This window comes from Nocardioides sp. WG-D5 (genome assembly GCF_054031175.1).
In genome coordinates this window covers 1,272,530-1,384,745 of the sequence record NZ_CM132928.1, presented here as the reverse complement: position 1 = coordinate 1,384,745, position 112,216 = coordinate 1,272,530, and the positions used below count along the sequence as shown (strand labels likewise).

At 70.5% G+C, this 112,216-nt stretch carries 105 protein-coding genes, 1 pseudogene and 5 riboswitches (2 of these 111 cut by a window edge); of the genes and pseudogenes, 61 read left to right on the top strand and 45 right to left on the bottom strand.

What is annotated here, in order from left to right; genetic code table 11:
* The 3 genes in view from ACWZJV_RS06775 to ACWZJV_RS06765 are tightly spaced (each overlapping or abutting the next) and all read left to right on the top strand, a layout consistent with a single transcriptional unit that may run on beyond the window.
* A protein-coding gene (locus ACWZJV_RS06775; protein WP_196873253.1) for a Bug family tripartite tricarboxylate transporter substrate binding protein crosses the window boundary here: on the top strand, positions 1–740 show its 3' portion. 268 nt of this gene lie to the left of the window's left edge; only the last 740 of its 1,008 coding nucleotides appear in the window; its start codon lies off the left edge, out of view; the stop codon is at positions 738–740.
* The gene (locus ACWZJV_RS06770; RefSeq protein ID WP_457180691.1) at positions 737–1,264 is read left to right on the top strand and encodes a tripartite tricarboxylate transporter TctB family protein; all 528 of its coding nucleotides are present in this window, start codon (positions 737–739) and stop codon (positions 1,262–1,264) included. The genes ACWZJV_RS06775 and ACWZJV_RS06770 overlap by 4 nt, the downstream gene beginning before the upstream one ends.
* The gene (locus tag ACWZJV_RS06765; protein WP_457180690.1) at positions 1,257–2,783 is read left to right on the top strand and encodes a tripartite tricarboxylate transporter permease; all 1,527 of its coding nucleotides are present in this window, start codon (positions 1,257–1,259) and stop codon (positions 2,781–2,783) included. The genes ACWZJV_RS06770 and ACWZJV_RS06765 overlap by 8 nt, the downstream gene beginning before the upstream one ends.
* Before the next feature lie 16 nt (positions 2,784–2,799).
* Here the strand turns inward: ACWZJV_RS06765 and ACWZJV_RS06760 are convergent, their stop codons facing one another.
* Positions 2,800–3,966, bottom strand: a complete 1,167-nt coding sequence (locus ACWZJV_RS06760) for an ABC transporter substrate-binding protein (RefSeq protein ID WP_457180689.1) — start codon at positions 3,964–3,966, stop codon at positions 2,800–2,802.
* 104 nt (positions 3,967–4,070) lie between these two features.
* A riboswitch (cobalamin riboswitch) is annotated at positions 4,071–4,274 on the top strand.
* A gap of 55 nt (positions 4,275–4,329) precedes the next feature.
* On the opposite strand from ACWZJV_RS06760, the pseudogene ACWZJV_RS06755 reads away from it, so the two are divergent.
* The 6 genes and pseudogenes from ACWZJV_RS06755 to ACWZJV_RS06730 form a co-directional block, all read left to right on the top strand.
* Positions 4,330–4,521: pseudogene (locus ACWZJV_RS06755) on the top strand (nitrite reductase); the annotation flags it as partial.
* A gap of 687 nt (positions 4,522–5,208) precedes the next feature.
* Positions 5,209–5,817 (top strand): precorrin-8X methylmutase, encoded by a 609-nt coding sequence (locus tag ACWZJV_RS06750; RefSeq protein ID WP_457181937.1) that lies wholly within the window; start codon positions 5,209–5,211, stop codon positions 5,815–5,817.
* A complete protein-coding gene (gene cobJ, locus ACWZJV_RS06745) occupies positions 5,814–7,379 on the top strand; it encodes a precorrin-3B C(17)-methyltransferase (RefSeq protein WP_457180688.1) in 1,566 nt (521 codons plus the stop codon). Before ACWZJV_RS06750 ends, cobJ begins: the two co-directional genes overlap by 4 nt.
* A complete protein-coding gene (gene cobM / locus ACWZJV_RS06740; protein ID WP_457180687.1) occupies positions 7,376–8,173 on the top strand; it encodes a precorrin-4 C(11)-methyltransferase in 798 nt (265 codons plus the stop codon). Before cobJ ends, cobM begins: the two co-directional genes overlap by 4 nt.
* On the top strand, positions 8,173–8,790 hold the full coding sequence (bluB, locus tag ACWZJV_RS06735) for a 5,6-dimethylbenzimidazole synthase (RefSeq protein WP_457180686.1): 618 nt from the start codon (positions 8,173–8,175) through the stop codon (positions 8,788–8,790). Before cobM ends, bluB begins: the two co-directional genes overlap by 1 nt.
* Before the next feature lie 17 nt (positions 8,791–8,807).
* Positions 8,808–9,443: an HAD family hydrolase gene (locus ACWZJV_RS06730; RefSeq protein WP_457180685.1), complete on the top strand. Its 636-nt coding sequence runs from the start codon at positions 8,808–8,810 to the stop codon at positions 9,441–9,443.
* A gap of 71 nt (positions 9,444–9,514) precedes the next feature.
* Here the strand turns inward: ACWZJV_RS06730 and ACWZJV_RS06725 are convergent, their stop codons facing one another.
* Both ACWZJV_RS06725 and cbiE read right to left on the bottom strand, forming a co-directional pair.
* Positions 9,515–10,762, bottom strand: coding sequence for an IS30 family transposase (locus ACWZJV_RS06725; RefSeq protein WP_457180684.1), 1,248 nt, complete (start codon positions 10,760–10,762; stop codon positions 9,515–9,517).
* Positions 10,763–10,813: 51 nt separating this feature from the next.
* Positions 10,814–12,031 (bottom strand): precorrin-6y C5,15-methyltransferase (decarboxylating) subunit CbiE, encoded by a 1,218-nt coding sequence (gene cbiE / locus ACWZJV_RS06720; protein ID WP_457180683.1) that lies wholly within the window; start codon positions 12,029–12,031, stop codon positions 10,814–10,816.
* A gap of 68 nt (positions 12,032–12,099) precedes the next feature.
* Positions 12,100–12,233, top strand: a riboswitch (cobalamin riboswitch).
* 24 nt (positions 12,234–12,257) lie between these two features.
* Between cbiE and ACWZJV_RS06715 the strand changes: the two genes are divergently transcribed.
* Genes ACWZJV_RS06715 through ACWZJV_RS06700 form a run of 4 tightly spaced genes read left to right on the top strand, consistent with a single transcriptional unit; the run spans position 12,258 to position 18,497 of the window.
* A complete protein-coding gene (locus ACWZJV_RS06715; RefSeq protein ID WP_457180682.1) occupies positions 12,258–14,375 on the top strand; it encodes a VWA domain-containing protein in 2,118 nt (705 codons plus the stop codon).
* On the top strand, positions 14,375–14,989 hold the full coding sequence (gene cobO / locus ACWZJV_RS06710; RefSeq protein ID WP_008362312.1) for a cob(I)yrinic acid a,c-diamide adenosyltransferase: 615 nt from the start codon (positions 14,375–14,377) through the stop codon (positions 14,987–14,989). The genes ACWZJV_RS06715 and cobO overlap by 1 nt, the downstream gene beginning before the upstream one ends.
* The gene (locus ACWZJV_RS06705; RefSeq protein WP_457180681.1) at positions 14,983–17,574 is read left to right on the top strand and encodes a cobyrinate a,c-diamide synthase; all 2,592 of its coding nucleotides are present in this window, start codon (positions 14,983–14,985) and stop codon (positions 17,572–17,574) included. The genes cobO and ACWZJV_RS06705 overlap by 7 nt, the downstream gene beginning before the upstream one ends.
* Positions 17,571–18,497 carry a cobalamin biosynthesis protein gene (locus ACWZJV_RS06700; protein WP_196873265.1) on the top strand — a complete coding sequence of 309 codons (927 nt, stop codon included), beginning with the start codon at positions 17,571–17,573 and terminating at the stop codon, positions 18,495–18,497. The genes ACWZJV_RS06705 and ACWZJV_RS06700 overlap by 4 nt, the downstream gene beginning before the upstream one ends.
* Here the strand turns inward: ACWZJV_RS06700 and ACWZJV_RS06695 are convergent.
* The 3 genes from ACWZJV_RS06695 to ACWZJV_RS06685 form a co-directional block, all read right to left on the bottom strand.
* Positions 18,485–18,841 (bottom strand): (2Fe-2S) ferredoxin domain-containing protein, encoded by a 357-nt coding sequence (locus ACWZJV_RS06695; RefSeq protein WP_196873266.1) that lies wholly within the window; start codon positions 18,839–18,841, stop codon positions 18,485–18,487. The two genes, ACWZJV_RS06700 and ACWZJV_RS06695, sit on opposite strands and share 13 nt — an antisense overlap.
* Positions 18,842–18,956: 115 nt before the next feature.
* Entirely contained in the window at positions 18,957–20,672 is a 1,716-nt protein-coding gene (locus ACWZJV_RS06690) for a ribonucleotide reductase N-terminal alpha domain-containing protein (protein ID WP_008362316.1), read from the bottom strand.
* Entirely contained in the window at positions 20,672–21,676 is a 1,005-nt protein-coding gene (locus tag ACWZJV_RS06685; protein ID WP_196873267.1) for a ribonucleotide-diphosphate reductase subunit beta, read from the bottom strand. The genes ACWZJV_RS06690 and ACWZJV_RS06685 overlap by 1 nt, the downstream gene beginning before the upstream one ends.
* Before the next feature lie 121 nt (positions 21,677–21,797).
* A riboswitch (cobalamin riboswitch) is annotated at positions 21,798–22,014 on the bottom strand.
* 233 nt (positions 22,015–22,247) lie between these two features.
* Here ACWZJV_RS06685 and ACWZJV_RS06680 point away from each other — a divergent pair.
* Positions 22,248–22,463 carry a CbtB domain-containing protein gene (locus ACWZJV_RS06680; protein ID WP_008362319.1) on the top strand — a complete coding sequence of 72 codons (216 nt, stop codon included), beginning with the start codon at positions 22,248–22,250 and terminating at the stop codon, positions 22,461–22,463.
* Positions 22,463–23,239 (top strand): CbtA family protein, encoded by a 777-nt coding sequence (locus ACWZJV_RS06675; protein WP_196873268.1) that lies wholly within the window; start codon positions 22,463–22,465, stop codon positions 23,237–23,239. The genes ACWZJV_RS06680 and ACWZJV_RS06675 overlap by 1 nt, the downstream gene beginning before the upstream one ends.
* A gap of 1 nt (position 23,240) precedes the next feature.
* On the opposite strand, the gene ACWZJV_RS06670 is transcribed toward ACWZJV_RS06675, so the two are convergent.
* From ACWZJV_RS06670 to pcaH, 10 genes are all read right to left on the bottom strand, one after another.
* Positions 23,241–23,912: a (2Fe-2S) ferredoxin domain-containing protein gene (locus ACWZJV_RS06670; RefSeq protein WP_196873269.1), complete on the bottom strand. Its 672-nt coding sequence runs from the start codon at positions 23,910–23,912 to the stop codon at positions 23,241–23,243.
* Positions 23,909–24,634, bottom strand: coding sequence for a cobalt-precorrin-6A reductase (locus tag ACWZJV_RS06665; protein WP_457180680.1), 726 nt, complete (start codon positions 24,632–24,634; stop codon positions 23,909–23,911). The genes ACWZJV_RS06670 and ACWZJV_RS06665 overlap by 4 nt, the downstream gene beginning before the upstream one ends.
* A complete protein-coding gene (locus tag ACWZJV_RS06660) occupies positions 24,631–26,226 on the bottom strand; it encodes a cobyric acid synthase (protein WP_457180679.1) in 1,596 nt (531 codons plus the stop codon). Before ACWZJV_RS06660 ends, ACWZJV_RS06665 begins: the two co-directional genes overlap by 4 nt.
* Entirely contained in the window at positions 26,223–26,996 is a 774-nt protein-coding gene (cobF, locus tag ACWZJV_RS06655) for a precorrin-6A synthase (deacetylating) (protein ID WP_457180678.1), read from the bottom strand. The genes ACWZJV_RS06660 and cobF overlap by 4 nt, the downstream gene beginning before the upstream one ends.
* Positions 26,993–30,598 (bottom strand): cobaltochelatase subunit CobN, encoded by a 3,606-nt coding sequence (cobN, locus tag ACWZJV_RS06650; RefSeq protein WP_457180677.1) that lies wholly within the window; start codon positions 30,596–30,598, stop codon positions 26,993–26,995. The genes cobF and cobN overlap by 4 nt, the downstream gene beginning before the upstream one ends.
* Before the next feature lie 50 nt (positions 30,599–30,648).
* A riboswitch (cobalamin riboswitch) is annotated at positions 30,649–30,758 on the bottom strand.
* Positions 30,754–31,317: a GNAT family N-acetyltransferase gene (locus ACWZJV_RS06645; protein ID WP_457180676.1), complete on the bottom strand. Its 564-nt coding sequence runs from the start codon at positions 31,315–31,317 to the stop codon at positions 30,754–30,756. (Overlaps the previous riboswitch by 5 nt.)
* Positions 31,318–31,395: 78 nt before the next feature.
* Complete coding sequence (gene pcaDC, locus ACWZJV_RS06640) at positions 31,396–32,547, bottom strand: bifunctional 3-oxoadipate enol-lactonase/4-carboxymuconolactone decarboxylase PcaDC (RefSeq protein WP_457180675.1); 1,152 nt, start codon at positions 32,545–32,547, stop codon at positions 31,396–31,398.
* Entirely contained in the window at positions 32,547–33,803 is a 1,257-nt protein-coding gene (locus ACWZJV_RS06635; RefSeq protein WP_457180674.1) for a lyase family protein, read from the bottom strand. Before ACWZJV_RS06635 ends, pcaDC begins: the two co-directional genes overlap by 1 nt.
* Before the next feature lie 8 nt (positions 33,804–33,811).
* Positions 33,812–34,363, bottom strand: a complete 552-nt coding sequence (gene pcaG, locus ACWZJV_RS06630) for a protocatechuate 3,4-dioxygenase subunit alpha (RefSeq protein ID WP_457180673.1) — start codon at positions 34,361–34,363, stop codon at positions 33,812–33,814.
* Positions 34,360–35,136 (bottom strand): protocatechuate 3,4-dioxygenase subunit beta, encoded by a 777-nt coding sequence (gene pcaH / locus ACWZJV_RS06625; protein ID WP_457180672.1) that lies wholly within the window; start codon positions 35,134–35,136, stop codon positions 34,360–34,362. The genes pcaG and pcaH overlap by 4 nt, the downstream gene beginning before the upstream one ends.
* Positions 35,137–35,210: 74 nt before the next feature.
* Between pcaH and ACWZJV_RS06620 the strand changes: the two genes are divergently transcribed.
* The 3 genes from ACWZJV_RS06620 to cobS are packed head-to-tail and all read left to right on the top strand — an operon-like array spanning position 35,211 to position 37,803.
* Positions 35,211–35,954, top strand: a complete 744-nt coding sequence (locus ACWZJV_RS06620; RefSeq protein ID WP_457180671.1) for an IclR family transcriptional regulator — start codon at positions 35,211–35,213, stop codon at positions 35,952–35,954.
* 32 nt (positions 35,955–35,986) lie between these two features.
* Positions 35,987–37,036, top strand: coding sequence for a nicotinate-nucleotide--dimethylbenzimidazole phosphoribosyltransferase (gene cobT / locus ACWZJV_RS06615; RefSeq protein WP_457180670.1), 1,050 nt, complete (start codon positions 35,987–35,989; stop codon positions 37,034–37,036).
* Positions 37,036–37,803: an adenosylcobinamide-GDP ribazoletransferase gene (gene cobS / locus ACWZJV_RS06610; protein WP_457180669.1), complete on the top strand. Its 768-nt coding sequence runs from the start codon at positions 37,036–37,038 to the stop codon at positions 37,801–37,803. Before cobT ends, cobS begins: the two co-directional genes overlap by 1 nt.
* A gap of 144 nt (positions 37,804–37,947) precedes the next feature.
* On the opposite strand, the gene cobU is transcribed toward cobS, so the two are convergent.
* Complete coding sequence (gene cobU, locus ACWZJV_RS06605; RefSeq protein ID WP_457180668.1) at positions 37,948–38,487, bottom strand: bifunctional adenosylcobinamide kinase/adenosylcobinamide-phosphate guanylyltransferase; 540 nt, start codon at positions 38,485–38,487, stop codon at positions 37,948–37,950.
* A 36-nt stretch (positions 38,488–38,523) separates the two neighbouring features.
* On the opposite strand from cobU, the gene ACWZJV_RS06600 reads away from it, so the two are divergent.
* On the top strand, positions 38,524–39,312 hold the full coding sequence (locus ACWZJV_RS06600; RefSeq protein ID WP_457180667.1) for a metallophosphoesterase family protein: 789 nt from the start codon (positions 38,524–38,526) through the stop codon (positions 39,310–39,312).
* Between the two features lie 36 nt (positions 39,313–39,348).
* Here ACWZJV_RS06600 and ACWZJV_RS06595 read toward each other — a convergent pair whose 3' ends face one another.
* The 7 genes from ACWZJV_RS06595 to ACWZJV_RS06565 all read right to left on the bottom strand — a co-directional run bounded on the left by ACWZJV_RS06595 (position 39,349) and on the right by ACWZJV_RS06565 (position 44,971).
* Entirely contained in the window at positions 39,349–40,110 is a 762-nt protein-coding gene (locus tag ACWZJV_RS06595) for an ABC transporter permease (RefSeq protein ID WP_196873284.1), read from the bottom strand.
* Positions 40,107–40,868 carry an ABC transporter ATP-binding protein gene (locus ACWZJV_RS06590; RefSeq protein ID WP_196873285.1) on the bottom strand — a complete coding sequence of 254 codons (762 nt, stop codon included), beginning with the start codon at positions 40,866–40,868 and terminating at the stop codon, positions 40,107–40,109. The genes ACWZJV_RS06595 and ACWZJV_RS06590 overlap by 4 nt, the downstream gene beginning before the upstream one ends.
* Positions 40,865–41,236, bottom strand: a complete 372-nt coding sequence (locus ACWZJV_RS06585) for a DUF1048 domain-containing protein (RefSeq protein WP_040757338.1) — start codon at positions 41,234–41,236, stop codon at positions 40,865–40,867. The genes ACWZJV_RS06590 and ACWZJV_RS06585 overlap by 4 nt, the downstream gene beginning before the upstream one ends.
* Positions 41,237–41,239: 3 nt before the next feature.
* Positions 41,240–41,569 (bottom strand): PadR family transcriptional regulator, encoded by a 330-nt coding sequence (locus ACWZJV_RS06580; protein WP_008363644.1) that lies wholly within the window; start codon positions 41,567–41,569, stop codon positions 41,240–41,242.
* A gap of 162 nt (positions 41,570–41,731) precedes the next feature.
* On the bottom strand, positions 41,732–42,283 hold the full coding sequence (locus ACWZJV_RS06575) for a hypothetical protein (RefSeq protein WP_457180666.1): 552 nt from the start codon (positions 42,281–42,283) through the stop codon (positions 41,732–41,734).
* Positions 42,284–42,323: 40 nt separating this feature from the next.
* A complete protein-coding gene (locus tag ACWZJV_RS06570; protein WP_457180665.1) occupies positions 42,324–44,663 on the bottom strand; it encodes a hypothetical protein in 2,340 nt (779 codons plus the stop codon).
* On the bottom strand, positions 44,663–44,971 hold the full coding sequence (locus ACWZJV_RS06565) for a hypothetical protein (protein WP_328529447.1): 309 nt from the start codon (positions 44,969–44,971) through the stop codon (positions 44,663–44,665). Before ACWZJV_RS06565 ends, ACWZJV_RS06570 begins: the two co-directional genes overlap by 1 nt.
* A 233-nt stretch (positions 44,972–45,204) precedes the next feature.
* Here ACWZJV_RS06565 and ACWZJV_RS06560 point away from each other — a divergent pair, with 233 nt between their 5' ends.
* Positions 45,205–45,642, top strand: coding sequence for a hypothetical protein (locus ACWZJV_RS06560; protein WP_457180664.1), 438 nt, complete (start codon positions 45,205–45,207; stop codon positions 45,640–45,642).
* Position 45,643: 1 nt separating this feature from the next.
* Positions 45,644–46,099 carry a hypothetical protein gene (locus ACWZJV_RS06555; protein ID WP_457180663.1) on the top strand — a complete coding sequence of 152 codons (456 nt, stop codon included), beginning with the start codon at positions 45,644–45,646 and terminating at the stop codon, positions 46,097–46,099.
* 11 nt (positions 46,100–46,110) lie between these two features.
* Here the strand turns inward: ACWZJV_RS06555 and ACWZJV_RS06550 are convergent, their stop codons facing one another.
* Entirely contained in the window at positions 46,111–47,130 is a 1,020-nt protein-coding gene (locus ACWZJV_RS06550; RefSeq protein ID WP_457180662.1) for an alpha/beta fold hydrolase, read from the bottom strand.
* A 77-nt stretch (positions 47,131–47,207) separates the two neighbouring features.
* Between ACWZJV_RS06550 and ACWZJV_RS06545 the strand changes: the two genes are divergently transcribed.
* Positions 47,208–47,780 carry a TetR/AcrR family transcriptional regulator gene (locus ACWZJV_RS06545; RefSeq protein WP_457180661.1) on the top strand — a complete coding sequence of 191 codons (573 nt, stop codon included), beginning with the start codon at positions 47,208–47,210 and terminating at the stop codon, positions 47,778–47,780.
* On the opposite strand, the gene ACWZJV_RS06540 is transcribed toward ACWZJV_RS06545, so the two are convergent.
* The 3 genes from ACWZJV_RS06540 to ACWZJV_RS06530 form a co-directional block, all read right to left on the bottom strand.
* Positions 47,746–48,312: a DUF6199 family natural product biosynthesis protein gene (locus ACWZJV_RS06540; RefSeq protein WP_457180660.1), complete on the bottom strand. Its 567-nt coding sequence runs from the start codon at positions 48,310–48,312 to the stop codon at positions 47,746–47,748. The two genes, ACWZJV_RS06545 and ACWZJV_RS06540, sit on opposite strands and share 35 nt — an antisense overlap.
* 109 nt (positions 48,313–48,421) lie before the next feature.
* Positions 48,422–50,044, bottom strand: coding sequence for an alkaline phosphatase D family protein (locus ACWZJV_RS06535; RefSeq protein ID WP_457180659.1), 1,623 nt, complete (start codon positions 50,042–50,044; stop codon positions 48,422–48,424).
* 86 nt (positions 50,045–50,130) lie between these two features.
* Positions 50,131–51,042, bottom strand: coding sequence for an oxygenase MpaB family protein (locus ACWZJV_RS06530; RefSeq protein WP_008363660.1), 912 nt, complete (start codon positions 51,040–51,042; stop codon positions 50,131–50,133).
* A gap of 76 nt (positions 51,043–51,118) precedes the next feature.
* Between ACWZJV_RS06530 and ACWZJV_RS06525 the strand changes: the two genes are divergently transcribed.
* The 13 genes from ACWZJV_RS06525 (at position 51,119) to holA (ending at position 71,136) form a co-directional block, all read left to right on the top strand.
* Positions 51,119–52,213 (top strand): hypothetical protein, encoded by a 1,095-nt coding sequence (locus ACWZJV_RS06525; RefSeq protein WP_457180658.1) that lies wholly within the window; start codon positions 51,119–51,121, stop codon positions 52,211–52,213.
* An 8-nt stretch (positions 52,214–52,221) separates the two neighbouring features.
* A complete protein-coding gene (locus tag ACWZJV_RS06520) occupies positions 52,222–53,667 on the top strand; it encodes a protein kinase domain-containing protein (protein WP_457180657.1) in 1,446 nt (481 codons plus the stop codon).
* Between the two features lie 50 nt (positions 53,668–53,717).
* On the top strand, positions 53,718–54,899 hold the full coding sequence (locus ACWZJV_RS06515; RefSeq protein ID WP_008363666.1) for an MFS transporter: 1,182 nt from the start codon (positions 53,718–53,720) through the stop codon (positions 54,897–54,899).
* 63 nt (positions 54,900–54,962) lie between these two features.
* Positions 54,963–55,394, top strand: coding sequence for a Fur family transcriptional regulator (locus tag ACWZJV_RS06510; protein ID WP_008363669.1), 432 nt, complete (start codon positions 54,963–54,965; stop codon positions 55,392–55,394).
* Between the two features lie 40 nt (positions 55,395–55,434).
* Positions 55,435–57,585: a catalase/peroxidase HPI gene (gene katG / locus ACWZJV_RS06505; protein WP_008363670.1), complete on the top strand. Its 2,151-nt coding sequence runs from the start codon at positions 55,435–55,437 to the stop codon at positions 57,583–57,585.
* Between the two features lie 129 nt (positions 57,586–57,714).
* On the top strand, positions 57,715–60,186 hold the full coding sequence (locus tag ACWZJV_RS06500; RefSeq protein ID WP_457180656.1) for a transglycosylase domain-containing protein: 2,472 nt from the start codon (positions 57,715–57,717) through the stop codon (positions 60,184–60,186).
* Between the two features lie 74 nt (positions 60,187–60,260).
* Positions 60,261–60,374: riboswitch (SAM riboswitch) on the top strand.
* A 58-nt stretch (positions 60,375–60,432) separates the two neighbouring features.
* The gene (locus ACWZJV_RS06495; RefSeq protein ID WP_008363673.1) at positions 60,433–61,752 is read left to right on the top strand and encodes an aminotransferase class V-fold PLP-dependent enzyme; all 1,320 of its coding nucleotides are present in this window, start codon (positions 60,433–60,435) and stop codon (positions 61,750–61,752) included.
* 39 nt (positions 61,753–61,791) lie between these two features.
* The gene (locus ACWZJV_RS06490) at positions 61,792–62,847 is read left to right on the top strand and encodes a lipoate--protein ligase family protein (protein WP_457180655.1); all 1,056 of its coding nucleotides are present in this window, start codon (positions 61,792–61,794) and stop codon (positions 62,845–62,847) included.
* A gap of 571 nt (positions 62,848–63,418) precedes the next feature.
* Positions 63,419–65,902, top strand: a complete 2,484-nt coding sequence (gene leuS / locus ACWZJV_RS06485; protein WP_457180654.1) for a leucine--tRNA ligase — start codon at positions 63,419–63,421, stop codon at positions 65,900–65,902.
* Between the two features lie 56 nt (positions 65,903–65,958).
* Positions 65,959–66,819, top strand: coding sequence for a DegV family protein (locus ACWZJV_RS06480; RefSeq protein WP_008363681.1), 861 nt, complete (start codon positions 65,959–65,961; stop codon positions 66,817–66,819).
* Between the two features lie 125 nt (positions 66,820–66,944).
* A complete protein-coding gene (locus ACWZJV_RS06475) occupies positions 66,945–67,838 on the top strand; it encodes a helix-hairpin-helix domain-containing protein (RefSeq protein ID WP_457180653.1) in 894 nt (297 codons plus the stop codon).
* Complete coding sequence (locus ACWZJV_RS06470) at positions 67,835–70,123, top strand: ComEC/Rec2 family competence protein (RefSeq protein WP_457180652.1); 2,289 nt, start codon at positions 67,835–67,837, stop codon at positions 70,121–70,123. The genes ACWZJV_RS06475 and ACWZJV_RS06470 overlap by 4 nt, the downstream gene beginning before the upstream one ends.
* 29 nt (positions 70,124–70,152) lie before the next feature.
* A complete protein-coding gene (gene holA, locus ACWZJV_RS06465; RefSeq protein WP_457180651.1) occupies positions 70,153–71,136 on the top strand; it encodes a DNA polymerase III subunit delta in 984 nt (327 codons plus the stop codon).
* 185 nt (positions 71,137–71,321) lie between these two features.
* Here the strand turns inward: holA and rpsT are convergent, their stop codons facing one another.
* Positions 71,322–71,582 carry a 30S ribosomal protein S20 gene (rpsT, locus tag ACWZJV_RS06460; RefSeq protein ID WP_008363690.1) on the bottom strand — a complete coding sequence of 87 codons (261 nt, stop codon included), beginning with the start codon at positions 71,580–71,582 and terminating at the stop codon, positions 71,322–71,324.
* A 309-nt stretch (positions 71,583–71,891) separates the two neighbouring features.
* Between rpsT and ACWZJV_RS06455 the strand changes: the two genes are divergently transcribed.
* Complete coding sequence (locus ACWZJV_RS06455; RefSeq protein WP_008363692.1) at positions 71,892–73,751, top strand: AMP-dependent synthetase/ligase; 1,860 nt, start codon at positions 71,892–71,894, stop codon at positions 73,749–73,751.
* On the opposite strand, the gene ACWZJV_RS06450 is transcribed toward ACWZJV_RS06455, so the two are convergent.
* The 8 genes from ACWZJV_RS06450 to ACWZJV_RS06415 form a co-directional block, all read right to left on the bottom strand.
* Complete coding sequence (locus tag ACWZJV_RS06450) at positions 73,736–74,680, bottom strand: hypothetical protein (protein ID WP_457180650.1); 945 nt, start codon at positions 74,678–74,680, stop codon at positions 73,736–73,738. The two genes, ACWZJV_RS06455 and ACWZJV_RS06450, sit on opposite strands and share 16 nt — an antisense overlap.
* 68 nt (positions 74,681–74,748) lie before the next feature.
* The gene (locus ACWZJV_RS06445) at positions 74,749–75,804 is read right to left on the bottom strand and encodes a WD40 repeat domain-containing protein (RefSeq protein WP_457180649.1); all 1,056 of its coding nucleotides are present in this window, start codon (positions 75,802–75,804) and stop codon (positions 74,749–74,751) included.
* Positions 75,805–75,837: 33 nt separating this feature from the next.
* Positions 75,838–76,335, bottom strand: a complete 498-nt coding sequence (locus ACWZJV_RS06440) for a DUF4919 domain-containing protein (protein ID WP_457180648.1) — start codon at positions 76,333–76,335, stop codon at positions 75,838–75,840.
* Positions 76,332–77,402 carry a hypothetical protein gene (locus tag ACWZJV_RS06435; RefSeq protein ID WP_457180647.1) on the bottom strand — a complete coding sequence of 357 codons (1,071 nt, stop codon included), beginning with the start codon at positions 77,400–77,402 and terminating at the stop codon, positions 76,332–76,334. Before ACWZJV_RS06435 ends, ACWZJV_RS06440 begins: the two co-directional genes overlap by 4 nt.
* Positions 77,402–77,899 (bottom strand): DUF4919 domain-containing protein, encoded by a 498-nt coding sequence (locus ACWZJV_RS06430; RefSeq protein WP_008363704.1) that lies wholly within the window; start codon positions 77,897–77,899, stop codon positions 77,402–77,404. Before ACWZJV_RS06430 ends, ACWZJV_RS06435 begins: the two co-directional genes overlap by 1 nt.
* Complete coding sequence (locus tag ACWZJV_RS06425) at positions 77,896–78,948, bottom strand: M48 family metalloprotease (RefSeq protein ID WP_008363706.1); 1,053 nt, start codon at positions 78,946–78,948, stop codon at positions 77,896–77,898. Before ACWZJV_RS06425 ends, ACWZJV_RS06430 begins: the two co-directional genes overlap by 4 nt.
* Positions 78,948–79,250 carry a hypothetical protein gene (locus ACWZJV_RS06420; protein ID WP_196873308.1) on the bottom strand — a complete coding sequence of 101 codons (303 nt, stop codon included), beginning with the start codon at positions 79,248–79,250 and terminating at the stop codon, positions 78,948–78,950. Before ACWZJV_RS06420 ends, ACWZJV_RS06425 begins: the two co-directional genes overlap by 1 nt.
* 80 nt (positions 79,251–79,330) lie before the next feature.
* Entirely contained in the window at positions 79,331–80,911 is a 1,581-nt protein-coding gene (locus tag ACWZJV_RS06415; RefSeq protein WP_457180646.1) for an alkaline phosphatase D family protein, read from the bottom strand.
* 109 nt (positions 80,912–81,020) lie between these two features.
* On the opposite strand from ACWZJV_RS06415, the gene ACWZJV_RS06410 reads away from it, so the two are divergent.
* The 7 genes from ACWZJV_RS06410 (at position 81,021) to ACWZJV_RS06380 (ending at position 86,747) form a co-directional block, all read left to right on the top strand.
* The gene (locus ACWZJV_RS06410; protein ID WP_008363710.1) at positions 81,021–81,950 is read left to right on the top strand and encodes a glycoside hydrolase family 25 domain-containing protein; all 930 of its coding nucleotides are present in this window, start codon (positions 81,021–81,023) and stop codon (positions 81,948–81,950) included.
* Between the two features lie 22 nt (positions 81,951–81,972).
* Complete coding sequence (lepA, locus tag ACWZJV_RS06405) at positions 81,973–83,826, top strand: translation elongation factor 4 (protein ID WP_196873311.1); 1,854 nt, start codon at positions 81,973–81,975, stop codon at positions 83,824–83,826.
* A gap of 126 nt (positions 83,827–83,952) precedes the next feature.
* Positions 83,953–84,483 (top strand): SigE family RNA polymerase sigma factor, encoded by a 531-nt coding sequence (locus tag ACWZJV_RS06400; RefSeq protein WP_457180645.1) that lies wholly within the window; start codon positions 83,953–83,955, stop codon positions 84,481–84,483.
* Positions 84,480–85,418 carry a hypothetical protein gene (locus tag ACWZJV_RS06395; protein ID WP_457180644.1) on the top strand — a complete coding sequence of 313 codons (939 nt, stop codon included), beginning with the start codon at positions 84,480–84,482 and terminating at the stop codon, positions 85,416–85,418. Before ACWZJV_RS06400 ends, ACWZJV_RS06395 begins: the two co-directional genes overlap by 4 nt.
* Positions 85,418–85,783 carry a hypothetical protein gene (locus tag ACWZJV_RS06390; RefSeq protein WP_457180643.1) on the top strand — a complete coding sequence of 122 codons (366 nt, stop codon included), beginning with the start codon at positions 85,418–85,420 and terminating at the stop codon, positions 85,781–85,783. The genes ACWZJV_RS06395 and ACWZJV_RS06390 overlap by 1 nt, the downstream gene beginning before the upstream one ends.
* Before the next feature lie 9 nt (positions 85,784–85,792).
* The gene (locus ACWZJV_RS06385) at positions 85,793–86,269 is read left to right on the top strand and encodes a pyridoxamine 5'-phosphate oxidase family protein (RefSeq protein ID WP_457180642.1); all 477 of its coding nucleotides are present in this window, start codon (positions 85,793–85,795) and stop codon (positions 86,267–86,269) included.
* 31 nt (positions 86,270–86,300) lie between these two features.
* Entirely contained in the window at positions 86,301–86,747 is a 447-nt protein-coding gene (locus ACWZJV_RS06380) for an NUDIX domain-containing protein (RefSeq protein WP_457180641.1), read from the top strand.
* Here ACWZJV_RS06380 and ACWZJV_RS06375 read toward each other — a convergent pair.
* Positions 86,732–87,256, bottom strand: coding sequence for a cupin domain-containing protein (locus tag ACWZJV_RS06375; protein ID WP_457180640.1), 525 nt, complete (start codon positions 87,254–87,256; stop codon positions 86,732–86,734). The two genes, ACWZJV_RS06380 and ACWZJV_RS06375, sit on opposite strands and share 16 nt — an antisense overlap.
* Before the next feature lie 68 nt (positions 87,257–87,324).
* Here ACWZJV_RS06375 and ACWZJV_RS06370 point away from each other — a divergent pair, with 68 nt between their 5' ends.
* The gene (locus ACWZJV_RS06370) at positions 87,325–88,221 is read left to right on the top strand and encodes an aminoglycoside phosphotransferase family protein (RefSeq protein ID WP_457180639.1); all 897 of its coding nucleotides are present in this window, start codon (positions 87,325–87,327) and stop codon (positions 88,219–88,221) included.
* A 6-nt stretch (positions 88,222–88,227) separates the two neighbouring features.
* On the opposite strand, the gene ACWZJV_RS06365 is transcribed toward ACWZJV_RS06370, so the two are convergent.
* The gene (locus tag ACWZJV_RS06365; protein WP_457180638.1) at positions 88,228–89,094 is read right to left on the bottom strand and encodes a hypothetical protein; all 867 of its coding nucleotides are present in this window, start codon (positions 89,092–89,094) and stop codon (positions 88,228–88,230) included.
* The gene (locus ACWZJV_RS06360; RefSeq protein WP_457180637.1) at positions 89,091–89,582 is read right to left on the bottom strand and encodes a SigE family RNA polymerase sigma factor; all 492 of its coding nucleotides are present in this window, start codon (positions 89,580–89,582) and stop codon (positions 89,091–89,093) included. Before ACWZJV_RS06360 ends, ACWZJV_RS06365 begins: the two co-directional genes overlap by 4 nt.
* An 86-nt stretch (positions 89,583–89,668) precedes the next feature.
* Here ACWZJV_RS06360 and ACWZJV_RS06355 point away from each other — a divergent pair, with 86 nt between their 5' ends.
* Complete coding sequence (locus ACWZJV_RS06355) at positions 89,669–90,319, top strand: MOSC domain-containing protein (RefSeq protein ID WP_457180636.1); 651 nt, start codon at positions 89,669–89,671, stop codon at positions 90,317–90,319.
* Here ACWZJV_RS06355 and ACWZJV_RS06350 read toward each other — a convergent pair.
* Positions 90,316–91,362, bottom strand: a complete 1,047-nt coding sequence (locus ACWZJV_RS06350; RefSeq protein WP_457180635.1) for a hypothetical protein — start codon at positions 91,360–91,362, stop codon at positions 90,316–90,318. The two genes, ACWZJV_RS06355 and ACWZJV_RS06350, sit on opposite strands and share 4 nt — an antisense overlap.
* Positions 91,359–91,838, bottom strand: coding sequence for a sigma-70 family RNA polymerase sigma factor (locus ACWZJV_RS06345; RefSeq protein ID WP_457180634.1), 480 nt, complete (start codon positions 91,836–91,838; stop codon positions 91,359–91,361). The genes ACWZJV_RS06350 and ACWZJV_RS06345 overlap by 4 nt, the downstream gene beginning before the upstream one ends.
* Before the next feature lie 87 nt (positions 91,839–91,925).
* Between ACWZJV_RS06345 and ACWZJV_RS06340 the strand changes: the two genes are divergently transcribed.
* From ACWZJV_RS06340 to ACWZJV_RS06320, 5 genes are all read left to right on the top strand, one after another.
* Entirely contained in the window at positions 91,926–93,170 is a 1,245-nt protein-coding gene (locus ACWZJV_RS06340) for an MFS transporter (RefSeq protein WP_457180633.1), read from the top strand.
* Positions 93,167–94,930 carry a serine hydrolase domain-containing protein gene (locus ACWZJV_RS06335; protein WP_457180632.1) on the top strand — a complete coding sequence of 588 codons (1,764 nt, stop codon included), beginning with the start codon at positions 93,167–93,169 and terminating at the stop codon, positions 94,928–94,930. Before ACWZJV_RS06340 ends, ACWZJV_RS06335 begins: the two co-directional genes overlap by 4 nt.
* 172 nt (positions 94,931–95,102) lie before the next feature.
* On the top strand, positions 95,103–95,792 hold the full coding sequence (locus tag ACWZJV_RS06330; protein WP_457180631.1) for a hypothetical protein: 690 nt from the start codon (positions 95,103–95,105) through the stop codon (positions 95,790–95,792).
* Positions 95,789–97,315: a DNA polymerase Y family protein gene (locus ACWZJV_RS06325; RefSeq protein ID WP_457180630.1), complete on the top strand. Its 1,527-nt coding sequence runs from the start codon at positions 95,789–95,791 to the stop codon at positions 97,313–97,315. Before ACWZJV_RS06330 ends, ACWZJV_RS06325 begins: the two co-directional genes overlap by 4 nt.
* Positions 97,316–97,326: 11 nt before the next feature.
* On the top strand, positions 97,327–100,752 hold the full coding sequence (locus ACWZJV_RS06320) for an error-prone DNA polymerase (RefSeq protein ID WP_457180629.1): 3,426 nt from the start codon (positions 97,327–97,329) through the stop codon (positions 100,750–100,752).
* A gap of 117 nt (positions 100,753–100,869) precedes the next feature.
* Here the strand turns inward: ACWZJV_RS06320 and ACWZJV_RS06315 are convergent, their stop codons facing one another.
* On the bottom strand, positions 100,870–101,577 hold the full coding sequence (locus tag ACWZJV_RS06315) for a GNAT family N-acetyltransferase (protein WP_457180628.1): 708 nt from the start codon (positions 101,575–101,577) through the stop codon (positions 100,870–100,872).
* Positions 101,578–101,647: 70 nt separating this feature from the next.
* On the opposite strand from ACWZJV_RS06315, the gene hemW reads away from it, so the two are divergent.
* From hemW to ACWZJV_RS06300, 3 genes are all read left to right on the top strand, one after another.
* Positions 101,648–102,859 carry a radical SAM family heme chaperone HemW gene (gene hemW / locus ACWZJV_RS06310; RefSeq protein WP_457180627.1) on the top strand — a complete coding sequence of 404 codons (1,212 nt, stop codon included), beginning with the start codon at positions 101,648–101,650 and terminating at the stop codon, positions 102,857–102,859.
* A gap of 99 nt (positions 102,860–102,958) precedes the next feature.
* A complete protein-coding gene (locus ACWZJV_RS06305; RefSeq protein ID WP_040757357.1) occupies positions 102,959–103,153 on the top strand; it encodes a PspC domain-containing protein in 195 nt (64 codons plus the stop codon).
* Positions 103,154–103,220: 67 nt separating this feature from the next.
* Positions 103,221–103,703 (top strand): hypothetical protein, encoded by a 483-nt coding sequence (locus ACWZJV_RS06300; protein WP_008363748.1) that lies wholly within the window; start codon positions 103,221–103,223, stop codon positions 103,701–103,703.
* 7 nt (positions 103,704–103,710) lie between these two features.
* Here ACWZJV_RS06300 and ACWZJV_RS06295 read toward each other — a convergent pair whose 3' ends face one another.
* Entirely contained in the window at positions 103,711–104,559 is an 849-nt protein-coding gene (locus tag ACWZJV_RS06295) for a DUF3097 domain-containing protein (RefSeq protein ID WP_457180626.1), read from the bottom strand.
* A 19-nt stretch (positions 104,560–104,578) separates the two neighbouring features.
* Entirely contained in the window at positions 104,579–104,851 is a 273-nt protein-coding gene (locus ACWZJV_RS06290; protein ID WP_457180625.1) for a hypothetical protein, read from the bottom strand.
* 197 nt (positions 104,852–105,048) lie between these two features.
* On the opposite strand from ACWZJV_RS06290, the gene hrcA reads away from it, so the two are divergent.
* From hrcA to ACWZJV_RS06250, 8 genes are all read left to right on the top strand, one after another.
* Complete coding sequence (gene hrcA / locus ACWZJV_RS06285; protein WP_008363751.1) at positions 105,049–106,083, top strand: heat-inducible transcriptional repressor HrcA; 1,035 nt, start codon at positions 105,049–105,051, stop codon at positions 106,081–106,083.
* Positions 106,084–106,129: 46 nt separating this feature from the next.
* Complete coding sequence (dnaJ, locus tag ACWZJV_RS06280) at positions 106,130–107,311, top strand: molecular chaperone DnaJ (RefSeq protein ID WP_307785738.1); 1,182 nt, start codon at positions 106,130–106,132, stop codon at positions 107,309–107,311.
* 17 nt (positions 107,312–107,328) lie between these two features.
* Positions 107,329–108,072, top strand: coding sequence for a 16S rRNA (uracil(1498)-N(3))-methyltransferase (locus tag ACWZJV_RS06275; RefSeq protein ID WP_008363755.1), 744 nt, complete (start codon positions 107,329–107,331; stop codon positions 108,070–108,072).
* A 59-nt stretch (positions 108,073–108,131) separates the two neighbouring features.
* Positions 108,132–108,590 carry a Gmad2 immunoglobulin-like domain-containing protein gene (locus ACWZJV_RS06270; protein ID WP_457180624.1) on the top strand — a complete coding sequence of 153 codons (459 nt, stop codon included), beginning with the start codon at positions 108,132–108,134 and terminating at the stop codon, positions 108,588–108,590.
* Between the two features lie 15 nt (positions 108,591–108,605).
* Positions 108,606–109,658 carry a winged helix DNA-binding domain-containing protein gene (locus ACWZJV_RS06265; RefSeq protein WP_457180623.1) on the top strand — a complete coding sequence of 351 codons (1,053 nt, stop codon included), beginning with the start codon at positions 108,606–108,608 and terminating at the stop codon, positions 109,656–109,658.
* 201 nt (positions 109,659–109,859) lie between these two features.
* Positions 109,860–110,801, top strand: coding sequence for a PhoH family protein (locus ACWZJV_RS06260; RefSeq protein ID WP_231380797.1), 942 nt, complete (start codon positions 109,860–109,862; stop codon positions 110,799–110,801).
* Complete coding sequence (ybeY, locus tag ACWZJV_RS06255) at positions 110,798–111,262, top strand: rRNA maturation RNase YbeY (RefSeq protein WP_008363762.1); 465 nt, start codon at positions 110,798–110,800, stop codon at positions 111,260–111,262. The genes ACWZJV_RS06260 and ybeY overlap by 4 nt, the downstream gene beginning before the upstream one ends.
* Before the next feature lie 18 nt (positions 111,263–111,280).
* Positions 111,281–112,216, top strand: the 5' portion of a protein-coding gene (locus ACWZJV_RS06250) for a hemolysin family protein (RefSeq protein WP_196873329.1). It continues 459 nt past the right edge of the window; only the first 936 of its 1,395 coding nucleotides appear in the window; it begins with the start codon at positions 111,281–111,283; its stop codon lies off the right edge, out of view.

The window sequence follows — 112,216 nt, the reverse complement described above, 5'->3', positions numbered from 1 at the left end:
TCGCCAACGAGACCGACCCCAACACCCTGATGGTGATGGGCCTGGTCATGGTCGGTGCGATCGAGACGAACAAGTCGGCCACCAAGCTCTCCGACACCACCCCGATCGCGAAGCTGACCGAGGAGCAGGAGGTCGTCGTCGTACCGGCCGACTCGAAGTACCAGACCATCAACGACCTGGTCGACGACATCAAGGCCAACGGGCAGGACGTCGCGATCGCCGGCGGCTCCGCGGGCGGCACCGACCAGATCCTCGCCGGCCAGCTGCTCAAGGCCAGCGGTGTGCCCTCGGGTGACATCGCGAAGAGCCTCAACTACGTGCCCTTCGACGGCGGCGCGGAGTCGGTGACCGCGCTCCTCGGCGGCAAGGTCGACGCCGGCATCTCCGGTGTCGGTGAGTACGCCGAGCAGATCAAGGCCGGCAAGCTCCGGGCGCTGGCCGTCTCCGGCGAGGAGCCCTCCGGCCTGCTCCCGGACGTGCCCACCCTCACCGACGCGGGCATCGACCTGGTGCTCACCAACTGGCGTGGCATCGTCGCCCCCGGCGACCTCGACGACGCCGAGCGCGAGGCCCTGACCGACCTGGTCACCGAGGCGGCCGAGTCCGACGCCTGGGCCGAGGTCCTCGAGACCAACGACTGGGACGACGCGTTCATGGCGGGCGAGGAGTTCGAGACGTACGTCGACGAGGAGGTCACCTCCGCACAGACCACGCTCGAGGAGATCGGTCTCGTCCAGTGACCACTCAGACCCCCACCCAGCCTGGCCGGCTCTCCTTCGGGGAGCCGGCCATGGCCGGGGGCATCCTCGCCCTCGGTGTGTTCGCGCTGGTCCGTGCGGGAAGCATCGCCGAGCCGGTCACCGCCGCCGGCGCGATCGGCCCGCGGACGATGCCCTACCTGGTCGGCGGCCTGCTGGTCGTGACCGGTGGCATCACCCTGGCACGTGTCCTACGCGGTGAGCGCGGCGAGGCCGAGGGCGGCGAGGACGTCGACCTCTCCGGCAGCACCGACTGGCTCACCGCCGGCCTACTCGCCGTGGCCGTCCTGGGCCACGCCCTCCTGATCGGCCTGGTCGGCTGGCCGCTGGCCGGCGCCGCGCTGTTCACCGCGGGCGCGGTCATCCTCGGCGCCCGCCCCTGGTGGCGATCGCTGCTGATCGGCCTGGTCATGGCGTTCGCGATCCAGATCGTCTTCGCCGGTGGTCTCGGTGTCTCGCTGCCGCCGGGCCCGTTCCTGGAAGGGGTGGCGTTCCTCCATGGATAACCTGACGCTGCTCCTGGAGGGGTTCGCCACCGCCGCGCACCCCGAGTATCTGGTCTTCGCCTTCATCGGCGTCATCCTCGGCACCGCGGTCGGCGTCCTGCCGGGCATCGGGCCCTCGATGACCGTCGCGCTGCTGCTGCCCCTGACGTACGCCCTGGACCCGACGGCCGCGCTGATCACCTTCGCCGGGATCTACTACGGCGGCATGTACGGCGGGTCGACGACCTCGATCCTGCTCAACACGCCCGGCGAGGCGTCCTCGATGATCACCGCCCTCGAGGGCAACAAGATGGCCAAGCGCGGCAAGGGCGCCGCGGCGCTCGCCACCGCCGCCATCGGGTCGTTCGTCGCCGGCACGCTCGCCACGGTCGCGCTCACCTTCCTGGCGCCCCTGGCCGCGGACCTCGCGGTCAAGCTCGGTCCCGTCGAGAAGGTGGCCCTGATGGTGCTCGCCTTCACCACGGTCGGGGCGCTGCTGGGCCGCTCGGTCTCCCGCGGGCTGGCCGCCCTCGGCGTCGGGATGTTCATCGGGCTCATGGGCGTCGACGGCATGTCGGGCCAGATGCGCTTCACCTTCGGCGTACCCGTGCTCAGCGACGGCATCGACGTCGTGGTCGTCGCGGTCGCGCTCTTCGCCGTCGGCGAGGCGCTGTACGTCGGCGCGCAGCTGCGCCGGGGACCGCAGCAGCTCGTCCCGGTCACCCGGGGTTGGCGCACCTGGATGACGCGTGAGGACTGGCGGCGCTCCTGGAAGCCGTGGCTGCGCGGCACCGCGATCGGCTTCCCGATCGGCACCCTGCCGGCCGGTGGCGCCGAGGTCGGCACGTTCCTGTCGTACTCCGCCGAGCGCAAGCTCGCTCGGGGGAAGGCGAAGGAGGAGTTCGGCCACGGTGCCATCGAGGGCGTCGCCGGGCCCGAGGCGGCGAACAACGCCTCGGCGGCCGGTGTGCTCGTGCCGCTGCTGACCCTCGGCATCCCGACCTCGGCCACGGCCGCGGTGATCCTGGTGGCGCTGCAGCACTACAACATCCAGCCCGGGCCGCTGCTGTTCAAGGACCACGGCGACCTGGTCTGGCCGCTGGTGGCGAGCCTCTACATCGGCAACGTGCTGCTGCTGGTGCTCAACCTCCCGCTGGTCGGGCTGTGGGTGAAGGTCCTCCAGATCCCGCGGCACTATCTCTACGCCGGCATCCTGCTGTTCGCGGCCCTGGGCGCCTTCGCGGTGCACTTCAGCCCGCAGGACGTCATCGTGCTCCTCGTGCTCGGCATCCTGGGCTTCTTCATGCGCCGCTACGGCTACCCGGTGGCGCCGATGGTGGTCGGGCTGATCCTCGGGCCGATCTTCGAGCGGCAGCTGCGCTCGGCCCTGCAGATCGCCCAGGGGGACTGGCTGACGCTGGTGCAGTCGCCGTTCGCGATCGTCGTCTACGTCGCGCTGCTGCTCGCGCTCGCCGGGTCGATCGTGCTCCGCCGCAAGGAGGAGGACCTGGAGCACGAGCTGATCGAGGCCGATCGCTGAGGTGCAGCAGATCGCCTCAGCTTCCGGCTGGGGCGATCTTCTGCAGCACGACGTTGCGGGGGCCGTCGGCGGTGCCCTTGACCACACGCAGGAAGTAGGGCTGGTCGGGGTTGTGGTTGGGGTCGAAGGTCCAGTTCCCCCGGGGACTGACGATCGTGCCGACGGATCCCAGGGAGTCCGCGATCTCGTTGCGGTTGACGTCGTCGGAGAGCTCGAGCGCCTTGTCGAGCGCGGCCGCGGCGTCGTAGGCCTGCACCGAGTAGGCCGTCGGGGTGGCGTCGTACTTCTCGCGGTAGTCCTTCACGAAGGCGGCGTTCGTCAGCGAGTCCATCGCGTCGCTGTAGTGCAGCACCGTCCGCACCCCGGTCGCGTCGCCGCCCAGGGTGGACAGCACGTCGCCCTCGGTGAGGAAGCCGGGACCGTAGAGCGGGGTGCTCCGGGCCAGGCCGGAGTCGCGGTACTGCTTCACGAACGCCTCGGCCTCCTTCCCGGCGTAGGCGGCATAGATCGCGTCCGCGCCCGACTTCTTCACCTTGGCGAAGAGGCTCGACCAGTCCTCGGTCGCGTCGGCCGGCGTGTAGCCCTGTCCCGCGATGCCGCCGCCCTCGGCCTCCAAGGCGATCATGAAGCCGTCGGAGGACTCGTGGCCGGCGGCGTCGTCGGAGGCGATGACGTACGCCGCGCCCCGCTCGGTCTCCTGCGCGACCGCCTCCCCGAGCGCGCCGCCCAGGTCTGCGTTGGCCACGGACGTACGCCACAGGTAGTCGGAGCCGTCGGCGAACTGGTCGGCCCCGGCGCCGGTGACGATCAGCGGTGTCTCGCTGCCCTCCGCGACGTCCTTCGCCGCGAGCGCCGTCTCCGAGCCCACCAGCCCGACGACCGCCTGGACCTCCTCGTCCTCGATCAGCCTGGTCACCGCGGCGACCCCGGTCTTCACCCGCTCGCCCTCGTCGGCCTCGATGACGTCGACCAGCCGGCCACCGAGCTTGCCGCCGTGCTGGTCGAGGTAGAGGTGGAAGCCGCGGGACATGTCGGTGCCGATCGACTTGTGGGCGCCGGAGGTGGGGACCACGAGACCGATCGCGACCTTCGACTCCGACGTCGTGGCGCATGCGGCGAGACCGAGCGCCAGCGCGGAGACGGGCGCGAGAACGAACAGCTTCCGACGAGCCGATCCGGTCACGGGGGACTCCATCTGTGCGAAGTCGAGTGGAAGGTTCCGAGTAGCCGAACACTGGCACAGACCACCGCCGCAGGGCGAGCAATTCGGCGCCGTGTCCGCAAGTGGGTAGTCTCGCCCTGCCAGTCGTACTCCATGCCTGATGGGGTCAGGGAACCCGGTGAGAGTCCGGGACTGACGCGCAGCGGTGAGGATGACGGGCGGTACACGCACCTCCTCCGGGAGGGGCAGCCACTGGAGCCTGGCTCCGGGAAGGCGTCCCGCACCGATCGATTCCGAGTCCGAAGACCTGCTGGCTCTGGCGGCGCCCGCCGCCAGGTCACCACGTGCCCCGCGGAAGGGCACCTGACCAGAGCAGGTGTGGCGATGTCCCGAGTCCGATCCGACCGGTGCCCAGGAGTCGGCCGTCCGTGGCCGGCCGACGACGGCCTGCTGGTGCGGCTGCGCCTGATCGGCGGCTCCGTCTCGTCGGCCTCGCTGCTCTCCTTGGTCTCCGTCGCCGAGACCTACGGCGACGGCCGTGTCTACCTCACCGGCCGTGCCAACCTGCAGGTACGCGGCCTGCCCGCCGTCGACGGTGCGCTGCCCAGCGAGGTGCTCACCGCGCTGAAGGCGACCGGTCTGGTGCCGGCGCAGACCCACGAGCTCGTACGCAACGTGATGGTCTCCCCGCAGACCGGGCTCGCCGGCGGCCGGGCCGACCTGCGTGGCGTGGCCGCCTCGCTGGACCGGCTGCTGTGCGCCTCGCCCCGGCTGGCGGCGCTGCCCGGGCGGTTCCTCTTCGTGCTCGACGACGGTCGCGGCGACCTGGTCGCGCGGGAGTGCGACCTCGGTCTGGTGGCGCTCTCGGACGCTGAGGGTCAGCTGCGGGTCGGCGACTCGTGGGGACCGGTCGTGCCGCTCGCCGAGGCCGCCTCCCGGCTGGTCGCGCTCGCCTCGCGCTTCCTGGACGTACGCGGCGAGGGGCCGTCGGCTGCCTGGCACGTCTCCGAGCTCGGCGGCCCGCTCGTCGAGCCGGTCGAGGCCGACGACCGGGTGCCGGCGCCGGCCGCGGAGCTGGCGTTCGGCGAGGTGCCCGGGGGCGAGCATGTCGCCGCCACCGACGGAGCCCTGGACCGGGCTGCCGTCGAGGCGCTGGTGGAGCGGGCGCCGGCGGTCGTGGTGACGCCGTGGCGCGGCGTACTCGTGCCGGCGCCGCAGGTGCGCCCGACCCGGCGCTACGACTACATCGACCAGGGGCCGGCGATCTATGTCGACTCCTTCGCGACCATCCGGCGCGAGGCCGACCTCTCCGCGGTGCCCGCCGACGCCGAGCGGCTCGCGGTGCGGATGATCCACGGCAGCGGACAGGTCGACCTCGCCTCCGACCTGGTCATCCACCCCGGTCTGGTGAAGGCCGCGCGTGGTGCGCTCGAGGCCGGGGCGCCGATCCTGTGCGACGCGACGATGGTCGCCACCGGGGTCACCCGCAGCCGGCTGCCGCGCGACAACGAGGTGCTCTGCATGCTCGGCCACGACCGCGTCCCGGCGCTGGCCCGGGCCTGGGGGACGACCCGCACCGCGGCCGCGCTGTCGCTGTGGGAGCCCTACCTCGAGGGCGCCGTGGTCGCCATCGGCAACGCTCCGACGGCGCTCTTCCACCTGCTCGAGACGATCCTCGACGGCGGTCCGCGGCCGGCCGCGATCGTCGGCTGCCCGGTCGGCTTCATCGGCGCCGCCGAGTCCAAGGAGGCGCTCGCCTCCTTCGCCGACGACCACGGGATCGACATCCCCTACGTCACCGTCCGTGGTCGCCGTGGCGGCTCTGCGATGACCTCGTCCGCACTCAACGCACTCGCCCAGGAGCAGGAATGAGCAGCACTCAGCAGGCTCTGGGACGGTTCACCGTCGTCGGCATCGGCCCGGGCGATCCCGAGCTGATCACCCTCAAGGCCGCCCGGCTGATCGGCGCGGCACCGGTGATCGCCTACCACGCCGGGGTGCGCAAGCAGTCCCACGCCCGCCGGATCGCCTCCTCGCTGATCCCGGCCGACGCGGTCGAGGAGGAGCTGCGCTACCCGGTCACCACCGGCACCACCTCGCACCCGGGTGGCTACGTCGGGGCGATGGCCGAGTTCTACGAGTCCTGCGCGGTCCGGCTCTCCGCCCACCTCGACGCCGGCCGTGACGTGGTCCTGCTCGCCGAGGGCGACCCGCTCTTCTACGGCTCCTCGATGTATCTCCACGACCGGTTCAAGGAGGTCTACGAGACCTCCGTCGTGCCGGGCGTCCCGGCCTTCGCGGCCGCGACCGCCGCCGTCTCGACGCCGCTGGTGCGCCAGACCGACGTCCTCACCGTGCTGCCCGGGACCCTGCCCGAGCCCGAGCTCGCCCGGCGTCTCGCCGACACCGAGGCCGCGATCATCATGAAGCTCGGCCGGACCTTCCCGGCGGTCCGCTCCGCGCTGGCCGCGGCCGGCCGGCTCGAGGGTGCCTGGTACGTCGAGCGTGCCTCGCAGCCCGAGGAGCGCTGGCTGCCGGTGGCCGATGTGGACCCGTCCTCGGTGCCCTACTTCTCGCTGATCGTGGTGCCCGGGGACACGGCGCCTGTTTCGGCCGCGGCAGGCCGTCTGCGGCAGTCTGCGGCGGAGGAGTCTTCGGCGGCCGAGCCCGTCGATGCGTCCGAGACGTCCGAGGCCCCCGAGGCCGGGGAGGTGCTCGTCGTCGGGTTGGGGCCGGGGCCGGACGGGTGGCTGACGCCCGAGGTGAGCGCGGCGCTGGCCGAGGTCGGCCACGTCGTCGGCTATGCGCCGTACGTCAACCGGGTGCCGCAGCGTGAGGGGCTGCGGCGGCACGCGTCGGGCAACACCGTCGAGGTCGACCGAGCCCGCCACGCCCTGGACCTGGCGCTCGCGGGCGAGCGGGTCGCCGTCGTCTCCGGCGGCGACGCCGGTGTCTTCGGGATGGCCTCCGCCGTGTTCGAGGCGGCCTCTGACCCGGCCTATGCCGGCGTACGTGTCCGGGTGCTGCCCGGCGTCAGCGCCGTCCAGGCGGTGGCCGCGCGTGCGGGCGCTCCCGTCGGCGCCGACTTCGCGGTGATGTCACTCTCCGACCGGCTCAAGCCGTGGTCGGTCATCGAGGAACGGCTGCGTGCGGTTGCCGCCGCCGACCTGGTGCTGGCCATCTACAACCCCGCGTCGCGCTCGCGCACCGAGCAGATCGGCCTGGCTCGTGACGTACTCCTCGAGCAGCGCAAACCCGACACCGTCGTCATCGTCGGGCGAGACGTCGGCCGGGCCGAGGAGTCGCTGACGGTGACCACCCTCGGAGAGCTCGATCCGGACTCCATAGACATGAAGTGCCTGGTCATCGTGGGGGCGAGCTCGACCCGGGTGACCCCGGCCGGGCAGGTCTGGACGCCGAGGTTCGTCCAGTGACCGGCCAGCAGGTGCCCGGTCGGACGGTCCACTTCGTCGGTGCCGGTCCTGGCGCGGCGGACCTGCTGACCGTGCGTGCGACGCGGCTGCTCGAGGCCGCCGACGTGGTGCTCTACCCGGGCACCTATCTGGATCCCGAGGTGCTGGCCCACTGCAGTCCCGAGGCCGAGCTGGTCGACACCCAGAAGCTCGATCTGGACGAGATCGTCGGTGCGATCGTCGCCGCTCAACGTGCCGGCAGGCAGGTCGTGCGCCTCGTCTCCGGCGACCCGTCCGTCTACTCGGCGGTCGCGGAGCAGACCCGGCGGCTCGACGCCGCCGAGGTGCCGTGGGACGTGACTCCCGGTGTGCCCGCCTACGCGGCGGCCGCTGCGCTGGTCGGCCGCGAGCTCACCGTGCCGCTGGTGGCCCAGTCGGTCGTCCTCACCCGCACCCAGGCCCGGTCGACGGCCATGCCGGAGGGGGAGTCGCTGGCTGCGTACGCCGCCACCGGGGCCACCCTGGTGCTCCACCTGGCGATCCGGCGCACCCGCGAGCTGATGGCCGAGCTGCTGCCGTACTACGGCCCGGAGTGCCCCGTCGTGGTCGTCTACCGGGCCAGCCAGCCCGACGAGCTGGTGCTGCGCGGGACGGTCGCGACGATCGCCGACGCGGTCGAGGACGCGGGCCTGCGCCAGGCCGCCGTCATCCTCGCCGGACCCGCGCTGGCCCGCGACGGCGGAGAGTCGTTCCTCTACGACGCGGCTCGCCCGCGGGTCTCGACCAGCTCGACCACCGGGTCGGGAGGTGCCTGATGGACCTCTACGACGCCATCAACCGTCGCCGCGACACTCGCGCGGAGTTCACCGGCGAGCCGGTCGCACCCGAGGTCCTGGATCGGGTCCTCTCCGCCGCCCACGCCGCGCCGAGCGTGGGGATGTCGCAGCCGTGGGACTTCGTGCTCGTACGCGACGCCGACCGCCTCGAGCGCTTCCACACCCACGTCGCGACCGAGCGGGAGACCTTCGCCGCCACCCTGTCCGGCGAGCGGGCCGAGACCTTCTCCCGGATCAAGATCGAGGGCATCCGCGAGTCCGGCCTGGGCATCGTGGTCGGCTACGACCCGAGCCGCGGCGGCCCCAACGTCCTCGGCCGCCACGCCATCGCCGACGCCGGCCTCTACTCGGTCGTCTGCGCCATCCAGAACCTCTGGCTCGCCGCCACCGCCGAGGGCCTCGGCGTCGGCTGGGTCAGCTTCTACCGCGAGGAGTTCCTGCGCGACCTGGTCGGGATGCCGGAGGGCGTACGCCCTGTCGCCTGGCTCTGCGTCGGACCCGTCGCCGAACTCCCCGACGTCCCCGACCTGGAGCGCTTCGGCTGGCGCCACCGCTCACCGCTCTCGACCGTGGTCCACGAGGAGAAGTTCGGGTAGTCGGTCAGAATCGGCGGGTGAAGAAGTACATCCTCTTCGACCATGACGGTGTCCTGGTGGACACCGAGCCCTGGTACTTCAGGGCCGGGGCGCGAGCCTTGGCTGCGATCGATGTGACGTTGGACCAGGAGCGGTATCTCCGGGACATGAGCCTGGGTCTGGGGACCTGGGAGCAGGCGCGAGCGGCCGGCGTCGACGAGCGGGTCATCGACAGGCTGCGGGAGGTTCGCGACGCCTACTACCAGGAGTATCTGCGGACCGAGGCGATCGAGATCGAGGGTGTCGTCGAGGTGCTGGCGGAGCTGTCGAAGCACGTTCGGATGGCCATCGTGACGACGGCGAAGCGCGCTGATTTCGAGGTGATCCACGAACACCGTCAGCTCAGGGGGTTCATGGACTTCGTCCTCGTCCGCGAGGACTACGAGCATTCCAAACCGCACCCGGAGCCCTATCTGACCGCCTTGAGGCGGTTCGGGGCGGCCAAGGAGGAGGCGCTCGTCGTCGAGGACTCGTCCCGAGGTCTCAGCTCGGCCGTCGCGGCCGGGATCGACTGCGTGGTCGTACACAACGACTTCACCGGCACTCAGGACTTCTCCCGGGCTACTTACCGGATCGACACCTTGGGAGAGCTGAAGCACATCGTCCTCGCATGATCTGCGGATCTTTTACTAGACGATGACACTTTGTGAAGCCGGTGGACTCAACCGGTCGAAGCAACGGTTGGTCAGGCTGCTGGGTTCAGCAGCTGGGCCAGCCGTTGGGCCGGCGTCTGTAGGTCAAGGGTAGGGCGTGGGCGTTGGTTGAGGGTGTCGGCGATGCGTTGGAGGTCTTGGGGAGTGTGGCGTGAGAGGTCGCTGCTCTTCTCGAACCAGTGTCTGAGGAGCCGGTTGGTGTTCTCGTTGGATCCTCGCTGCCAGGGGGAGTGTGGATCGGCGAAGTAGATGGTGGTGCCGAGCTCGACCTGGATGTGCTGGTAGCGGGCAAGTTCAAGGCCACGGTCCCAGGTGATCGAGCGTCGTAGGTGATCGGGCAGCGTGCCCATCTCGCGGATCATCGCTTCAGCAACGGTCTCGGCGTCGTGGCGACCGGGCAGGTGGAGCAGGATCACGAACCGGGTGGTGCGTTCGACCAAGGTGCCGATCGCTGAGCCGTTCCCGCTCCCGAGGATCAAGTCGCCCTCCCAGCGCCCCGGAACGGCTCGGTCAGCGACCTCGGCAGGTCGTTGACTGATCTTGAATGCCTCGGCATAGGCGTTCTTGCTGGGGTCATGGCTGGAACGGCCACGAGGTTTGCGGGCCTTGCGCCGAGTAGAGAGGCATCGATGTAGATCGGCTCGGAGCTGACCGCGGGTTTGAACATAGAGGGCCCGGTAGATCGTCTCGTGACTCACCCGTCCCATCCTCGCAGCCGGATCGGCACCGGGGTGATCGGTGCGCAGCACCGCCGCGATCAACCCGGGTGACCAGCCCTGGTCCATCCAGGTCTCGATCAGCCGAGACAGTCGTGGGTTCGCGGCCAGCTTGAACTCCTTGGGACGCCGGCGGCGCTGGTGGGCTGCCCGATGAGCCACCTCACCGCGATAGACACCATCGTGGCCGGTGTTGCGGGCGACCTCGCGGCACACCACCGACCTATCCCGCCCGATCACCGCAGCGATCTTGGCCTGCGACCACCGATCAGCCAGTCCTGCAGCGATCACCGCACGATCCTGGGCGGTCAAACAACGACGCTGACGGCCTGCACGGTCGGTACCGGGGACACTCGGGTCACTCTGTAGCACTGTGCCCAGCCCACCCCGTAACGCACCCTGCTCAAGTGGAATCGGCACTGGGCAAGCCTGATGCCACCACAGCACCGCGGTCGGTTTCGCCACGCCGACCACATCAGCAGCCCGCCGTGCCGACATACCCGCACAGATCAGATCCACGACTCGAGAACGACACTCCTGTGAAAAGGGCTTCCCCGTCGGCATCACAACGCTCCTTCAACTCAGCGTTGCTTCGACCGGTTGAGTCCACCGCCTTCACAAGGTGTCATCGTCTAGTAAAGGGCGCGCGCTGTAGGCCCACTGCACCACCGTGCGCTGGGGCGCCCAGCCGCGGAAGGTGCCGATCGTGTCGACGGACTCCACGGAGATCCGGGTCAGCTCGCCGCCCAGCTCGGCATGCTGTCGCGCCAGGAGCTGCTCGGTCTCCAGCGTGACGCCGTGGACGACGAGACGACCGCCGGGGCGGAGGGCGGCGAGGCAGGTGTCGAGGACGCCGGGGCGGGTCGCGCCGCCGCCGATGAAGATCGCGTCGGGGGAGCGGAGGCCGGCCAGGGCGTCGGGGGCGCGGCCCTCGACGACGGCGAGGCCGGGTACGCCGAGGCGGGCCGCGTTGCGGGCGATCCTGGCGGCCCGCTCGGGGCTGGCCTCGATGGCCGTCGTGGTGCAGGAGGGGTGGGCCCGCATCCACTCGATCCCGACCGAGCCGGCGCCGGCGCCGACGTCCCACAGGTGCGCCCCCGGAGTGGGTGCCAGTCGGGCCAGGGCCGAGGCGCGCAGATCGCGCTTGGTCAGCTGGCCGTCGTTCTCGAAGACGTCGTCCGGCAGGCCCGCAGCCCAGCCGAGAGAGGGCGCGCCGACGCACTCGATCGCGACGATGTTGAGCCGCGGTGACTCGCCCGCCCAGGTCGAGGCCGTCCCCGTTCGTGCGCTCTCGGTCTCGGCGCCAAGCTCGCCCAGGACGGTCATCGTCGACGCGCCGAACCCGCTCGTGACCAGCAGGTTCGCGAGATCGGCCGGGGTCGACCCGTCGGAGGAGAGGGCCAGGATCCGGCGGCCGGGGGCGAGCTCACGGGCGACCAGCGACGCGTCGCGGCCGACCAGACTCACGGCCACGCACGACTCGGCCGGCCAGCCCATCCGGGCGCGGGCGAGGGCGACGGAGGAGACGGTCGGCTCGATGCGTACGTTCGCTGCTCCGAGCAGGTCGATCAGGGTCGTGCCGATGCCGGAGACCAGCGGGTCGCCCGAGGCCAGCGCGACCACGGGGACGTCCGCCGGCAGCGACTCGAGCAGGGCCGGGAGCCCCTCGCGCAGCGGCGAGGGCCAGGGCTCGCGCCGCTGGCCGGGGACGTCGGGGACGAGGTCGAGATGACGCTTGCCGCCGAGGAGGGTCGCGGCGTCCTGGATCAGCTGCTGGTGACGTACGGGGATCTCGTCCCAACCCCCGGCACCGATGCCCACCACGACGATCATGAGGCCAGACGCTACAGTGACCGCACAGGCGCGAGGTGCCCCGACTGCCCAGTCATCGGCTCGAGAGGAGAGCTGGTGAGGACGGTGGGACGGGAGAATCTGGGAAGCCGGTGAGATTCCGGCACAGGCCCGCTGCGGTGAACCGAGCCCCACACGGGGGACTCGGCAAGTCCGAAGACCGGCCCCGCGTCCATCCATCCAACGCGATAGGGAGCGGGAGCCTCTCATGCCGGTGCACTATCCATTTTCTGCCGTCCTCGGCTGTCAGGCGGACGACCTCGACGACATGGGCCTCGCGCTCGTGCTCACCACGATCTCCCCGGAGATCGGCGGGGTCCTGGTCCGTGGCGAGAAGGGGACCGCGAAGTCGACGGCCGTACGCGGCCTGGCGGCCGTGCTGCCCTCGATCTCGGTCTATGCGGGGGACCGGTTCTCGATCGATCCCGCCGACCCGTCCGCGGAGTCGCCGGACGGGCCGTTCGGGTCTGCCGCGGTCGTGGAGAGCCGGCCGGTGCGGCTGGTCGAGCTCCCGGTCGGTGCCACCGAGGACCGGGTCGTCGGCTCCCTCCATCTGGAGAGCGCGCTGTCGCGCGGTGCGGTCGAGTTCGAGCCGGGGCTGCTCGCCCGGGCCCACCGCGGCCTGCTCTACGTCGACGAGGTCAACCTGCTCCACGACCACCTGGTCGACCTGCTCCTGGACGCGGCCGCGATGGGCCGGGTCTCGGTCGAGCGCGACGGGGTCTCGGTCGAGCACGCCGCCCGGTTCGTGCTGATCGGCACCATGAACCCCGAGGAGGGTGAGCTGCGCCCGCAGCTGCTGGACCGCTTCGGGCTCACCGTCGAGGTCGCCGCTCCTCGCGATCCCGCCCTCCGGGCGGAGGTCGTACGCCGCCGGATGGCCTTCGACCTGGACGCTCCCGCGTTCGTCGAGCGCTATGTGGCCGCCGAGCGTGACCTGACCGCCCGGGTCTCCGCCGCCCGTGCGCTGGTCGGGAAGGTCCGGCTCACCGCACCGGGGCTGCTCAAGATCGCCGAGGTCTGCGCGGCCTTCGAGGTCGACGGGCTGCGCGCCGACATCGTCACCGCCCGCACCGCGGTCGCCCACGCGGCCTGGGCCGGGCGCTCCGAGGTCACCCGCGAAGACATCCGCCGGGCCGCACTCCTGGCCCTTCCGCACCGCCGCCGTCGCAACCCCTTCGACGCTCCGGGGCTCGACGAGGACCTGCTCGACCGCATCCTCGGCGACGAGGAGCTGCCGCCGGAGCCCCCGGAGGGTGGGCCTTCGGATGGCTCGGACAGCGAAGACTCTGTTGGTCTCGACACGCCTCCGCCTAGCGGCTCCGGCGGCTCGACCGACGCGGAGGACGGTTCGACCGACGCGGAACCCCCGTCGGTCGAGCCCGCGAGCGAAGCGAGCGGTGTCGAGACCAACACAGCCGATGACGCACCCGACCAGGCCCAATCTCCTTCCGGCGTCGCAGGCGAGTCCGTCACCGCCGCCGCCCCGGCCTACCGCCCCCGCCTCCTGACCGTCACCGGCCTGGGCACCGGCCGCACCGGCGGCCGGAGCAAGGCGATCGGCAGCAGCGGCCGCCGGATCGGCGCGAACACCAGCGTCCGCGGCTCGCTCCACCTCGTCGAGACGCTCAAGGCGGCCGCGGGCAAGCAGGCCGCCCGCCAACGTACGTCCGCGAAGGTCGAGCTGCGGATCGAGGACCTCCGCACCGCGGTCCGTGAGGGTCGCGAGGCCAACCTGGTGCTCTTCTGCGTGGACGCGTCCGGGTCCATGGCCGCGCGCAAGCGGATGGCGCAGGTGAAGGCTGCGGTCCTCTCGCTGCTCCTCGACGCCTACCGGCGCCGCGACAAGGTCGGGATGATCACCTTCCGCGGCGAGGGCGCCGAGCTGGTGCTGCCGCCGACCGGGTCGGTCGACCTCGCAGCCGCCCGTCTCGACGAGGTGCCCGCCGGAGGACGTACGCCGCTGGCCGAAGGTCTCCTCGAGGCCGCCCGCGTGCTGCAGCGCGAGCACCTGCGTGACCCCGATCTGCGGCCGCTGCTGGTGGTCGTCACCGACGGTCGCGCCAACTCGTCCCGAAAGACTGCGCAGACCCACGGCAAGGACGCCGTCCGCCGCTCGCAGCAGGCCGCCGCGTACGTCGCCGGCCTGGGCGTCACCACCGTCGTCATCGACTCCGAGAGCGGACCGATGCGGCTCGGGCTGGCGCGTCAGCTGGCCGAGCACCTGGGCGCCGAGCACGTCCCCGTCGCCGAGGTGAGCGCCGAGGCTCTGACGTCGGCCGTCCACGGGTTCACCGGATCGACCATGGGAAGGGGCGCTGCCTGATGCCGAAGGGACAGCCGCTGAACGTACCCGACGACGGGCTCACCACCCGCCAGCGCCGCAACCGGCCGCTGGTGATGGTCCACACCGGTCCCGGCAAGGGGAAGTCGACCGCCGCGTTCGGCCTCGCGCTGCGCGGGTGGAACCAGGGCTGGCGGATCGGGGTCTTCCAGTTCGTCAAGTCGGCCAAGTGGCGCATCGGCGAGCAGACCGTGCTCGAGCGCCTCGGCAAGCTGCACGAGGAGACCGGCGAGGGCGGACCGGTCGACTGGCACAAGATGGGCTCCGGCTGGTCCTGGAGCCGCAAGCAGGGGGACGCCGAGGACCACGCCGCGGCCGCCGCCGAGGGCTGGGCCGAGATCAAGCGGTGCCTGGCCGACGAGCGCTACGACCTGCTCGTCCTCGACGAGTTCACCTACCCGATCAAGTGGGGCTGGGTCGACGCCGCCGAGGTGGCCTCGGTGCTCGCCGAGCGGCCGGGGCGCCAGCACGTCGTCATCACCGGCCGTGACGCCGATCCCGCCGTGCTCGAGGTCGCGGACCTGGTCACCGAGATGACCAAGATCAAGCACCCCATGGACGCCGGGCAGAAGGGCCAGAAGGGTATCGAATGGTGACCCTGCCCCGGCTGGTGGTCGCGGCTCCCTCGACGGGTTCGGGGAAGACGACGATCGCGACCGGGCTGATGGCGGCGCTGCGTGCCTCCGGGACCGTCGTGAGCGGTCACAAGGTCGGCCCGGACTACATCGACCCCGGCTACCACGCGCTCGCGACCGGACGCCCGGGCCGCAACCTCGACCCGCACCTGGTCGGCGTCGAACGGGTGGTGCCGCTGCTGCTCCACGGTGCCGCCGGGGCCGAGGTGGCGGTCATCGAGGGCGTCATGGGCCTCTACGACGGCCGCCTCGGCACCGACGGCTTCGCCTCCACCGCGCACGTCGCCGCACTGACCTCCTCGCCGGTCGTCCTGGTCCTCGACGTCGCCCGGATGTCCCGCTCCGCTGCCGCGATCGCCGCCGGGATGGCGGCCTTCGACCCGTCCGTACGCATCGGGGGAGTCGTGCTCAACCGCTGCTCTCCCGGGCGCAACGCCGAGGAGATCCGGCGAGCGCTGGAGCAGGTCGGTCTGCCGGTGCTCGGCATGCTCCCGCGGGACGAGTCGCTCGCCTCCCCGTCGCGTCACCTGGGCCTCGTCCCGGTCGCCGAGCGCGACGAGTCGGTCGCGCTGATCGAGCGCCTGGGGGAGCAGGTCGCCGCCCACCTCGACCTCGGGGCGCTCCTGGACGTCGCCCGGTCGGCGCCGGACCTCGATGATGCTCCTTGGGATCCCCTGCAGGAGTTGCGCGGAGATGACCGTGTTGGTCTCGACACGGATTCGCTCGTACCTCACGAATCCGGCTCGACCGACGACGCAACCGCTGGTCGAGCCGCCGGAGCCGCTAGGCGGAGGCGTGTCGAGACCAACACGGTCGAGGGCCAGAGTGACCGCCCGGTGGTGGCCGTAGCCGGCGGCAGGGCGTTCACGTTCCGCTACCCCGAGACCGAGGAGCTCCTGGAGGCGGCGGGCTGCGACGTACGCACTTTCGACCCGCTCACCGATCCTGCGCTTCCCGAGGGCACGAGGGGGATCTATCTCGGTGGCGGGTTCCCGGAGATGTACGCCGCCGAGCTGGCGGCCAACACGAGCCTGCTCCGCGACCTGAGGGCCGCCGTCGAGGCCGGGATCCCGACCGTCGCCGAGTGCGCCGGACTCCTCTACCTGGCCGAGTCGCTCGACGAGGTCCCGATGGCCGGCGCCATCCCCGCCCGGGCGGCGATGAGCGAGCGCCTGACCCTGCGCTACCCGGTCGCCACCGCCGTCTCCGACTCCTTCCTCACCCGCGCCGGCGAGCAGGTCACCGGCCACGAGTTCCACCGCACCACGACCACGCCCCCGGCCGGCACCCAGGCGGCGTGGACCGTCGACGGGATGCCGACAGGCTTCAGCAGCGACACCGTCCACGCGTCGTACCTCCACGTGCATTGGGCCGGCCATCCACACCTTGCCCGCCGCTTCGCCGAATCCGTCGGTCGAGCCGCGAGCGCCAGCGAGCGTGTCGACACCAACACGGTCGAATCGAGCGCGACCGGGGACCGTGTTGGTCTCGACACGCCTCCGCCCCGCAGCTCCGGCGGCTCGACCAGCGAGGTGGCCGACCCGTTGCGGCATCACGGGGATGTCGAGGTGGGCGTCGGGCTGCTCGACTTCGCGGTGAACGTCTACCCGGACCCGCGCCCGGAGTGGCTGGACCAGGCGCTCCACGACTCGCTGGCCCCCATCGCCTACCCCGACGAGGAGCCGGCGCGCGCGGCGCTGGCCAAGCACCACGGTCGTGAGCGCACCGAGGTGCTCCCGACGGCCGGTGCGGCCGAGGCGTTCACGCTGGTCGCCCGGGCCAGGAACTGGCGGAAGCCCGTCGTCGTGCATCCGCAATTCACCGAGCCCCACGCGGCGCTCGAGCAGGCCGGCCACACGGTGACCGAGGTGCGCCTCCGTGCCGAGGACGGGTTCGTCCTCGACCCGGCGGCCGTGCCGGGCGATGCGGACCTGGTCGTCGTCGGGAACCCGACCAACCCCACCGGCGTGCTCCACCCCGCCACCACCCTCCGCGCCCTCCTCCGCGCCGGCCGCCTGGTCGTGGTCGACGAGGCGTTCATGGACGCGGTCCCCGGCGAGCCCGAGACCCTCGCCGCGGAGCGGGCCGAGGGCCTGCTGGTGATCCGGAGCCTGACGAAGCACTGGTCGATCCCGGGGGTCCGCGCGGGCTACGTCGTCGGCGACGCCACCGCGATCGGCGACCTCGAGGCCGTACGCACCCCGTGGTCCGTCTCGGCCACCGCCGCCGCCGCGATGCTCGCCTGCGCGACCGAGCGCGCGAGCGCCGAGGCCCTCGAGCGCGCCGAACGCATCGCCACCTGGCGCGACCACCTCGAGGCGGGCCTGCGCGAGCAGCAGATCGAGTACGTCCCCTCGACCGCCTCCTTCGTCCTGGCCCGCCCCGGCGCCGGGGTCCGGGAGGCCCTACGTGAGCAGGGCATCGCCGTACGCCGCGCCGACACCTTCCCCGGGCTCGGCCCGGCCTGGGTGCGGATCGCGGTGCGCCCCGAGGAGCCCACCGACCAGCTCCTGACCGCCCTGCGGCGGACCGGGGGAGACCGGTGAGCCCACGGGCGATCGGGCTGCTGGCCGGCTTCGCGCTGGATCGCCTGCTCGGCGATCCCCGGCGCTACCACCCGGTCGCCGGCTTCGGCACGGTCGCGATGAAGGCGGAGCAGACGTGCTACGCGGACGATCGTGCCCGAGGAGTCCTCCACACCGCGACGCTGGTCGGGGGAGCGGTCGTCCTCGGCGCCGCCGCCGAGCGCCTCGCTCCCGGCCGGGCCGGGAAGATGTTGGTCACCGCCGCCGCCACCTGGGCTGTCCTGGGCGGCCGCTCGCTGGAACGCGAGGCACTGGCGGTCCACGCACACCTCGACACGGGTGACCTGCCCGCCGCGCGGCAGCGGCTGACCCACCTCGTCGGCCGCGACACCGCCGAGCTCGATGCGTCCGAGGTCTCCCGCGCGGTGGTCGAGAGCGTCGCGGAGAACACCTCCGACGCGGTGGTCGCGCCGCTGGTGTGGGGTGCGCTCGCGGGCGTACCCGGCCTTCTCGGCTACCGCGCCGCCAACACCCTGGACGCGATGGTCGGCCACCACAACGACCGCTACGAGCGCTTCGGCTGGGCCAGCGCCCGCCTCGACGACCTGCTCAACCTCCCCGGCTCACGACTCTCCGGCCTGCTCACCCTGGCCGCCGCGCCGTCACGGGCGACGCAGGCCTGGCAGGCCTGGCGCCGCGACGCAGCGCAGCACCCGAGCCCGAACGCGGGTGTCGTCGAGGCGTCCTTCGCCGGTGCCCTCGACATCCGCCTCGGCGGCACGAACCGCTACTACGGCAACCGGGTCGAGCACCGCGCGGTCATGGGTGACGGCCGCGCCGCCACCCCCGCGGACGTCGTCGGCGCCACCACCCTGGCCCGCAGGGTCGGCATCGGCGCGGCCCTGGTCGCGGCGGCGTACGCGGCGGTCGCTCAGCGCCCGTGACGGAACGCTCGGGCCATGACCGCCGGCGGTGCGTCGGCGACGCCCGGCCCGCCAGCGCGGGTCCACTCGGCCAGCGCGTCGGCGACCCGCTCCGAGCCGGCCCGGGCGACCCAGACGGGCTTCGCCCCACGCTGCCGCCCCTCGGGTGAGGGGCCGACGACCACGACGTCGGCCCGTTCGCACGGGCCGAGGCAGTCGGCGACACGTACGGTCGCCGACTCCCCGGCCGCCGCGTTCAGCGTGCTGAGCACGGCGGCGTGGTCCACCCCGGGCGACTTCCGCTCGGTCCCGCAGCAGCAGCCGCGGCAGACCGTCAGCGTCGGCCGCCCGGCGGGGGCGCTCATCCTTCGCAGGCCTCGCAGTCCGGGCCGTTCTCGATGGCACAGACAGCGGCGTCGCTCCAGTCGTCCCAGCTCAGGTCGTCGATGGCGTCGGTGGTGGTCGGGTTCTCGTTCATGGTCACGCCTTTGCGGTCGGAGTGGTCGAAGTGGACTGCTTGCTGGCCTGGATACCGGCGCGCGAGCGCAGGTAGTACAGGCTCTTGATGTTCGGGTCGAGCAGCGCGAGCTTGTGGATCTTGCTGATGTACTGCGGGGTCGCGTCGGCCTGGAAGAACAGGTTCAGCGACTGGGCCTGGTCGATGTAGACCTGCCGGTCGGAGGCCCGGGCGAGCAGGATCTCCTGGTCGATCTCATAGCCGGTCCGGAAGACCTCCTTCTCGTGGTCGTCGAGCCACGAGACGTGCTGGACCGAGCCGCCGTGGTCGATGATGTCGGAGATGTGGGCCTGGTCGTAGACGCCACGCTCCTTCATCACCTCGACGAGGTTCTGGTTGGCCCGCGGCATCTCGCCGGCGGAGGTGGTCTGGTTCCAGACGTTGGCGACGTACGGCTCGATGCCCTGGCTGGTGCCGCCGACGATCACCGCGGTGCTCATCGTCGGCGCGATCGCCATGAGGTGGGAGTTGCGCCGTCCGACGCACCACTCGGGGATGCCGGCGACCGAGCCCATCCACCGCGAGGCGGCGTCGGCACGGGACGAGATCCGCTCGAAGATGTCCTTGTTCAGCGCTGCCGCCTTGTCCGACTCGAACGGCACCCGCTGCTTCTGCAGGTAGTCGTGGTAGCCCATCACGCCGAGGCCCAGGCTGCGGGCCTTCTCGGTGTAGCGCACCGCCCGCTCCAGACCGCGGATGGTACGCGCCTTGCGCAGGAACGCCTCGGCGACCGCGTCCAGGAAGACGGTCGCGACGTACGCGGTGTCCTGGTCCTTCCACTCGTCGTAGGTCGACAGGTTCAGCGAGGAGAGCACGCAGGTGTAGGAGTGGTCCTCGTCGCTGAAGAGGGTGATCTCCGAGCACAGGTTGGAGGCCTTGTTGGCCAGGCCGTTGGCCTGGTAGGACTCGGTCTGCGCCGCGTTGACGGTGTCGACCTTCCAGATGTAGCCCTTGCCCAGCACGACCCGGATCTTCAGCACCCGCTGGTAGCGCTCCAGCGCGTCCTTGTCGCCGGCGAGCATCCGGTCGATGAAGGCCTGGCTGAAGATCCAGCCGACGTTCTTGTTGGCCGGCTCGCGGAAGATCAGGTCGGCGAGCTCGTAGAAGTCCGGGTGGTCCACGGGCAGGTAGCCCGCCCAGGAGCCGCGGCGGGTGGCGCCCTGGCTGATCTGGTTGGTCATCTCCACGAAGTTGCAGAAGACCGGGACCACGCCGTTGGCCTTGCCGTTGTCGCTGAACTTCGCGCCGCGCGGCCGGACGTCACCGAGGTACGCCGAGGTGCCGAACCCGTTCTGGGACAGGATCGCGGCCTCCTTGAGGGTCTCGTAGAAGCCCCAGACCGAGTCCTCGACGTAGGACCCCTCGCACGAGACCGGCAGGCCGCGGTCGGTGCCGAGGTTGGACAGCACCGGCGTCGAGGGGGAGAGCCAGCCGTTCCAGATCGCCTCGAAGAACGGCTCCGTCCAGGAGACGCCGTCCTCGCGGGGGTACATCTCGTCGGCCAGCCCGCCGGCGGTGGCCGCGATGGTCTCGTAGCGCTCGCGGACGCTCTGGTCCGCGACGGTGTACTTGGCCTTGAACATCGCGTAGCCCGCGGTGGTCATGAAGGCAGGCACGGTGCCCTCGTCCTGCAGTGCCTTGCGCTCGGCGGAGAGCGCCTCCCAGCTGGTGCTGCTCATCAGAACTCGAACTCCGTCTCGCCGATGTTGCGGTTGTATTCGTTGCCGGTGACCTGGAAGAAGTCGTGGAACTGGGTGCCGTTGATGCCGGCGTAGAACCACTCGGCGACCGGGTTGGTCTCGACCCCGAACAGCGGCTCCATCCGCATGTTCTCCAGGGTCATGTCGATGCGGGAGCGCACGAAGGCCTCCAGATCGGCCTGCTCGATGCCGGTGATCGGCCCGTGGGCGAAGAGCATCTCCACGATCCGGGCCTCGTGGGCGTAGAGGTGCTCGGCGACGCCGCGGACGCGGGCGAAGAGGTCGTCGCGCTCGGCCTCGAACTTGTCGGCCGGGACGGTCGCGGCGTACTCGTCCAGCGTCGTGTTGAACAGCCAGGCACCGCCGGTGGCGTGCAGGTTCTCGTCGCGGGCGGAGAAGTTGATGCCGCTGATCACGTTCTGCAGCAGGTTCTTGCCACCGGACTGGAAGTGCTTGAGGAAGGCGAAGTTGGAGTAGAGGACGCAGTTCTCCATCAGCGTGAAGACGCTCAGCGCGTAGAGCAGGTCCTCGTCGGCGATGGCGTCCCACACGAAGGCGATCCGCTCGGCCAGCACCGGGTCGTTCTTGTAGGAGTCGTAGAACTCCTCGGTGTCGATCATCAGCGTCTTGTTGAGCTTCGCGTAGAACGGCGCGTGCATGTTCAGCTCGGCGAAGGAGAAGGCGTTGGTCATCATCTGGATCTCGGGCCGCGGGAACGCGTGGAAGAGCCGGTCGCCCCACACCTCGCCGCCGAGGATCAGCTCGTAGATGGTGAACAGCTTCAGCGTCGTCTTGACCGCAGCCTGCTCGGCGTCGGTCATGTTGACCAGGAAGTCCTGCTTGTCGTTCTCGACCGGGATCTCCTCGGCGGTCCAGAAGATGCTCCGCTGCTTCTTGGCCAGGTCCTCGGCCATCGGATAGTCGAAGACGTACGCCGACTTCTCGGTGCGGATCGGTAGACCCTCGGTGTCGATCAAGCCCATACCCCCCTTGTTCAGGCGGGCCCCGCGGCCCGCTGGATGTCTCGTGCATCCGTGCCGGGGCAGGAGAGGACGGCGTCGTACGCGCTCGATCCCCTGACCTTCCCTCGAGGTCGCGGACCCCACCATGAGGTGGGCACTGGCAGGTCTTCGGACTCGTGGGCGTCTCGTGCTCGGTCCTAGTGGCCGTCGCTTCCCAGGAGCCGGCTTGCTCCCAGTGCTTCGTGACGGCGGTCGTTCCCACTCACCGCTGCGGGGCAGTCCCGGACTCGCACCGGGTTCCCTCTTGCCTCTCCCGCCTCGTCGCCGAGGTGGGAGAACCAGCTGCGGGCACCACTATATGCGGGAATTACACCAATGCAACTTCCTAGATCTTGTGTTTCGCCGACTCCATGGAACGCTGTGGGTGCGGCCAGCGTCCCGACGTGGCATGATGCCGCCAACGGACATGAGGAAGCCGGTGGAACTCCGGCACAGTCGCGCTACTGTGACACCGCCTCGCGGCGGTGGAGTCAGACCCGAATGTCCGTCCAACCCCAACGAACAGGGACGCAGGTATCCCTGAGGAGGACATATGTCGCAGCACGCTGTGGCGCCGGTCGCCGGCGCAGATCTGCCCACCATCCCGCTCCGTGAGCTCGCCCCCTGGGCGCTCTTCTTCGGTCTGCTCGGTCTCCTGGCGCTCTTCTTCATCAGCGCCGACCAGGGCGCCGTCTCGATCCCGTCGGGCACCCTGATCCACGAGTGGGTCCACGACGGTCGTCACCTGCTCGGCTACCCCTGCCACTGATGAGCCCGCGTGCCTTTCTCGTACGCGGCCTCCTAGCCGGCCTCCTCGCCGGAGTCGCCACCTTCCTGGTGGCGTACGCCGTCGGTGAGCCGCAGGTCGGTGCTGCCATCGCGCTGGAGGAGGCCGGCGGCGACGGACACTCGCACTCGCATGCCGCCGAAGGTGCTGAGGGCGAGGAGGAGGCCGCCGAGGTCTCCCGCACCAACCAGAGCACCTGGGGGCTGCTGACCGGCACCCTCGCGGTCGGCGTCGCGCTCGGCGGCATCGTCGGGCTGGTCGCCGCGGCAACGCTGGGTCGTCTGGGACGGCTCACGCCGGGCCAGTCGACGGCGCTGGTCACCCTGATCGGGTTCGTCGCGGTCGCACTCGTGCCGTTCCTCAAATACCCGGCGACCCCGCCGGCGGTCGGCAGCGGCGACACCATCGGCGTACGCACCGCGGTCTACTTCGCCTTCCAGGCCCTCTCGGTCGTGGCGGCGGTGGTCGTGACGTACGCCGCGGTGCGGCTGCGCGGGCGGTTCGGCACCTACCTCGCCGTCGTCGGCGCGACCGCGGCCTACCTGGCCGTGATGGTCGTCGCCGGAGAGCTGTTCACGACGGTCAACGAGGTCGGGGACTTCCCGGCCGACACGCTGTGGTTCTTCCGCCGGGCCTCGCTGATCACGCTCGCCACGATGTGGGGCGTGCTCGGAGTGGCACTGACCGGACTGGTCATTCGTCTGTACGCGGCAGAGCGCGCTGTCGCGGAACGCAAGGCCCTGGCCGCCAGCCTGTGAGCTAGCGGGGGAGGCGGTAGGCCTCCACGGGACGGCCGCCGTCCAGGTGATCGCGCACGATCACCCGGGCGGCGGCCGCTTCCACGTTGCCGTACCAGACGTCGTCGGGCTGCACGCTGAGCACCGGCGCCTGGTTGCACGGGAACTGGCAGCCGGTGTGGGTGATCAGCAGGTCGTCGTCGCCGAGACCGGCCTCCATCGCGCCCAGGACGACCGCCCTGGCCACCTCCTCGGAGCCCTTCGCGGTGCAGCGCGGGCCGCGGCAGATCAGCACCTGACGTACGTGGCCGGGGACCCGCTCCCAGGCGGGGGAGGTGAGCCCGGGCTCGGTGCCGGTGATCGGTCTGGTCTCGGCCAGCACCTCGGCGAGCTCGTCACGCGTGGTCGCCAGAGCGGTCGCCACCTGGATCGTGGGAGGCTCGCCCGCGCGCTCGCGCCACCAGTGGGCCGCGATCCGGCGCAGCCAGGAGTGGCCCGGGGCGAGCGGGCCGAGGCTGACCCCGGCCAGGGTGATCGTCTCCGCACCGGCGTCGGCGAGCCGGGTCAGCTCTGCGGAGAGGGACGGGCCGCCCATCTGCAGGAAGGCGAGGCTCGCGTCGAGCTCGCCGGCCCAACCGAGCAGGTCCTGGCGGCGGTCGACGTCGGTCACCGACATCCCGACGACCACCCTCATCCGAGGCTCCGGACCCAGGCGACCGCCTCGGCGACGTCGTCGACGGTGCGGACGCCGTCGGCGGCGGTGGGTCGGCGTACGACCACGACGGGCACGCCGAGCTCGGCGGCCGCGGCCATCTTCGGCCAGGTGAAGGTGCCGCCGGAGTCCTTGGTGATGAGCACGTCGGTGCGGTGCTCATGCATCAGCGCGAGCTCGCCCTCGATCTCGTAGGGGCCACGGCTGGTCAGCAGCGTCCAGGGCTCGGGCAGGTCGAGGTCGGGCGGGTCGACCACGCGGGCCAGAGCCTCGTGGCCCGCGAGCGCCGGGACGAACCGGGCCAGCTCCTGGCGTCCGACGGTGATGAAGGGACGCCTCCCGAGACCGGAGGCGAGCGCGGCGGCCTCGTCGTGGGTGTCGACGTAGGTCCAGGACGGGTCCGCCGGCCAGCCCGGCCGCTCCAGCCGGAGCAGCGGATGCCCGGTCTGCGCGCAGGCCGTGGCCGCGTTGGCCGAGATGCCGCGCGCGAACGGGTGCGTCGCGTCGACGACGGCGTCGAAGTGGTCGAGAGCCCCCCTCAAGCCCTCGACCCCTCCGAAGCCGCCGATCCGCACCGCCCCCACCGGCAGCCGCGGCCGAGCCACCCGGCCCGCCAACGAGGAGGTGACCGCCACCCCCTCCTCGACCAGCCGTGCCGCCAGGTCCCGAGCCTCCCCGGTCCCGCCCAGGATCAGCAGCCTCATCGGATACCCCCGCTGGTCGAGCCGCCCCCGCTGGTCGAGCCGCCGGAGCCGTTAGGCGGAGGCGTGTCGAGACCAACACAGTCCTCTGTCGACCTCGAGGGGACTGTGTTGGTCTCGACACGACGTCGTTCGTCCCTCACGACGTCGGCTCGACCGACGGGGGAGACGGCGAGGTCGAGCAGGGCGTCGACGTCGAGGTGCTCCTCGACGAGGTCGGCGATCAGGTCCAGGCGGCGTTCACGGGCCGCCGTGAAGGAGACCGAGGACGGTTCGCGACCCAGCGTCGCCTGCAGGAACGCGCCCCGGAGGGCGTCGCCCTCCAAGGAGCCGTGCCACATCGTTCCGAAGACGTTGCCGGCCCGCGCGCCACCGAGGAACTCGGTGGCCCCGTCGCCGCGGGTGATCCGGCCGTGGTGGATCTCGTAGCCGCTCGCCTCGACCCCGAGGGCCGAGCCGGTGGGCAGGCGGAGGTTCTTGGCAGGAGAGAAGTCGGTGCGGACGTCGAGCAGGCCCAGACCCTCGACCTCGGTGACCGACCCCTCGACCCCGTCGGGGTCGGCGATGACGCCGCCGAGCATCTGGAAACCACCGCAGATCCCGAGGAGCGGGCGGCCGCGGCGTACGTGCTCGATCAGGGCCACGTCGAGGCCGCGCGAGCGGAGCCAGGCCAGGTCGCTGATCGTGGACCGGGTGCCCGGCAGGACCACCAGGTCGGCGTCGGCGACGTCGGCCGGGGAGGAGGCGAAGACGACGTCGAGGTCCGGCTCCAGGCCGAGCGCGTCGACGTCGGTGAAGTTGGAGATGCGGGGGAGGCGTACGACCGCGACCTTGCGGGTGGCGCCGGCCGCCGCACGACGGCCCTCCAGGTCGAGCGCGTCCTCGGAGTCGAGCCACAGCGACGGCTCCCAGGGCAGCACCCCGAAGACCCGGCGCTCGGTGAGCGACTCAAGCGAGTCGAGCCCGGGCTTCAGCAGACCCGCGTCGCCGCGGAACTTGTTGATGACGAAGCCGCTGATCAGCGCCTGGTCCTCGGGTTCGAGGAGGGCCAGGGTGCCGTACATCGCCGCGAACACCCCGCCGCGGTCGATGTCGCCGACGACGATCGTCGGCAGCCCGGCATGCCGGGCCAGTCCCATGTTGACGTAGTCGCCGGCCCGCAGGTTGATCTCGGCCGGGCTGCCGGCCCCCTCGGCGACGATCACCTCGAAGCGCGAGGCGAGATCGTCGTACGCAGCGTGGGCCGCGGTCGCCAGATGCCGGCGCCCGCGCTCCCAGTCGTGGGAGGAGACCTCGCCGGCGGGATGGCCCATCAGCACGACGTGGCTGCGGCGGTCGGAGCCGGGCTTGAGCAGCACCGGGTTCATCGCCGGCTCCGGGGTGACCCGTGCGGCCAGCGCCTGGACCCACTGGGCCCGGCCGATCTCCGCCGTCGTCCCGTCAGGCCCCTCGCAGACCATGGAGTTGTTGGACATGTTCTGGGCCTTGTAGGGCGCCACCTTCACGCCGCGGCGGGCGAACGCCCGGCACAGCCCGGTCGTCACGACCGACTTGCCCGCATCCGAGGTGGTGCCGGCGACCAGCAATCCGCTCATCGGCGCGGAGCCCGCAGGAGGTAGATGTCCATCACCCAGCCGGACGTCTTGCGCAGCCGGGCGCGTGCCTCGTCGATGGCGGGCAGGACCTCGCCGACGGTGCCCGCGACCAGCTCCTCCTCGCGCGTGCCGAGGTTGCCGCCCCACCAGATCCGCCAGTCCTCGAGCCCCGGGAGCTCGACGACGCGGTTGAGCATCACCACGAGGTTGTCGTGGCCGGCCTGGACGGCCTCGAGCACCGCGCGGCCGGTGGTGACGTAGAGCGGACGGCCGACGTCGTGGAGCACCAGGCGATGGCGCGCCGCAAGCAGCTGCACGGAGGAGATCCCGGGGATGACGTCGACCTCGATGTCGAGCTGCTCGGCGATCTGGTCGACGACGCGGATCGTGGAGTCGTAGAAGGCCGGGTCGCCCCAGACCAGGAAGCCGACGTCACCGGGGTGCTCGGCGAGCACGGCGAGGTAGCGCTCGACCCGGGCGCGGTGCCAGTCGGCGACCGCGGCCCGGTACTCCTCGTCGGTCCCGGTGAACTCCTCGCGCCGCTCGCGCGGTGCGTCGTCGACCTTGACCACCCGGGCCGGCTGGTCGAGATGACGGTCGAGGAGCTCCTCACGGGCTCGCACCAGCGGGTCCGGCATGCCCTTCTTCACCGTGCCCGACTTGTCGGTGACCAGGAAGTAGTCGACCGACCGCATCGCGGCGACCGCCTCGAGGGTGACCTGGTCGGGGTCGCCGGGGCCGACGCCGATGATCTTGATCCGACGCGTCACTCTTCCTCCAGGTCACCTTCGATGTCGAGATAGATCTCCTGCATCGCAGCGACGACCTCGGGGTCGGGTTCCTCCCACAGGCCCCGCTCGGCCGCCTCGTGCAGCCGCTCGACGATGCCGCGCAGCGCCCACGGGTTCGAGGAGCGCATGAACTCCTGGTTGGTCTCGTCCAGGACGTACTCGCGGGCGAGCTTCTCGTACATCCAGTCCTGCACCACACCGGCGGTCGCGTCGAAGCCGAAGAGGTAGTCGACGGTCGCGGCCAGCTCGAAGGCGCCCTTGTAGCCGTGGCGCTGCATCGCCGAGATCCAGCGCGGGTTGACCACCCGGGCCCGGAAGACGCGGTTGGTCTCCTCCTGCAGCGTCCGGGTCTTGATGGCGTCGGGCGAGGTCGAGTCGCCGACGTACGCCTTCGGATCCGAACCGGTCAGCGCGCGGACGGTGGCGACCATGCCGCCGTGGTACTGGAAGTAGTCGTCGGAGTCGGCGATGTCGTGCTCGGCGGAGTCGACGTTCTTGGCGGCGACCTTGATCCGGCGATAGTTGGCGCGCATGTCGTCGGCCGCCGGGGCGCCGTCGAGGTCGCGGCCGTAGGCGAAGCCGCCCCAGGCTGCGTACACGTCGGCGAGGTCCTGGTCGGAGCGCCAGTTGCCGGCCTCGATCACCTGCAGGATCCCGGCGCCGTACGAGCCGGGCTTGGAGCCGAAGATCCGGGACGTCGCGCGACGCTGGTCGCCGTGCTCGGCGAGGTCCTCGAGGGTGTGCGCCCGGACGAAGTTGTCCTCGGCCGGCTCGTCCAGGTCGGCCACCATCCGGACCGCGTCGTCGAGCATCGAGACGACGTGCGGGAACGCGTCGCGGAAGAAGCCGGAGATGCGTACAGTCACGTCGATGCGGGGCCGGCCGAGCTCGGCCAGCGGGATGACGTCGAGGTGGGTGATGCGGCGGGAGGCCTCGTCCCACTCGGGGCGCACCCCGAGCAGCGCGAGCACCTCGGCGACGTCGTCGCCGGACGTACGCATCGCGCTGGTTCCCCACACGGAGAGCCCGACCGACGTCGGGTAGTCGCCGGTCTCGTCGAGGTAACGCTGCAGCAGCGAGTCGGCCATCGCCTGCCCGGTCTGCCACGCCAGCCGCGAGGGCACCGCGCGCGGGTCGACGGTGTAGAAGTTGCGCCCCGTCGGAAGTACGTTGACGAGCCCCCGCAGCGGCGAGCCCGACGGCCCCGCGGGGACGAAGCCACCGTCCAGCGCGTGCAGCACGGCTCCCAGCTCGTCGGTGGTCCTCGCCAGCCGGGGCACGACCTCGGTCGCGGCGAAGGCGAGCACCTGCTGGACAGCCGGGTCGTCGTGGAGCGTCTCGGCGACCGCCGGGTCCCAGCCGGCCGCGTCCATCCGCTGCACCAGGTCGCGCGCCTGGGTCTCGATCTCGTCGACGGCGCGGGTGTCCGCACCCTCCTTGAGGCCGAGCGCCGCCCGCAGACCGGGCACGGCCCCGCCGACGCCACCCCACACCTGCGCGGCGCGCAGGATGGAGAGGACCAGGTTGACCCGCGCCTCGCCCTCGGGGGTGCCGCCGAGCACGTGCAGGCCGTCGCGGATCTGGGCGTCCTTGATCTCGCAGAGCCAGCCGTCGATGTGGAGCATGAAGTCGTCGAAGTCGTCGTCCTCGGGGCGCTCCTCCATGCCGAGGTCGCGGTGGAGCTCGGCGGCCTTCATCAGCTGCCAGATCTCGCCGCGGATGGCGGGCAGCTTGGCCGGGTCCATGGAGGAGATCCGGTCGTACTCCTCCATCAGCGACTCCAGCCGGGCGATGTCGCCGTAGGACTCCGCGCGGGCCATCGGCGGCACCAGGTGGTCGATGATCGTGGCGTGCGCGCGGCGCTTGGCCTGGGCGCCCTCGCCCGGGTCGTTGACCAGGAACGGGTAGATCAGCGGCATGTTGCCGATGGCCGCATCCGGGCCGCATGACGCCGACAGCGCTGCGTTCTTGCCCGGCAGCCACTCCATCGAGCCGTGCTTGCCGAGGTGGACGACGGCGTCGGCGCGGAAGCCGTGCTCGAGCCAGCGGTAGGCGCCCAGATAGTGGTGCGAGGGCGGCAGGTCGGGGTCGTGGTAGATCGCGACCGGGTTCTCGCCGAACCCGCGCGGCGGCTGGATCAGGATGACGATGTTGCCGGCCTGGAGCGTGGCCAGCACGAGCTCGCCGGAGTCGTTGACGAAGAGCTCGCCCGGCGTCGGGCCCCAGGTCTCGACCATCTGCTCGCGCAGGTCGGCGGGGAGATCGGCGGTCCACGCGTCGTAGTCGGCCTTGGAGATGCGGACGTGGGCGTCGGTGAGCTGGGCGTTGGTCAGCCACTCCTCGTCCTGGCCGCCGGCCGCGATCAGCGCGTGGATCAGCGCGTCGCCGGCAGCGGTGTCGCCCTCCTCGGTGGCGACGGAGTCGAGGATGCGTACGACCTCGTTGTCCTGGCCCAGGTCGTAGCCCTCCTCACGGAGCCGGCGCAGCATCCGGATCGCGGAGACCGGGGTGTCCAGGCCGACCGCGTTGCCGATGCGGGCGTGCTTGGTGGGGTAGGCGGAGAGCACCAGCGCGAGGCGCTTCTCGGGGTTGGGCGTGTGGCGGAGCCGGGCGTGGTTGACCGCGATCCGGGCCACGCGCGCGGCCCGCTCGGGGTCGGCGACGTAGTGGGGGAGACCCTGCTCGTCGAGCTCCTTGAAGGAGAACGGGGCGGTGATGATCCGGCCGTCGAACTCCGGGATCGCGATCTGGTTGGCCGAGTCGAGCGGCGTCACGCCGTCGTCGGAGGCCTCCCACTCCGCGCGCGAGCTGGTCAGGCAGAGGCCCTGGAGCACCGGGATGTCCAGCGCCGCCATCCGCTCGACGTCCCAGGCCTCGTCCTCGCCGCCGGCGGAGGCGGACGCGGGCACGGAGCCCCCGGCCGCGAGCACGGTCACGATGAGCGCGTCGAGGGTGCCGAGCGCCTCGTAGAGGTCGTCGGGGGCCGAGCGGAGCGAACCCGCGAAGACGGGTACGCCGGTGGCCGCGCCGGTCGCGTCGATGGCGTCGGCGAGCGCGTGCGCGAACGCGGTGTTCCCGCTGGTCTCGTGGGCGCGGTAGTAGAGGACGCCGATGCGCGGTCGGGTGTCGTCGGCCTGCGAAGGCCGCTCCGCGAACCCCCAGGCAGGAACCTCCGCCGGCGGCTCGAACCCGAACCCGGTCAGCAGCACCGTGTCGGAGAGGAACGCGTGCAGCTGGGCGAGGTTGGCCGGCCCGCCCTCGGCGAGGTAGCGGTGTGCCTCCGCGGCGACGCCCATCGGCACCGTGGAGTGCTCCATCAGCTCGGCGCTCGGCTGCTGCTCGCCACCGAGGACCACCACCGGGGTGCCGCGCTCCTTGACGGCGCTCAGGCCGTCCCACAGGTCGTTGGGGGAGCCGAGGAGCCGGAAGACCACCAGGTCGGCGTCGGCGACGACGGCCTCGAGGTCGGTCGCCCGCGACGGGTTCGCCCAGGCGTAGTCGGCTCCGCTGGCACGGGCCGAGAGCAGGTCGGTGTCCGAGGTGGACAGAAGGGCGATGCGTACGCGTGCAGGGTCGGCCATGCCGGGGTCCTCCTAGGGGTTCTCGCCCCGTCGATCGGTCGGATGCCCGCGGCCAGTGTCTGGCTGTGCCCGTGCCCAGCGTCGGAACGGACGTCACAGTGGCGGAACCGCCCCGGACTCTCACCGGGTTCCTGCGCCACGAGCGTGCTCGCAGCCTACCCCGCCCGGTGCGCGAGCCAGGTCTCGCGGGTGATCTCGTACTCGACCTCGCCGTCGGCGTGCCCCGCCAGCGGCTCCTCCCACTCCTGGTCGAAGCGGCGTACGAAGCTCATCCCGACCGAGACCATGGTCGCGCGGGAGGCCTCGTTGACGGCCATCGTCTGCGCGATCACCCGGTCGATCCCGAGGTCCTCGAACCCGTGACGGAGCAGCTCGAGCGAGCCCTCCTTCGCGTAGCCCTGCCGCCAGTGCCGCTGGGGGAGCCGGTAGCCGAGCTCGGCCGCATCGGTGCGCGGCGGGTTGTCGGGCAGTTCGAACATGTAGAGCCCGATGGCCTCACCCGCCGCCGAATACCCGACCCACTTGCCCAGCGCCTCCGTCTCCCGCGCCGAGCGGAGCCACTTGTGCATCCGCTCCTCGGTCTCCGCCGCCGTCAGCGCACGCGTGAACAGGTGGCGGAGCACCACCGGATCCGAGTTGAGCTCGACCAGGAACGGCAGATGCTCCTCGCTCAGCGGGACCAGGTCGAGGCGCTCGGTGCGCAGTCGGGCTTGCGGCATGGACGAGACGTTAACCGGGACGTACGCCGCCGGCACCTGGTTTCTACGCAGGTCGAGCCGCGAGCGCCGGCGAGACGGTCATTCGTTCAGCACCCGGTTGGCGACGGCGAATGCGGTGTTGGCGGCGGGTACGCCGACGTAGATCGAGGTCTGCAGGAGCACCTCGACGATCTCCTCACGGGTGAGCCCGTTGGTGAGGGCGGCGCGGAGGTGGAACTCGAGCTCCTCGAAGTGGCGCCCCGCGACCAGGGCGGTGAGCACGCCGATCGAGCGGTCCCGGCGGGCGAGGCCGGGACGGGTCCAGATCGTGCCCCAGGCATAGCGGGTGATGAGGTCCTGGTAGTCGCGGTTGATGTCGGTGATCGCGGCGGTGGCGCGGTCGACGTGGGCGTCGCCGAGCACCTGGCGGCGTACGTTCATCCCGGCCGCGTAGGCCGGGTCGGCCGCGGTCACGTGGGCGGTGATCAGGCTGGAGACGGCGTGCGGTGCCTCGGCGGGGGCGAGGTGACCGACGGCGTCGAGGGTGACGAGCCGCCCGTTGCGCACCCCGACGGCGATCTCCTCGAGCGAAGCCGGCGGCGTCGGGGCGTCGTCGACCCCCGCGATCGCCAGGACCGGCGCGGTGATCTCGGCGAGCCGCCCGCGCACGTCGTACGCCGCCAGCGCATCACACACGAGCGCGTAGCTCTCCGCGTCGGCGTCGCGCAGCGAGTGGAGCAGGGCGCCGCCCCGCGCGGGCTCGCGCTCGAGGAAGCCGGGGGAGAACCAGCGTTGGGTGGAACCGGCGATCTGGGAGGCGGTGCCGGCGCTGCGTACGGTCGTGGCGCGGTCGTTCCAGCCGTCGGGCTCGCCGATCTTGGCGCCGGTGTTGGTGAGCACGGCGGCGCTCACCCGGGCGGGCGCGTCGAGCAGGAGCTGGAGGCCGACCGCCCCGCCGACCGAGTCGCCGGCGTAGGCGAACGTGCCGTGGCGCTCACCGCGGTCGGTGAGGACCCGGTCCACACAGGCGAGCACGCCGGCGGCGAGGTCGGCCATCGAGAACGCGTCGGTGGTCGGCGCACCGTGGCCGTGGCCCGGGAGCTCCCAGCCGATGACGTGGAAGCGGTCCGCGAGCAGCTCGGCCGTGGCGGACCAGAGCGCGGTGACCGAGGTGCCCAGGGACGGGCCGACGACCAGCACCGGCTTGCTCGGGTCTCCGGCCAGCTCGACAGGGGTGATCCTCGGCGTCATCACAGGTCCTTCCAGAGTTCGTGGGCGCGGGCGACCGCGGAGTCGATGAGGGCGTCGGTGGCCCCGAGATAGTCGTCGAGACCTGCGGCTGCCTCGGAGCCGGCCAGGATCTCGCCCCCGACGAACCCGGTCAGCGACCGCTGCTCGGCCAGCAGGTCCGCACCCGCGGCCTCGGCGGTGGCGCGCATCCGAGCGGCGTCGACGCGGAGCCCGGCGAGCAGCTCGGTGGTCTGCGAGCCGGCGACGACGCTGCGACGGGCCAGGGTCTGCAGAGTCTCCCACTCGACGTGCCAGGCGCCGTCGGGACGCTCGTCGACGTAGCTCGCCGCGGCGGTGTGGAGCGTCGCGGCCAGCGGGGGAGCGGCGAGCGCGTGGCGGCGGACGAGGACCGAGAGCACCGGGTTGGACTTGTGCGGCATCGTCGAGGAGCCGCCGCGCCCCTCGCCCGCCGGCTCGGCGAGCTCGCCGATCTCGGGGCGCGTGAGCAGGGTGATGTCGGTGGCGATCCGGCCCCAGGCGTCGGCCGCGGTCACCAGCGCGTCGCCGGCTGCGGTCAGCGGGGCACGGGTGGTGTGCCAGGGCACCCGCGGGGTCAGTCCGAGGGCGGTCGCCGTGGCGTCGGCCGCGATCTGCGCCGCGCCGACCGGGTCGGCCAGACCCCGGAGCCGGGCCAGCCCGACGACCGCGGCCAGGGTGCCGGCCGCGCCGCCGATCTGGGCGGGCAGCGACGTCCGCGCGCGACGGAGCGCCTCGGCGGCATCGGCCAGGCCGGCGAGCCAGGTCGCGGCCTTGAGGCCGAAGGTGACCGGCACCGCGTGCTGGGTCAGGGTGCGGCCCGACATCACGGTGGCGCGGTGCTCCCGGGCAAGACCCACCAACGAGGCGGCCTGCGCCGCGAGCTCGTCCTCGACCCGGTCGAGCACGTCGCGCAGGCAGAGCACGAGCGCGGTGTCGACGACGTCCTGGCTGGTCAGGCCCTTGTGGAGCCATCGGGCGGCCTCGCCGTCGAGCCGGCCACGCAGCAGCTTCACCAGGCCGATGACCGGGTTGCCGCCGGCCTCGGCACCCTCGGCGAGACCCGGCACATCGTCCGAGGCGACGAGACCGGCCAGCGGCGTACGCGCCTCCTCGGGGGCGATCCCCGAGGACGCGGTCGCGGCCAGCCAGGCCTCCTCGACCCGAACCATCGCGGCGAGATAGGCCGCCTCGGAGAAGAGATCCCCGGCGCGCTCCTCGCCTGGCCACAGCAGCGACATTCGACTCCTCAGCCGTAGTTGAGAAAGGTGGTCTCGCGGTCGCCCTGGAGGTGGATGTCGAACCGCAACCCGGTTGCGTCCGCAGTGGCCACCAGCGTCGCACGCTCGTCCTCGGACAGCGACACCAGCAGGGGGTCGCCGGCGTTGGCGGGGTGCTCGGGCAGGTAGATCCGGGTCTGCAGCTTGTCGAGCAGGCCACGGGCGAAGACGGTGAGGGCGAAGAACGGCGCCGCCCCTTCCGCGGACGGACCCGGGAGCACCGTCGAGAAGGTGTAGTGACCGTTCAGGTCGGTGTCGGCGCGGCCCCAGCCGGTGAAGGTCCAGCCGTCGCGGTGCAGCGACCCCTCGGCCTGTGGCACGTTGCCCTCGGCGTCGGTCTGCCAGATCTCGAGGAGCGCGTCGGGGATGGGGTTGCCGGCGCCGTCGTAGACCCAGCCGTGCAGCCGGATCGAGCCCGGGCTGCCCGGCGGGACCAGGTCGGCGTCGCCCTCGTAGGGGAGCGCGTAGCCGAAGAAGGGGCCGATCGTCTGGCCCGGCGTCGGGAGCGGAGAGGTGGTCACAGGTCGCCCTCCTCGGGCTCGGTCCAGGTGCGGCTCGGGCCGGTCAGGACGATGTCCCAGCTGTAGCCCATCGAGTACTCGGGGATGGTGAGGTCGTGGTCGTACCTCGCCACCAGCGCGTCCCGGTCCTTCTGCGAGGTGATCGACTGGTAGATCGGGTCGAGCGCGAAGAGCGGGTCGCTGGGGAAGTACATCTGCGTGATCAGCCGCTGCGTGAACGCCCGCCCGAAGAGCGAGAAGTGGATGTGCGCCGGACGCCAGGCGTTGATGTGGTTGCCCCACGGGTAGGGGCCGGGCTTGATCGTCTGGAACCGGTAGCGCCCCTCGGAGTCGGTGATGCAGCGGCCCACGCCGGTGAAGTTGGGGTCGAGCGGTGCCGGGTGCTGCTCGTGCTTGTGGATGTAGCGGCCGGCGGAGTTGGCCTGCCAGATCTCGACGAGCTGGTTCCGTACGGGGCGGCCCTCGCCGTCGAGGACCCGGCCGCTCACCGTGATCCGCTCGCCGATCGGCTCGCCGCTGCCGGCGATGGTCAGGTCGGCCTCGAGCGGGTCCACGTCGGTGTGGCCGAAGCACGGCGTCCACAGCTCGATGGTCTCGGGGTCGGCATGGCGCGGGTCCTTGGTGGGGTGGCGCAGCATGCTGGACCGGTAGGGCGGGTAGTCCAGCAGCGGCTGACGTACGTTCTGGCCCGCTGCGTCCGCCTCGATCTTGGCGATCTCGGCCGAGAGGTCCGCCTGGGTCTCGACTGGTTGTTTCCTGGTGGGCGCTGTCACATTCCGAACGCTAGGTGGGGGAGACGTACGATGAAAGCGCGGACTTCCGCTGAGCGAAAGTAGGTGGGCGGCGAATGGCAGGTGGCAGCGGAGGGCGGACGGTCGCCTCGCGCGTCCTCGGTCTCATCGGCGCCTTCGACGCGTCCCACCGGCGGCTGACGCTGAGCGAGCTCGCGACCCGAGCCGAGGTCTCGCTCCCGACCGCCCACCGCCTGGTCGCCGAGCTGGTCGACTGGGGCGCCCTGGTGCGGGAGGAGGACGGCACCTACGCCGTCGGCCGGCGGCTGTGGGACGCCGGCCTGCTCGCCCCGGTCGCCACCGACCTGCGCTCGGTCGCGGCGCCGTTCCTCCACGACCTCTACGGCGCGACCCTGGAGACGGTCCACCTGGCCGTGCGCGAGGACGACCACGTCCTCTATCTCGAGACGCTGCGCGGCACCCGCAACGTACCCATCGTCTCCTCCGTCGGCTCCCGCCTGCCGATGTACTCCACCGGTGTCGGCAAGGTCCTCCTGGCCCATGCGCCCGAGGACGTACGCAACCGGGTGCTGTCCGCCCCGCTCAAGCCGTTCACCCGCCACACCATCACCACGCCCGGCCTGCTGCGCCGCCAGCTCGACCGGGTGCTCGCCGAGGGCTATGCCACCACCGCCGAGGAGATGACTCTCGGCGCCTGCTCGGTCGCGGTCCCGATCACCACCTCGTCCGGAGTCGTGGGCTCCCTCGGCATCGTCGTCTCCGACCTCCGCCGCAACCGGCTCCGCCTCGTCTCCGCGCTGAAGGTCGCCGCCCAGGGCGTCTCCCGCGGACTCGGATGAAGCCGCTGAGCGGGGTGGGGTACCTTGCGCTGGTGACGATCCAGACCCCGAACGAAGACGTACGCCGCGCCGCCGCCGAGCGCCTGGGAGCCCTCGCGACGCCGCCGGGTGCCCTGGGCCGCCTGGGCGAGCTGGCGGTCTGGGCGGCGGCGTGCCAGGGCGAGGTGCCGCCGCGACCGGTCGACAACGTACGCCTGGTGATCTTCGCCGGTGACCACGGCGTCGCCCAGCACGGGGTCTCCGCGTTCCCGCCGGCGATCACGGGCGCGATGGTGCGTACGTTCCTGGGCGGCCGGGCCGGGGTCAGCGCGCTCGCGAAGGCGCACGGTGTGCAGGTCCGGGTGCTCGACCTCGGTGTCGACGAGGAGTTCGAGGACCTCGATGCGGCGACCCGTGAGACGCTGACCGCGCACAAGATCCGGCGGGGGAGCGGCGCCATCCACCTCGAGGATGCGCTGACCGCCGAGGAGACCACCGCCGCGCTGGAGGCGGGCGCCGCCGTGGCCCGCGAGGAGATCGCGGCCGGCGCGCAGCTGCTGATCAGCGGCGACATGGGCATCGGCAACACCACGCCCGCGGCCGCGATGGTGGCCGCCGGGCTCGGCCTGCCCGCGAGCGAGGTCACCGGTCGCGGCACCGGCATCGACGACGAGGCGCTGCGGACCAAGACCGACGTCATCACTGCGGCCCTCACCCGCGCCGGGGAGCGCGCCGCCGACCCGGTCCAGACCCTCGCCGCCCTCGGCAGCGCCGACCTCGCCGCGACCACAGGCTACCTCCTCGAGGCCGCCCGTCAGGGCGTCCCGGTCCTTCTCGACGGCCTGATGAGCGTCGCCTGCGCCCTCACCGCGGACCGGATCGAGCCCGGCGCCGCGGCCTGGTTCGCCGCCGGCCACCGCTCCACCGAGCCGGCCCAGTCGATGGCCCTGGAGAAGCTCGGCCTGGTGCCGCTGCTCGACCTCGACCTGCGGCTCGGCGAGGGCTCCGGCGCCGTCGCCGCGGTGCCGGTCGTACGCAGCGCCGTCGCCCTGCTGCGCGACGTCGCCCTGCTCTCCGAGCTCGCTCCGGGAGAGCCTGCCTGATGCTCGTGCGGGACGCCTGGCGTCTCGCGGTCGGCACGCTGACCGCGATGCCCGTGCCCCCTCCCGAGCTCGTCGACCGCCGCCGTGCCGCGGTGGCGATGGCGGTCGCGCCGCTGGCTGCGCTGCCGCTGGCACTGGGTGCCGGCGCTATCGCACTGCTGGGACAGCTCGCCGCGCTACCGCACCTGGTCACCGCGCTGCTCGCGATCGGCGCCGTGGTCGCCGGCAACCGGGCGTTCCACCTCGACGGCCTCGCCGACACGGTCGACGGCATGGCCGCCTCCTACGACCGCGAGCGCTCGCTGGCGGTGATGAAGACCGGCACCTCCGGCCCGGCCGGTGTCACCGCGATCGTCCTCGTCCTCGGTCTCCAGGTGGCGGCGCTGGCCTCGCTGCTGGACGGTGGGCTCGTACGCTCATCGGTGCTCGTGGCGGTCGCCGTCTGCGCCTCGCGCGCGGCGCTCGCACTGTGCTGCACCCGCGGCATCAGGCCGGCGCGGGAGGACGGGCTGGGGCGTACGTTCACCCAGACCCTGCCGCCCATCGTCACCGTCCTGCTCTGGACCGTCGTCGCTGCCGCGCTCGCCGGCGCGGGTGCCTGGGCCGGCCTGCCGTGGTGGCGCGGAGCCCTCGCGGTCGCCGTCGCGGCAGTCGTCGTCGGCGCGGTCATCCTGCGGGCGGTCAAGCGGTTCGGGGGAGTGACCGGTGACGTCTTCGGTGCGGCCGTCGAGACCGCGCTCGCAGCGCTTCTCGTCGCCTTGGCCTGACGCGCCCCGCTGGTCGAGCCGGATTCGTGAGGAACGAGCGAATCCGTGTCGAGACCAACACGGTGCCGTCCGCGCTCGAGGGGACTGTGTTGGTCTCGACACGCCTCCGCCTAGCGGCTCCGGCGGCTCGACCAGCGGGGGCGGCTAGAGCTTCAGGACCCGCCCGGCGATGACGAGGTGCACCTCGTCGCAGGCCGCCGCCAGCCGCTGGTTGACCAGCCCGAGCAGATCACGGAAGAGACGGCCCGAGCGGTGGGCGGGCACGACCCCCAGCCCGACCTCGTTGGTCACCAGGACCACGTCGCCGTTCCGGTCCCCGAGCACGGCGGCCGCCTCCTCGACCAGCGCCGAGACCGCCGCCGTGGCCTCCTCCGAGGTGGCCTCCCACAGGCCTCGCGCGTCCATGACGGCGGTGAGCCAGGTGCCCAGGCAGTCGACCATCACGGCGTCGCCCGCCGCCAGCCCCTCGGCCAGCGCTGCGGCGAGATCCCGCGACTCGACCGTGCGCCACCGTTCCGGCCGCCGGGCCTGATGCGAAGCCAGCCGTGCGGCCCAGTCGGGATCCGGCTCCTCCTCGAGCGTCGGCCCGGGCGCGACGTACGCCACCGACGGCGCGGCAGCGAGCAGCGACTCGGCGTGCCGAGACTTCCCCGACCGCACCCCACCCGTCACCAGAATCCTCACCCGGCCAGTCTCCCAGCCATCGCATAGCCTGCGGCCATGACCCCAGAGCGCATCGCGCTGATCTCGGACGTACACGGCAACCTGACCGCCCTGGAAGCCGTCCTCGCGGACATCGAGACACGAGGAATCACCCGGATCTTCAACCTCGGCGACTACGTCGGCAAGGGCCCGCGAGGGCGTGAGGTCGCCGAGCTCTGCCGGGAGCGGTGCGAGGTCAACATCCTCGGCAACTGGGAGGACTTCCTGCTCACCCCCGAGCCCGACTTCGGCCGTGAGTCGGTCGGGCTGATGTGGTGGCGGCTGCAGGCATGGGAGCAGGCCGAGTGGCTGCGTACGCTCCCGTTCCACCACGACTTCTGGATCAGCGGCCGAAGGGTCAGGCTCTTCCACGCCTCCGAGGAGACCGTCCACCGCCGGGTCAGGTTCGACCACGACGAGAAGGAGTTCCTGGGCCTGTTCCAGAACACCGAGGCCACGGGTTTCGACAACCCGGAGCCCGACATCGTCGGCTACGCGGACACCCACGACCCCTACTACGAGACCGACCGCGACCGGCGCACCGTCTTCAACACCGGCAGCGTCGGCAACTGCATGAGCGACCCGACCCCGGTCTACGTCATCCTCGAGGGCGTCATGGACAGCGACCAGGAGGCCCCGTTCGGCATCCAGTGGGTCCGGGTCCCCTATGACGTGGAGGCCGAGATCGCGTACGCGGCCGAGGTCGGCATGCCCGAGCTCGAGGCCTACACCTACGAGCTGCGCACGGGCTTCTACCGGGGCAACCTCAGGAACGGCGAGCAGCCGACCTACCACCGGAGGCGGTAGATCGGCTCTTCGCCGCTCTTGCGGTTCTTCTCGTGCTCAACTGATCTTGCGTCGGTAGGCGGCCATGGCGAAGGCGTACGAGACGACCAGGATGCCCACGCACCAGGCCAGCGCCACCCAGATGTCGTCACCGACCGGCTGCTCGGCGAAGAGCGCCTGGATGGTGTTGACGATCGAGGTCACCGGCTGGTTCTCGGCGAAGGCGCGCACCGGACCGGGCATCGTCTCCGTCGGCGCGAACGCCGAGCTGATGAACGGCAGGAAGATCAGCGGGTAGGAGAACCCGGTGGCTCCCTCCATGGTCTGCGCCGCCAGCCCGGGGATGACGGCCAGCCAGGTCAGCGCCAGGGTGAGCAGCGCCAGGATCCCGGCGACCGCGAGCCAGGCACCCAGCCCCGCCGAGGTGCGGAACCCCATCACGAACGCGACGCCCAGGATGATCACCAGGGTGAGCATGTTGGCCACCATCGAGGTGCCGACATGGGCCCACAGCACCGCCGACCGGGCGATCGGCATCGACTGGAACCGCTCGAAGATCCCGCCCTTCATGTCGGTGAAGAGCCGGAGCGCGGTGTACGCGATGCCCGAGGCGATCGCCATGATCATGATCCCGGGGAGCACGTAGTTGACGTAGTTGTCGGTGCCGGTGCGGATCGCCCCGCCCAGCACGTAGACGAAGAGCAGCATCATCGCGATCGGGGTGAGCGCGGTGGTGATGATCGTGTCCGGGCTGCGGGTGATGTGTCGCAGCGAGCGGCCCAGCAGCGTGCTGGCATCGGCGAATGCGTGCTTGTTCATGACTGCCTCTTTCCGGTGAGCGAAAGGAAGATCTCTTCCAGCGACGGCTGCTTCTCGACGTACTCGACCTTCGCCGGCGGCAGCATCGCCTTGAGCTCGGCGAGCGTGCCGTTGGCGATGATGGTGCCGCCGTGGAGGATGGCGATCCGGTCGGCGAGCTGCTCGGCCTCCTCCAGGTACTGCGTGGTGAGCAGGACGGTCGTGCCCTGCTCGGTCAGCTCCTTGACGACCTTCCACACCTCCAGCCGCGCCTCCGGGTCCAGCCCGGTGGTCGGCTCGTCGAGGAAGATCACCGACGGCGAGCCGATCAGCGACATCGCGATGTCCAGCCGCCTCCGCATGCCGCCGGAGTACGTCGCGACCTTCCGGGCGCCCGCCTCGACCAGGTCGAACCGCTCGAGCAGCCCGTCGGCGATGTCGCCGGGGGAGGGGAGGTGGCGGAGCTTCGCGACCAGAACCAGGTTCTCCCGCCCGGTCAGGATCTCGTCGACCGCCGCGAACTGGCCGGTCAGCGAGATCGCCTCGCGCACCCGCTGCGCCTCGTCCACAACCGAGGCGCCCTCGACCAGCGCCGCGCCGGCATCCGGTTTCAGGAGCGTCGAGAGGATGCGTACGGCCGTGGTCTTTCCGGCTCCGTTGGACCCGAGCAGCGCGAAGATCGAGCCTCGCGCCACCTCGAAGTCGACGCCCCGCAGCACCTGGTTGTCCTTGTAGGACTTCTCCAGTCCCCGTACGGAGATCGCGGCTGTCGCGCTCATGACTCGTCCTCCTTGTTGATGGCCTCGATGGCTTCGGTGAGCCGAGCGCGCTCCTTCTTGATCCAGGCGCCCTCGGAGTAGTTGCTCGCGAACTCCTCGGCGAACTCGACGGGGTTGTCGCCGACGATCGCGCTGACCGGGGTGCCGTCGGCGGCGCCCTGCTCGAAGAGGTCGAGGAGGTCCTCGGCCATCGCCGTCAGGATCGTGCCGTCGGCGATGCCGGCGGAGTACATCAGGTAGCGCTCGACCGCGTCGTGCGCCTTGCGGTGGCTCTCGGGGAGCTGCTGCTTGCGGGCCTTGAGCTGCCGCCAGCGCTTCTTGAGCTCGAGCTCGCCGACGACGGTCTCGAACATCGATCGGATAGACATGTCCTACTTCCCTTCCGTACGGAGGCTCTCCAGCCGTTCGGCCAGGAACCCCCAGGTGGTCCAGAACTCTTCGAGGTACTTCTCGCCATCTGCGTTGAGCGAGTAGACCTTCCGCGGCGGCCCCTTCTCGGACGGCCGCTTCTCCACGTCCACCAGCCCGTTCTTCTCGATCCGGACCAGCAGCGCGTAGACCGTGCCCTCGGCGATCTCGGTGAACCCCTGGCTCCGCAGCCAGGTCGTGATCTCGTATCCGTACGCCGGGTTGCCGGTCAGGAACGCCAGCACGATCCCCTCCAGCGTCCCCTTGAGCATCTCGGTCATCTGCTTGCCCATCGGGCACCTCCTTCCACTACTCAGTGTTGCTGACTACTGGTACATAGTAGCGCTGAGTAGTGACGAAAGGTCAAGTCCTTGTCTCCGGCGGAAATGCCAGCGGCGCTGGTACGACGGGATCAACCGTCGTACCAGCGCCGCTGGTGATGCCTTGAGATGGACTCAGTTCTTGCCGTCCACCTCGGTTGCTCGCTCGAGTGCCGTGGAGAGGAGGTCCGCCACATCCACGGATGCCTCACCACTCCCGCTGTGCGTCACCCCGACGCCGACAAGTCGTCCGTCATCTGTCTCCGCGAACGCAACGCTGCCGACCTCAACAGGGCTTGACGACGTACTCGTGAACGTGAATCCAACTGCGCCGTCGGGGAGGCCGCTGATTGGCTCCGATGTCGCGTCGCCGTAGTCGCCGTTCTCAGCATCTGCCGTGCAATCTGCGACGACTTCCTCGATCGCACTGAGCATGGACGCTGCATCCGGGTAATTGCCACCGGGAACGAACACCGTTGCGCCCACCTGGTCGCCGCCCTTGAGTGAATACTGCTCGCCGGCGGTACCGTCCGCGGCGTTCGACAGCTTGGCGCTCTCCAAGTAGGCCAGCTCGTCACACCAACCGGTGCCGGGCACGCCCTGGCTTCCGTCCGAGGTCTTCTCGACCTCGGGAAGCGCATCAGTGTCCAGCAGGGTCGGGTCCGAGCCGCAGGCCGTGATGAGCACCGTTGCAGCGCACAGCAATGCCGCAAGGCGAGCCGAGGCCCTACTTGTAGTACTCCAAGAAGGCATCCTTGTACGTCCCTTCGAAGTCGCCGCTCGTCACATACTCGTTCAGGTAGTTCATCGCCTCGTGAGCGTAGCGATCCATGTCGTCTGGCGGGACGTCGGACAGCTTGATGACCTCCCCGTTGCGGTGGAACGTCTCGTCGGTGGCAGGGATGTCGATGACGCCTGCCTGCTCGAGCGCAAAGAGTGCCTTGAGCTCGACGCGGTTGATGCCCTCGGAGGCGCGAACGTTGGCGTCGTCGGTGGCAGCGGCCTCTTCGTTGGCGAACTTCTCGCCGGCCGCGTCCGTGCCGAGGTCGATCGCCTGGCCGACGCCGTACTCGATGACCTGGCTGCCGAGGTTGCCGACCTGCTCCGCACCCGGAAGCGGGATCATCCCCGCGACCTCGCTCGTCAGGTCGATGAAGGCCTGACGCTGCGCGTCCCTGTCCTTCGCACCATCGATCTCGACCTCGCCGACGGCGTGCTCCGCAAAGCCCTGCAGGTGGCCACCGCGCTCGAGGACGTCGCGTAGTTCGGTACGTAGGCCCGGATCGTCCGGGTTCTTGGCCAGCTCGACCGCGATGTTGTTGATCTGAGCCTGCTGGAAGGTGCCCACTCCCTCGGCGATGCTGGTCATGCCTTCCTGCGTGCTCATGGAGACCTTCATCATGTTCTCGAGGTCGCCCTTGTAGAACTTCGGGTAGGGATCCATCTTGCCGTAGTGATCGAGCGAGAACGGCTCGGAGCCGGGTTCGCCCGAGTGGTCGGGGTTGTGGAGCGCAGCGTCGATCCCCGGGGTGTAGAACTTCATCAGCTCCGCCACGTGAGGCGAGGCGGCCTTCGCGTCCTCGGCATTGAAGCCCTCGTTGTCGGTGACGTCGTGGAAGAACTTCGAGACGAGCTCGGTCGTCTCCTTCGGGTGTGTATCGAGAAGCTCCTGGCTGGTGCCGATGCCCTCAGCCAGCTCCGAGATACCGGCGTAGCCGTCGGCCTGCCAGGTGCGCTTGTCGAAGTAGAAGTCCTGGCGCTCGGATCCGTGCTCGCCTGTGAAGAACTCCAGGCCCTGCTTGGGGTGGTCGCCGAGATTGCCCATGATGGCGGCCATCGGGTCGTCGCCCCAGCCACCGTCGTTGCCGGTGTCGAGGGGGCTGTGGCCGGTGTGCCCGTACCAGTACTGAGCGTTCATCGGGCCGTCCGCCTGCTCGAAGCGGTCCAGCTCCTCGGCAGCCCCGAGCACGAGGTCACCGTTGAGGCTGTGGTCCTTCATCAGGTAGGTGAGTACCGAGGCACCACCCGTGCCGCCCCAGTTCGGGTAGCGATCCCGAAGGGCGTCCTGCTCGTCATCGGAGAGATAGACCCCTGAGGGGCCGGCGTACTTCACGATGTCGTGGCCGAACTTCTCGGCCGGGAAACCGGGGTCGTTCGAGGCCGATGCGAGGCCGCTCCGGAGGTTGGATGCGAGTGTGTTGAGAGAGCCGGAATCCGGCGACTGCATCCGCAGATATTCCTCGATCCTCGCCATGCTGGCGACGGTGCCGTCCGCGCCGAGGTCCTTGTAGAGCCCGCCGGCGACGGTCGAGTCGTCGGTGTACGCGCTCAGCATGGCGTTGAGGCGGTCGGCCTCTTCCTTGCTGAGCTTGTAGTCGTCGTCGTTCAGCGTGCTGTCGAGCCGGTCGCTGATCTCCTTGCCAAGCCGCTCCTGAGCGGCCGGCGGAAGTGCGTCGATGTAACCGTCGTACTTGCCCGGCTCGCTGAGCATCTTGTTGATGAGCTCTTCTTCGGGCAGGTTGCGCAGCTCGGGCGGAAGGCTGGCCTGCTCGATCGTGCCGTCGCCGCCGTCGTAGTCGCCCTTGGTCGCGTGGTTGAGGACCGCCGTGAGGTCGGCATCAGCAGATTCCGCGTCGGTCAGCGCATCCTGGATGTTCTGAGCGAGCTGCTGCATCGTGCCTTTGTCCTTGTCCGGGTCCTTCTCGTCCGGGGTCGGATCGGTGATCTGTACGCCGCCGGAGAAGGTGACCTTCCAGCCGCGGCCGATCGCGTCGTCGTAGGCGTGCTTGGCGTTGTCCTTGGCCTTCTTGATGGAGGCGGCGGCCTCGTCGAGGGCGTTGATGACCTGGGACAGCGGCGCGGCGATGTCGTTGAGGTCGGCGACCAGGCGGCGGTGGCGGTTCTCAGCACGTGTCGCCGCCTCTCCGATCCAGGTGCTGGGGACCTTGCCCGCGTCCATCTCGTCCTGCTGGTCCTGGAAGCTCTTGCGGGCGGTGTTGAGCTGGTCCGCGGCGGTGTCGAGCTCTTCGGGCTTCCAGCTCTGCAGCTGCTCGTAGGTGACGGCCATCAGTCTCTTCCGATCATCGCTTCGCGGTAGCGCGCCTGCTGTGCCGTGATGGTGTCTGCCTCCACGATGGCGTCGGCGTCGGCGACGGTGGTCGTCTTGTGGTCACGCGCGTCCTTGACCCACTTGTCCTTGTCGCTCTTCCACTCGGTCTTGAGGCCGTTCGCGGCGCCTGCGGACGTGCTTCCCGGAAGCGCGGAGGCGACCTTGCCCATCGGGCCTTCGAGATCGAGACCGGCGACGGCCTCGGCCGCGGTCCCGATGGAGTTGGCCGCGGTCTTCACCTGCGGCGCCACGATTTCGACGTTCACGAAAGGATCCCCCAAGACATTCGGAGCGATTGGTAACTCTCTCCTACCCCAAATTCCGGGTTTCAAACACAAATAGTCGAAAAATCTTGTACGCACCGGCTGCGCGCCGTGTCCGCACGTCCGCTCGGATCTCACCGGCGTCAGCCGCCGTCTGAGATAGCGTGTCGCGTCGTACGACGGCGCCCGTCGATCTTGGGGGCGAACTCGATCCGACCTGAGTGAAGAAGGGCGCGATGTCACAGCTGAACGAGGCGGCAGTCGCTGGCAGTCCGCGAAGCGGCCGATGGGTCGGGCCGGCCGGGCTGGGGCTCGCAGTGGGAGTGCTGGGGGTCGTCGCCCTGGTGCGGGTGATCGTCGGCATGCCGAAGGTCAGTCAGGGCTACTACAACTCCCTCTACCGATTCGAGGACCGCCCGGTCATCTGGGTCATTCTCGGGCTGTTGATGATCGCCTCGATCGTCCCGATCGGCATCGCGGTCGTCCTCGGCCATGTCGGTCTGGGACAGGCGAAGGCGGCCGGAACCAGCGCCGCCGTCTCGGGGATCGCGCTCGGGATCGGCTACACGCTGGTCGTCTTCTGGGTCGTACGAATCGTCAACGCGATCACGAACGCCGCCGAGCTCAACGGCGGGTTGCGAATGTTCATCGAGTACGTCGGGCTGTGGGCCTGACGTGGCCGTTCAGTCTCGGGAAGCGCGGCCGCCGACACTGGTGGTCGGGTCGGTGCTGGCGCTGCTGTACGCGGTCGGCTCGCTGATCATCTGTCTGCGGGTCATCGGCATGGTTCTCGAGGACGAGGGCACCCGCCTGAGCAGCGGTGAGCAGTCGGGGCTGGCTGTCGCCTGCACGGGGATCGCGGTCACCGTGTTCGGGATCTTCTGCATCCTTCACGGTCTTCAACGGCGGATCTGGGCGCTGACCTTGGTGGTGATCGGGCTCGGGGTCGGTGTCTTCGTCGGCATCGGGATCACGGTGATGGCGTTCGAGGCGGACGAGGGCGGGCTGTTCAGCAGCGGCTGGTTCTGGCTCGCGATCACGTTGATCATGATCGCCCCGGTCGTTCTGCTGAGCATCGCGATCTCGAAGCTGCCGTCGCCGCACGAGTCCACGACGACCGGGCCGCCCTGACGGCGGCGCCGTCAACGTACGTCGGCCCAGAACCTCTCCAGCTCGGCGTCGAGCTCGGCCGCGACCTGCATGGGCAGGGAGTGGGTGGTCTTCGGCCAGACCTTGACGGTCGCGCCGGGGATCCGCCGGGCCTTCTCGGCCGCGTCCTCGCCGCCGGCCAGCGACTTGTCGCTCGCGATGGCGACGTAGACAGGCATCCGGAGAGCGCGCAACTGCTCGTCGGTCAGCCGTGAGGGCGTCGGGAGGCTGCCGGAGTCGAAGTGCGCCGTACCGGCCGCGATCATTCGAGCCATCGGGTCGTCCGGGTCGACCTCGTCGTCCTCGACGCCGCCGATCCGGTTCAGTGCGTGGTCGCGCCAGGAGTCGGGCAGGAACGGGAGTACGGCCACCGCGGACCAGCCGATCGCCCAGGCAGGCAGCATGCCGAACGTCATGATCGGCTCGAGCAGGGTCAGGCTGGCCAGCCGATCCGGGTAGCGCACGGCGACGGCCGCGGCGAGCCCTCCGCCTTGGGAGTGACCGACCAGGTGGATCCGGTCGAGCTCGAGACCGTCCAGCGCCTCCTCGACCCAGCGGGCGTTGTCGTCCATGCCACGCAGCGGAAGGGTCTGCTCGGAGAGCCCGCTGTCGCCGATCGCGTCGAACGCGTAGACGGTGCGGTGCTCGGCGAAGTCCCGCAGGTTCTCTCCCCACATGGGTACGCCGCTGGCCCGTCCCGGCACCAGCACGACCGGGACATCGTCGACCGGGTTCGGGTTCAGCCATGCGTACGCACGGACCGTGCCGAAGGTGGTCTCGACGTCATGCGTCTCGGTCGGCTTCGGCAGTGCGGCGAAGGCGGCGTCGTACGCCTCGATGTAGGCCTGGCGTCCCGCTGGCGTGCGGAAGTGGCCGACGCCGGGACCGCTCGTGCTGAGCACCATCACCAGGCACCCCGTCGAGATGACCGCGATGGCGGTGAGGAGGACCACCGGCCAGCGCCGGCGTCTCCTGTGCGGTTCGACGTCCTCATGCTCGATGTCCCCGTCCATGTCGTCCCCTCGTTCCCGATAACGATGCGATCGCATTGAAACCGTTACGATGCGACTGTATTGCTAGCCTGGGCGTCATGCCAAGAGCCGTCGACCACGAACAGCGCCGGTTCGAGATCGTCGCCGGGCTCTGGCAGATCGTCGCCGAGCAGGGGATCGAGGGCATCAGCCTGCGGACCGTCGCCGCCCGGGCCGGCGTCTCGATGGGCCGCGTACAGCACTACTTCGGCACCAAGGACGCGTTGGTCGTCGCCGGCATCGACCTGCTCGTCAAGCGCGCCGTCATCGAGTACGAGGCGACCGCCGACCGTCCGCCCGCCGACCGTCTCCTCCACATCCTGCTCCAGCAGATCCCCGCCACCGAGGCCGGTCGCATCGGGGTCACCGTCTGGTACGCCTACGTCGCCAAGGCGATGACCCACACGGCCGTACGCCAGATCCTGGCCGAGGCGACCCGGGTGGGCGTCGAGGAGTGCACTCGCCACATCCAGGAGGCGGACGGTCTCGATGAGGCCGAGGCGCGAGCCCGCGCCATCGAGCTGCTCGCACTCTCCGACGGCCTCACCCTGCGGGTCCTCGTCGGTGACATCACCGCCGAGGAGGCCGAAGCCTCGATCAGGGCATACAGGTCGCGCCTACTGAGGTCATGAAGAAGAGGACACGGCCGCGGGACGAGCCGGCGTACTCGGCTTCGCTGCCGCGCACCGTGACCACCTCGCCGTTCGCGCGCGATTCGATCTCCACCGAGGCGCCCTCGCTGCCGGCCAGGGCGTGCAGGGCGTCGGGGTTGGCGACCTTGTCCTGGGCGTTCCACTTCACCGTCTGCTCGAACTTCGGCTTCAGCCGCCGGCACTCCTCCTTGGAGCGCGCAGCCGCCTCGTCCTCCTTCTCCTGCGCTTGGGCGAAGCCTTCGGCCATGGGGTCCGAGGTCGCCGCTCCGGTCGGGGAGTCGTCCGACTCCGACGTACCGCCGCCCGGGCCGCCGAAGGCGAAGATGGCGGCGAAGAGGAGGAGGGCGATACCGAGGACGGCCGAGCCGAAGCGGGTCACGCCGAGGTAGAGGTCGGAGGGTTCCGCGTCGCGGAACTTCCAGCCTTCCTCGAGGAAGAAGCCGACCTCCGGCCGGGCGGCGATGAAGAAGGACCACGCGGCCCCGAGAACCAAGATGATCGCGAGCAGCATCACGGGATACGTATACCCCGAGTCGGGCACCGGCCGCGCACGCGGTGAATGAAAGTTCGTTCGCCCGGGATACGCCACGAGCGTGGTCCGGCACCCGTCCCGGCAGGCGCTACGCCGGAACCAGCCCGGGCCTGCCGGACTCGGTGAAGAAGCGTCCACCGACGGTCAGCGGTGCGCCGGGCGTGCTGACGTACGGGACGTTCTTGTAGGTGATCTCCGCGCCGGTCGCGTCGAGCGAGATGGTGGTGTAGCCACGGAGGCCGTTGTAGAACTTCATGTGCGGGTTGCGCTCCAGGTACGCGGCCCAGTTGGCCGGGTGCTCGGCGCCGTTGCCGCCTGACGTGATCGAAGACGTCACGATCTCGGTGCCCATGATCCGCGAGGACGGGTCGTCGAAGTCGTCGTGGATGTCGAGGCCGTAGTGGACGTGCACGTCACCGGTCAGCACCATCAGGTTCGACTGTTCGGACGCCTTCCAGCCCTCGAGGATCCGGCGCCGCGAAGCGGGGTAGCCGTCCCACGAGTCCATCGAACGGGTGCCGTCGCCGGACGGGTTGTTGCGGCGCGAGAAGGTGACCTGCTGCGGGACGACGTTCCACGTCGCCGCGGAGCGGCGCCAGCCGTTGATCAGCCACTGCTCCTGCTCGTTCCCCGGCAGCGTCATCGATTCCGCCTCGGACTCCGCCGACGGCACCTTCCAGCCGTCGCCGTTGGCCTGGTTGGTGCGGTACTGCCGGGTGTCGAGGATGTCGAACTGGGCCAGCCGGCCCCACTGCAGCCGCCGGTAGAGCCTCAGGTCGGGGCCGGTCGGCTGCTGCGGGAGCCGCAGCGGCTGGTTCTCCCAGTAGGCCCGGTAGGCGGCGGCGCGGCGTACCAGGAACTCCTCGGGCGGCACCGAGTTCTCGGGGGTGTCGGCGGCGTAGTTGTTCTCGGTCTCGTGGTCGTCCCAGGTGACGATGAACGGGTGCGCGAGGTGGGCCGCGATCTGGTCCGGGTCGGACTTGTAGAGCCCGTAGCGAGCCCGGTAGTCGTCCAGCGTGACGGTCTCGTGGTTGAGGTGTGCGGGCAGCGGCTGGGTATAGGCGCGCGTCCCGGCAGAGGCGTTCACGGCGTACTCGTAGAGGTAGTCGCCCAGGTGGAAGACGGCGTCCACGTCCTCACCGGCAAGATGCTTGTACGCGGTGTAGTAGCCCTGGTCGTAGCGCTGGCACGAGGCGAGGGCGAAGGTCAGCGACGACACCGCGGCACCCACGGCCGGGGCGGTCCGGGTCCGTCCGACCGGGCTGATCCACCGGCCGACCCGGAAGCGGTAGAAGTACTCGGTCGCGGCGTCCAGGCCGCGGACCTCGGCGTGCACCGAGTGGTTGAACTCCGTGTGCGCGGCAGCGGCGCCGCGGCGTACGACCCGGGTGAAGGCGGCGTCGCGGGCCACCTCCCACGCGACGTCGAAGCGCGCGGGCGGCATCCCGCCGGTGGGCTCCAGCGGTAGGGGAGCGAGCCGGGTCCACAACAGCACCGAGTCGGGCAGCGGGTCGCCCGACGCGACGGCGAGGGTGAACGGGTCCGAGGTGATGGCGGACGGAGAGCCGGCCGGGGCGGCGAAGGCGCCGGTACGCGGCAGGCCGGTCGTGAACGCCAACGCGGTCGCGGCGGCCGAGACGGTCAGGAAGCGGCGGCGGTCGAGGCCTCGAAGGGCGCCGCGGAGATCAGGAGTGTTGCTGGGGCCAGGCATGGACGTGCTCCTGTCGATATGGGGGTTATCGACATCAGCGAAGCGGTGCCTGGTGAAGGCCTCGTGAAGTGCGGGGGAGGGGTGGGCTACGGCTTGGTGCCCTCGACGGGCTCGGAGGTCTGATCGGCGGTCCGGTGCACCGGACACCCCGGCGCGAAGGTGCCGAGGGCCTCGGTGTCGAACCCGTGGGGATAGCTGCGGATGCGCGGCATGTCCCGGACGTACGCAGGTTTCCGTCGTGCCGGCAGCAGAGCCACCACACGTGCCCGCGCCTTCAGCGCCCCGCGCGACAGCGCCCGCGGGAGACGCCCGGGCTCGGGATAGCCGAACGCCTCGAGCAGATGCGGCTCCATCAGCGACAGCGAGAAGATCCGGATGAGCGGTGCCAGCGGGCGCGGGTAGAAGGTGGTCAGCAGCTCGAGGGTCGAGTCGGCGACGGCACGGCCGCCCTCGTCGTACCCGAAGTGCTCGGCCTCGTAGGTGTCGAGCAGCTGCTCGAACTCCTCGTAGGTCGCCGGGATGTCCTTGATCCCCATCCGCTTCCCGAGCGCCTGGTAGTAGCGCAGCGCCGCGAGCTGCTCGTCGGAGGTCGACTGCCGCCAGCCGAACTCCTGGTTCCAGCGCCGCGGGATCACCACGAACGTCGAGAGGACGTAGCGCATGTCGTCGTTGGAGATGTCGTACATCCGGTGCATCTGGTTGATCCGCCGCACCGCGGCCCGGCCGCGAGGGCTGTCCAGGTCCTCGATCGCCGCGTCCTCCAGCAGCAGCGCGGTGTCGTCGTAGCGCTTCTGGGTGTGCTCGGTGAACTGGTGGGTGTCGGCCAGCAGCCGGCCGATCGAGGGCACCGCATAGGTGCGGAACAGCGCGAAGCTCAGCGCCTGAGTCGTGTCCCACGGGAACTCGTAGAGCCCCAGACGCCTCGAGATCTCCTGGAACTCGGTCTCCGGGTCCAACCCGGCCGTGCGCGCCCGCCTGTGACAATTCAGCTTGGGCATCGTGCCTCCTCGCTCGATACATAACTGTATCGTGATCTGGGTCACTTGTCGTGGCCTTCCCCGTAGTGTCTTCGGCATGGAGAAGTCGGGAACGCAGCCGCCCCTGTCCCTCGCTGCCGCCGAGGCGGTCCGGACGTACGCCGCCACCACCCGCTCCGCGCTCGGCACGGCCGAGTCCCCGGTGATCTCGTACGCAGGTCTGTGGCTGCTCCTCGCCTCGCTGGCGCCGGCGTCGGAGACCGAGACCGGCGAGATTCTTGGGCTGAACCGTGCCGACGCCCGGGCTGCCGCGCTGACGCTGCTGGAGGCGCCCCATCCCACGATCGGAGCCGCCGTCGCCGGCTGGCTGCGCCCCGGGATCGAGCTCACGAAGGGCCTGCCCGTGCTGCTCGACCCGCTCCCGGAGCAGGCCGGGCTCGACGCGTGGGCCGCGGAGAACACCCGCGGCCTGATCAAGGAGTTCCCCCTCGAGATCGAAGCCCGGACGCTGCTCGTGCTGGCCTCGGCGCTGGTGGTGACCCCGCGCTGGAGCGAGCCGCTCGACGACGGCGGCGACGGGCTGCTCCTGCTCGAGGGCGGCTTCCAGGCGGTGGTGGAGACCGAAGCCGCCGGCCCGGTCGCGGTCGCCTGCCCGTCGAGCGAGGACGGCATCTCGGTCTACTCCGTGATCGCCGCGCCGGACGTCACCGCCGACGACGTGTGGCGGGCCGCCGACGAGGTCGTCCGGAGGATCGACGCGGGCGAGGTGCGCAACCGCTCCTTCGAACCCGATGACGACGGTGGCCACGCCTGGACGGTCGACGAGGTCACGATCTTCGGTGGCTCTCCCTTCGACCGCTGGTGCAGCCACCTTCCGGAGTGGAGCGCCGAGGACCGCCATGACCTCTCGGCCGCGCCGGGGGTCGGCGAGATCGCCCGCGGCGTGATGGCCGCGGTCGAGGAGGAGTCGGAGGCTGCCTGCGTACAGAAGGCGGTCGCGTCCTACGACCGTGAGGGTTTCGAGGCGGCCGCGGTGACCGGGATGATGGTCCGGGCAGCCGCCGCGCCGCGCGAGACGAAGGTCCGGCAGGTCGATCTGAGGTTCGACCGTCCGCACGCGGTGGTGGCGGTCGCGCGCGGGGGAGCCTGGGAGGGCATCCCGCTCTTCAGCTCCTGGGTGACCCCGGCATAATTTCCGCCATGGACGCGCACCCCCCGATCGCCGGCCGTTACCGGCTCCTCGCCCTGCTCGGAGCCGGCGGCATGGGCGAGGTCTGGCGGGCGCGTGACACCGTCCTCGACCGCGACGTGGCGGTGAAGCTGCTGCGCGACGTGGACGACCCGACGATGGCCGAGCGGTTCCGCCGGGAGTCCCTCTCGACGGCTCGGGTCGTCCATGACGACGTGGTCAAGATCTTCGACGCGGGCAGCGACGACAACGACGTCTTCCTGGTGATGGAGCTGCTGCCCGGCCCGACCCTGGCCGAGCCGATCCGGCAGCACGGCGCGATGCCGGTCGACATGGCGGTCGAGTACGCCCGCCAGGTCGCCGGTGCGCTCGGCGCCGCTCACCGGGCCGGTGTGGTGCACCGCGACATCAAGCCGGCCAACCTCATGTTCGACGGCGACGGCCGGCTGACCGTGCTCGACTTCGGCATCGCGTACGCCATGACGGGGGTCGACGCGGGGCTGACCCAGACCGGCCACGTCATCGGGAGCCCGTCCTACCTCTCGCCCGAGCAGGCCGCCGGCGACCCGGTCGGACCGCCCGCAGACGTCTACTCGCTGGGCTGCGTGCTCTTCGAGATGCTCACCGGCAAGGTGCCCTACGCCGCCCCGCACCCGGTGAAGATCCTGCACATGCACCTCAGTGACCCGGTGCCGCGCATCACCGACTTCCGCTCGGTGCCCGCACCGCTGGCGCGGCTGGTCACCCGCATGCTCGACAAGAACCCGGCCGCCCGGCCCTCGATGGACCAGGTCGGGCACGAGCTCGGCTATGTGCTCAGCGGCGCCGACCCCGACGCCACCGACCTGCTGGGCTCCGGGCAGGCGCCGCGACCGACCCAGGCGATGCCGCAACGGCCCCTTGATGAGCCGATGGCGCTGCCCGGCTCCCGCACCGGCGTCCTGCCCCGCCCCGACGCCCCGCCGCCCGTACGCGGGCCGCGTCCGGGGTCGCTGCGGAGGTTCCCGACCGGCCGTCTCCTCGGAGCCGCGGCGCTCGTGATCGCGTGCCTCTTCGCCGCCTCGTGGCTGGCTGCGTACGAGCCCGCGCCGGCCGAGGCCGACCAGCCGTCCCAGAGCTCCGACAACTCAAGCGGCTCCGACAACAACACCGACACCGGCTCCGACGACTCCGCCGACGAGAACACCGACGAGAACACCGACGCGTCGGACAACAAGACCCTCAACCGGCTCGACCGGCTGGACCGCTGGCGGGAGAACCTGGAGGGCTGGAACGTCATCGACGAAGGCCAGTCCCAGGAGTGGGAGGACCAGATCCAGGACATCCGCGACCTCGTCGAGAAGGGCGAGAGCGCCAAGCGCGAGATGGAACAGCTCCGCGACGAGTTCGACAGCCTGGGCAAGGGCGACAGCAGGGACGGCGAGAAGATCCTCGACGGGCTGCTCAAGGGCAACTGACCTGAGGAAACGGGTGCGCGACCCGGCGTGAGGGTGCAGACTTCGCGTCCATGACCCGACTCCAGCTGGCCCGGACGGCGGTCTTCGTCGCCTTCGCGATCCAGGGACTGACCTTCGCATCGCTGATCACCCGGCTCGAGTCGATCGCGACCAAGCTCGATCTCAGCGCCGGCGACGTCTTCGTCGTGCTCGGCGTCACCACCGCGATCGGGGCGCTGGGCAGCGTCGTCGCGGGTCACCTCGCGACCAGGATCGGCAGCGCCGCAACCCTGTCGCTGATGCTTGCCGTTGCGTCCCTGGCCGCCGTCGCGCCCGCCTTCGCGCCGACGATGGCGACCCTGCTGGTTCTCAACGGCGTCTACGGCTTCTTCCTCGGCGGCGTCGACGCGTCGATGAACATGCAGGGCACGGCCACCCAGGACGCGTACGCCCGCCCGCTGATGAACGGCTTCCACGCGATGTGGAGCGCGGCGGCCGTCCTCGGCGCCGTCTACGCGACCGTGACGATCGCCCTCGGCGTACCTCTGGGTCTCGACATGATCCCCATCGCGCTCATCGGCCTGGCCGCCAACGCCGCCACGTTCCGCCTCCTGCTGCCGCCGGAGGCGGTCGACGCCGCCGAGCACCGGACCAGCAGTACGCAGCGCCCCAAGCCCCAGCTGCCGTGGCTGCCCCTCCTCCTGGTGGCGGTGCCCACCTTCGCGATGTGGTTCATCGACTCCGCGGCCTCGGCCTGGGGTGGGATCTACGTCGTCGACGGCCTGGGCGCCGTCGCCGCGGTCGGGCCGGCGATCTACGCCGCCTACCAGCTGGTCCTCCTCGTCGTACGGCTCCCTGGCGACCGCCTCGTCGCCCGCTTCGGTCCCGAGCGGGTGATCCGGACCGGCGGGATCGTCGGCGTCGGCGCCCTGGTGCTGATCGTCGCCGCCCCGCACTGGAGCGTCGCCGCCGTCGGCTTCGCCGTCCTCGGCGGCAGCCTGGCGATGGTCCCGCCGCAGTCCTTCGTCGCCGCCGCCCACATCTCCCCGGACAACGCCGAGGAGGCGATCGCCCGGGTCAATCTCGCCAACTACGCCGGCTACCTCGCCGCCGCCTCCCTCATCGCCGGCGTCGCCGAGCTCTTCGGCGAGCGCTCGATGTTCGTCATCCCGCTGGCGATCTCCGTGCTGATCCCGCTGATGGCCCGCCGCTTCGCCACCCGCCCCGCTTCCGAGGCGGTGAACCTCGGCTGATCCGGCCGAAAATTTCCCCCGCCGTTTCTTGACTCATTCAGGATTTCGCGTAGTGTCTGAGGCGTGGGGAACGCGGACTACGAACAGTTGCTGAGAGGTGCCTCCCTGCGCGTCACTCGCCCGCGAGTGGCCGTTCTGGGGGCCGTCACCGAGAACGCGCACGCCGACACCGAGACCATCCTCGGAGCGGTGCGCGAGCGACTTCCGGACGTCTCCCATCAAGCCGTCTACGACTCCCTCGCCGCCCTCTCGGCGGCCGGGATCGTACGCCGCATCCAGCCGTCCGGCTCGGTGGCTCGTTACGAGACCCGGGTCGGGGACAACCACCACCACGTGGTCTGCCGCTCCTGCGGGAGCATCGCCGACGTCGATTGCGCCGTCGGCCATGCGCCCTGCTTGACGGCATCGGACGACAACGGCTTCGTCGTCGACGAGGCCGAGGTCATCTACTGGGGCACCTGTCCGCAGTGCCAGGCCGCCCAGCGCAAGAACTGAGCAGCGCAGCAATGATCCGAACAAGAAGGACTGGAACCTGATGTCTGAAGAGTCCGTGAGCAAGTGCCCGGTCATGAACGCCGGCCGCGTTCACCCGACCGTCGGCAGCGCCAACCAGGAATGGTGGCCCAACAAGCTGAACTTGAAGATCCTGGCCAAGCATCACCCCGCGGCCAACCCGGTCGACCCCGACTTCGACTACAAGACGGCCTTCGAGGCGCTCGACCTGGCCGCCGTGAAGGCTGACATCGCCGCGGTCCTGACCGACTCCAAGGACTGGTGGCCGGCCGACTTCGGCAACTACGGCCCGTTCATGATCCGTCTCGCGTGGCACGCCGCGGGCACCTACCGCAGCCACGACGGCCGCGGTGGCGCCGGCAGCGGTCAGCAGCGCTTCGCGCCGCTCAACTCCTGGCCCGACAACGTCTCCCTCGACAAGGGCCGCCGCCTGCTGTGGCCGGTCAAGGCCAAGTACGGTCAGGCGCTCTCCTGGGCCGACCTGTTCGTGCTGGTCGGCAACGTCGCGCTGGAGACCATGGGTCTGAAGACCTTCGGCTTCTCCGGCGGTCGCGAGGACGTGTGGGAGGCCGACGACGACGTCTACTGGGGCCCCGAGAAGGTCTGGCTCGACGACGAGCGCTACACCGGCGACCGCGACCTGCAGGCGCCGCTGGCCGCCGTCCAGATGGGTCTGATCTACGTCAACCCGGAGGGCCCCAACGGTGACCCCGACCCGCTGAAGTCCGCGGTGGACATCAAGGAGACCTTCCGCCGCATGGGGATGAACTCCGAGGAGACCGTCGCGCTCATCGCCGGTGGCCACACCTTCGGCAAGACCCACGGTGCCCACCCCGACGACCTGATCGGTCCGGACCCGGAGGCTGCGCCCCTGGAGAACCAGGGCCTCGGCTGGAAGAACGGTCACGGCACCGGCGTCGGCCCCGACGCGGTCACCTCGGGCCTGGAGGTCACCTGGACCTACCACCCGACCCGCTGGGACAACGAGTTCTTCCACATCCTCTACGCCTACGACTGGGAGCTCACCGAGTCCCCGGCCGGCGCCAAGCAGTGGAAGCCGAAGAACAACGGCGGTGCCGACCTGGTGCCCGAGGCGTTCGGTGACGGCAAGCGCGAGCCGCGCATGCTCACCTCCGACCTCGCCCTGCGCATGGACCCTGAGTTCGACGCGATCTCGCGCCGCTTCAAGGACGACCAGGACGCCTTCTCCGACGCCTTCGCCCGCGCCTGGTTCAAGCTGACCCACCGCGACATGGGCCCGAAGAGCCGCTACGCCGGCGCCGAGGTCCCGGCCGAGGACCTGCCCTGGCAGGACCCGCTCCCGACCGGTTCGGCAGCCACCGACGACGCCTCGATCGCCGCCGCCAAGAAGGCGATCGCCGAGTCTGGCCTCACCGCTCAGCAGCTCGTCTCCACCGCCTGGAAGGCTGCGGCCACCTACCGCAACTCCGACAAGCGCGGTGGCGCCAACGGCGGTCGCATCCGCCTCGAGCCGCAGGTGTCCTGGAAGGTCAACCAGCCCGACGAGCTCAAGCCGGTCATCGCCGCCTACGAGCAGATCGCGGCCTCGACCGGTGTCTCCTTCGCCGACGTACTCGTCCTCGCCGGTGGCGTGGGCGTCGAGCAGGCCGCGAAGGCGGCGGGCTACGAGGTGACCGTGCCGTTCACGGCCGGCCGCGTCGACGCCACCCAGGAGCAGACCGACGTGGAGAACTTCGGCTGGCTCGAGCCGGTGGCCGACGGCTTCCGCAACTACGACTCCGGGTTCCTCAACCTGCCCTCCGAGTTCCTCTTCATCGACCGCGCCAACCTCCTGGGCCTCTCCGCCCCCGAGGCGACCGTCCTCACCGGCGGTCTGCGCGTGATCGGCAACAACTGGGACGGCTCGGACCTCGGTGTCTTCACCAAGACCCCGGGCGCGCTGACGAACGACTTCTTCGTCAACCTGCTCGACTACGACCAGCAGTGGACCCCGTCCGCCGACGAGACGACCTACACCAGCACCAACGGCTGGACCGGTTCGCGCGTCGACCTGGTCTTCGGTGCCAACTCCGAGCTCCGCGCCATCGCCGAGCTCTACGCCGGCGACGACGCCAAGGAGAAGTTCGTCAAGGACTTCGTCAACGCATGGGTCAAGGTCATGGAGAACGACCGCTTCGACCTGAAGAAGTGATCTGAGGCCGTACGCCGCGGCGTACGACCGACACGGAGGCCGGCCCCGGACGGGGTCGGCCTCCTTCGTCATACCCGCCGGGGTAGGATCATCGGCCGCCGCAATCAGTTGCCTAGGTCAGGTGGAGCAATGGAACACCGGAGCGCCGAGCCTCCGAAGGGTCCGACCGGTCCGCCGCCGTCGTGGCGGCCGCCTCCTCCGCCCGCCCCTCCGCCCGCCCCTTGGATCGCGGCCGAGCCGCCCCGGGCCACGCCCAGCCGACCGGGTGCCCGTCGCGCCGCGCCCCGGCCCTCCACCGCCCGCGCCCTGCTCGCCAGGGCCGAGCCGGCCACGGCCTGGGCCGCCGAGAAGTGGGCCGCGGCCAGAGCCTCGGCGACCAAGACCTCGGCCGCCACGGGCTCGGCGAACCGACCCTCCGCGCCGCCGAGCTGGCGGCGCTGGGGGAAGCTCACCGCGAAGGTGGCGCTGGTCGGCTTCCTGGCGATCGCCCTGATCGGCTCGATGACGGCGATCGTGGCGTTCAACGGGATCACGGTGCCGGACCCCAACGCCGAGTTCGAGGTCGAGACCTCGTTCGTCTACTACAGCAACGGCAAGACCGAGCTCGGCCGCTACCAGGAGGGCGACCAGAACCGGATCAAGCTGGACGCCGACGAGATCCCGGAGATGGTCAAGCACGCCGTCGTCGCCGCCGAGGACCGCACCTTCTACGAGAACAGCGGCGTCGACGTGAAGGGCATCGTGCGCGCGGCGTTCTCCAACACCACCGAGGGCACTGCCGGGGGTGCGTCCACGATCACCCAGCAGTACGTCAAGAACTACTACCTCAACTCCGAGCGGTCCTACTCCCGCAAGCTGAAGGAAGCGGTCATCGCCCTGAAGCTCACCCGGCAGAAGAGCAAGGACCAGATCCTCACCGACTACCTCAACACGATCTACTTCAACCGCGGCGCCTACGGCATCGAGGCCGCCGCGAAGGCCTACTTCGCGAAGCCGACCAAGGACCTGTCTCTCCAGGAGACCGCGGCGCTCGCGGCGATCCTCAACAATCCGGCCGGTTTCGACCCGGCCAGCAGCACCTTCCGCGGCAAGGAGAAGCTGCTCGGCCGCTACCAGTACGTCCTCTCCGGCATGGTCGACCTCGGCTACCTGAAGCAGGCCGAGGCCGACAAGGTGAAGGACGCGCTGCCGAAGTTCCCCGCGAAGACGGTGCCGAGCCGGCTCGGCGGCCAACGCGGCCACGCGCTCACCATGATCAAGGCCGAGCTGCTCGGCCTGAAGGGTGCCGATGGCAAGCCGCTGTTCACCGAGGAGAAGATCGACAGCGGTGGCCTGCGGATCACTGCGACGCTCTCGCCGAAGGTGATGAAGGCGTCGGCCACCGCGGCCAAGACCGTGAAGCCGAAGAACCGCAAGGCGTACGTCAAGAACGATCCGGAGCAGAAGAACGCCCTGCACGTGGCGACCGCCTCGGTCGACGTCGCCTCCGGTGCGCTGCTCGGCTTCTACGGTGGCCAGGACTACCTCGACAGCCAGCACAACTGGGCCGCGACCGGCGGCCACGCGGGGTCGACGATGAAGGTCTTCGCCACCGCTGCGGCGATCGCGAAGGGCTACTCGCTGGAGTCGACCTGGGCGGGCGACTCGCCGTTCACCACCTACACCGGCTCGCAGGTCGTCAACGAGGGCGAGCAGGCCGGCGTCGCCGACGGCATGGACTACGGCCAGTACATCACCATGCTCAAGGCGCTGGAGCAGTCGGTCAACACGGCCTACATCGACATGACCGAGTCGATGGGTGGGGCCGAGGAGGGGCGCAAGGCCGTCTACCAGACCGCGCTCGACGCGGGGCTGACGCCGGAGAAGGCCGACCCGAGGTATCCCGGCATCCCGAGCACGTCCGGCTACCTCACCGACCAGGACGACCGGATCGCGCTGGGCGGCGCCAACGTCAGCCCGATCAACATGGCCAACGCCTACGCCACGATCGCCAACGGCGGCTACCGCCACGACGTGCACGTGGTGAAGAAGGTCCGCGACCGCGCCGGCAACGTCCTCTACAGCTGGAACGGCCGCAAGAACGCCCGGCACGCGATCTCCGAGGACGTCGCCGCCGACGTGACGTACGCGATGCAGGGCGTGGTGCAGAGCGGCTCGGGCCAGAAGGCCCAGAGCATCGGCCGTCCGGTGGCCGGCAAGACCGGCACCGGCACCTGCACCAGCGAGCAGTACGTCTGCTCGTCCTGGTTCGTCGGGTTCACGCCACAGATCGCGACCGCCGTGCGCTACTCGCGCGGCAACGGCGAGGGGAAGCTCGACGGTGGCTGGATGCCGTCCTACTTCGGCGCCGACTATCCCACCGAGACCTGGGCCGCCATCATGGCGAAGGCCATGGAGGGCAAGGAGGTCGAGAACTTCCCTGAGCCGGTCTACGTCGATGGCCAGGACCCCGAGCCCGGCCACGAGAAGCAGCTGATCGCGCCGCCGCCACCACCTCCGGAGGAGGACGACGGCGAGGAGTGCGACCCGATCGCGGAGTTCTTCGGCGCCTGTGAGGGCAATGGCAACGGCAACGGCAATCCCTGGGAGGGGCGTCCGTGATCTGAGATACGTGCCCACGTATCGAGATGACGAGTTGGTGGGCGCGCCCCGTCTCGGGCAGCATCTTCGCCGAAGGTCACGACTGCCAGCGCGAAGCCCCGGCTTGCTGGCGGGCAACCCTCCCACGCGGTGGGGTGCTCCGGGTGACGACCAGGCCCTCGCCGAGGTGGCGCGGGCAAGCGCGTGCTTCGCCCGGGCAGCCCTCGCGCGGCCCTGGGGGAGCCATGACCCCCGAAGGGTGCCCCCATGTCCCTGCTCCCGCTCGTCGGCTCGAAGACCCAGGTCCCGCTGCTTAACGGGTCGACCGCGACGTACGCCAACCTCGATGTCGCCGCGTCGGCGCCGGCCCTGCAGGCCGTGGCCGACCGGGTGGCCGAGGTCCTGCCCTGGTACGCCTCGGTGCACCGTGGCGCCGGCTACCTGTCCCAGGTCTCGACCGCCCTCTACGAGGAGTCGCGCGCGACCATCGGCGCCTACGTCGGAGCCCGTGAGGACGACGTCACCGTCATCACCCGCAACACCACCGACGCGGTGAACCTGCTGGCCGGCTGCGTACCCGGGCGGGTGCTCGTCCTCGACATCGAGCACCACGCCAACCTGCTCCCGTGGCACCGGGTCGAGGCGGGCGTCACCGCCGTCACCGGCCGGGACACCCTCGCCGGCACCATCGACGCGCTCGCCGGCGAGCTGGCCCGCGGCAACTACGCCCTGGTGGCCGTCACCGGTGCCTCCAACGTCACCGGCGAGGCGCTGCCGATCGGCGAGATCGTCACCCTGGCCCATGTCCACGGTGCCCGGGTCCTCGTCGACGGCGCCCAACTGCTCGCCCACCGCCACTTCTCGCTGGCCGCGACCGGCGCCGACTACGTCGTCTTCTCCGGCCACAAGCTCTACGCCCCCTACGGCGCCGGAGCCCTCGTCGGGCGCCGCGACTGGCTCGACGTCGGCACCCCCTACCTCGCCGGGGGAGGGGCGGTCGACGACGTGGAGGTCGGGGAGACCACCTGGCAGCCCGCCCCCGCACGTCACGAGGGCGGCTCGCCCAACGTCATCGGAGCGGCGGCGCTGGCCGCGGCGTGCACGACTCTCGGCGGCCTCTCGGCCGCCGAGCTGGACCGCCACGAGGCGTCGCTGAGGGGGCGCCTCGTGGCCGGCCTGTCCGAGGTGGAGGGTGTCGAGATCCTCCGCCTGTGGCCGGACTCCGACGAGCCGGTCGGCGTGGTCACGTTCACCGTCGACGGCATCGAGCCCGGCCGGGTCGCGGCCTACCTCTCCGCCGAGCACGGCCTGGGCGTACGCGACGGCCGCTTCTGCGCCCAGCCGCTGCTCAAGCGCCTCGGGCTCACCGGCGGCGCGGTCCGCGCCAGCATCGGCATCGGGACCTCGGTCGGCGACGTGGACCGGCTGGTGGCCGGCGTACGTGCTCTTCTCGACGGTGACGTCCGGGGCGACTACGTCCTGGTCGACGGCGCCTGGACGCTCGCCGAGGACCCGCGGCCGTTGGTCGGACCGGTCGGTCTCACCCGCCTCGCCGACACCGCCGGATCGTGCGGCGCGGCGGTGTAGCGCGGGGATGAATCCAGGCGCTCACGGTGTTGAGGAACTGTGAGTGAACGAGTGCATGGCGAGCGGAAGGTACGCGGCGGCAAGCTCGTCGTCGTCGACGCGACGGTCTCCGCTGACACGATCATCGACGTCGTCCTCTCGGGCGACTTCTTCCTGGAACCCGACGAGGCGCTGGGGTGGCTGACCGCGGCGCTGGAGGGACAGCCGGCCGACGCGTCCCTCGACCGGCTGACGGCCTCTCTGGACGCGGCCGCGCGTGACGCCGAGCTGGTCGGCTTCGGCACCCGCGACATCGCCCTGACGGTGCTGCGCGCGCTCGGCCGAGCCACGACCTGGGACGACCTCGACCTCGAGATCGTCGAGACGGGGCCGCTGTCGCCGACGATGCAGATGGCCCTCGACGAGGTCATCGTCCGCCAGGTCGCCGAGGGCCGCCGCGCCCCCAACCTGAGGTTCTGGGACTGGGCCAGCAGCGCGGTCGTGATCGGCAGCTACCAGTCGCTCTCCAACGAGGTCGACTCGGCCGCCGCCGAGCGTCATGACATCGAGGTCGTACGCCGCATCTCCGGTGGCGGCGCGATGTTCATCGAGCCCGGCAACACGATCACCTACAGCCTGGCCGTGCCCGACACGCTCGTCGCCGGCATGTCCTTCCAGGAGTCCTACGCCTTCCTCGACGAGTGGGTGCTGCGCGGCCTGCGCAGCGTCGGCATCGAGGCCGCCTACGCCGGCCTGAACGACATCGCCTCGCCGGTCGGCAAGATCGCCGGCGCCGCGCAGAAGCGGGTCCCCGGCGGCGTCCTGCACCACGTCACGATGGCCTACGACATCGACGCCGACAAGATGCTCGAGGTGCTCCGGATCGGCCGGGAGAAGATGTCCGACAAGGGCACCAGGAGCGCGGCCAAGCGCGTCGACCCGATCCGTTCCCAGACCGGGCTCAGCCGCGAGAAGGTCGTCGAGGCGCTGTTGGCCGAGTTCGAGCAGAGCTTCGGGGCTGCGTACGTCGGGCTCGATCAGGCCACGATCGACGAGGCTGCCGCGCTGGTTGTTGGTAAGCACGGCACCAGGGAATGGATCACTCGGGTGCCGTAGGCGGGGTGCTGCCGCACGTACGCGACTGGATCTCGACCCGCTTCGCGGCTTCGCAGGCTCAGCCGCTGCGCTCGCTCGATCTCCAAATCGTTGTGAGGCCGGCGACTTCGTCGCCGGCCTCAAGATTTGGACTCCGCTGCTCGGAGCGTTCCTTGGATGAGATGGGGGGGTCCTCATTCACGACCGACATCACGAGCAGCGGAGCGTCGCCAGTTTGGCACGCTGGAACTTGCCGTCGCAATAGGTGAAGGCCCCTCTGGCCATATTTTCTGTCGGTCGATCCGCAGGGCAGAACTCATGACCTATCGAAAGTGCCTTTCTAGAGGCCTTCGACCCTGTCACCGGCGGCGGGCGCGGGAGTATGGCGGGCCTGCGAATGACGCTGGCGGCGGTGGTCGGCTACCCTGGACACATGCAGATGTCTGTCCTGCTTCTTAGGCAGCCGCGCTGACCCTGAGGGACACACCCCGGTCACGCGGCTACCCCTCCATGTGAGGGGCCTTTTTAGTTCTACGGAGCTTTGTTCCGGAAGCAGTCTCGACGCACGACACTCGACAAGGACGAAAGACCAATGACGCAGGAGCAGGCCGAGCAGGCGACGTACGACGTCGTGGAGCTGCAGGACAAGTGGCGCCCGATCTGGGAGAAGTTGGAGCCGTTCAAGGCGGGCCAGCGTGCGGGGGCCGAGAAGCGCTACGCGCTCACGATGTTCCCCTACCCCTCGGGCGACCTGCACATGGGCCACGCCGAGGTGACCGCGCTCCACGACGTACTGGCCCGCTACTGGTGGCTGAAGGGCTTCGACGTCCTGAACCCGATCGGCTGGGACTCCTTCGGCCTGCCCGCCGAGAACGCCGCGATCAAGCGCAACGAGAACCCCGCCGGCTGGACCTACGCCAACATCGAGACCCAGGCGGAGTCGTTCAAGCGCTACGGCATCTCCTTCGACTGGTCGCGCCGGCTGCACACCTCCGACCCGGAGTACTACAAGTGGACGCAGTGGATCTTCCTGAAGCTGTACGAGGCCGGCCTGGCCTACCGCAAGAAGTCCCCGGTCAACTGGTGCCCCAACGACCAGACCGTGCTGGCCAACGAGCAGGTCGTCAACGGCGAGTGCGAGCGGTGCGGCGCGACGGTCACCAAGCGTGACCTGACCCAGTGGTACTTCCGCACGACGGCTTACGCCGAGGAGCTGTACAACGGCCTGGACACGCTGCAGGACACCTGGATCGGCAAGGTCGTCAACATGCAGCGCAACTGGATCGGCCGGTCCGAGGGCGCGCACGTCGACTTCGAGATCGCTCTGACCTCGGGTGAGACCAAGAAGGTCACCGTCTTCACGACCCGTCCCGACACGCTGTACGGCGCGACCTTCATGGTCGTCGCCGCCGATGCCGACCTGGCCGCCGAGATCGTGGCGCCCGAGCGGACGGCTGCGCTGGAGAGCTACCTGGAGGACGTACGCAAGGCCTCCGACATCGACCGGCTGGCGACCGACCGTCCCAAGACCGGTGTCGACCTGGGCGTCACCGCGACCAACCCGGTCACCGGAGAGCAGATCCCGGTGTGGGCCGCCGACTACGTGCTGGCCGACTACGGCACTGGCGCGGTCATGGCCGTCCCGGCCCACGACCAGCGTGACCTGGACTTCGCCAAGGCCTTCGACCTGCCGGTGCGCCGCGTCGTGGACGTGCCGGGCGCGGACAACCCCGAGGACACGTACGTCGCGACCGCCGGTGACGGTGCGTACGTGAACTCGCCCGAGCTGGAGGGCGTCGCCGACAAGGCGAGCGGCATCCACAAGATCATCGAGAAGCTGGAGGCCGAGGGCCACGGCAAGGGCACGATCAACTACCGGCTGCGCGACTGGCTGCTGTCGCGGCAGCGCTACTGGGGTGCGCCGATCCCGATCATCCACTGCCCGGTCGACGGCGAGGTGCCGGTGCCCGAGGCCGAGCTGCCGGTGCAGCTGCCGGAGCTGAAGGGCGCCGACCTGAAGCCGAAGGGCGTCTCGCCGCTGGCGGCCGCCACGGAGTGGGTCAACGTGTCGTGCCCGAAGTGTGGCGGGCCGGCCACGCGTGACTCGGACACGATGGACACCTTCGTCGACTCGTCCTGGTACTTCCTGCGCTACCTGTCGCCGACCGACGAGACCCAGGCGTTCTCCTCCGAGGCCGCCCGCGAGTGGGGCCCGGTCGACTTCTACCTGGGTGGCGACGAGCACGCGGTGCTGCACCTGCTGTACGCCCGCTTCTTCACCAAGGCGCTGCGTGACATCGGCCTGATCGACTGGGACGAGCCGTTCTCGGCCTACCTGTCGCAGGGCAAGGTCATCAACGGCGGCAAGAAGATGTCGAAGTCCCTGGGCAACGGCGTGAACCTGTCGGACGTGCTGGAGGAGTTCGGCGTCGACGCGACCCGGCTGACGCTGGTCTTCGCCTCCCCGCCGGAGGACAACATCGACTGGGCCGACGTCTCGCCGGGCGGCTCGGCGAAGTTCCTGCAGCGGGCCTGGCGCCTGGCGGGCGACGTCACCTCGGAGCCGGGCGTGTCCTTCGACGACGGCGACGTGGCGCTGCGCCGGGTCACCCACAAGACGGTCGCCGAGGCCGAGCAGCTGATCGAGTCCTACCGGTTCAACGTGGTCGTGGCCCGGGTGATGGAGCTGGTCAACGCCACCCGGAAGGCGATCGACTCCGGTGTCGGCCCCGCCGACCCTGCCGTACGTGAGGCCGCGGAGACGGTCGCGATCCTGCTCTCGCTGGTTGCGCCCTACACCGCCGAGGAGATGTGGGAGCGTCTGGGGCACGAGCCGACGGTCGCGCGAGCCGCGTGGCCCACGGTCGAGCCCCACCTGCTCGTGGAGGACTCCGTGACCGCCGTCGTGCAGATCAAGGGCAAGGTCCGTGCGCGCCTGGAGGTCTCGCCCTCGATCTCCGAGGCCGACCTGGAGGCCGCCGCGCTGGCCGACCCGTCGATCGCCGCCGCGATCGAGGGCCAGACCGTACGCAAGGTCATCGTCCGCGCCCCCAAGCTGGTCAACATCGTCGTCTGATCACATCGGGTCGGCTCGTGGTGCCGTCGCGATGGGTCGATCTGTAGGCTTCGGGCATGGCCCGGGTAGCGATCGTGACCGACTCGACCGCGATGCTTCCATCCGATCTCGGGGATGCCACGGAGCTGATCACATCGGTGCCGTTGCAGGTGATCGTGGATGGGACGTCGTACGACGACGGGGTGGAGGAGACGTCGCCGCAGGCGCTGCTGACGGCGTTGGCAGCGCACCGGACGGTGACGACCTCTCGACCCTCACCGGCACTCCTGGGGGAGGTCTACGCGAAGCTCGCGGCCGAGGGGTTCGATGAGATCGTCTCCATCCACCTGTCCGCGGAGCTGAGCGCGACGTGCGAGTCCTCGATGCTCGCCGCGCGCGAGGCTCCGGTGCCGGTGGTCACGGTGGACACGCGGCTGGTCGGCCCCGGGGTCGGGTTCGCGGTGATGGCCGCCGCTGCTGTCGCCGGTCGCGGTGGGAGCGCGGCCGAGGCGAAGGCGGCCGCGTTGGAGCGGGTCGCGGCGACGCGTTCCTACTTCTATGTCGACACGCTCGAGTACCTGCGCCGTGGCGGGCGGATCGGCGCTGCCGCCGCGCTGCTCGGGACGGCGCTGGCGGTCAAGCCGCTGCTCACGATCGAAGAGGGGCGCGTCGTGCCGCACGAGCGGGTGCGTACGGCTGAGCGGGCGATCGCCCGGCTCCAGACGCTCGGGATCGAGGCTGCCGAGGACGCCGACGCCGTCGAGGTCGTGGTCGCCCACCTGGGTAGCCCGGACCGGGCCGCGGCGATGACCGAGGGGCTGTGCGCCGAGCTCGACGGCAAGATCGACGGCGACGTACGCGTCGGGGAGCTGGGTGCGGTGCTCGGTGCGCACGTGGGGCCGGGGTGTGTCGCGGTCGTCGTGGGGCCCAGGCTCTGATCCTGGGCTGATCTCGGCCTGATTTCGGGCCGGTTGCCGTCCACAGGGATGGTTCAGGATCGGGTTCTCCACAGGCGCCGAAATCGCGCTCGGAACCGTCGGCGCGGGCGCATAGTTTCGGCCGCATGCGCACCCGACCGACCACCGATCATGCCGATGCCGTCGCCCGGCGGCTGGAGCAGCTGCGTGCCGAGCTCGACCCGCCGGGGGAGGCGGACGAGGGTGAGGACGACTGGCAGCCGCCGTGGTGGGACGGGCCGGCTGCGACCGACACCGCGGAGCTGGATCCGCTGGTGCCGGTCCCGGGGCGGCACGCGTCTCGGCGGCAGGTCGTGATCTCACCCGACGCGATGCTGCCGGAGCCGCTGCGTGGGCGGGTGAGCCTCGGTCCGTGGCATCTGGTGGTGGTCTCGCTGGTGCTGGTCGCGGGGTTGGCGGTGGCCTGCTGGTGGATGATCCGGGCCGATCCCGAGGTGGTTCCGGCCGCCCGGGCGTCGCCGTCGGCCTCGCCGCTGGTGTCCCTGCCGACCGGCTCGGCCGCGCCGGGGAGCGTCGCCGCGGTGCCGTCGGACGGGGCGTCGGCCGGGACGGTGACGGTCGATGTGGAGGGCAAGGTGCCCAAGCCCGGCATCGTCGTGCTGCCGGTCGGCTCGCGGGTGGTGGATGCCGTCGAAGCAGCCGGTGGGGCGTCCCACAAACACCTCGCCGGTCTCAACCTCGCAGCCCTGCTCAGCGACGGGCAGCAGATCGTGGTCGGGGTGCCGGCCGGGGGAGCGGGCGTTGCTGCGCCTGGCTCCGGTGGTCCGGGGGCAGGGGCGCCGCCCGGGGCTGGGGTGAGTCTCAACGCCGCCTCCATGGAGGAGTTGGAGACCTTGCCAGGGGTCGGGCCGGTGACGGCCCAGGCGATCATCGACTGGCGCACCACCAACGGCGCGTTCACCTCGGTCGACGAGCTGCTCGAGGTCGACGGGATCGGACCGAAGACCTTCGACTCCTTGGAACCGCTGGTCACGTTGTGAACGATCTGCGACTGCCGCTTCTCGGGGCCGGTGCCTGGGCGGGGGCGTTGGCCGGGCCGGTCGTCGTGGCGGGCGGACGGTCCGGCATGGTCCTGCTGGCGATGCTCGCCGCCGTCCTCGGCATCGGGGGCGGATGGGCGGTCCGCCAGCGCCGGTCGACGGTGCTGGCTTTGGTGCTGATGATCACCGGCACGGCGATCGTCTCGGGACTGCACGCCGCCCGGGTCAGCGACAACCCGGTCGCTCAGTTGGCGGCGCGAGAGGCGCAGGTGCGGGTGATCGCCACCGTCACGACCGACCCGAAGGAGGTGACCGGCCAGCATGCGACCTACCAGCTCCGGCGCGCCGGCGTGCGGGAGATCAGGGGCCGCGGGGTGGTCTACCGGCTGCGTACGCCGGTGGTGGTGCTCGGTGACGACGCGTGGGCCGACATCCCGCTGGGGGCGACGGTCGCGACGACCGGGCGCCTGGCGAAGAGCGACTCGCACGAGGAGTCCGCGTTGCTCATCGCGGGAGAGCCACGGGTCGTCACCGGTCCGGGGATCTGGTGGCGGGCCTCCGACAAGGTACGCGCATCCATCCGGGACGCGGTGGCACACCGACCACCCGACCAGGCCGCGCTGGTTCCCGCCCTGGTCGACGGTGACGACACCGGGCTCTCCGACGACCTCGCCGACGACTTCCGCACCACCGGGCTCACTCACCTGCTCGCGGTCTCGGGCACCAACCTGACCCTCGTGGTGGGATTCCTGCTCATCATCGCCCGCTGGGCCGGGGTGCGGGGAAGAGGTCTGTACGCCGTCGGGGTGCTCGGCATCCTCGGGTTCGTCGTGCTCGCGCGCACCGAGCCGAGCGTGGTGCGTGCCGCCGCGATGGGTGCGGTGGGCCTCCTGGCGATGACGCACAACGGACGCCAGCGAGCGCTGCGCGGGCTCGGCGCTGCGGTGATCGGGCTCCTGCTGATCGACCCGAGCCTGGCGACCTCGGTCGGGTTCACCCTCTCGGTGCTGGCCACCGCCGGCATCCTGCTCTTCGGACCGCCATGGCGTGATGCGCTGCGGCGGTGGATGCCGCAGTGGTGCGCGGAGGCGATCGCGGTTCCGGCCGCCGCGCAGCTGGCGTGCACGCCGGTGGTGGCCGCGATCTCCGGCCAGGTCAGCCTCGTCGCGGTGCTCGCCAACCTCCTCGTCGAGCCCGCCGTCGCACCCGCGACGGTGCTTGGCCTGCTGGGAGGTCTGCTCGGGCTGGTGTGGGATCCGCTCGGGATGGTTGCGGGCACGCTCGCGACCTGGTGCGTCGCCTGGATCATCGCCGTCGCCCGCTTCGGCGCCGGGCTGCCGACCGCCGAGGTCGGCTGGGCGACCGGGCCGCTCGCCCTGGTGGTGCTGGTCATCGTCTGTGCCGCGATCGCGTTCCTGGCGCCACGGGTCCTTCGGCATCCGGTCACCGGCGTCGCAGGATGCCTGGTGCTGCTCGCCGTGGCGCTGGTGCGGCTGCCGAGCCCGGGCTGGCCGCCGGCAGGGTGGGTGCTGGTGATGTGCGACGTCGGGCAGGGAGACGCGCTGGCGGTGCGTACGGGGCCGGGGAGTGCGGTCGTCATCGACGCCGGCCCCGACCCGGACCTCGTCGACGACTGTCTCGACCGGCTCGAGGTCGACGACGTCCCGCTCGCGGTGATCACCCACTTCCACGCCGACCACGTCAACGGGGTCGAGGGTGTCTTCGCTGGACGCCGGGTGGGTGAGCTGTGGACCTCGCGTCTCCAGGACCCGCCCGAGGGCGTGCGGGTCCTCGGCGAGACCTCCGGCGCGGCCGGGGTGGTGCCGGTCCCGGCTCCCTACGGAGCCACGGTGACCATCGGTGAGGTGCGGATCCAGGTGCTCTGGCCGACGGCCGGCTCCGACACCCGCGGACCCGGAGACGGCTCCACGGCCAACGACGCGAGCGTCGTCCTCCTCGTCGAGTCGCACGGTCTGCGCCTGCTACTGACCGGTGACATCGAGCCGGAGGGACAGGACCAGCTCGCCGACGACCTCGCCGGTCTCGACATCGACGTGCTCAAGGTGCCCCACCACGGCTCGCGCTACCAGGACCTCGACTGGCTGCGTACGCTGCACGCGCAGGTGGCGCTCACCTCGGTCGGTGCCGGCAACGACTACGGCCACCCCGCCACGGCCACGGTCCAGGGGCTGGAGGACGGTGGCACCGAGGTCTACCGCACCGACCGCGACGGCTCGGTCGCGGTCGTCGAGTCGGGAGGGGAGGCCGCCGTGGTGACGCGATAAGTGTCGGTGCCGTGTGGGAGGGTTTGAGCATGGCACGCACCGCCTCCGCCCCGAGCCCCACCGGAAACCTGTCGGCCGCCGACGTCCTCGGCCGGGTGACGCTGGTGACGGGCAAGGAGGAGTTCCTGGGGGAGCGCACGGTCGCGGCGGCGAAGGCCGCGGTGAAGGAGTATGACGCCGAGGCGGAGATCTCCGAGGCGACCGCCGCCGATCTGACCCTGGCCACGCTCGGCGAGCTGAGCGCTCCGTCGCTCTTCTCGAGCATCCGCTGCGTCGTGGTGCGCAACCTGGAGAACCTGCCCGACGAGTCCGTGGCAGGCCTGGTGGACTACGCCGGGATGCCCTCGGAGGAGGTCGCGCTCATCCTGGTCCACGGAGGAGGACAGAAGGGCAGCGGCACGCTCGCGAAGCTCCGCAAGCTCCCGAAGGTCACCGAGCACAAGTCGGTCGAGCTGAAGGCGCGTGAGTTCGGCAGCTTCGTCAAGGCCGAGATGCGGCTCCACGGAGCGAGCCTCGACGAGGAGGGCGCCGACTTCCTGATCCAGGCGGTCGGCCAGGATCTCCGTGCCCTGGCGGCCGCGGCGAGCCAGCTCGCCGGCGACAACGAGGCGAAGCGACTCGGCCTGGAGCACGTGAAGCAATACTTCGGCGGCAGGGCCGAGGTGAAGAACTATGTGATCGCCGACGCGATCATCTCCGGCGACCGGGTCAAGGCGCTCGAGGAGATCCGCTGGGCTCTCGACACCGGTTCCTCGCCGGTCTACGTCCTCTCCGCCGTGGCCGGCCAGCTCCGCACCGTCGCCAACCACGTCGCCGGCATCCGCGACAGTGGCACCCCGCCCTGGAAGCAGAAGTCCATCGCCGCTCTCGCCCGTGGCTGGTCGCGGGAAGCCATCGGCGAGGCCCTCCGCTCGGTCGCCCGCGCCGACGCCGACCTCAAGGGCGCCGCCAGCGACCCTGCGTACACGCTCGAGCGTCTCGTCCTCACCATCGCCGCCCTCCGCCAGCGCTGATCACAAGCACGCCGAGACCGTAGTTCTGGCGGCCGAAACCGCACTTGTGGTGGCCGAAACTCGAGTTTCGGCCACCACAACTGCAATCTCGGCCGCCACGACTGCCCATTCGGCCGACAGAACTGACGTCTCGGCAAATGCGAAAGCCCCCGTCACACAGGACGGGGGCTTCGGTGCGGCTTACCTCAGAGGGAGGCAGCCTTCTTGGCGATCGCCGACTTGCGGTTGGCGGCCTGGTTCTTGTGGATGACGCCCTTGGAGACGGCCTTGTCGAGCTTCTTGGTGGCAACCTTGGCGTTCTCGACCGCAGCGTCCTTCTCGCCGGCCTCGGCGGCGGCGTGGAACTTGCGGATGACGGTCTTGAGCTCGCTCTTGACGGCCTTGTTGCGCTCGTGCGCCTTCTCGTTCTGCTTGTTGCGCTTGATCTGCGACTTGATGTTCGCCATGGGTAAGTGATCTCCAGTGCTTCGACGTGTGGTGGTGCGAGCTCTCAATCCGGCCCCTCGGGGAAAGTGAGAGGGGAGAGGCCTACGCGAACACGCTTACGGTCAAGATTACAGACACGCGTCGTGTGGCCTCAAATCGCCGTACCCTCAGTAGCTACTCGGGGGTAGGATGTGGTGATCTCGGTCACGAGATTTCCGGGCGGGACCCCTGTTGCGACGCGACTCGAGCGTCTAAGGTCCCCCGCGCGGCGCCTCTCGTGCACACCGCCCATTGCCACCCCCACGCAAATACTGCAGGCCAGGAGAATCATGCCGACCCAGTCCGCGATCGATCTTGCATTTCTCGACGAGATGCCGGCGAACTTCGCCCTTCATTTCCTCAACCGTGTCAAGGCGACCCCTGACGCGGAGGCGTTCCGCTACCCGGTGGTCGGCTCGACGACCGAGGCAGGCGGGGAAGAGTGGAAGTCGCTGACCTGGAAGGAGGCCAGCGACCAGGCCAGCCGCCTCGCCGCCGGCCTGGTGTCGCTCGGTCTCGAGCTCGAGCAGCGGGTCGGCATCGCCTCGACCACGCGCTACGAGTGGATCATCGCCGACCTCGCGGTGATGCTCGCCGGCGGCGCCACCACGACGGTCTACCCGACGACCAACGTCGATGACACCGCCTACATCCTCGGCGACGCCGAGTGCCGCTTCGTCTTCGCCGAGGACGACACCCAGCTCGCCAAGATCGCCGAGAGGGCCGCCGACCTCCCCGAGATCGTCAAGGTCATCACCTTCGACGGCGCGACCGACGGCGACCGGGTCATCGGCCTGGACGACCTGGCGGCGATCGGCGACAAGTACCTCGCCGAGCACCCGGACCTGATCGAGGAGACCGCTGCCAAGATCACCCCGGACCACCTGGCCACCCTGGTCTACACCTCCGGCACCACCGGCCGGCCGAAGGGCGTGCGCCTGCTCCACCGCGCCTGGGTCTACGAGGGCGAGGCCATCCGGGTCCAGGGCGACGTCCTCGGTCCCGACGACCTGCAGTTCCTGTGGCTGCCGATGTCGCACGTCTTCGGCAAGGTGCTGCTCTCGATCCAGATCGCCTGCGGCTTCCCGACCGCGATCGACGGCCGGATGGACAAGATCGTCGACAACCTGGCGATCGTGAAGCCGACCTTCATGGGTGCCGCCCCGCGCATCTTCGAGAAGGTCCACGCCAGGATCATGATGATGGTCGAGAACGACGGTGGCGTGAAGAAGAAGCTCTTCGACGCTGCCTTCGCCAACGGCATCGCCCGCGACCGGCTGCTGCGCGAGGGCAAGTCCGTGCCGACCGGCATGGCCCTCAAGCACGCCGTGCTCGACAAGCTCGTGCTCAGCAAGGTCCGTGACCGCTTCGGTGGCCGCGTACGTTTCTTCATCTCCGGCTCCGCCCCGCTCAACCGCGACATCGCCGAGTGGTTCCGGGCCGCCGGGATCCTCATCATGGAGGGCTACGGCTCGACGGAGAACGCCGCGGGCGCGTCCGTCGGCACCCTGGAGGAGAACAAGCTCGGCACGGTCGGCAAGGCCTTCCCGGGCAGCGAGGTGAAGATCGGCGAGAACGACGAGCTGCTCATCCGCGGCCCGCACGTGATGCCCGGCTACCACAACCTCCCCGAGGAGACCGCCAAGGCGCTCGACGCCGAGGGCTGGTACCACACCGGTGACAAGGCCTCGATCGACGAGGAGGGCTACATCACCATCACCGGCCGGATCAAGGAGCTGTTCAAGACCTCGGGCGGAAAGTACGTCGCGCCGCCGGCGATCGAGTCGAAGTTCGCCGCGCTGTGCCCCTACACCAGCCAGTTCCTCGTCTTCGGTGCCAACCGCAACTTCGTCAGCGCGCTGATCGCCCTCGACCCCGAGTCGATCACCGCCTGGGGCGCCGCCAACGGCCTGGAGGGGAAGTCCTACGAGGAGATCGTCACCTCGCCGCAGGTTCGTGAGCTGATCGGCGGCTACGTCGACGAGCTCAATGCCAGCCTCAACCGCTGGGAGACCATCAAGAAGTGGGAGATCCTCGAGCACGACCTGACCGTCGAGCGCGGTGAGCTCACCCCGTCGCTCAAGGTGAAGCGCAACGTCGTCGAGGAGCGGGAGAAGGAGCGCATCGACGCGTTCTACGCCGGCTCCTGATCCCACGCCCGACGCTCCGCCAGCCAGTCCAGACACACCTCGCCCTGCCACCGCTGCATCCTGCGGAGGTGGGGCGAGGTCGTCTTCACGGGCTGGTCGGCGGCGGCGAGGAAGTAGCCGGCGAAGAGCGCGAGGACCGAGTCGATGGCCGCCGGGTCTGCCTTGGACAGCAAGGGATGCGCGGCCAGGAACGCCTCGGCGTCGAGACCGTCGCCGCGCGGACCGATCAGCAGCAGGAGCGAGTCGATCCAGTCGGCGCCGAGCACCGGCCAGGTCCACTCGACCAGCAGCACGCCACCGTCGGGCCGGATGAGGATGGTGTCGTCGCGTACGTCCAGGTGCACCAGCGTCTCGCCGGCGGTGTGCTCCGCGAAGCCGCCCGCGAGCGCGGCCGCCCGGTCGGCATGCGGGTAGTCGGCGACCCGGTCCCACAACGCAGGGTACGAGGCGTGCTCCTCGGCGAAGGTCGGCCAGCCGATGCCCGGGGCCGGGGTGAGTGCGGCGGCGGTCTCGACCAGCGCCCGCGACACGACCTCCAGGTCCGAGGACGTCCACGGCCGCGACGGCAGCCGCGACTCGACGTACTCGAAGGCCAGGACCACCCACTCGCCGTCGTCGAACCACTTCAGCTTCGGGCTGGGGATCCAGCCGGCGAGCTTCTTCAGCTTCGCCGCCTCCTCACGGTGGAGTGCCGCGGAGTCGCGCTGCGCCTTGGCGGAGGCGGCCTTCACGAAGTGCTGGGAGCCGTCCTGGCAGGTCAGCACCGAGGCGAACCCCGGCGTGAAGCCGGCTCCGTGCGACTGCGCGGAGACCACCGGGCCACCGCCGAGCCGCTTCTCGATCGAGGCCCGCAGGAACGGGGGCAGGTGGGGCCACTCCAGGCGGCGGGCGGTCTGTCCGTGCGGGATGTTCGTCGGGATCGCGCTCACCCCGACATCCTTGTGTACGCCGACCAGGATGCGCCAGCGGAGGTGTCGACGAGCTCGACCACCGGTTTTCAGGGCATCGGCGGCTGGTCGAACGTTCCCGCGGGCTTTCCGGTGGCGACGTCCCAGGCGGCGAGGCCCTCGCGGGCCGACGCGGTGTAGAGGGTCTTGCCATCGGCGCTGAAGATCACCTTCGAGGTCATCGCCGGTGCCTGTGCGATCTCGCGGGACCCGCCGGAGCCGCCCAGCGCGGCGGGTGCCCACAGCATCAGCCGGACGTTGCCGGGGTCGGCGGTGACGGCCAGCGACCGGGAGTCCGGCGAGAAGGCGACCGCCGTGGCCGGCTGGCCGGGCAGCGTCTCGACGGCCTCGAACGTCTCGGCGTCCCAGACCGTCGGGTACCCCTCGGAGGTGACACCGGAGATCCAGCGGCCGTCGGGACTCCAGACCGGATCGGCGCCGCGCGCGGCCGCGAGGGTGTCCACCTCGTCGCCCGACTCGGCCTCAAGGATCGCCACGCCGTCGCCGGACGCGACCGCCAGCTGCGTGCCGTCCGGGCTGAACGAGATCGACCCGATGCCGTTGCCGAGGTCGGCGCTCGCCACCTCGTCACCGTCCTCGACCGACCAGACGATCAGGTCGCCCTCGAGCCCGGCACCGGCCACGAGCTCACCGTCGGGGCTGAACGCGATCTCGCCGACCGGGCTCGCATCGGTGACCTTCGGGTTCGGCAGGCCCTCGAGCCGCTGGACCTCGTCGTCGCTGTCCACCTCGACCAGCGCGATGTCCGAACAGCCGACCTTCCGCGCGACCAGCGTGAGGTCCGGGCTGATGGCGCCGTAGCCCGTCTCGGAGATCGGCTCGTACGCACCGCCGCCGGCGTTCCAGCGACAGGTGCCGTCGGTGCAGCTGGCGACGACGTACTTCCCGTCGGCACCGGCGGTCAGCGAGCCGGCGACCAGCCGCGAGGGCGCCACCGCGGCGGCCAGGCTGATCGAGCCGCCGGCCGTCCCCAGCGCCGAGATGTCGCAGCCGTCCCGGTCGGGGTCGCCGGCGCACCCGGCCAGGAGCGCGGCGGCGAGTACGCCGATGAGCGGGACACTGAGGGCGTACGTTCGGGGTTTCATCGGTCCTTCGCGAAGATATGGGGCGAGCGTCTGTCAGGCGATCGAGGTCACGTCGAAGTGGGCGACGGTGCCGTCGGTGCAGGTGAGGCGGTCGAGTCGACGGCCGCCGGTCTCGACGAGGTCCTGGCGGTCCCGGACCTTGTGGAGTGCTCGGAGCATGTCGTACTCGTCGTTGATACGCAGCACCGACCAGGGATGTTGCTCGCTGCCGTCGCCGGTGGAGCGGATGCTGCGCAGCGCAGCCCGGGCGACCTGCCGCTCCCGCGCCGCGGCCCGCTCCTCGCCGGATCCCGCCAGCGCGGTCGCCATCCGCAGATGGGCCGAGGGGCTGAAGATCGCCCCCGGCATGACCCGCTGCAGCGCGGTCACGGCCTCGGCGTAGGCACGGTCGGCGAGCAGCCGGTCGACCTCGCCGAGGTCGAGGTCGGCGGTGAAGCTCGCGGAGCCACGGACCGCGCGCCGAAGCGGCCCCAGGGTCTCGGGGCCGGGGTCGTCGAGGTAGGCGGTGACCAGGTCGGCGTACGTCGTCATCGCGACTCCTCCAGGATCCGGTTGAACTCCTCCTCGGTGAGGTTGTTCAGGTAGTCGCGGCCGGAGTTGCGGGCGTCGACCTCGACCGGCTGGTTGTAGTACTCGTCGAAGGTGGCACCGTTGTCGGTGCTCTTGTAGTCGTCGAAGTTGTCCTCCCACTCCTCGGCCTGCTGCTCGGTGATGCCGTCGGCCTTGTGCTCGTCGAAGGGGTCGTCCTCCCACCAGAACTGCCAGTCGTTCATGTCGTCGATGGCCTCGTGCTGCCGGCCGTGACGGACCTCGTGGGCCACGGTGTTGATCAGCTGGCCGGGGTCGTCGAGCACGTTGGGATTGAGCGCCATCGTGGGCTCTTCGTCGTTCCAGTAGCCGTAGGTGATGCTGCCGTCGTCCCAGGTGTCGTTGCCCAGGTCGTCCCAGTCGATGGTGGGCATGTCGACGCCGCTCTCCGCGGCGATCTTCTTGACCATCTCCTCGAGCACGGCCTTGCGCTCCTCGACGGTGAGCGTCTCCCACTTCTCCGCGATGGCCGGGTCGATGTTGCCGTACTCGTCGCCCTGCTCGTCGATGCCGGTCGGCAGGCCGCGGGCGAGGATCGCGTCGACGCCGACGGCCTTGGCCAGCGCCTTCTCGATCTCGTCGGCGAGCTCCTCGGCGATGTTCTGGCGGCTGTTGCCCCACTCCTCGGCCTCGAAACGGCTCTTGAACTGCGGCGGGGTGGCGGTGCTGGTCACCGAACCGTCGTCGCCGACCGTGAACTCGTTCGTCTTGGCCCGGTCGAGGATGCCCTGGACCAGACGTTCGATCACCTCGACCTCGGCCTCGGCGGTGTAGAGGGCCTTCTGCATCTGCTGCTTGCCGGTGATGTGGCTGCTGAGATCCTTGACGAGGCTGTCGCGGTGGCCACGGGCCGCGTCGGCGGCGGCGCCGGTCCAGGACTTGGCCACGCCGTTGGCTTCGAGCTCGTCGCGGCTGCTCTCCAGCAGGCGGAGGTCGGCCTTGAGCCCGTCGCCCGCGTCGCCGAGCGGCGCCGCCTTCCAGGTCTTGAGCTGGCCGAACGTGATCGCCATCAGACGAGCGCGGTCGCGTCGAAGTGGGCGACGGTGCCGTCGGTGCAGGTGTGGCGGTCGATCCGGCGCCCGCCGGCCTCGAGGAGATCCTGTCGGCCGGGCACCTTGTCGAGGGCGCGGAGCAGGTCGTACTCGTCGTTGATCCGGAGCACCGTCCAGGGGTGCTCCGCGCTGCCGTCGCCGGTCGCCCGGATGCTCCGCAGGGCGGCGCTGGCCACCTGGCGCTCGCGGGCGGCCGAGCGCCCCTCACCGGAGCGCTCCAGCGCCGTCGCCAGGCGCAGGTGGGCCGACGGGCTGAAGATCGCACCGGGCATGAGCGCCCGCAGCGCGGTCGCGGCCTCGGCGTAGGCGCCGTCGGCGAGCAGCTTGTCGATCGGGGCCAGGTCGAGATCGACGGTGAAGTTGGCGGAGTTGCGCACCGCACGGCGCAGCGGCGCCAGCGTCTCGGGGCCGGGGGCGTCGAGGTAGGCGGTGACCAGGTCGGCGTACGTCGTCATTTCGACTCCTTCAGGAGACGGTCGAGCTCAGCGGGCGTCAGGTTGTCGAGATATTCGCGGCCGGACTTGCGCGCATCGGCCTCGACGGGCTGGTTGTAGTAGGCGTCGAAGTCCTGGTCGGAGGGCTTGTAGTCGTCGAAGTTGTCCTCCCACTCCTCGGCTTGCTCCTCGGTGATGCCGTCCTCTTCATGCATGTCGAAGGGGTCGTCCTCCCACCAGAACTGGAAGTCGTTGTTGTCCCTGATCGCCTCGTGCTGGCGCGCGTGGCGCAGCTCGTGAGCCACGGTGTGCAGGATGTCGGGGTTGTCGAGGTTGTTCGGGTTGAGCCGTACGGTGCGCTCGCCCTCGCTCCAAGAGCCGTTGGTGCTGCCGAGCGAGCCGTCCCAGATGATGTCGTCGACCTCGAGGCCGTACTCATCGGCCAGCTCCTTGATCTTCTGGTCGATGATCGCCCGCTTCTCGTCATCGGTGAGCTGGGCCCACCGCTCGGCGGTCGCGGGGGAAGCCATCCCGCGCTGGTCGCGGGTCTGGTCGAGACCCTGGTCGGTGCCGGTCGGGATGCCGTCGGTGAGGAGCTGGTCCACGCCGGCCGCCTTGGCGAGGGCGTCGGTGATGTCGTCGGCGAGCTCCTGGGCGATGTTCTGGCGGCTGTTGCCCCATTCCTCGGCCTCGAAACGGCTCTTGAACTGCGGCGGGGTGGCGGTGCTGGTCACCGAGCCGTCGTCGCCGACGGTGAACTCGTTGGTCTTGGCCCGGTCCAGGATCCCCTGCACCAGACGCTCGATGGCCTCGACCTCGGGCTCGGCGGCGTAGAGCGCCTTCTGCATCTGCTGCTTGCCGGTGATGTGGCTGCTCAGCTGGGCCACCAGGGCGTCGCGGTGGCCACGGGCCGCGTCGGCGGCGGCGCCGGTCCAGGACTTGGCCACGCCGTTGGCCTCGAGCTCGTCGCGGCTGGTCTCCAGCTTGCGGAGGTCGACCTTGAGCCCGTCACCGGCATCGCCCAGGGGCGCCGCCTTCCAGGTCTTGACCTGGCCGAAGGTGATCGCCATCAGTTGGGGCCCATGACCTTTCCGCCCTTCTCGCGGGCGGCCTTGTCGGCTGCCTCGAACTCGTCGAGCGCCTTCTGGGTCTCCGCGGCGAGCTTCTGGGAGCTGTCGGCCGCAGCCTTGGTCTCGTCGGTCCAGCGGGTGCCGAGCTCGGACATGTAGCCGACCGACTCCGCCCCCGGGACCGCCGCGCCCGCCTTGCTCAGATAGCCGGCGGAATCGGCTTTGCGTACGTTGCTCTCGGCATCTGTGGCGACCGTGATGGATGCCTTCATGTCCTTGGGGACGACATGAATTTCGGTCATGGGTCTGCTGGTCCTCCTGGGCCCGAACGGGAGACGACTAGGGCGTGTCTTCACAACAGACACGCCCTAGCCCGGAGACCCTAACGGAAACTCGGGTCCAGCGTCTTCGTAAAAAGAGCCCCGCCGTCGATGTCGCGGAGGGTGACGGTGAGCTGCTGCGTACGTCCGTCGATCTCGACCTCACCGAAGAACTGGAAGCCGTCGGCGGGTGAGGTGTTCGCGGCCGGGGGAGCGGCCACGAACTCGGCGGTCGGGCCGAAGGTGGCGTCGAGCTTGTTCGGGCCGAAGGCGCCGGCGTTGAGCGGACCGGAGACGAACTCCCAGAACGGGTCGAAGTCCTGGTAGGCCGCGCGGTCGGGGTGGTAGGAGTGCGCGGCCGTGTAGTGGACGTCGGCGGTCAGCCAGACGTGGTTGCGGATGCCGAGGCGCTTGAGCCCGGTGAGCACCTTGGCGATGTCGAGCTCGCGGCCCAGCGGGGCGCCGCCGTCGCCCTGGGAGATGCCCTCCTGCAGCGGGCCGTCGGGGACGACCAGCCCGATCGGCAGGTCGGCGGCGATGACCTTCCAGGTGGCGCGGGAGGCGGCCAGTTCGCGCAGCAGCCACGCGGTCTGGCGCTCGCCGAGAACGCCACCGTCGGCGGTCGGCTCCGCGTTGGTCGTGTTGGCGTCCTTGTGGGTGCGCATGTCGAGGACGAAGAGGTCCATCAGCGGGCCGTAGGAGAGCTTGCGGTAGATCCGGCCGTCCGGGTCGGGGGAGGCGGTGCCGACCGGGATGTACTCGTGGAAGGCCTGCTTCGCGCGGGCGGCCAGGACGTCCACGCGGCGCTCGGTGTAGCGACCGTCGTCGGGCAGGATCTCGCCCGGGTACCAGTTGTTGGTGACCTCGTGGTCGTCCCACTGCGCCACGATCGGCGTCTGGGCGAGGAAGGCACGCCAGTTGTCGGCGAGCAGGTTGTAGGCGTACTGACCGCGGAACTCGGTCAGCGTCTCGGCGACCTTGTGCTTCTCCTCGGTGACGATGTTGTTCCAGACCCGCCCGTCGGGGAGGGTCACGGTCGCGGTGACCGGGCCGTCGGCGTAGACGTTGTCACCCGAGCTCAGGAAGAAGTCGGCCTCGCGCGCCGCCATCGCGGGCGCGATCCGGAAGCCGCCGAAGTCGGGGTTGGCACCCCAGCCCTGGCCGGCGATGTCGCCGGACCACAGGAACCGGATGTCCTGGCGCCTGCTCGGTGCCGTACGCAGCCGGCCGATCTCCCAGGCGCTGCCACGGCGCGGGTCGTCGGGGTCGACGGCACGGACCCGGTAGAAGTAGTCCCGCCCCGCCTCGAGGCCGTCGACCTTCAGCTCGCCGGTGAAGTCGCTGCGTCCCGTCACCACGGGGCCGCCGACCGGGCGCGCCCGGCGGAACGACTCGTCCGTCGAGATCTCCGCGACCAGACGCGAGGTCGTGTCCGCGCGGCTCCACAGCACCCCGCCCCGGGCGCCGACGTCGCCCGACTGGACGCCGTGGGTGAGGGTCGGGCGGTTGCCGCGGATGAAGGCGGGAGCAGAGGTGGGGACCGCGCGGGCGGCGTGAGCGGTTGCAGCGGTCGTGGGGATGACGAGTCCGGCACCGGCGGCGGCACCGAAGCCGAGGACGGAGCGGCGGTTGAGTGGGGTCATGAGCCAAACCTGCCGATTCCGGCAGAACTACCGGTGAGTTCCGCGGGTCGTGCCGGTGAACACGTGAGCGACGTGACCCGCTGGGATCCGGCTGGCAGTATCTGCGGTGATGTGGGCAAGAAAGAAGACGTACGCCGCTGCGCTGCTGCTCCTGGTGGCGCCGGCGTTGTTCGGCTGCGCCGCCGAGCCGCCTGCCGAGGCCGAGTCGGCTTCGCCGTCGGTCCCCGCGGCGCCCGAGTCGGAGACGCGGTCCAGCCCGGCGCCGCGTGCGCTGGAGTCCCTCGACATCCCGTCCGTCGCACCCGCTCAGGACCGCGGGATCGTCGAGGGCGGTGACCTGAGCTGGCCGCAGTGTCCCGAAGGGATGGGCATCAAGGAGCGCCGTACGCTGGGGCTGCCGATGCCGCTCGACTCGGCGGAGTACGTGATCATCGGGCTCACCAACGGCCCGGCGTTCACCCCCAACCCGTGCCTGGCCTCGCAGGTCGAGTGGGCCAGGACGAACAAGGTGATGACCTCCGCGTACGCGGTCGTCTCCTATCCCGAGGCCGCCACGCTCCGCGAGTACGGCGAGGACGGCCCCGGCGACCCGGAGACGAAGATCGGCCGGCTGACCAACGTCGGCTATCAGCAGGCTCGGTGGAACCTCGAGCAGATGGAGCGCGCCGGGCTGGAGTCACCCTCGGTGTGGCTCGACGTCGAGCCGGTCCCCGACTGGGAGTGGTCCGACGACGTCGCGGCCAACCAGGCGGTGGTCCAGGGCGCCGTGGCCGGCTACCAGGACGCCGGGATACGGGTCGGGGTCTACTCGATCGAGGGGCTGTGGACACCGATCGTCGGCGACCTGCAGCTGCAGCTGCCCGAGTGGCGCCCGGCGGGCGAGACGTCGCGGGCCGCGGCGCTGGAGCGCTGCGACGGCGACTGGATGTTCCAGGGCGGTGCCGCGGTGATCGTGCAGTGGCTCGAGGCCGGCCGCGACCGCAACGTGACCTGCCCGGGCGAGTCGGTGCAGCTGCCGCTTTGGTTCCATCAGTACTGAGCGTGGGAGGATGGCCCCCATCATGAGTGCTGCCCCGAAGCCCGGCTCCACGCCCCCGGCGATCATCCGCAACTTCTGCATCATCGCCCACATCGACCACGGCAAGTCGACGTTGGCCGACCGGATGCTGCAGCTGACCGGTGTGGTCGACGAGCGCGCCGCGCGGGCGCAGTATCTCGACCGCATGGACATCGAGCGCGAGCGCGGGATCACGATCAAGTCCCAGGCCGTGCGGATGCCGTGGACGGTCACCGAGGGTGAGAACGAGGGCGAGACGTTCGTCCTCAACATGATCGACACCCCCGGCCACGTCGACTTCACCTACGAGGTCTCCCGGTCCCTGCAGGCCTGCGAGGCGGCGATCCTGCTCGTCGACGCGGCCCAGGGCATCGAGGCGCAGACCCTGGCCAACCTCTACCTGGCGATGGGTGCAGACCTGCACATCATCCCGGTGCTCAACAAGATCGACCTGCCCTCGGCGAATGTCGAGAAGTACGCGTTGGAGCTGGCCAACCTGGTCGGTTGCGAGCCCGAGGACGTGCTCCAGGTCTCGGCCAAGACCGGGGTCGGTGTCGAGGACCTCCTCAACCACATCGTCTCCGAGACCCCGCCGCCGGTGGGCGACCCGGACGCGCCCGCGCGGGCACTGATCTTCGACTCGGTCTACGACACCTACCGCGGCGTCGTGACGTACGTCCGGGTCTTCGACGGCTCGCTGAAGCACCGCGACAAGATCAAGATGATGTCGACCGGTGCCGTCCACGAGATGCTCGAGCTCGGGGTCATCTCCCCGGAGCCGGTCAAGGCCGACCACATCGGCGTGGGCGAGACGGGCTACCTGATCACCGGCGTGAAGGACGTACGCCAGTCGCGGGTCGGTGACACCGTCACCAACAACGGGAAGCCCGCCGAGGAGATGCTCGGTGGCTACTCCCACCCCAACCCGATGGTCTTCGCCGGGCTCTACCCGATCGACGGCGACCAGTACCCCGACCTGCGCGAGGCGCTCGACAAGCTGCAGCTCAACGATGCTGCGCTGACGTACGAGCCGGAGACCTCCGGCGCCCTCGGCTTCGGCTTCCGCTGCGGCTTCCTCGGCCTGCTCCACATGGAGATCACCCGCGACCGGCTCGAGCGCGAGTTCAACCTCGACCTGATCTCCACCGCGCCCAACGTGGTCTACGACGTGGTCATGGAGGACGGCACCGAGCACATCGTGACCAACCCCTCGGAGTTCCCCGAGGGCAAGATCAACGAGGTCCGCGAGCCGGTCGTCAACGCCACCATCCTGGCGCCGTCCGACTACATCGGCACGATCATGGAGCTGTGCCAGAACAAGCGCGGCACCCTGCAGGGGATGGACTACCTCTCCGAGGACCGCGTCGAGATGCGCTACGTCCTGCCGATGGGCGAGATCGCCTTCGACTTCTTCGACCAGCTCAAGTCGAAGACCAAGGGGTACGCCTCGCTCAACTACGAGTTCTCCGGCGACCAGGCCGCCGATCTGGTCAAGGTCGACATCCTGCTCCAGGGCGAGCCCGTCGATGCCTTCTCCGCCATCGTCCACCGCGACGCCGCCTACAACTACGGCGTCATGATGGCCGGCAAGCTCAAGGAGCTCATCCCTCGGCAGCAGTTCGAGGTGCCCATCCAGGCCGCCATCGGCGCCCGCGTCATCGCCCGTGAGAACATCCGCGCCATCCGCAAGGACGTCCTCGCCAAGTGCTACGGCGGCGACATCTCGCGCAAGCGCAAGCTGCTCGAGAAGCAGAAGGAGGGCAAGAAGCGGATGAAGATGGTCGGCCGCGTCGAGGTCCCTCAGGAAGCCTTCGTCGCTGCGCTCTCCACCACTCAGGCCTCGACCGACAAGAAGTAGCTGCCCCGCCGGTCGAGCCGCCGGGCCCGCGACGTCCTACCCTCGATGGAGGACAACCTTTCCCGGGGTCGAGGTGGTCGTCCTTGATAGGGGCGCCTCGTCGGGGGCGACGAGCGGGGAGGGGACGTGGATGCGACCCAGGTCTCGGGGAAGTGGAGCGGAGCGGGAGCTGCGCGGGAGTTCGACGACTTCGTCGAGGCCTGCTCCACGCGGCTGCTGCGGACCGCCTACTTGCTGACTCACGACCGGGGGCGCGCGGAGGACCTTCTGCAGACGGCGCTGGTGAAGGCGTGGCTGTCCTGGTCGCGGATCGACGGCGATCCGGCGGCGTACGTGAGCAAGATCCTCGTCAACACCTACGCCACCTGGTGGCGCCGCAGGTGGAACGATGAGCGGCCGACCTCTGAGCTGCCGGAGGCCGAGTACGACGAGGACCGCGCGGCGACTCACGACCTGTGGGCGGCGTTGGGCAGGTTGCCGAGAAGACAGCGGGCGGTGATCGTGCTGCGGTACGTCGAGGACCTCAGCGAAGCGGAGACGGCTCGGTTGCTCGGCTGCTCGATCGGCACCGTGAAGAGCCAGCGGGTGAAGGCACTGGCCAAGCTGCGCCTCGACGACGCACTGGTCCAGGAGACGCACGGGGAGGCGGCGCGATGAGCATCCAGCAGCTTCAGGACACGTTGCGCGCGCACGCCGACGCCATCGAGGACACCGGGGTCGTCGGCCGGGGTGCGGCGGTCCGGCGACGGGCGGCCAGGATCCGGGTTCGTCGTGCACTGGTCGTGGCGGCGGTGGTGGCGATCGTCCTGCCCGCAGCCGGGTTGGCCGCTCTGGGAGTGAACCCGTTCGACCGCACCGCACCGGTCGTGACTCCGCCCGGCCCGACGAGCGACCTGTTCGTCGAGTCGTTCGCCGGCCGGACCCTGATCGACGCCGAGGTCGCCACCGGACGAAGCGAGATGGTGTTCACCGCCGAGGCCTCCCGCAACACCGAGTGGCGGGCCGTCTGTGAGGGCGTGGGCAGCAGATACACCCTGCGCGTCGCGATGGACGACGGAGAGCCGGGAGAGCTGCCGTGCGACGTGCCACTCCTCTCGGGTCGCTGGATCGCCTACCAGTTCGGACCGGAACACCCGGTCAAGGGCGAGCACACCCTCCGACTCTGGTTGACCAGCACGTCCGGACGCGAGAAGGCACCACCCGTGGACGGGCAGATCGGAGCCGCGGTCTACCGGCTGCCCGCACCCGCCGCCACGGTCGCCGGCCACCAGGTCCAGGCTCTCGAGATGGACGGCGGAAGCGAGTTCCGCCTGGTCAGGCGTGAGGAGTCCATGCCGGGCGCTCGAGTCCTCTCCTCGACGTACTCCTCCCGGACCCGCCCTGTCGAGGTGGGCTGGTACACCTCGGGATCGGGCACCCAGGAGGTGCAGGTCTACGTCGACGGCCGGCCCGAGACCGGGCTGACCCTCGGCAACGGCGGGCCGGGGCTTGTCCTGACGCCCGGTGAGGCGCACACCGTGAGCCTGCGGATCGTGGGGGACGTGCCGCCGGACGCTCTCCTCGGGCTCGTCTGGCGCGAAGAGGTCCGATGATGAGGCGGCGTGGTTGGGTGTGGTGGTACGGCCTGTTCCTCGGCTGCCTGCTGCTCGCGGCGGGCGCGGCGGAGACCGTTCGGGTCGTACGCAGCGGCGACGGCGGCCTGCTGTTCTGGTTCGGCACGCTCGTCGGCGGCGGAGTGTTGGTCCTGGCCGGCACGCTGCTGCTGCCGTCGTGTCCGAGGCCGGGCTTCGTGCTCACGACGCTCGGCTGTGCCGCAGCTCTGCTGCCGACCTCGTGGACGGTGGTCGTGCCCGTGATGCTCGTGGTGCTGGTCGTCGCGAGCGGCAGACGAGCCGCTCGCCCTCCAGGTCGCAGTGCGCAAGAACGGTCGGGTCCGCAGGGGATCGCCGGTGGTTGAGTGAGCCGCATGCGTACAGAACAGGTTCGGTTCCCGAAGGGCTATGGCACGCCGAGCGAGCTGCTGGCGTGGGAGGACGTACGTCAGCGGCTGGTCGAGGCGAAGCAGTTCTGGTTCGCGTTCGAGAGGCCGGGGCGGAGTCCGCACGTGACGCCGCTGGACGGGATCTGGTTCGAGGAGAAGCTGGTCTACGGCGGGAGCCCGGAGACGCTGCACCGGCGGCTGGCGGCCGCGCACCCGAAGGTGACGGTGAACCTGCCCGACCCGTGGAAGCTGGTCGTCATCGAGGGCGAGGTGCGGGAGACGGGCTTCGCACCGGAGATCGCCGAGGAGATCGCGGGGCTGCTGAACGCGAAGTATCCCGAGTACGGCGAGAACGTCTTCGACCCGAAGCACTACACCGAGGGGGCTCCGGTCGTGCATCCCCGCCGGATCCGGGCGTGGACCTCGTTCCCCACGGACGCGACGGCGTTCGTCTTCGACTGAACCGGGGGTCGGCCGTTGTAGTCTCCCGGGGATGCATTTCACCGAGTACGACACCCGGGTGGCCGCGTACGCCGTCATCATCGACGCAGGGCGGATCCTGCTGAGCTGGTTCAACGGCAACCACCGCACCGAGCCCGGCTGGACGCTTCCGGGCGGTGGTGTCGACTACGGCGAGCAGATGCCCGCCGCGGTCAGACGCGAGGTGAAGGAGGAGACCGGCTACGACGTCGAGGTCGGGGCTCCGCTGACGACCAACGTGTACGCCGTGCCGTTCGAGCCGGGGCGCCGGCCCTACCAGTCCACCCGGGTGATCTTCGAGGCGCGGATCGTCGGGGGTGAGCTGGGCACGCTGGAGGTCGACGGAACCACCGACTTCGCCGAGTGGGTCCCGCTCGAGAAGGCGGCCCAGGTGCCCGAGTCGGCCGCCGACATCGTTCGCCTCGGGATCGAGGCCTGGAGGGCTCAGTCCACCCAGTAGTTGTCGTGGAGCTTGTAGAACTCGGCCAGGTCGTCAGGACCGAGCTCGGTGCCCTCGGCGAGCTCGCGCAGCCCCTCGAAGTAGCCCTCCCGCGGCGCACCGGGCGTGAAGTGCAGCAGCATCGAGGCGGGCTCGTCGGTCGTGTTGCGGAAGCCGTGCAGGCCGCCGACCGGCACGTGTACGAAGTCGCCGGCGCCGGCCGGGATCCACTCCTCGCCGTTGTAGATCCGCACCGTCCCGGTCAGCACGTAGAACGACTCGGCCACCGCGCGGTGGAAGTGCGGCCCGGGACCGGTCTCGCCCGGACCGAAGTGCCAGCGGTAGAGCCCGTAGTCGCCCGCGGTGGTCGCCCCGGTGGCCAGATAGTCGACCTTCACACCGTTGGGATATTCGAGGTCGGGCGCGGTCTTGTCGGGACGGTAGAACGCCGAGACCTCACCGGCCTCGCCGTCGTAGCGCTCGGGCGGGTAGGGAACGCCCTTGGTCCCCATCGACTCAGGAAGTGACATGGGCCCAACCTGCCCGATCCGTCGAGGGTTGGGAAGCCAATTGGAAATGTCTCAGTAGGGTTGCCGCCGTGACGCTCGTCCCGGACTCCTTCCGAGCTCTCGCGGCCAACGGGCCCTCGTGGGCGGCGTGGCTCGACGACCTCCCGGGCCTGTTGCGCGAGCTGGTCGAGGAGTGGTCGCTGACCCTCGACGGTCCCTCCACCCATGGCAACTGTGCCGTCGTGCTCCCGGTCCGCACCGCCGAGGGTGAGCCCGCGGTGCTGAAGGTCGGCTGGCCCCACTGGGAGGCCGAGCACGAGGCGCTGGCGCTGCAGGTGTGGGGCGGTCGGGGTGCCGTACGCCTGCTCCGGGCCGACCCGAAGCGGTTCGCGCTGCTGCTCGAACGGCTGCATCCCGAGGAGGATCTCTCGGAGCTCTGGGACGTGCAGGCGTGCGAGATCGTGGGCGGGTTCTACCGACGGCTGCACGTCGCGGCTCCGCCGCAGCTGCGTACGTTGTCGCAGCAGGCCGCGCGCTGGGCCGACGAGCTCGGGGAGAAGAGCCGGCGGCTCCCGGTGCCACCGCGGATGGTCGAGCAGGCCCGGGCGATCGCCCGCGACTTCGCCCGCGACGAGGAGACCGACGGGCGGCTGATCCACACCGACCTGCACTACGAGAACGTCCTCCGGGGTGATCGTGAGGAATGGCTCGTGATCGACCCGAAGCCGCTCTCCGGCGACCCGCACTACGAGCTCGCGCCGATGCTGTGGAACCGCTCCGACGAGTACGCGGGGCGGATCCGCGACGGCGTACGCGACCGCTTCTTCGCGTTGGTCGACGCCGCCGAGCTCGACGAGGACCGGGCTCGCGCGTGGGTGGTGCTGCGACTGATGGTCAACATCAAGGACGAGGTCGAGGACAACCCGGCGCCCGACAAGGACTGGATCACCGCGATGATCTCGGTCGCGAAGGCGGTCCAGGACTGAGGACCGTCAGTCGACCGGCCATGTCTTCGGCGGCACCGGCTTGCTGCCGCCGACCCGCTTCCCGTCGGCGTCGTAGGCCGCGAAGCCGGTGGTGTCGTCCTGCTTCGGGACGCCTTCCGTACTGAGCGAGGCGACGGCGATCCCGCCGTTGACGGTGCCGTCGACGTGTCCGCCACCGATGAAGAACTTCACCGACGTGACCTCGGCCGGCACGGGCAGCATGAAGTTGATCGTGTTGGTGTCCCAGCCCCAGCTGAAGTGTTCCCACTGGCCCATCTCGGGGAAGGGTCTGACGCGGTCAGCTGAGCCTGCGGCGTCCTCGGCCCTCGGCTGGCTGGAGTCGGTCGTGTGGGTCCCGCAGCGCACCAGATAGTCGTCGGTCAGGAACATCGCGCGCAGGATGTTGTGGTGCTCGGGCCCGACATCGGTGCGTCGCTCGGCGAAGATCGGGTACAGCCCGGGATCGATCGTCTCCGCCAGCGGCGGGTTCTCGGGCGCGCCACCCGGGGCCGAACGCCACGCGTTGGCCGCGTCGTAGGCGTCCTGGTTGGCGGCGCGAAGGCAGGTGCGTCTGAGTGTCGCCAGCTCCGTGTCGGAGACGTTCGTGGGCTCACCGCTCCAGGTCAGCACCTGCGCAGGACGGGATGGCGACGTGCTCTGGTCCGCAGGTGCGAGATCGATCGCGACCGGTCCGTGCCCTAGACCGGCGAGGACGACCCCGGTCACCACGAGACACATACCGGCGGTGGCAGCGGCGAGCAGCGACGTACGTCGCCGGCGGAGCCGGTCGCCGCGGGTCCGGATCTCGGCGAGCGGGCGGTCGAGGGTGAGGTCGCCGCCGGAGCGCAGTGCGTCTTCGAGATCGAGGCTCATGAGCGAGCTCCTTCAATGGTGAGGTCGGCTCGCAGCGTGGCGAGCGCCTGGTGCAGATGGGCCGAGACGGTGCCTTGCGAGATGTCGAGGACGGCCGACGTGGTCGCCGTGTCCAGGTCGAGGATGTAGCGCAGCGCGACCACCTCGCGCTGCCGCTTCGGCAGGCGGCGCACGGCGGCGACGAGGTCACGGCGGCCGTCGAGATCGAGATGATCACCACGTACGTCATCGGGCGGACCGACCTCGCGGCGACGCTTGCGCCACCAGGAGATGTCGGCGTTGACCGCGGTGCGCACGACCCAGGCCGCAGGTGAGCGGGCGTTGCGGACCGTACGCCACCGCGCCCAGGCACGTGCGAACGCCTCGGCGACGGCATCCTCGGCGTGCTCCGGGGCGACCCCGCTCGCGACGGCGGCACGCAGGCAGCGGTCCTTGTGGGCGACATAGAAGGCGCCGAACTCCTCGAAACTCACACCCTGTTGACGCATCAGCACCCGGATCCCTTTAGTCGCTCGTGAGGATTCTCGCCGAAACTCGTTCGACCCGATGGACGCCGGACGAGAGAATCGGCGCCGTGCCCATCGTGCGAAGCGTCAACATCGGTCAGTCCAAGCCGGCGGAGTGGGCGGAGGTGGGCGCCACTTCGATCGAGAAGCTCGCGACGCCCGGACCTGTGACGGTCGGCCCGGAGGGCATCGTCACCGACACCCAGACCGACCGCCGTCACCACGGCGGCGCGGAGCAGGCGGTCTACGCCTTCGCCCGCGAGGACCTCGACCTGTGGGGCTCGCGGCTGGGTGCGCCGCTTCGCGACGGCCAGTTCGCCGAGAACCTCACCACCGAGGGGATCGACGTCAACGCGGCCCTCGTGGGAGAGCAGTGGCGGATCGGGACGGTCCTGCTGCAGATCTGCAGCGTGCGTACGCCCTGCAACGACTTCAAGAACTGGATGGGCGTCTCGGGCTACGACAACGCCCGGTGGGTCAAGAGGTTCACCCAGGAGGCTCGGCCGGGGCCCTACCTGCGTGTCCTCGAGGAGGGGCAGCTGCAGGCCGGCGACGAGATCGTCGTCGTCCACCGCCCCGACCACGACATCACCGTCTCGACCCTCTTCGAGGCGCTCACCACCGACCGGTCCCTGCTGCCGTCACTGATCGGCATCGAGGGGCTCGGGGACAAGCCGCGTGCCGCGGCCGAGAGGTACGTCGCGGCCGAGCCGCTCTAGGGACCGCACGGCCCTCCGTCGCACCCCATCATGTAGAGACCGTCGTGGGAGCGGCCCTGGATCTCCAGCTTGTTCAGCTGGTCCGTCGTGAGCTTCCCGGTCGGGATGAGCGCGACTGCCACGTTCGCCTCGGTGATGGTCGCGTCGAACCGCTGCTCGCCGACCCAGAACCAGGCGGACTCGATCGTCTCGTTGCCGAGCGACCGCGTCACCCGGATCCCTTCCGCGGTCTCGGTCCACTCGACGGTCGGCGGCTCAGGCGCCACGTCATGCACCAGATCGCCGTCGGCGTCGTAGGCACGGAAGCTCGCCGAGTCGACGCTGACCTCGTGGTCGATCCAGGCGACCGCCACGCCGTTGACGATGGTTGCCGGGAACTCCTCGCCGCTCGAGGTGAAGACCACCTCGGTGACGTTCAGATCCTCCGGGAGCGGAAGCATGAAGCGCGTGTCGCCGTCGGAGCTGCTGCGGGAGAAGTCCTCCCACGGTCCCATCGATGCGAATCGGCCCCAGACCTCCGGCGTGCCGATCGCCTGTGCGATGTCGGGCTCGCTGCCGTCCCCACGGCTGGGTGCCGAGCAGGTCACTTCGTAGTCGCGGCCGTCGAAGATCGCCCTGACCGTCGATCCGCGCTTCTCGGCCAGGAACGGCCAGGTGCCTGCGGGGATCTCCTGGTAGACGTCGTCGGGGACGCTTTCTCCGGGTGCCAGGTTGTACAGCAGCTCCTTGTCGGCCCAGGCCGACGGCAGACACCGCGCGCTCAGCTGGTCGAGCTCCTCGGGAGTGAGATTGGTCGGATTGCCCGACCAGTCGACCGGGTTTCTCTCGGGCGGTGCCGGGGTGGCGACGTCCGAGTCGATCAGCCGGTCGGGGACCACGACGTACGCCATGACGCCGGCGATCGAGCAGGCGGCGACGGTGGCGAGGACCTTCGCCGTGCGACGGCGGCGGCGCATCCGGTCGCCCCGGCGCAGGATCTCGGCGGCGGGGAGGTCCAAGGTGTGGTGGCTGCTGGTGCGCAGCAGGGTCTCGATGTCGTTCATGACAGCATCCCTTCGGAGTCGGTCAGCCGCTGCCGCAGAGTCTTGAGCGCCTGGTGGAGCGTGGCCGAGACGGTGCCGCGAGCGATGCCGAGCTCGTGGCCGGTCGTCTCGGCGTCGAGGTCGAGGAAGTAGCGCAGCGCGACGACCTGTCGTTGACGCGGGGGCAACCGGCGTACGGCCTCCAGCAGGTCGTCGAAGCTCGAGTCGTCGCTGGGGAGCTGTTCGGGGGTCTCGGGGACGGCCGTCTCGCGGCGGCGCTTGCGCCACCAGGAGATGTCGGCGTTGATCGCCGTCCGGACGATCCATGCGCGGGGCGAATCAACGCTGCGTACGCTCGGCCACCTCGACCACGCCCGGGCGAACGCCTCGGCGACGGCCTCCTCGGCGCGGTCGGGAGCCATGCCGTAGGCGATCGCGGCGCGCAGGCAGCGATCCTTGCTGCCGGCGTAGAACTCGGTGAACTCGTCTCTGGTCACGCCATCTCGACGCCCTGGACGGGTGAACGGTTTAGTCGCACGAAAAACGATTACCAGGAACCACAGATGTGCGGAAGAGTTCCCGCCGTGAGCATCCGGGAGAGCCTCTTCGTCCTCAAGGAGCGCGACTTCGGGTGGTTCTTCGCCTCACGGTTCGTGAACCTCGCCGGGTCGTCGATGTCGCACGTGGCGCTCGCGTTCGCGGTGCTGGAGGTGACCGACTCGGCCTCGGCGCTGGGCTACGTGGTCGCCGCGCACACCATCCCGATGGTGATCTTCCTGCTGGTCGGAGGCGTGATCGCCGACCGGTTCCCGCGGCGGCTGGTGCTGCAGCTGAGCAACGTCGCCTCGGCCGCGACACAGGCGGCCGCAGCGGCGCTGATCATCACCGGACAGGCGGAGATCTGGCACCTGGTGATCCTGGAGGCGATCAACGGCACCACGATGGCGATGGCCTTCCCGGCGATGCAGGGCATGGTGCCGCAGCTGGTGGCGAAGAAGGACCTGCAACCGGCCAACCTGCTGCTCTCGATGTCGCGCGGCACCCTGACGATCCTCGGCCCCTCGGTCGCGGCGGCGCTCGTGGTCGGCGTCGGTGCCGGGTGGGCGCTGGCGGTCGACGCCCTGACCTGGCTGCTCGCGGCGCTCTTCCTACTCCCGGTGCGGATCCCACCGCGTCCGGCGGACGCAGATAAGACCTCCGCGCTCGAGGACCTGCGTGCCGGGTGGACCTACTTCCGCAGCACCACCTGGCTGTGGGTCGTCGTGGTCGCCTTCATGGTTCTCAACGCGATCCAGTCGGGTGGGCTCAACGTGCTAGGCCCTGCGTACGCGAAGTCCACCTCGCTCGGCGTCGGGGGCTGGGGCCTGGCCAACTCCGCGCTCGCCGCCGGGATGCTCGTGATGACGATCGTGCTGATGCGAGCCACGATCCGGCGTCCGCTACGGGCGGGGATGTTCGGGATCATGACGTTCTCGCTGCCCTTCTTCACGCTCGCGCTGTGGCCGGAGACCCTGCCGCTCATCGTCGCGATGGCCGTCGCCGGCGCCGGGATCGAGATCTTCAGCCTCGGCTGGAACCTCGCCATGCAGGAGAACGTCCCGGACGAGATGCTCTCGCGCGCCTACTCCTACGACGCGCTCGGCTCGTTCCTCGCGATGCCCGTCGGGCAGCTCCTCTTCGGGCCGCTGGCGGGGTGGTTCGGGGAGCGGCCGGTCTTCCTGGTCAGCGGCGTGCTCTATGCGTCGGTCTGTCTGGTCACGCTCGCGGTGCCTTCGGTGGTTAGGCTGCAACGCGTCGAGCAACCTGCCTCCGAAGGAACGACCGTATGAGTCTGAACACCGCCGTCGTCGACGATCTCTTCCAGCAGCGCTTCGAGGAGAACCTGACGCCGGGGCTGGCCTATGGGGTCGTACGCGGCTCCGAGCTGCTCCACACCGGCGCGTTCGGGGCGACGACCGAGGGCGGTCCGGCGCCGACCGCGGAGAGTGTCTTCCGGATCGCGTCGATGTCGAAGTCGTTCACCGCGGCCGCGGTGCTGCTGCTGCGCGACCGCGGGCTGGTCGACCTCGACGAGGCGATCGCTCAGTACGTGCCCGAGCTCGTCGACCAGGTTCCCTACTCCGCCGACTCGCCGGCGGTGACGCTGCGGCTGCTGCTCTCGATGTCGGCCGGGCTGCCGACCGACGACCCGTGGGGCGACCGGCAGGAGTCGCTGTCCTACGACGCCTTCGGGACGTTCCTCGACGGGGGCTTCTCGACCGGGCGCGAGCCGGGGGTCGGGTTCGAGTACTCCAACCTCGGCTATGCGCTGCTCGGGCGGGCGATCGAGAACGTCGTGGGTGGATCGTCTCCGGAAGGAGCGAATCGGGACTTCATCGAGCACGAGCTGCTGGCGCCGCTGGGGATGACCTCCTCGGCCTACTCGCCCGATGCGGTGCCGAACCGCGTGCCGGGGCATGTTCCGCCGCTGCACCCGGCCTGGGCGGGCGACCGGCTCGAGGGGCCGCCGACCTGGTCGGTGACGCCGCCGGTGCCGTCGGGGTCGTTCGCGGCGATGGGTGGCCTGCACTCCTCGGTGGCCGACCTGGCGCGCTGGGTCGGCGGGTTCCTGGGCGCCTTCTCCTCCTCCGCCGACGGACACCCGCTGTCGAAGGCGTCGCGCCGGGAGATGCAGCAGCTGCACCGGTTCGGCTCGGTGTCGGGCTCGCTGGATGTCTCGGGACCGGAGGCGGGGATCGGGGCGGTCGCGGCCGGTTACGGCTACGGCCTGATGGTCGACCACGACAGCCGGCTGGGGCAGTTCGTCCACCACTCCGGCGGCTACCCCGGCTACGGCTCGCGGATGGTCTGGCACCCCGGGACCGGTCTCGGCGTGATCACGCTGTCCAACAGCACGTACGCCGGCGCCTACCCGACCGCGATGACCGCGCTGCGCTCGCTGGTCTCCACGGAGCTCGCCGGGGGAGGGCCGCACCGGTTCTCGATGGTGGTCAAGGGCCTGCGGCCGCGGCTCGACTCGGCGCTGGAGGCGGCGGTCGAGCGGCTGCGTACCTTCGATCCGGCGGGCGCCGAGGTGTTCGCGCTGCCGTCGCTGTTCGCCGACAACGTCGAGCTGGACGCTCCCGACACGGCCCGGCGTGTCCAGATCACCCAGGCCCGCGCCAAGGTCGGGCTGCCGCTGGGCGGCGCGCCCTACGGCTACTTCTCCCGAGCCACGGGCGTCGCGCTGGCCGTGGTACCGGCCGAGCGGGGCCGCTACGACATCGAGGTCATGCTCTCGCCGGAGGCCGAGCCGCGCATCCAGACCCTGCGCATCAACGCCGTCCCCGACGCCCACGAAGGCATCGTCGCCGCCGCCCGCGCCGCCCTCGAGGAGGACTCCCCGGTCATCGCCGCGATGCGCGCCTTCGGCAAGCCTGAGCTGATCACCACGCCCCTGTCCGGTGACGGCTCGTCCAAGGCCGACTTCCTGGTCGTCGCCGGCACCACCTACTGGAAGGTCGCGGTCGCCAAGACCACCACCGTCACCGCCCTCCCCACCGCCGACCACCCCCGTCTCACCTACCTCGCCTCCGCGCTCCGCGGCTGACCCTTCCGCGCCGAGTCGGTAGTTGTGGCGGCCGAGTCTGTAGTTCTGGGTGACCAGTCGACAGTTTCGTTCGTCACAACGACCGACTCGCCACGGCAGAAGTGAGGATTCGGCGCGCCAGAAGGGAAGACTCGATCTTGATGTGTTCGAACAAATGTTCGATACTCATTGAGTGGGAGTGGTAGCGGGGATCGAACGACACCAGAAGCTGGCTCAGATCGAGCAGCTTCGGTCCAAGGTGCGGCGGCTGGAGCAGAAGCCGGGCCTCGGTGCCGAGCTGGCCACGCACGAGGCGCTCGGTGGGGTGGTGCAGCTGCGGGCAGGAGGGACGTACGCGGCCGACTCGCTGTCGCTGGCGATGCTGCTGCTCGCGGGACCCTCGGCTGCGGGGGAGTGGACCGCCGTCGTCGGGATCGAGGACTTCGGGGTCGAGGCGGCGGCCGAGGCCGGCGTCGACCTGGAGCGGACCATCCTGGTGCCGCGGCCCCAGGACTCCTGGCTGGAGGCGACCGCGGCGCTGGTCGACGTGACCACGCTGGTGCTGGTCCGGCCGACCGGCCGGGTGGCTCCGGGCGTCGCCGAGAAGATCGGTGCCCGGCTGCGCACCCGCGGCGCCGCGCTGATCGCGCTGGGGGAGTGGCCGAGAGCAGACGTACGCCTCCGGGCGACCGAGCCGCGCTGGGTCGGTCTGGGCAACGGCGACGGCCATCTCCGGGCGAGACGGATGGTGGTCGAGGCGGTGCGCGGGACGGCTCCGCCGCGGCGTACGGCGCTCTGGTTCCCGGCCGAGGACGGCACTCTCGGGCGCGTTCTCGAACCCGTCACGGACATCGCCGGCCTGCGGAACCAGGAGTCCGCATGAGCCGCACGCTGGTGGTCTGGTGCGCCGACTGGCCGGTCGCCGCGGCGCTGGGCGAGCAGGGGCTGCCGCGGCACCTGCCGGCGGCGGTCTTCGCGCAGAACCGGGTCCAGGCCTCCAACCAGGCGGCGCGGGAGTTCGGGATCAGGCGCGGGATGCGGCGCCGGGACGCGCAGTCGCGCTGCCCCGAGGTTCAGGTGCTCGCCGCCGACGACGCCCGCGACGCGCGGGTGTTCGAGGAGGTGCTGGTGCGCCTGGAGGAGCTGCGCCCCGGCGTCATGCCGCTGCGTCCCGGGCTGGTCGCGCTGCGCTCGCCGGCACGCTTCTACGGCGGCGAGGCCGAGGCGGGCGCGGCGATCGCCGAGTGCGTGGTCGGGCTCGGGATCTGGGACGTACGGATCGGTATCGCCGATGAGCTCTTCACCGCCGAGCAGGCCGCGCGGAGCGCCGGGCTGCAGGAGACGTACGCGGTCCCGGCCGACGGTGGCTCGACCACGTTCCTGCGCGCCCTGCCGGTCCATGTCCTCGAGGACGCCAACGCGGTCAGCCTGCTGCAGCGGCTCGGCCTGACCACGCTCGGCGGCCTCGCCGACCTGCCCGGCGCCGACGTCAAGGCGCGCTTCGGGGCGCAGGCCGCCTGGGTCCGCCGGGTGATCCACGGCGAGGGCGCACGGCCGGTGACCGGGCGTACGCCACCGCCCGAGCTCACCACCGAGGTCGCCTTCGAGCCGCCGCTCGACTCCGCCGAGGCGGTCTGCTTCTCGTCCCGGCAGGCGGCGGAGGGGTTCGTGAAGGGCCTGGCGGCGCGGCAGGAGGTCTGCACCGAGGTGCGGATCGAGATCGGGATGGAGGACGTCGCGGACTCCTGCCGCACCTGGGCGCATCCGCGCTGGTTCTCCGCCGTCGATCTCATCGACCGGCTGCACTGGCAGCTGGCCGGGGCGGTGTCGGCCGGAGGCGGCGGAGCGGTGACCCGGGTCCGCTTCGTCCCCGAGGTCGCCGTCTCCGAGGCGGTCCACGCCGACGGCCTCTGGGGCGGCACCGACGAGCGCGTCGACCGCGGCATCGCCCGGGTGCAGGGGCTGCTCGGCCATGAGGCCGTCGTCGCCCCGGTGCTCCAGGGCGGCCGGAGCCCGCGCGACCGGCAGGCGTACGTCCCCTGGGGCGACCGCCCCAGCACGCTGCGCGACCGCGCGCTGCCCTGGCCAGGAAGCATTCCGCCGCCGGCGCCCGCCCGGGTGCTGGCCGACCCGTGGCCGGCGGAGGTCTGCGACCAGGCCGGGCGCCCGGTCGTGGTGCTCCCGCGCGGCGGCGTCTCCGCCGACCCCGTCCGCTACCGGCCCTCGGCGGGCGAGCCCTGGCAGCGGGTCGCCTCCTGGTCCGGCCCGTGGCCGGTCACCGAGGCGTGGTGGGAGCCCGGCGGCGGACGGCGGGTCGCCCGCTTCCAGCTCGTCGGGGTCGACGGCCGCGCCTGGCTGGCCACCTTCGACACCGACCACTGGCTCACCGAAGCCAGCTATGACTGACGGGGTGGCTGATGGGCTGGAACAACCCCGAGATCCCCTGGAAGGAGCTGGAGCGGCGGCTCTCGGGCCGCCCGCCGAGCGACCCCTACGGTGACGCCCCGATCTCGCGGCGCAAGAAGCGGCTGACCGACGAGGAGGTGCGTGGGCCGGAGGGCCCGGTGGTGCCGTACGCCGAGCTCCATGCCCACTCCGACTTCTCCTTCCTCGACGGGGCGAGCTCGCCGTCGGCACTGGTCGCCGAGGCGATCCGGCAGGGACTGCACGGGATCGCGATCACCGACCACGACGGGTTCTACGGGGCGCCTGCCTTCGCCGAGGCGGCGCAGAAGCTGAGCCCGGCCAACGAGGAGCAGCGGCTGCGGACCATCTACGGCGCCGAGCTGTCCCTGGGCCTGACCAAGCCGCAGAACGGGGTCGCCGACCCCGAGGGCAGCCACCTCCTGGTGCTCGCCCGAGGCGTCGAGGGCTATCGGCAGCTGGCGGGCGCGATCACCGAGGCGCAGCTGCGTGGCGACGAGAAGGGCCGGCCGACCTACGACCTCGACGAGCTCGCCGACCGGGCTCGCTCCGGCAGCTGGCTGATCCTGACCGGGTGCCGCAAGGGCGCCGTACGCCAGGCCCTCACCGGCACCGGTCCGATCGCCGCGGCCCGGGCGCTGCGTGAGCTCACCGACAGGTTCGGTCGCGACAACGTCGTCGTGGAGCTGACCGACCGCGGCCACCCGACCGACTCCTACGACAACGACCTGCTCGCCGGCATCGCCCGCGAGGCCGGCCTGCCCACGGTCGCCACCAACAACGTCCACTACGCCACGCCCGACCGGCACCGGGTGGCCGACGCGCTCGCGGCGGTCCGCGCCCGGCGCACCCTGAGCGAGATCGCCGGCTGGCTCCCGGCCGGCCCGGTGGCGTACGTCCGGTCGGGGGAGGAGATGGAGCATCTCTTCCGGCGCTACCCGGGCGCGGTGGCGCGTAGCGTCGAGATCGCCGAGGAGTGCGCCTTCGACCTGCGCAAGGCCACCCCGAAGCTGCCCAAGCGCGGGATCCCCGAGGGCGAGACCGCCGCGAGCCGGCTGCGACACCTGACCGAGGAGGGCTTCGCGGAGCGCTATGCGCAGGCGTACGCCGCCGACCCGGAGTTCGTCGAGAAGGCCCGCGAGCGCGTGGAGCACGAGCTCGACGTCATCGAGCGCAAGGACTTCCCGGGCTACTTCGTGATCGTGCACGACATCGTCGACTACGCCCGCAGCCAAGACATCCTGTGCCAGGGGCGAGGCTCCGCGGCGGCGAGCGCGGTCTGCTACGCGCTCGGGATCACCGCGATCGACCCGGTCTTCTACGAGCTTCCGTTCGAGCGGTTCATCTCCGAGCACCGTGAGGAGGAGCCCGACATCGACGTCGACTTCGACTCCGACAAGCGCGAGAAGGTGATCCAGTGGGTCTATGACCGCTACGGGCGCCGCAACGCCGCTCAGGTCGCCAACATCGTCGGCTACCGGCCGAAGATGGCGGTCCGGGACGCGGCCAAGGCGCTGGGCCACTCGCCCGGGCAGCAGGACGCCTGGTCCAAGCATGTCGGCTACTCACGTGTCGAGGCGCCCGACGACGTCGGCATCCCCGCGCCCGTCCTGGCGCTGGCCGCCGAGATCCATGGAGCGCCACGCCACCTCGGCATCCACTCCGGCGGGATGGTGCTGACCGAGGAGCCGATCGGCGAGGTGGTCCCGATCGAGCGGGCGCGGATGGAGAAGCGCACCGTGATCCAGTGGGACAAGGACGCCGCCGAATACATGGGCCTGGTGAAGTTCGACCTGCTCGGGCTCGGGATGCTGGCGGCGCTCGACCACATGATGAATCTGGCTCGCGAGCACCTGGGGGAGGGCTGGACCCTGGCGACCATCCCCAAGGAGGAGCCGGCGGTCTACGACATGCTCTGCCGGGCCGACTCGATCGGGGTCTTCCAGGTCGAGTCGCGCGCACAGATCGGCACCCTCCCGCGGCTGCAGCCGCGCTGCTTCTACGACCTGGCCATCGAGATCGCGCTCATCCGGCCCGGGCCGGTGCAGGGCGGAGCGGTCCACCCTTATGTACGCCGCGCCACCGGTCGTGAACCCGTCAGCTACTCCCACGAGCTGCTGATCCCGGTGCTGGAGCGCACCCGTGGGGTGCCGCTGTTCCAGGAGCAGCTCATGGAGATGGGCCGGGTGCTCGGCGACTTCTCGCACGACGACGCCGACCTGCTGCGCCGGGCGATGGGCTCCAAGCGCGGCGTCGAACGCATCGACTCGCTCAAGGAGAAGCTCTACCGGGGCATGCGTGCCAAGGGGATGACCGAGCAGACCGCCAAGGCGGTCTACACCCAGATCCTCTCCTTCGCGAACTTCGGCTTCGCCGAATCCCACGCGCTCAGCTTCGCCAAGCTCGTCTACGCCTCGTCGTGGTTCAAGCTCCACTACCCGGCCGCGTTCCTGGCCGGCCTGCTCCGTGCCCAGCCGATGGGCTTCTACTCACCCCAGTCGCTGACCCAGGACGCCCGCCGCCACGGGGTGGAGGTACGCCGCCCCGACCTCATCCGCAGCCAGGCCGCCGCCGATCTGGAGCCGCTCGACGACGACGTGTCATCGACCGGGAAGGACGACTGCCGGCTGGACGGGACCAAGACCGAATGGGTGCCGGGCACCCCCGACCCCACCCCGGAGCACCGCCGCGACGGCAACTTCGCGGTGCGGCTGGGTCTGGACTCCGTACGCAGCATCGGCAAGGACGTCGCCCAGCGGATCGTGAAGGCCCGGACCGAGGCACCGTTCAAGGACTCCCTGGACCTGTCGAGACGCGCCGGTCTGGAGCGGGCCCAGCTCGAGGCGCTGGCCACCGCCGGATGTTTGGAGGTGTTCACATCGAGCCGTCGCCAGGCGCTGTGGCAGGCGGGCTGGACCGAGACCGAGGACCAGCTCGAAGGGGTGCGGTTCACCGCCGAGACGCCCGCGCTGCCCGGGCTGGACCCGGTCGAGGAGACCCTCGCCGACCTCTGGGCGACCGGCGTGACCCCCGGCAGCCACCCCTTCGCCCATCTCCGGGCCGGCCTGACCGCGGCCGGACTCCCGAGCATCGGCGACCTCCCCACCGCCGAGCCCGGCCGGCGGATCACCGTCGCCGGCCTGGTCACCCATCGTCAGCGCCCCGGGACCGCGGGCGGCGTCACCTTCATCAACCTCGAGGACGAGACCGGCATGCTCAACGTCGTCTGCTCCGCCGGTCTGTGGAGGAAGCACCGCAAGATCGCGGTCTCCACCTCCGTCATGCTCATCCGCGGCATCCTCGAGCGCAACGACGGGGTGACCAACCTCGTCGCCGACCGCCTCGCCCCGCTCGAGGAGATCCACCCCGAGGCCGCCAAGGCCATCGCCTCCCGCCACCGCTCCCGCGACTTCCGCTGACCCCTCCGCCGAATCCGCAGAAATGGCGAGCCGAGTCTGTAGTTGTGGGCGACGAACGTAGAGATTCGTCGCCCACAACTACAGACTCGCGCCCCAGAACCACCGATTCGGCGAGAGTCAGGCCGGAGCGCGGAAGAGCTCGAAGGTCGTACGCCGCCGCTCCTCGAACCCGAGGCCGAGGTAGACCGAGATGGCGCCGGTGTTGGCGACCGAGGCGTGCATCAGGGCGCGCGCACCGCGGGCGTGGATGTCGGCGGTGACGGCTCGGACGAGGCGGCCGGCGAGGCCGCGGCCACGGGCCTCGGGGGCGGTGCAGACGGCGCTGATCTCGATCCAGCCGCCCGGGTGCATCCGCTGACCGGCCATCGCGACGAGGTGGCCCTCGTGGCGCAGCCCCAGATACGTACCCATCGTGTGGGTCGACTTCTCGAACGGTCCGGGCTCGGTGCGAGCGACGAGGTCGAGCATCTCGGGCACGTCGGCGGCGCCGAGCACGACCGCTTCGGGATCGGGTGCCGCGGCGACCCGAGCAGTCTCGACGAGCTGGACCCCTTCGCCGCCTCCGACCAGCTCCCAGCCCTCGCCGCAGACACCGGCGGCACCGGTGATCAGCGCGGTGCCGCCGGGGCCGACGGCCGCGGCCAGGTCGCGCCATGCCTGAGCCGAACCCGGGTCGGAGACCGCGGCGAACGGCGAGACGTCGGGCCGGTAGCGACGAGCGAGCCCCGTGCCCTCGGCGAGCGAGGCGTGCGCACCGGTCAGCGAGTGCCAGACCGGGTTGTCGAGGACATCGTCGAGAAGAAGATCTGGCTGCGAGACGGACACCTCAGGATTTTCCCACCACCCCATCAGGCACGGTTAACCCTTTTCGACAGGTGGATCCGATAATGGAGGAGTGCCTTCCGCTCTGCCTCCCGGCGATCCCGCCCCCACCGACGGGTCGCTCCCGGCCGACTCGCTGAGCACGCTGGGGGAGAAGGGCCTGGGCTTCTACGTCCACGTCCCGTTCTGCACGGTCCGGTGCGGCTACTGCGACTTCAACACCTACACCGCGATCGAGCTCGGCGAAGGCGTGAGCAGGCAGACGTACGCCGACCAGGCCATCGAGGAGGTCAGGCTGGCGCGCCGGGTGCTCGGTGAGCGTGACAAGCACGTGGACACCGTCTTCTTCGGCGGCGGCACCCCGACGCTCCTGCCGGCGCAAGACCTCACCGGCATCCTCCGGGCGATCAAGGACGAGTTCGGCCTCGCCGACGACGTCGAGGTGACGACCGAGGCCAACCCCGACTCCGTCGACCTCGACTACCTGCGCGCGCTGCGCGAGGGCGGCTTCACCCGGCTCAGCTTCGGCATGCAGTCCGCGGTCCCGCACGTGCTGCACACCCTCGACCGCACCCACGACCCCGAGCGGGTCCCGCTGGTCGTGGAGTGGGCCCGCGAGGCGGGCTTCGAGCAGGTCTCCCTCGACCTCATCTACGGCACCCCGGGCGAGTCGATCGACGACTGGCGCACCAGCCTCGACACCGCACTCGCCAGCAACCCCGACCACATCTCGGCCTACTCGCTCATCGTCGAGGACGGCACCGCTCTGGCCCGACGGGTCCGACGGGGCGAGCTCGAGATGCCCGACGAGGACGACCTGGCCGACAAGTACGAGCTGGCCGACGCCACCCTCCGAAAGCACGGCCTGACCTGGTACGAGGTCTCCAACTGGGCGACCGAGGAGAGCCAGCGCTGCCGCCACAACATGCTCTACTGGCAGGGCGGCGACTGGTGGGGTGTCGGCCCCGGCGCCCACAGCCACGTCGGCGGCACCCGGTGGTGGAACGTCAAGCACCCCAAGGCGTACGCGGACCGCATCGGTGCCAAGCAGAGCCCCGCCCACGCCCGCGAGGTCCTCGCCGAGGAGGACCGGAGGGTCGAACGCGTCCTCCTCGAGCTCCGCCTGGCCGACGGCCTCCCGTCGGACGCCCTCGACGACGGCGGCCGGGCCGCCCTCCCCGAGCAGGTACGCCGCGGCCTGGTCACCGTCGACGGCGACACGATCGTGCTCACCGACACCGGAAGACTCCTCGCCGACGCGGTGGTCCGAGACCTGCTCCCCTGATCAGCCCTGAGAAGCCCTGAGGCTGGGACCTTGGTCCTGACCGAAGGATCAGGGGTGATCCTGATTGGTAAAGAGCCTCCGACAGGGGAGAGTGGAGCCATGGCAACCACAACCCTTTCCCGTCCTCAGAACGACAAATGGATCGCCGGCGTCTGCGGCGGCCTCGGCCAGCGTTTCGGCATCAACTCGAACCTGATCCGGCTGGCCTTCGTCCTCTCCTGCCTGCTTCCCGGACCGCAGGTGGTGGTCTACCTCGTGCTGTGGATCATCATGCCCAAGAAGTCGTCCTACTGATCCTCACCACCTCCCACCTCGGCGAGACACCTCGGCGAGAAACCGGCGTCGAGGTGGGTTAAATGTGGTGTCGTTGCGCACCATGCAGGTCATTGCAGCGAGCCTGATCGCGATCCTCGGAACACTCCTCGGGTCCGGCGCCACGTACGTCATCCAGCGAAGCACCGCCCGCCAGCAGCAGCTCCTCGCCCGGACCGAGAAGCTGCGTCAGGAGCGGGTAGACGCGTGCGCCTCCTATGCGAGCGCGCTCCTCGAGCTGCGGACCAGCCGCATGGACCGCTATCACGCGGTGGCCGCGGACCGGGAGGACCGCGAGCACGCGCGGCGCCGTTCCTACGAGGTCCGCGCGATCGCGCAGGGCGCCAGGATGAGGGTGCGGCTCCTCATCCCGGACCCCACGCTCATCGCCCTCGCCGACGAGGCGATCGAGGCAGCGCTGGCCATCAAGCCCCAGGAGCCCCACAAGGACTTCCTGGAGCGGATCGAGGCGTCCCAGGAAGCGGTCGACCGGTTCATCGACGCCTGCCGGGAGAGCGTCGCGCTGGAGTGATGCAGCCTCAGACCGGCTCGGTGACGAAGTCGATCAGCTCCTCGACCCGCCCGAGCAGCTCGGGCTCGAGGTCGCCGAAGGAGTTCACGCGGCCGAGGATGTGCTTCCAGGCGCGGGCGATGTCGGCCTGGTCGCGGTGGGGCCAGCCCATGTGCTGGCAGATGCCCTTCTTCCACTCGATCGACCGCGGCACGTTCGGCCAGGCCTCCAGCCCGAGCCGGGCCGGCTTGACCGCCTGCCACACGTCGATGAACGGATGACCGACGATCAGCACGTGCTGACCGACGGCGGAGCGCCGGATCGACTCCGCGATCCGGGCCTCCTTCGAGCCTTTGACCAGGTGGTCGACGAGCACCCCGACCCGCCGCTCGCGGCTGGGCCGGAAGTCGACCAGGTGGTCGGCGAGGTCGTCGACACCGCCCAGGTATTCGACGACGACGCCCTCGATCCGCAGGTCGTCGCCCCAGATCTTCTCGACCAGCTCGGCGTCGTGCCGCCCCTCGACGAAGATCCGCGACTCGCGCGCGACCCTCGCCTTGGCATCGGAGACGGCCACCGAGCCGGAGGCGGTGCGGGTCGGCTTCGCCGGTGCCGCGCGGGTCACCGGGGGAGTGAGGATGACCGGCTTGCCCTCGAGCCAGAAGCCGGGACCGAGCGGGAACGTACGCCGCTTCCCGTGCCGGTCCTCCAGGGTCAGCGTGTGCAGGTCGCGGTCGATCCGCACGATCTCGCCGACGAAGTCGGTCTCGACCTCCTCGACCACCGCGCCCAGCTCGGCGGGCGTCTCGACGGCGCGCCCGTGCTTGGGCTTCTTCCAGTCGCCGGCGAGGACATCGGAGCCGTAGCGATCGCTCATCCGGAGAAGGTTAGTGGAGTCAGCAGCGAGAACCGGTCAGCACGCGCCCGAGCTGCTCGAGAACCTCGTCCGGGGTAGCCGCGGTCTCCGGGAACCGGAAGGTCACGTGGTGGCCGCCGTCGAGGGTGATCCAGGAGACGTCGACGCTCTCCGCGGTGAGGCGGGAGAGGCGTACGCCCACGATGTGGCGCGGCCGGAGCCCGAGCCGCGCCGAGAGCGAACGGCACAGGTCGGCCTGGTGCTCGTCGTTGGCGTGGGCCGCGATGCGGACCAGCAGATCGTCGGCGATCATAGGACTCTCCAGTGGGGGCGAAAGCGGTGAAACCATGGCTCTAAGGTCAGCCTAACCTAAGGCTATCTCGATAGCGAGAGAAGTAATCCGTGCCACAGAACGGAGCGGCCACCGGAAACTGGTTCCTGTGATACGAACCGGTAGGATTGGCACTCGCACGGAATGAGTGCCAGGCAGCCAGGGCGATAGGAGCGCAGATGCAGAACGAACGCAGGCTCTCCGTCCTCCGGGCGATCGTCGAGGACTACGTGAAGACCGAGGAGCCGGTCGGCTCCAAGGCGCTGGTGGAGCGTCACGGCCTCGGCGTCTCGCCCGCGACGGTACGCAACGACATGGCCGCGCTGGAGGAGGAGGGCTACATCACCGCTCCCCACACCAGCGCCGGACGGGTGCCCACCGACAAGGGCTACCGGCTCTTCGTCGACCGGCTGACCACGGTCAAGCCGATGACCGCGGCCGAGAAGCGGGCGATCGCCGGATTCCTCGACGGCGCGGTCGACCTCGACGACGTCGTCACCCGCTCGACCCGGCTGCTCTCCCAGCTGACCCGCCAGGTCGCGGTGGTGCAGTACCCGACGCTGAGCCGCTCGACCGTCCGCCACGTCGAGCTGGTCTCGCTGGCCCCGACCAGGCTCCTCCTCGTCCTCATCCTCAGCACCGGTCGCGTCGAGCAGCGGCTGCTCGAGGTGACCGAGGAGGTCTCCGAGGAGACCCTGGCCACGCTGCGCACGCAGATCAACTCGGCGGTCGCCGGCGTCGTCATCGCCGAGGCCGGCGAGGCGCTGCGCACGATCGCCCACCCGGCCGGCCAGTCCGACGACGCCCCGCGGGACCCGCTCGCGTCCGCGGTGGCGGAGGCCCTGATCGAGGCGATGAACGACCACCGTTCCGACGAGCGGATCTCCATCGGCGGCACCAGCAACCTGGCCCGTTTCGGCGACAGCTTCGACACCGCCGTACGCCCGCTGCTGGAGGCCCTCGAGGAGCACGTCGTCCTGCTGAAGCTGATGGGCGAGGCGACCGCGGGCGGGCTGGTGACGGTGCGGATCGGTGCCGAGGGCCCCTACCAGGAGCTCTCCCAGACCAGCGTGGTCGCGACCGGCTACGGACCTGGCGACGAGGCGCTGGCCACGCTCGGCGTGGTCGGGCCGACCCGGATGGACTACCCCGGATCCATGGCAGCGGTGCGTGCGGTCGCGCGCTACCTCTCCCGGATCCTCGACGAGGCTTGAGCAGCAGACTCGATTCAAGGAAGATCAGCGAACTTCGATGGCAGGAATTACGTTGGACCCCTATGAGCTCCTCGGTGTCGACAAGGACGCCGACGACGCAACGATCAAGAAGGCGTACCGGAAGCTGGCGCGCCAGTACCACCCTGACGTCAACCCCGACGCGGAGTCGCAGGAGAAGTTCAAGGAGATCTCCCACGCCTACGAGGTGCTGAGCGACCCGCAGAAGCGGGCTGCGTACGACCGCGGCGGCGACCCGTTCGGCGGCGGCTTCGGTGCGCAGGGTGCCGGCTTCTCGTTCACCGACATCATGGACGCGTTCTTCGGCGGTGCCGGTGCCGGCACCGGCGGCGCCGGGCGCGGCCCCCGTCCCCGCGTACGCCGCGGGCAGGACGCCCTCATCCGGCTCGACATCGACCTGGCCGAGGCCGCCTTCGGCGTCACCCGCGACCTGAAGGTCGACACCGCGGTCGTCTGCGACACCTGCGGCGGCGAGGGTGCCGCCGAGGGCTCCCACCCGGTCCCGTGCGAGACCTGCCACGGTCAGGGCGAGGTCGCGGTCGTGCAGCGCTCCTTCCTGGGCGAGATCCGCACGCTGCGCCCGTGCTCGGCGTGCAACGGCTTCGGCACCGTCATCCCCGACCCGTGCCGCGACTGCAGCGGCGAGGGCCGGGTCCGCTCCCACCGCACCCTGACCGTCAAGATCCCGCCGGGCGTCGACGACGGCACCCGGGTGCAGCTCGCCGAGCAGGGCGAGATCGGCCCCGGTGGCGGCCCCGCCGGCGACCTCTACGTCGAGATCCACGTCGCCAAGCACGCCACCTTCACCCGCCGTGGCAACGACCTGCACTGCACCGCGAAGGTGCCGATGACCGCGGCCGCGCTCGGCACCACGCTCAACCTGCCGACGCTCGAGGCCGACCTCGTCGGTGACGGTGCCGACCAGATCGACCCCGAGGACGCCTCGATCCAGATCGACCTCAAGCCCGGCACCCAGTCCGGCACCGACCACGTCCTGCGCGGCCGTGGCGTGCCCGGCCTCCGGGGCGGTCGCGGCGACCTGATCGTGACCATCAACGTGGAGACCCCGACCAAGCTCGACCTCGAGCAGGAGGCGCTGCTGCGCCAGCTCGCGGAGATGCGCGGTGAGGAGTCCGTCCAGGGCCAGCTGAAGGCGGCCCACAAGGGCGGCGTCTTCTCCTGGTTCAAGGACACCCTGAACGGGCACTGAGACAGGCATACTGAGTCATGACCCTTCCCGTTCACCTCGTCGAGTCCCTCGCCGGCACCCGTGTCGGCGACGCCGTCGAGGTGAGCGGTGACGAGGGCCATCACGCAGTCGTCGTACGCCGCCTCCGGGTCGGCGAGGAGGTCGTGCTCACCGACGGCGCCGGCGAGGGCGTCACCGGCACGATCACCCAGACCACGAAGAAGTCGATGACCGTACGCGTCGACGAGATCATCATCGGCGACGCACCGCCCGAGCCCTCGCTGACGGTGGTCCAGGCACTGCCCAAGGGCGACCGGGGCGAGCTCGCCGTCGAGATGGTCACCGAGATCGGCGCCGCCCGCATCGTCCCGTGGGCCGCGGCCCGCTCGGTCGCCGTCTGGAAGGGCGAGCGGGCGGTCAAGTCGCTCGCCCGGTGGCGCGCCACCGCCCGCGAGGCCGCCAAGCAGTCCCGCCGGCTGTGGCACCCCGAGGTCGAGCCGCTGGCCACCACCGACGCGGTCGTGGCGATGATCGAGGCGGCCGACGTCGCCGTAGTCCTCCACGAGGAGGGCACCCTCCCGCTGGGTGCGGTGCCGGTCATCGACGAGGGTTCGATCCTCGTCGTGGTCGGCCCCGAGGGCGGCCTGACGGTGGACGAGATCGCCCTGTTCGAGAAGGCCGGCGCCACCACCATCCGCCTCGGCGGCGAGGTCCTGCGCACCTCCACCGCCGGCGTCGCGGCCTGCGCCGCCCTGCTGGCCCGCACCCGTCGCTGGGACTGACCTCCCGCTGCCCGGCGTGGTGGGTTCGTCCTTCGGGGGCGGCGAGTGAGTATGGAGGCATGAGCACATGTACTCGTCCGGCGGGTCTCGTCATCGCTCTCGCGCTCTGCGGCGTGCTGGCCGCCGGGTGCGGCGAGGAGGATGCCGTCGCCGAGGATCCGGAGACCTCGGCCCAGCCGTCCGAGCAGCCGTCGACGCTGCCACGCACCGCCGGGCTGATCACGCTCGCGACCCCGGCCGAGGGCGAGACGGTGTCGGGCAGCTTCGAGGCCTCGGGCAAGGCCAACTCTCCCGAGGCCAACGTGCCCTGGGAGATCCGTGACACCACCGGCGAGACGGTGCTCGAGGGTCACGCGACCGCGGAGGGCTGGATGGACAAGCTCTACCCGTGGACCACGACGGTCGACGTCTCCGAGCTCGAGCCCGGGACCTACCTCTTCATCGCCCGCACCGACGACACCTCCGACGGCGAGGGGAAGCCTTCGGAGGAAGTCGGTGCCCGGATCACCGTCGAATAGGACATCATCGCTACCGTGATCCTCACCGAACGGCAGCTCAACCGGACCCTCCTGCTCCGCCAGCACCTGCTGTCGCGGGCCTCGCTCACGCCGGCCGAGATGATCGAGCACCTGATCGGCCTGCAGGCGCAGGACCAGCTGCCGCCGTTCCTGGCGCTGGCCGCCCGGCTGGAGTCGTTCGACCCCTTCACCGTCAGCGCCCAGCTCGAGTCGAGCGCGCTCGTCCGGCTCTCCACGCTGCGCTCGACGATCCACATGCACACCGCCGCCGACGCCGCGCTGATCCGGGCCTGGACCCAGCCGGTCCACGACTTCTACACCCAGCGGATCGAGATCGTCCGTCCGGCGGCGCAGCTGGAGGGCTTCGCGGCGGCGGTCGAGGACGTACTCGCTCTCGGCGCGCTGCCCAACGCCGCCCTGGAGACCGGGCTGGTCGAGCACTACCCGGGCATCCCGTCCAAGGCCCTGGGCCTGCGGGCGCGCAACGAGCTGCCGCTGGTCCAGCTGCCGCCGCGGGGCCTGTGGAAGGGCTCGGGCGGCCTCGTCTACGACCTGCTGCCTCGCTGGACCGGTGTGCCCCCGGTGGTCGCGGACGACGTGGTCCCGGACCTGGCGCCCGGGATCGTACGCCGCTACCTGCTCGCCTTCGGGCCCGCGACCGCCGCCGACATCACCGCGTGGTCCTCGTTGACGCGCCTGGGCCCGGTGGTCAAGCGGATCGAGGGCCTGGTGACCTACCGCGACGAGGCCGGCAAGACCCTCTACGACGTGCCGGACGCTCCGCTCGCCACCGGCGAGGAGCATGCTCCGGTGCGACTGCTGGGGAAGTTCGACAACGTCTGGCTCTCCCACGCCAACCGCGAGCGGATCACCGCCGGGGGGACCCGGAAGGAGTGGGGGTTCGGGGGCGGCGGCTCGGTCATCATCGCCGGCGGCCACCTCATCGGCCTGTGGAAGCCGGTGGACGGCAAGGTGGAGGTCCTCAAGCTGCTGCGCGACCTCACCCCCGACGAGCGCGACGAGCTCGCCGAGGAGACCGTACGCGTCGAGTCGCTGCTCGCGAGCTGACGCGGAACTATCCAGTAGGAGTCGGGCGGACGGCCCGCGTAGCATGGAGGCACCAGCCTCATGACCAGAAAGGGCCCGCTCCGGGCATCCATGACCGATCGACACCCAAGTCCGCAACCGATCGATACCGCTACGACCGCTCCGGTCGTCTCGGGCTCCGCTACGACCAAGCACACCGTGGTCGTTCCGAACAGCGTCGACATGGTGACCGTCCTCGGCCCGGCCGATGAGCACCTCGGGATCATCGAGGCCCACTTCGACGCCGACGTGCACGTACGCGGCAACCGGATCACCCTCCACGGCGCCCCGAGCGAGATCGCGATGATCGAGCGGGTCCTGGAGGAGCTGGTCCAGATCATCCGCACCGGCCAGGGCGTGAGCGGCGAGACCGTCGAGCGTGTGATCAGCATGCTCCGGGCCGACACCACCGAGAAGCCGGCCGACGTGCTGAGCCTCAACATCCTCTCCAACCGTGGCCGCAGCATCCGCCCCAAGACGCTCAACCAGAAGCGCTACGTCGACGCGATCGACAAGCACACGATCACCTTCGGCATCGGCCCGGCGGGCACCGGAAAGACCTACCTCGCGGTCGCCAAGGCGGTCCAGGCACTGCAGTCCAAGCAGGTCAACCGAATCATCCTGAGCCGTCCCGCGGTCGAGGCCGGCGAGAAGCTCGGCTTCCTGCCCGGCACCCTGACCGAGAAGATCGACCCCTACCTGCGCCCGCTCTACGACGCGCTGCACGACATGATGGACCCGGAGATGATCCCGAAGCTGATGGCCTCGGGCACCATCGAGGTCGCCCCGCTCGCGTTCCTCCGTGGACGCAGCCTCAACGACTCCTTCATCATCCTCGACGAGGCGCAGAACACCACGCCCGAGCAGATGAAGATGTTCCTGACCCGGCTCGGCTTCGGCTCCAAGATCGTGGTCACCGGTGACGCCACCCAGACCGACCTGCCCTCGGGGCAGAAGTCTGGTCTGCGGGTCGTCGAGGGCATCCTCGAGGACGTCAAGGACATCAGCTTCAACAACCTGACCAGCCACGACGTCGTCCGACACCGGCTGGTCGCCAAGATCGTCGCCGCCTACGAGGAGCACGACGTACGCAGCCAGACGCGGGCCTCGGGAGAGAAGCGATGAGCACCGAGATCATCAACGAGTCCGAGCAGGAGATCGACGTCGAGCACGTCGCCAAGCTCGCTCGCTTCCTGCTCGAGCAGCTGCGCGTGCACCCGCAGGCCGACCTCCGGATCAAGTTCGGCGACGAGGCCACGATCACCGAGCTCAACGAGCGCTACTTCGACACCGAGGGCCCGACCGACGTGCTCTCGTTCCCCGGCGACGAGCTCCTTCCCGGCCGCCTCGACGAGGAGCCGGAGGAGGGCGACCTGGGCGATATCATCATCGCCCCGACGATCGCGGCCAAGCAGGGCGAGGCGGCCGGTCACGGCACCGTGGCCGAGATCGAGCTGCTGACCACCCACGGCATCCTCCACCTGCTCGGCTACGACCATGTGGACCCCGACGAGCACGCCGAGATGTTCGGGCTGCAGGCCAAGCTGCTCAAGGCCTGGGGCTCCTCGGCCACCGCACCCGAGTAGGAGCACGAACCAACACCCATGGACGATGCGAGGCTGCTGATCGCAGCCGCAGTTCTGGTCCTGATCGCCGGCATCTTCTCGGCTGCCGACGCGGCGCTCAGCGCCTTCTCCCGCGCCCGTGCCGCGGAGCTCGTCTCCGAGGGCCGCGCCGGCGCCAAGCGCCTGGTCGCGGTGGTCGGTGACCCCGCCCGCTACCTCAACACCGTGCTGCTGCTGCGGCTGCTGTGCGAGATCGGGGCCACGGTGCTGGCCGCGCTGTGGGCCTACGACCTCTACCAGGGCCGCTGGTGGCCGACGGTGCTCACCACGACCGCGGCGATGACCGTGGTCTCCTTCGTCGTCATCGGCGTCGGGCCGCGCACGCTGGGGCGCCAGCACCACGAGGGCATCGCGCTGGCGGTCGCCGGCCCGATCGGCGTGATCGCCACCGTCCTGGGCCCGATCCCGAGCCTGCTGATCATGCTCGGTAACGCCCTCACCCCCGGCAAGGGCTTCCGCAAGGGGCCGTTCTCGACGGAGACCGAGCTGCGCGAGCTGGTCGACATCGCCGAGGCCAGCGACCTGATCGAGGCCGACGAGCGCCGGATGATCCACTCGGTCTTCGAGCTCGGCGACACCCGTGCCCGCGAGGTGATGGTGCCCCGCGGCGACATCGTCTTCCTGGAGCGCCGCAAGACCCTGCGCCAGGCGCTGTCACTGTTCCTGCGCTCGGGCTACTCCCGGATGCCGGTGATCGACGAGAGCCTCGACGACATCATCGGGATGGTCTATCTCAAGGACGTCGTCGCCCGGGACTTCGAGGCGCCCGAGGTCGAGACGACTCAGCGGGTCGAGTCGCTGATGCGGCAGCCGACCTGGGTGCCCGACTCCAAGCCGGTCGACGAGCTGCTCGCCGAGATGCAGCAGCACCGGCAGCACATCGCGGTCGTCGTCGACGAGTACGGCGGCACCGCC

Bases quoted from the DNA above. Each gene is read 5' to 3' on its own strand.
- ACWZJV_RS06570 (WP_457180665.1), bottom strand. From the start codon at position 44,663: ATGGCCGTCACCTACGAGCAGCTGCAGAGCTGGAAGCCCGAAGAGCTC.
- cobS (WP_457180669.1), top strand. From the start codon at position 37,036: ATGCTCGTGCGGGACGCCTGGCGTCTCGCGGTCGGCACGCTGACCGCG.
- cobN (WP_457180677.1), bottom strand. From the start codon at position 30,598: ATGGCCGACCCTGCACGCGTACGCATCGCCCTTCTGTCCACCTCGGAC.
- ACWZJV_RS06660 (WP_457180679.1), bottom strand. From the start codon at position 26,226: ATGAGCGGATTGCTGGTCGCCGGCACCACCTCGGATGCGGGCAAGTCG.
- ACWZJV_RS06365 (WP_457180638.1), bottom strand. From the start codon at position 89,094: ATGAGCCTCGATCTCGAAGACGCACTGCGCTCCGGCGGCGACCTCACC.
- cbiE (WP_457180683.1), bottom strand. From the start codon at position 12,031: ATGATCGTCGTGGTGGGCATCGGTGCCGGGGGTTGGGACGAGATCCCC.
- ACWZJV_RS06645 (WP_457180676.1), bottom strand. From the start codon at position 31,317: ATGCCGCAAGCCCGACTGCGCACCGAGCGCCTCGACCTGGTCCCGCTG.
- ACWZJV_RS06580 (WP_008363644.1), bottom strand. From the start codon at position 41,569: ATGGGCAAGCAGATGACCGAGATGCTCAAGGGGACGCTGGAGGGGATC.
- ACWZJV_RS06270 (WP_457180624.1), top strand. From the start codon at position 108,132: ATGAGCACATGTACTCGTCCGGCGGGTCTCGTCATCGCTCTCGCGCTC.
- ACWZJV_RS06475 (WP_457180653.1), top strand. From the start codon at position 66,945: ATGCGCACCCGACCGACCACCGATCATGCCGATGCCGTCGCCCGGCGG.
- ACWZJV_RS06295 (WP_457180626.1), bottom strand. From the start codon at position 104,559: ATGAGCGATCGCTACGGCTCCGATGTCCTCGCCGGCGACTGGAAGAAG.
- ACWZJV_RS06520 (WP_457180657.1), top strand. From the start codon at position 52,222: ATGGACGCGCACCCCCCGATCGCCGGCCGTTACCGGCTCCTCGCCCTG.
- ACWZJV_RS06335 (WP_457180632.1), top strand. From the start codon at position 93,167: ATGAGTCTGAACACCGCCGTCGTCGACGATCTCTTCCAGCAGCGCTTC.
- ACWZJV_RS06560 (WP_457180664.1), top strand. From the start codon at position 45,205: ATGTCACAGCTGAACGAGGCGGCAGTCGCTGGCAGTCCGCGAAGCGGC.
- ACWZJV_RS06380 (WP_457180641.1), top strand. From the start codon at position 86,301: ATGCATTTCACCGAGTACGACACCCGGGTGGCCGCGTACGCCGTCATC.
- ACWZJV_RS06690 (WP_008362316.1), bottom strand. From the start codon at position 20,672: ATGAGCAGCACCAGCTGGGAGGCGCTCTCCGCCGAGCGCAAGGCACTG.
- ACWZJV_RS06260 (WP_231380797.1), top strand. From the start codon at position 109,860: ATGGTGACCGTCCTCGGCCCGGCCGATGAGCACCTCGGGATCATCGAG.
- ACWZJV_RS06585 (WP_040757338.1), bottom strand. From the start codon at position 41,236: ATGTCTATCCGATCGATGTTCGAGACCGTCGTCGGCGAGCTCGAGCTC.
- ACWZJV_RS06320 (WP_457180629.1), top strand. From the start codon at position 97,327: ATGGGCTGGAACAACCCCGAGATCCCCTGGAAGGAGCTGGAGCGGCGG.
- ACWZJV_RS06360 (WP_457180637.1), bottom strand. From the start codon at position 89,582: ATGCGTCAACAGGGTGTGAGTTTCGAGGAGTTCGGCGCCTTCTATGTC.
- ACWZJV_RS06525 (WP_457180658.1), top strand. From the start codon at position 51,119: ATGGAGAAGTCGGGAACGCAGCCGCCCCTGTCCCTCGCTGCCGCCGAG.
- leuS (WP_457180654.1), top strand. From the start codon at position 63,419: ATGACGCAGGAGCAGGCCGAGCAGGCGACGTACGACGTCGTGGAGCTG.
- ACWZJV_RS06395 (WP_457180644.1), top strand. From the start codon at position 84,480: ATGAGCATCCAGCAGCTTCAGGACACGTTGCGCGCGCACGCCGACGCC.
- ACWZJV_RS06550 (WP_457180662.1), bottom strand. From the start codon at position 47,130: ATGGACGGGGACATCGAGCATGAGGACGTCGAACCGCACAGGAGACGC.
- ACWZJV_RS06305 (WP_040757357.1), top strand. From the start codon at position 102,959: ATGGCAACCACAACCCTTTCCCGTCCTCAGAACGACAAATGGATCGCC.
- ACWZJV_RS06430 (WP_008363704.1), bottom strand. From the start codon at position 77,899: ATGACGACGTACGCCGACCTGGTCACCGCCTACCTCGACGCCCCCGGC.
- ACWZJV_RS06675 (WP_196873268.1), top strand. From the start codon at position 22,463: ATGAGCCCGCGTGCCTTTCTCGTACGCGGCCTCCTAGCCGGCCTCCTC.
- ACWZJV_RS06590 (WP_196873285.1), bottom strand. From the start codon at position 40,868: ATGAGCGCGACAGCCGCGATCTCCGTACGGGGACTGGAGAAGTCCTAC.
- ACWZJV_RS06765 (WP_457180690.1), top strand. From the start codon at position 1,257: ATGGATAACCTGACGCTGCTCCTGGAGGGGTTCGCCACCGCCGCGCAC.
- ACWZJV_RS06515 (WP_008363666.1), top strand. From the start codon at position 53,718: ATGACCCGACTCCAGCTGGCCCGGACGGCGGTCTTCGTCGCCTTCGCG.
- katG (WP_008363670.1), top strand. From the start codon at position 55,435: ATGTCTGAAGAGTCCGTGAGCAAGTGCCCGGTCATGAACGCCGGCCGC.
- ACWZJV_RS06600 (WP_457180667.1), top strand. From the start codon at position 38,524: ATGACCCCAGAGCGCATCGCGCTGATCTCGGACGTACACGGCAACCTG.
- bluB (WP_457180686.1), top strand. From the start codon at position 8,173: ATGGACCTCTACGACGCCATCAACCGTCGCCGCGACACTCGCGCGGAG.
- ACWZJV_RS06415 (WP_457180646.1), bottom strand. From the start codon at position 80,911: ATGACCCCACTCAACCGCCGCTCCGTCCTCGGCTTCGGTGCCGCCGCC.
- ACWZJV_RS06425 (WP_008363706.1), bottom strand. From the start codon at position 78,948: ATGGCGATCACCTTCGGCCAGGTCAAGACCTGGAAGGCGGCGCCCCTG.
- ACWZJV_RS06665 (WP_457180680.1), bottom strand. From the start codon at position 24,634: ATGAGGCTGCTGATCCTGGGCGGGACCGGGGAGGCTCGGGACCTGGCG.
- cobO (WP_008362312.1), top strand. From the start codon at position 14,375: ATGCCGAAGGGACAGCCGCTGAACGTACCCGACGACGGGCTCACCACC.
- pcaDC (WP_457180675.1), bottom strand. From the start codon at position 32,547: ATGACGCCGAGGATCACCCCTGTCGAGCTGGCCGGAGACCCGAGCAAG.
- ACWZJV_RS06705 (WP_457180681.1), top strand. From the start codon at position 14,983: ATGGTGACCCTGCCCCGGCTGGTGGTCGCGGCTCCCTCGACGGGTTCG.
- ACWZJV_RS06620 (WP_457180671.1), top strand. From the start codon at position 35,211: ATGGCAGGTGGCAGCGGAGGGCGGACGGTCGCCTCGCGCGTCCTCGGT.
- ACWZJV_RS06325 (WP_457180630.1), top strand. From the start codon at position 95,789: ATGAGCCGCACGCTGGTGGTCTGGTGCGCCGACTGGCCGGTCGCCGCG.
- holA (WP_457180651.1), top strand. From the start codon at position 70,153: ATGGCACGCACCGCCTCCGCCCCGAGCCCCACCGGAAACCTGTCGGCC.
- cobJ (WP_457180688.1), top strand. From the start codon at position 5,814: ATGAGCAGCACTCAGCAGGCTCTGGGACGGTTCACCGTCGTCGGCATC.
- ACWZJV_RS06725 (WP_457180684.1), bottom strand. From the start codon at position 10,762: ATGCCGACGGGGAAGCCCTTTTCACAGGAGTGTCGTTCTCGAGTCGTG.
- ACWZJV_RS06530 (WP_008363660.1), bottom strand. From the start codon at position 51,042: ATGCCCAAGCTGAATTGTCACAGGCGGGCGCGCACGGCCGGGTTGGAC.
- ACWZJV_RS06595 (WP_196873284.1), bottom strand. From the start codon at position 40,110: ATGAACAAGCACGCATTCGCCGATGCCAGCACGCTGCTGGGCCGCTCG.
- ACWZJV_RS06500 (WP_457180656.1), top strand. From the start codon at position 57,715: ATGGAACACCGGAGCGCCGAGCCTCCGAAGGGTCCGACCGGTCCGCCG.
- ACWZJV_RS06695 (WP_196873266.1), bottom strand. From the start codon at position 18,841: ATGAGCGCCCCCGCCGGGCGGCCGACGCTGACGGTCTGCCGCGGCTGC.
- ACWZJV_RS06635 (WP_457180674.1), bottom strand. From the start codon at position 33,803: ATGTCGCTGCTGTGGCCAGGCGAGGAGCGCGCCGGGGATCTCTTCTCC.
- ACWZJV_RS06435 (WP_457180647.1), bottom strand. From the start codon at position 77,402: ATGGCGATCACGTTCGGCCAGCTCAAGACCTGGAAGGCGGCGCCGCTC.
- ACWZJV_RS06670 (WP_196873269.1), bottom strand. From the start codon at position 23,912: ATGAGGGTGGTCGTCGGGATGTCGGTGACCGACGTCGACCGCCGCCAG.
- ACWZJV_RS06440 (WP_457180648.1), bottom strand. From the start codon at position 76,335: ATGACGACGTACGCCGACCTGGTCACCGCCTACCTCGACGACCCCGGC.
- rpsT (WP_008363690.1), bottom strand. From the start codon at position 71,582: ATGGCGAACATCAAGTCGCAGATCAAGCGCAACAAGCAGAACGAGAAG.
- ACWZJV_RS06535 (WP_457180659.1), bottom strand. From the start codon at position 50,044: ATGCCTGGCCCCAGCAACACTCCTGATCTCCGCGGCGCCCTTCGAGGC.
- lepA (WP_196873311.1), top strand. From the start codon at position 81,973: ATGAGTGCTGCCCCGAAGCCCGGCTCCACGCCCCCGGCGATCATCCGC.
- ACWZJV_RS06715 (WP_457180682.1), top strand. From the start codon at position 12,258: ATGCCGGTGCACTATCCATTTTCTGCCGTCCTCGGCTGTCAGGCGGAC.
- ACWZJV_RS06420 (WP_196873308.1), bottom strand. From the start codon at position 79,250: ATGACCGAAATTCATGTCGTCCCCAAGGACATGAAGGCATCCATCACG.
- ACWZJV_RS06540 (WP_457180660.1), bottom strand. From the start codon at position 48,312: ATGCTGCTCGCGATCATCTTGGTTCTCGGGGCCGCGTGGTCCTTCTTC.
- ACWZJV_RS06385 (WP_457180642.1), top strand. From the start codon at position 85,793: ATGCGTACAGAACAGGTTCGGTTCCCGAAGGGCTATGGCACGCCGAGC.
- ACWZJV_RS06290 (WP_457180625.1), bottom strand. From the start codon at position 104,851: ATGATCGCCGACGATCTGCTGGTCCGCATCGCGGCCCACGCCAACGAC.
- ybeY (WP_008363762.1), top strand. From the start codon at position 110,798: ATGAGCACCGAGATCATCAACGAGTCCGAGCAGGAGATCGACGTCGAG.
- ACWZJV_RS06390 (WP_457180643.1), top strand. From the start codon at position 85,418: ATGAGGCGGCGTGGTTGGGTGTGGTGGTACGGCCTGTTCCTCGGCTGC.
- ACWZJV_RS06445 (WP_457180649.1), bottom strand. From the start codon at position 75,804: ATGAAACCCCGAACGTACGCCCTCAGTGTCCCGCTCATCGGCGTACTC.
- ACWZJV_RS06545 (WP_457180661.1), top strand. From the start codon at position 47,208: ATGCCAAGAGCCGTCGACCACGAACAGCGCCGGTTCGAGATCGTCGCC.
- ACWZJV_RS06680 (WP_008362319.1), top strand. From the start codon at position 22,248: ATGTCGCAGCACGCTGTGGCGCCGGTCGCCGGCGCAGATCTGCCCACC.
- ACWZJV_RS06350 (WP_457180635.1), bottom strand. From the start codon at position 91,362: ATGAACGACATCGAGACCCTGCTGCGCACCAGCAGCCACCACACCTTG.
- ACWZJV_RS06685 (WP_196873267.1), bottom strand. From the start codon at position 21,676: ATGGGCTTGATCGACACCGAGGGTCTACCGATCCGCACCGAGAAGTCG.
- ACWZJV_RS06375 (WP_457180640.1), bottom strand. From the start codon at position 87,256: ATGTCACTTCCTGAGTCGATGGGGACCAAGGGCGTTCCCTACCCGCCC.
- ACWZJV_RS06410 (WP_008363710.1), top strand. From the start codon at position 81,021: ATGTGGGCAAGAAAGAAGACGTACGCCGCTGCGCTGCTGCTCCTGGTG.
- ACWZJV_RS06495 (WP_008363673.1), top strand. From the start codon at position 60,433: ATGTCCCTGCTCCCGCTCGTCGGCTCGAAGACCCAGGTCCCGCTGCTT.
- hrcA (WP_008363751.1), top strand. From the start codon at position 105,049: ATGCAGAACGAACGCAGGCTCTCCGTCCTCCGGGCGATCGTCGAGGAC.
- ACWZJV_RS06480 (WP_008363681.1), top strand. From the start codon at position 65,959: ATGGCCCGGGTAGCGATCGTGACCGACTCGACCGCGATGCTTCCATCC.
- ACWZJV_RS06455 (WP_008363692.1), top strand. From the start codon at position 71,892: ATGCCGACCCAGTCCGCGATCGATCTTGCATTTCTCGACGAGATGCCG.
- ACWZJV_RS06275 (WP_008363755.1), top strand. From the start codon at position 107,329: ATGACCCTTCCCGTTCACCTCGTCGAGTCCCTCGCCGGCACCCGTGTC.